General features: G+C 70.1%; 92 protein-coding genes and 1 pseudogene (2 of these 93 cut by a window edge). 34 read left to right on the forward strand and 59 right to left on the reverse strand.

The window, feature by feature from the left end:
* A protein-coding gene (locus tag EAT51_RS02350; protein WP_130561228.1) for a S41 family peptidase crosses the window boundary here: on the forward strand, positions 1–1133 show its 3' portion. It extends 349 nt beyond the left edge of the window; the window shows 1133 of its 1482 coding nt (coding positions 350–1482); the start codon falls outside the window, past its left edge; its stop codon occupies positions 1131–1133.
* 102 nt (positions 1134–1235) lie between these two features.
* Here the strand turns inward: EAT51_RS02350 and EAT51_RS02355 are convergent, their stop codons facing one another.
* Positions 1236–2144, reverse strand: coding sequence for a LysR family transcriptional regulator (locus tag EAT51_RS02355; RefSeq protein WP_130515430.1), 909 nt, complete (start codon positions 2142–2144; stop codon positions 1236–1238).
* 93 nt (positions 2145–2237) lie between these two features.
* Here EAT51_RS02355 and EAT51_RS02360 point away from each other — a divergent pair, with 93 nt between their 5' ends.
* Positions 2238–3254, forward strand: coding sequence for a zinc-dependent alcohol dehydrogenase family protein (locus EAT51_RS02360; RefSeq protein ID WP_130561229.1), 1017 nt, complete (start codon positions 2238–2240; stop codon positions 3252–3254).
* Positions 3255–3259: 5 nt separating this feature from the next.
* Here EAT51_RS02360 and ribD read toward each other — a convergent pair whose 3' ends face one another.
* The 5 genes from ribD to EAT51_RS02385 all read right to left on the reverse strand — a co-directional run bounded on the left by ribD (position 3260) and on the right by EAT51_RS02385 (position 7519).
* Positions 3260–4354: a bifunctional diaminohydroxyphosphoribosylaminopyrimidine deaminase/5-amino-6-(5-phosphoribosylamino)uracil reductase RibD gene (ribD, locus tag EAT51_RS02365; RefSeq protein ID WP_130515428.1), complete on the reverse strand. Its 1095-nt coding sequence runs from the start codon at positions 4352–4354 to the stop codon at positions 3260–3262.
* Complete coding sequence (locus EAT51_RS02370; protein ID WP_130515426.1) at positions 4347–4823, reverse strand: GNAT family N-acetyltransferase; 477 nt, start codon at positions 4821–4823, stop codon at positions 4347–4349. The genes ribD and EAT51_RS02370 overlap by 8 nt, the downstream gene beginning before the upstream one ends.
* An 11-nt stretch (positions 4824–4834) precedes the next feature.
* Complete coding sequence (gene nrdR, locus EAT51_RS02375; RefSeq protein ID WP_130515424.1) at positions 4835–5368, reverse strand: transcriptional regulator NrdR; 534 nt, start codon at positions 5366–5368, stop codon at positions 4835–4837.
* Between the two features lie 105 nt (positions 5369–5473).
* The gene (glyA, locus tag EAT51_RS02380; RefSeq protein ID WP_130515421.1) at positions 5474–6742 is read right to left on the reverse strand and encodes a serine hydroxymethyltransferase; all 1269 of its coding nucleotides are present in this window, start codon (positions 6740–6742) and stop codon (positions 5474–5476) included.
* A gap of 237 nt (positions 6743–6979) precedes the next feature.
* A complete protein-coding gene (locus EAT51_RS02385; protein WP_228257787.1) occupies positions 6980–7519 on the reverse strand; it encodes an RcnB family protein in 540 nt (179 codons plus the stop codon).
* Positions 7520–7756: 237 nt separating this feature from the next.
* On the opposite strand from EAT51_RS02385, the gene ettA reads away from it, so the two are divergent.
* Positions 7757–9418: an energy-dependent translational throttle protein EttA gene (gene ettA / locus EAT51_RS02390; protein WP_130515420.1), complete on the forward strand. Its 1662-nt coding sequence runs from the start codon at positions 7757–7759 to the stop codon at positions 9416–9418.
* A 422-nt stretch (positions 9419–9840) separates the two neighbouring features.
* Positions 9841–12258 carry a membrane-bound PQQ-dependent dehydrogenase, glucose/quinate/shikimate family gene (locus EAT51_RS02395; protein ID WP_130561230.1) on the forward strand — a complete coding sequence of 806 codons (2418 nt, stop codon included), beginning with the start codon at positions 9841–9843 and terminating at the stop codon, positions 12256–12258.
* Between the two features lie 289 nt (positions 12259–12547).
* Here EAT51_RS02395 and EAT51_RS02400 read toward each other — a convergent pair whose 3' ends face one another.
* The 10 genes from EAT51_RS02400 to EAT51_RS02445 form a co-directional block, all read right to left on the reverse strand.
* Positions 12548–13009, reverse strand: coding sequence for a DUF2501 domain-containing protein (locus tag EAT51_RS02400; RefSeq protein WP_130515416.1), 462 nt, complete (start codon positions 13007–13009; stop codon positions 12548–12550).
* Between the two features lie 88 nt (positions 13010–13097).
* Positions 13098–13625: a peptide deformylase gene (gene def / locus EAT51_RS02405; protein ID WP_130515414.1), complete on the reverse strand. Its 528-nt coding sequence runs from the start codon at positions 13623–13625 to the stop codon at positions 13098–13100.
* Between the two features lie 165 nt (positions 13626–13790).
* Positions 13791–14783: a glycoside hydrolase family 113 gene (locus tag EAT51_RS02410; protein ID WP_165422677.1), complete on the reverse strand. Its 993-nt coding sequence runs from the start codon at positions 14781–14783 to the stop codon at positions 13791–13793.
* Between the two features lie 73 nt (positions 14784–14856).
* Positions 14857–15966, reverse strand: a complete 1110-nt coding sequence (locus tag EAT51_RS02415; protein ID WP_130515412.1) for a hypothetical protein — start codon at positions 15964–15966, stop codon at positions 14857–14859.
* Positions 15914–17818 carry a glycosyltransferase family 2 protein gene (locus EAT51_RS02420; RefSeq protein ID WP_130516190.1) on the reverse strand — a complete coding sequence of 635 codons (1905 nt, stop codon included), beginning with the start codon at positions 17816–17818 and terminating at the stop codon, positions 15914–15916. The genes EAT51_RS02415 and EAT51_RS02420 overlap by 53 nt, the downstream gene beginning before the upstream one ends.
* A gap of 43 nt (positions 17819–17861) precedes the next feature.
* Positions 17862–18776, reverse strand: a complete 915-nt coding sequence (locus tag EAT51_RS02425) for a hypothetical protein (RefSeq protein WP_228257788.1) — start codon at positions 18774–18776, stop codon at positions 17862–17864.
* Positions 18777–18953: 177 nt separating this feature from the next.
* On the reverse strand, positions 18954–20417 hold the full coding sequence (locus EAT51_RS02430; RefSeq protein ID WP_130515409.1) for a DUF1501 domain-containing protein: 1464 nt from the start codon (positions 20415–20417) through the stop codon (positions 18954–18956).
* 13 nt (positions 20418–20430) lie between these two features.
* Entirely contained in the window at positions 20431–22155 is a 1725-nt protein-coding gene (locus EAT51_RS02435) for a DUF1800 domain-containing protein (RefSeq protein ID WP_130515407.1), read from the reverse strand.
* A 141-nt stretch (positions 22156–22296) separates the two neighbouring features.
* A complete protein-coding gene (pncB, locus tag EAT51_RS02440; RefSeq protein WP_130515405.1) occupies positions 22297–23481 on the reverse strand; it encodes a nicotinate phosphoribosyltransferase in 1185 nt (394 codons plus the stop codon).
* A gap of 51 nt (positions 23482–23532) precedes the next feature.
* Entirely contained in the window at positions 23533–24192 is a 660-nt protein-coding gene (locus EAT51_RS02445) for a recombinase family protein (RefSeq protein ID WP_323052879.1), read from the reverse strand.
* Positions 24193–25047: 855 nt separating this feature from the next.
* Between EAT51_RS02445 and EAT51_RS02450 the strand changes: the two genes are divergently transcribed.
* From EAT51_RS02450 to EAT51_RS02465, 4 genes are all read left to right on the forward strand, one after another.
* Complete coding sequence (locus EAT51_RS02450) at positions 25048–26232, forward strand: EAL domain-containing protein (RefSeq protein ID WP_130561231.1); 1185 nt, start codon at positions 25048–25050, stop codon at positions 26230–26232.
* Positions 26233–26435: 203 nt separating this feature from the next.
* Positions 26436–27410, forward strand: a complete 975-nt coding sequence (locus EAT51_RS02455; protein WP_130515401.1) for a GlxA family transcriptional regulator — start codon at positions 26436–26438, stop codon at positions 27408–27410.
* Positions 27407–28495 carry an exopolysaccharide biosynthesis polyprenyl glycosylphosphotransferase gene (locus tag EAT51_RS02460; protein ID WP_130515398.1) on the forward strand — a complete coding sequence of 363 codons (1089 nt, stop codon included), beginning with the start codon at positions 27407–27409 and terminating at the stop codon, positions 28493–28495. Before EAT51_RS02455 ends, EAT51_RS02460 begins: the two co-directional genes overlap by 4 nt.
* Before the next feature lie 34 nt (positions 28496–28529).
* Positions 28530–29039 carry a hypothetical protein gene (locus EAT51_RS02465; protein WP_130515396.1) on the forward strand — a complete coding sequence of 170 codons (510 nt, stop codon included), beginning with the start codon at positions 28530–28532 and terminating at the stop codon, positions 29037–29039.
* Between the two features lie 180 nt (positions 29040–29219).
* Here EAT51_RS02465 and EAT51_RS02470 read toward each other — a convergent pair whose 3' ends face one another.
* Genes EAT51_RS02470 through EAT51_RS02480 form a run of 3 tightly spaced genes read right to left on the reverse strand, consistent with a single transcriptional unit; the run spans position 29220 to position 33167 of the window.
* Positions 29220–31469 carry a polysaccharide biosynthesis tyrosine autokinase gene (locus EAT51_RS02470; protein ID WP_130561232.1) on the reverse strand — a complete coding sequence of 750 codons (2250 nt, stop codon included), beginning with the start codon at positions 31467–31469 and terminating at the stop codon, positions 29220–29222.
* Positions 31466–31951: an arsenate reductase/protein-tyrosine-phosphatase family protein gene (locus EAT51_RS02475; protein ID WP_130561233.1), complete on the reverse strand. Its 486-nt coding sequence runs from the start codon at positions 31949–31951 to the stop codon at positions 31466–31468. Before EAT51_RS02475 ends, EAT51_RS02470 begins: the two co-directional genes overlap by 4 nt.
* Before the next feature lie 7 nt (positions 31952–31958).
* Positions 31959–33167: an SLBB domain-containing protein gene (locus EAT51_RS02480; RefSeq protein WP_130561234.1), complete on the reverse strand. Its 1209-nt coding sequence runs from the start codon at positions 33165–33167 to the stop codon at positions 31959–31961.
* Between the two features lie 53 nt (positions 33168–33220).
* On the opposite strand from EAT51_RS02480, the gene EAT51_RS02485 reads away from it, so the two are divergent.
* From EAT51_RS02485 to EAT51_RS02520, 8 genes are all read left to right on the forward strand, one after another.
* Entirely contained in the window at positions 33221–34804 is a 1584-nt protein-coding gene (locus tag EAT51_RS02485) for a DUF1972 domain-containing protein (protein WP_205965151.1), read from the forward strand.
* Between the two features lie 59 nt (positions 34805–34863).
* Positions 34864–37002, forward strand: a complete 2139-nt coding sequence (locus tag EAT51_RS02490) for a glycoside hydrolase family 5 protein (RefSeq protein WP_130561235.1) — start codon at positions 34864–34866, stop codon at positions 37000–37002.
* A 26-nt stretch (positions 37003–37028) separates the two neighbouring features.
* On the forward strand, positions 37029–38360 hold the full coding sequence (locus EAT51_RS02495; protein WP_130561236.1) for an O-antigen ligase family protein: 1332 nt from the start codon (positions 37029–37031) through the stop codon (positions 38358–38360).
* 235 nt (positions 38361–38595) lie between these two features.
* Positions 38596–38778 (forward strand): hypothetical protein, encoded by a 183-nt coding sequence (locus EAT51_RS02500; RefSeq protein WP_130561237.1) that lies wholly within the window; start codon positions 38596–38598, stop codon positions 38776–38778.
* Positions 38775–39554, forward strand: coding sequence for an acyltransferase (locus tag EAT51_RS02505; RefSeq protein WP_130561238.1), 780 nt, complete (start codon positions 38775–38777; stop codon positions 39552–39554). Before EAT51_RS02500 ends, EAT51_RS02505 begins: the two co-directional genes overlap by 4 nt.
* Positions 39541–40365: a glycosyltransferase family 2 protein gene (locus tag EAT51_RS02510; RefSeq protein WP_130561239.1), complete on the forward strand. Its 825-nt coding sequence runs from the start codon at positions 39541–39543 to the stop codon at positions 40363–40365. Before EAT51_RS02505 ends, EAT51_RS02510 begins: the two co-directional genes overlap by 14 nt.
* Positions 40362–41477 (forward strand): glycosyltransferase, encoded by a 1116-nt coding sequence (locus EAT51_RS02515; RefSeq protein ID WP_130561240.1) that lies wholly within the window; start codon positions 40362–40364, stop codon positions 41475–41477. The genes EAT51_RS02510 and EAT51_RS02515 overlap by 4 nt, the downstream gene beginning before the upstream one ends.
* On the forward strand, positions 41474–43024 hold the full coding sequence (locus tag EAT51_RS02520; RefSeq protein ID WP_130561241.1) for a flippase: 1551 nt from the start codon (positions 41474–41476) through the stop codon (positions 43022–43024). Before EAT51_RS02515 ends, EAT51_RS02520 begins: the two co-directional genes overlap by 4 nt.
* Before the next feature lie 24 nt (positions 43025–43048).
* On the opposite strand, the gene EAT51_RS02525 is transcribed toward EAT51_RS02520, so the two are convergent.
* The 20 genes from EAT51_RS02525 to EAT51_RS02620 form a co-directional block, all read right to left on the reverse strand.
* Entirely contained in the window at positions 43049–43576 is a 528-nt protein-coding gene (locus tag EAT51_RS02525) for an outer membrane beta-barrel protein (RefSeq protein WP_165422678.1), read from the reverse strand.
* Positions 43577–43790: 214 nt separating this feature from the next.
* Entirely contained in the window at positions 43791–44645 is an 855-nt protein-coding gene (locus tag EAT51_RS02530; protein WP_130523145.1) for a glycosyltransferase family 2 protein, read from the reverse strand.
* The gene (locus EAT51_RS02535) at positions 44629–45474 is read right to left on the reverse strand and encodes a glycosyltransferase family 2 protein (protein ID WP_130530673.1); all 846 of its coding nucleotides are present in this window, start codon (positions 45472–45474) and stop codon (positions 44629–44631) included. The genes EAT51_RS02530 and EAT51_RS02535 overlap by 17 nt, the downstream gene beginning before the upstream one ends.
* Positions 45471–47693, reverse strand: a complete 2223-nt coding sequence (gene gspD, locus EAT51_RS02540; RefSeq protein WP_130561243.1) for a type II secretion system secretin GspD — start codon at positions 47691–47693, stop codon at positions 45471–45473. The genes EAT51_RS02535 and gspD overlap by 4 nt, the downstream gene beginning before the upstream one ends.
* 46 nt (positions 47694–47739) lie before the next feature.
* Positions 47740–48558, reverse strand: coding sequence for a general secretion pathway protein GspN (locus tag EAT51_RS02545; RefSeq protein WP_130561244.1), 819 nt, complete (start codon positions 48556–48558; stop codon positions 47740–47742).
* Positions 48548–49183, reverse strand: coding sequence for a type II secretion system protein GspM (gene gspM, locus EAT51_RS02550; RefSeq protein ID WP_130515366.1), 636 nt, complete (start codon positions 49181–49183; stop codon positions 48548–48550). Before gspM ends, EAT51_RS02545 begins: the two co-directional genes overlap by 11 nt.
* Positions 49167–50306 carry a PilN domain-containing protein gene (locus EAT51_RS02555; RefSeq protein ID WP_130561245.1) on the reverse strand — a complete coding sequence of 380 codons (1140 nt, stop codon included), beginning with the start codon at positions 50304–50306 and terminating at the stop codon, positions 49167–49169. The genes gspM and EAT51_RS02555 overlap by 17 nt, the downstream gene beginning before the upstream one ends.
* Complete coding sequence (locus EAT51_RS02560) at positions 50303–51175, reverse strand: type II secretion system minor pseudopilin (protein WP_130515362.1); 873 nt, start codon at positions 51173–51175, stop codon at positions 50303–50305. The genes EAT51_RS02555 and EAT51_RS02560 overlap by 4 nt, the downstream gene beginning before the upstream one ends.
* Complete coding sequence (locus tag EAT51_RS02565) at positions 51172–51837, reverse strand: general secretion pathway protein GspJ (protein ID WP_130515360.1); 666 nt, start codon at positions 51835–51837, stop codon at positions 51172–51174. Before EAT51_RS02565 ends, EAT51_RS02560 begins: the two co-directional genes overlap by 4 nt.
* Positions 51834–52247: a type II secretion system protein XpsI gene (gene xpsI, locus EAT51_RS02570; RefSeq protein WP_130515358.1), complete on the reverse strand. Its 414-nt coding sequence runs from the start codon at positions 52245–52247 to the stop codon at positions 51834–51836. Before xpsI ends, EAT51_RS02565 begins: the two co-directional genes overlap by 4 nt.
* A complete protein-coding gene (gene xpsH, locus EAT51_RS02575) occupies positions 52244–52735 on the reverse strand; it encodes a type II secretion system protein XpsH (RefSeq protein ID WP_165421886.1) in 492 nt (163 codons plus the stop codon). The genes xpsI and xpsH overlap by 4 nt, the downstream gene beginning before the upstream one ends.
* Before the next feature lie 7 nt (positions 52736–52742).
* Positions 52743–53180, reverse strand: coding sequence for a type II secretion system major pseudopilin GspG (gspG, locus tag EAT51_RS02580; protein WP_130515354.1), 438 nt, complete (start codon positions 53178–53180; stop codon positions 52743–52745).
* A gap of 49 nt (positions 53181–53229) precedes the next feature.
* Positions 53230–54447, reverse strand: a complete 1218-nt coding sequence (gene xpsF / locus EAT51_RS02585; protein WP_130515352.1) for a type II secretion system protein XpsF — start codon at positions 54445–54447, stop codon at positions 53230–53232.
* A 34-nt stretch (positions 54448–54481) separates the two neighbouring features.
* Positions 54482–54820, reverse strand: coding sequence for a GIY-YIG nuclease family protein (locus EAT51_RS02590; protein ID WP_130515350.1), 339 nt, complete (start codon positions 54818–54820; stop codon positions 54482–54484).
* A 230-nt stretch (positions 54821–55050) separates the two neighbouring features.
* Positions 55051–56787, reverse strand: a complete 1737-nt coding sequence (gene gspE, locus EAT51_RS02595; protein ID WP_130515348.1) for a type II secretion system ATPase GspE — start codon at positions 56785–56787, stop codon at positions 55051–55053.
* 128 nt (positions 56788–56915) lie between these two features.
* The gene (locus tag EAT51_RS02600; protein WP_130515346.1) at positions 56916–58847 is read right to left on the reverse strand and encodes a S8 family peptidase; all 1932 of its coding nucleotides are present in this window, start codon (positions 58845–58847) and stop codon (positions 56916–56918) included.
* A gap of 148 nt (positions 58848–58995) precedes the next feature.
* Entirely contained in the window at positions 58996–64557 is a 5562-nt protein-coding gene (locus tag EAT51_RS02605; RefSeq protein WP_130515344.1) for an ESPR-type extended signal peptide-containing protein, read from the reverse strand.
* Positions 64558–64965: 408 nt separating this feature from the next.
* Positions 64966–69009, reverse strand: coding sequence for a phosphoribosylformylglycinamidine synthase (purL, locus tag EAT51_RS02610; protein WP_130515342.1), 4044 nt, complete (start codon positions 69007–69009; stop codon positions 64966–64968).
* 296 nt (positions 69010–69305) lie between these two features.
* Entirely contained in the window at positions 69306–70133 is an 828-nt protein-coding gene (locus EAT51_RS02615) for a DsbC family protein (RefSeq protein WP_130515340.1), read from the reverse strand.
* A 710-nt stretch (positions 70134–70843) separates the two neighbouring features.
* Positions 70844–71935: a site-specific tyrosine recombinase XerD gene (locus EAT51_RS02620; RefSeq protein WP_425478165.1), complete on the reverse strand. Its 1092-nt coding sequence runs from the start codon at positions 71933–71935 to the stop codon at positions 70844–70846.
* Between the two features lie 72 nt (positions 71936–72007).
* On the opposite strand from EAT51_RS02620, the gene EAT51_RS02625 reads away from it, so the two are divergent.
* Entirely contained in the window at positions 72008–72514 is a 507-nt protein-coding gene (locus tag EAT51_RS02625) for an RDD family protein (RefSeq protein WP_130515336.1), read from the forward strand.
* A 48-nt stretch (positions 72515–72562) separates the two neighbouring features.
* Here EAT51_RS02625 and lptG read toward each other — a convergent pair whose 3' ends face one another.
* Positions 72563–73666 (reverse strand): LPS export ABC transporter permease LptG, encoded by a 1104-nt coding sequence (gene lptG, locus EAT51_RS02630; protein ID WP_130515334.1) that lies wholly within the window; start codon positions 73664–73666, stop codon positions 72563–72565.
* A complete protein-coding gene (gene lptF, locus EAT51_RS02635) occupies positions 73663–74745 on the reverse strand; it encodes an LPS export ABC transporter permease LptF (RefSeq protein ID WP_130515332.1) in 1083 nt (360 codons plus the stop codon). The genes lptG and lptF overlap by 4 nt, the downstream gene beginning before the upstream one ends.
* Before the next feature lie 141 nt (positions 74746–74886).
* Here lptF and EAT51_RS02640 point away from each other — a divergent pair, with 141 nt between their 5' ends.
* The 4 genes from EAT51_RS02640 to EAT51_RS02655 all read left to right on the forward strand — a co-directional run bounded on the left by EAT51_RS02640 (position 74887) and on the right by EAT51_RS02655 (position 80997).
* On the forward strand, positions 74887–76398 hold the full coding sequence (locus tag EAT51_RS02640) for a leucyl aminopeptidase (RefSeq protein WP_130515330.1): 1512 nt from the start codon (positions 74887–74889) through the stop codon (positions 76396–76398).
* A gap of 140 nt (positions 76399–76538) precedes the next feature.
* Positions 76539–76964: a DNA polymerase III subunit chi gene (locus tag EAT51_RS02645; RefSeq protein WP_130516179.1), complete on the forward strand. Its 426-nt coding sequence runs from the start codon at positions 76539–76541 to the stop codon at positions 76962–76964.
* Between the two features lie 114 nt (positions 76965–77078).
* Positions 77079–79907, forward strand: a complete 2829-nt coding sequence (locus tag EAT51_RS02650) for a valine--tRNA ligase (RefSeq protein ID WP_130515328.1) — start codon at positions 77079–77081, stop codon at positions 79905–79907.
* Between the two features lie 262 nt (positions 79908–80169).
* Complete coding sequence (locus EAT51_RS02655) at positions 80170–80997, forward strand: EamA family transporter (protein WP_130515326.1); 828 nt, start codon at positions 80170–80172, stop codon at positions 80995–80997.
* Positions 80998–81269: 272 nt separating this feature from the next.
* Here the strand turns inward: EAT51_RS02655 and rimI are convergent, their stop codons facing one another.
* The 3 genes from rimI to pssA are packed head-to-tail and all read right to left on the reverse strand — an operon-like array spanning position 81270 to position 82992.
* Positions 81270–81725 carry a ribosomal protein S18-alanine N-acetyltransferase gene (gene rimI, locus EAT51_RS02660; RefSeq protein ID WP_425479877.1) on the reverse strand — a complete coding sequence of 152 codons (456 nt, stop codon included), beginning with the start codon at positions 81723–81725 and terminating at the stop codon, positions 81270–81272.
* 44 nt (positions 81726–81769) lie between these two features.
* Positions 81770–82219, reverse strand: a complete 450-nt coding sequence (locus EAT51_RS02665) for an alanine acetyltransferase (protein ID WP_130515322.1) — start codon at positions 82217–82219, stop codon at positions 81770–81772.
* Positions 82216–82992 carry a CDP-diacylglycerol--serine O-phosphatidyltransferase gene (pssA, locus tag EAT51_RS02670; protein WP_130515320.1) on the reverse strand — a complete coding sequence of 259 codons (777 nt, stop codon included), beginning with the start codon at positions 82990–82992 and terminating at the stop codon, positions 82216–82218. The genes EAT51_RS02665 and pssA overlap by 4 nt, the downstream gene beginning before the upstream one ends.
* Positions 82993–83108: 116 nt before the next feature.
* On the opposite strand from pssA, the gene EAT51_RS02675 reads away from it, so the two are divergent.
* From EAT51_RS02675 to EAT51_RS02690, 4 genes and pseudogenes are all read left to right on the forward strand, one after another.
* Complete coding sequence (locus EAT51_RS02675) at positions 83109–83531, forward strand: DUF4124 domain-containing protein (RefSeq protein ID WP_130515318.1); 423 nt, start codon at positions 83109–83111, stop codon at positions 83529–83531.
* Positions 83532–83537: 6 nt separating this feature from the next.
* Complete coding sequence (locus tag EAT51_RS02680; protein ID WP_130515316.1) at positions 83538–83768, forward strand: DUF4124 domain-containing protein; 231 nt, start codon at positions 83538–83540, stop codon at positions 83766–83768.
* Between the two features lie 98 nt (positions 83769–83866).
* On the forward strand, positions 83867–85564 hold the full coding sequence (locus EAT51_RS02685; RefSeq protein ID WP_130561246.1) for a proline--tRNA ligase: 1698 nt from the start codon (positions 83867–83869) through the stop codon (positions 85562–85564).
* Between the two features lie 169 nt (positions 85565–85733).
* A pseudogene (locus EAT51_RS02690) lies at positions 85734–86093 on the forward strand (H-NS histone family protein); the annotation flags it as partial.
* A gap of 93 nt (positions 86094–86186) precedes the next feature.
* Here the strand turns inward: EAT51_RS02690 and EAT51_RS02695 are convergent.
* Positions 86187–87425 carry a threonine/serine exporter family protein gene (locus EAT51_RS02695; RefSeq protein WP_130515310.1) on the reverse strand — a complete coding sequence of 413 codons (1239 nt, stop codon included), beginning with the start codon at positions 87423–87425 and terminating at the stop codon, positions 86187–86189.
* Between the two features lie 109 nt (positions 87426–87534).
* On the opposite strand from EAT51_RS02695, the gene EAT51_RS02700 reads away from it, so the two are divergent.
* The 5 genes from EAT51_RS02700 to EAT51_RS02720 are packed head-to-tail and all read left to right on the forward strand — an operon-like array spanning position 87535 to position 91985.
* Positions 87535–88428, forward strand: coding sequence for a DMT family transporter (locus tag EAT51_RS02700; protein ID WP_130561247.1), 894 nt, complete (start codon positions 87535–87537; stop codon positions 88426–88428).
* Positions 88425–89543 carry an ABC transporter permease gene (locus tag EAT51_RS02705; protein ID WP_130561248.1) on the forward strand — a complete coding sequence of 373 codons (1119 nt, stop codon included), beginning with the start codon at positions 88425–88427 and terminating at the stop codon, positions 89541–89543. Before EAT51_RS02700 ends, EAT51_RS02705 begins: the two co-directional genes overlap by 4 nt.
* A gap of 59 nt (positions 89544–89602) precedes the next feature.
* Positions 89603–90397: an ABC transporter ATP-binding protein gene (locus EAT51_RS02710; RefSeq protein WP_130561249.1), complete on the forward strand. Its 795-nt coding sequence runs from the start codon at positions 89603–89605 to the stop codon at positions 90395–90397.
* 20 nt (positions 90398–90417) lie between these two features.
* On the forward strand, positions 90418–91344 hold the full coding sequence (locus EAT51_RS02715) for an MlaD family protein (RefSeq protein WP_130515304.1): 927 nt from the start codon (positions 90418–90420) through the stop codon (positions 91342–91344).
* Positions 91341–91985, forward strand: coding sequence for an ABC-type transport auxiliary lipoprotein family protein (locus tag EAT51_RS02720; protein ID WP_130561250.1), 645 nt, complete (start codon positions 91341–91343; stop codon positions 91983–91985). Before EAT51_RS02715 ends, EAT51_RS02720 begins: the two co-directional genes overlap by 4 nt.
* Positions 91986–92021: 36 nt before the next feature.
* Here EAT51_RS02720 and EAT51_RS02725 read toward each other — a convergent pair whose 3' ends face one another.
* A complete protein-coding gene (locus tag EAT51_RS02725) occupies positions 92022–92603 on the reverse strand; it encodes an alpha-ketoglutarate-dependent dioxygenase AlkB family protein (protein ID WP_130561251.1) in 582 nt (193 codons plus the stop codon).
* A gap of 42 nt (positions 92604–92645) precedes the next feature.
* On the opposite strand from EAT51_RS02725, the gene EAT51_RS02730 reads away from it, so the two are divergent.
* The gene (locus EAT51_RS02730) at positions 92646–94715 is read left to right on the forward strand and encodes a glycoside hydrolase family 99-like domain-containing protein (RefSeq protein ID WP_130561252.1); all 2070 of its coding nucleotides are present in this window, start codon (positions 92646–92648) and stop codon (positions 94713–94715) included.
* Here the strand turns inward: EAT51_RS02730 and EAT51_RS02735 are convergent.
* From EAT51_RS02735 to EAT51_RS02755, 5 genes are all read right to left on the reverse strand, one after another.
* Positions 94712–95344: a CoA transferase subunit B gene (locus EAT51_RS02735; protein ID WP_130561253.1), complete on the reverse strand. Its 633-nt coding sequence runs from the start codon at positions 95342–95344 to the stop codon at positions 94712–94714. The genes EAT51_RS02730 and EAT51_RS02735 overlap by 4 nt on opposite strands.
* Complete coding sequence (locus EAT51_RS02740; RefSeq protein WP_130561254.1) at positions 95344–96054, reverse strand: CoA transferase subunit A; 711 nt, start codon at positions 96052–96054, stop codon at positions 95344–95346. Before EAT51_RS02740 ends, EAT51_RS02735 begins: the two co-directional genes overlap by 1 nt.
* Before the next feature lie 171 nt (positions 96055–96225).
* Positions 96226–97665, reverse strand: coding sequence for an alginate export family protein (locus EAT51_RS02745; RefSeq protein WP_165422679.1), 1440 nt, complete (start codon positions 97663–97665; stop codon positions 96226–96228).
* A 23-nt stretch (positions 97666–97688) separates the two neighbouring features.
* On the reverse strand, positions 97689–99104 hold the full coding sequence (locus EAT51_RS02750; RefSeq protein ID WP_130561256.1) for a UbiD family decarboxylase: 1416 nt from the start codon (positions 99102–99104) through the stop codon (positions 97689–97691).
* Positions 99105–99232: 128 nt separating this feature from the next.
* Positions 99233–100582, reverse strand: coding sequence for an MFS transporter (locus EAT51_RS02755; RefSeq protein WP_130561257.1), 1350 nt, complete (start codon positions 100580–100582; stop codon positions 99233–99235).
* Positions 100583–100792: 210 nt separating this feature from the next.
* On the opposite strand from EAT51_RS02755, the gene EAT51_RS02760 reads away from it, so the two are divergent.
* The 3 genes from EAT51_RS02760 to EAT51_RS02770 all read left to right on the forward strand — a co-directional run bounded on the left by EAT51_RS02760 (position 100793) and on the right by EAT51_RS02770 (position 104039).
* The gene (locus tag EAT51_RS02760; RefSeq protein ID WP_130523109.1) at positions 100793–101731 is read left to right on the forward strand and encodes a LysR family transcriptional regulator; all 939 of its coding nucleotides are present in this window, start codon (positions 100793–100795) and stop codon (positions 101729–101731) included.
* Positions 101732–101955: 224 nt separating this feature from the next.
* Positions 101956–103413: an aldehyde dehydrogenase family protein gene (locus tag EAT51_RS02765; protein ID WP_205965152.1), complete on the forward strand. Its 1458-nt coding sequence runs from the start codon at positions 101956–101958 to the stop codon at positions 103411–103413.
* A gap of 23 nt (positions 103414–103436) precedes the next feature.
* A complete protein-coding gene (locus EAT51_RS02770; RefSeq protein WP_130523108.1) occupies positions 103437–104039 on the forward strand; it encodes a UbiX family flavin prenyltransferase in 603 nt (200 codons plus the stop codon).
* A 141-nt stretch (positions 104040–104180) separates the two neighbouring features.
* Here EAT51_RS02770 and EAT51_RS02775 read toward each other — a convergent pair whose 3' ends face one another.
* The 8 genes from EAT51_RS02775 to EAT51_RS02810 all read right to left on the reverse strand — a co-directional run.
* Positions 104181–105875 carry a GMC family oxidoreductase gene (locus EAT51_RS02775; RefSeq protein ID WP_130561258.1) on the reverse strand — a complete coding sequence of 565 codons (1695 nt, stop codon included), beginning with the start codon at positions 105873–105875 and terminating at the stop codon, positions 104181–104183.
* A 111-nt stretch (positions 105876–105986) separates the two neighbouring features.
* Positions 105987–106772: an enoyl-CoA hydratase/isomerase family protein gene (locus tag EAT51_RS02780; RefSeq protein WP_130523106.1), complete on the reverse strand. Its 786-nt coding sequence runs from the start codon at positions 106770–106772 to the stop codon at positions 105987–105989.
* Between the two features lie 36 nt (positions 106773–106808).
* On the reverse strand, positions 106809–108332 hold the full coding sequence (locus EAT51_RS02785) for an AMP-binding protein (protein WP_130561259.1): 1524 nt from the start codon (positions 108330–108332) through the stop codon (positions 106809–106811).
* On the reverse strand, positions 108325–108837 hold the full coding sequence (locus tag EAT51_RS02790) for a (2Fe-2S)-binding protein (RefSeq protein ID WP_130561260.1): 513 nt from the start codon (positions 108835–108837) through the stop codon (positions 108325–108327). Before EAT51_RS02790 ends, EAT51_RS02785 begins: the two co-directional genes overlap by 8 nt.
* Complete coding sequence (locus tag EAT51_RS02795; protein ID WP_130561261.1) at positions 108825–109652, reverse strand: FAD binding domain-containing protein; 828 nt, start codon at positions 109650–109652, stop codon at positions 108825–108827. Before EAT51_RS02795 ends, EAT51_RS02790 begins: the two co-directional genes overlap by 13 nt.
* Positions 109649–112645, reverse strand: coding sequence for a xanthine dehydrogenase family protein molybdopterin-binding subunit (locus EAT51_RS02800; RefSeq protein ID WP_130561262.1), 2997 nt, complete (start codon positions 112643–112645; stop codon positions 109649–109651). The genes EAT51_RS02795 and EAT51_RS02800 overlap by 4 nt, the downstream gene beginning before the upstream one ends.
* Complete coding sequence (locus EAT51_RS02805; RefSeq protein ID WP_205965153.1) at positions 112642–114045, reverse strand: sodium:solute symporter family protein; 1404 nt, start codon at positions 114043–114045, stop codon at positions 112642–112644. The genes EAT51_RS02800 and EAT51_RS02805 overlap by 4 nt, the downstream gene beginning before the upstream one ends.
* Positions 114046–114174: 129 nt before the next feature.
* Positions 114175–115343, reverse strand: partial view of an alpha-hydroxy acid oxidase gene (locus EAT51_RS02810; RefSeq protein WP_205965154.1) — the 3' portion only. The gene runs 88 nt beyond the window's last position; the window shows 1169 of its 1257 coding nt (coding positions 89–1257); the start codon falls outside the window, past its right edge; it ends in the stop codon at positions 114175–114177.

Consider the following 115343-nt stretch of genomic DNA (forward strand, 5'->3'; position numbering starts at 1 on the left):
TCACCGCCGCCGACGCGGCATCGGGCTGCGCGGCCCTGGGCGTGGGCGCCGGTGGGCACCCGGGGTTCTCGCTGCCGTTCGAATCCCTGCCCGGGTTCAAGCTGCTGTCCGACGGCATGGATCAGCCGCTACGCACGGGCCTGTTGACGACGCCGCAAGGCCCGCGCGTCGGCCTGCTGCGCCTGCCGGAATTCGCCCCCACGGCTTACCTCGGCCTGTGCCGGCAGGTCTGGCAGCAGTTGCGCTCCGAGGACTCCGCCGACGACATGCGCGACGCGCTGATGGACGCCCTGGCCGATGCGGTCGCCACCGCCTTGCAGGGTTTCGCCGCCGCCAAGACGGACCTGGTGCTGGTCGATGTCGGCAACGACCCGGGCGGCAACGACAGCGGCGATGTCCTGACGCGCCTGTTCACGACCAGGCCGGTCCACTCGGCGCCGTTGCTGGTCAGCCAATCGCCGGCGGGCACGGCGTATCTGGACGAACAGTTGCATCGACTGACCGGTGCCTTGCAGGAGCATCATCCCGATCCCGCCTCGCGCCGCCTGCTGCGCCAATCCATCGCCGCCTTCCAGCAGTCCAGGCGCAGCGCCGGTGACGCGCCATGCGACCTGTCGTGGACGTGGAGCGAACGACGGGACTGGAACGCGATGCCGTGCCGGCGTCTGGTCGAGGCCGGGAGCTCCGGCGGCCCGCTGGACTACCTGCCGGCCGATGCGATCGCCGACATGACCATCGCGCATCGGCTGAACTGGGCGCAGGACGTGCGCGCCCACTGGGGCGCATGGACCGGCCCGGTGTACGTGCTGACCGATGCCAAGACCTATTCGTCGGCGGAGATGTTCGCCGCGCGCATGCACGACAACGGCATCGCCCGCACCGTCGGCGTGGGCACCGGCGGCGATGGCTGCGGCTTCATGGTCGCCTCGCCGCCCACCACGCTTCCGCATTCAAGACTGCGCCTGCGCATGCCCAACTGCGTGCGCCTGCGTGCCGATGGCAGCGACGAGGTCGCCGGCATCGCGCCCGACCTGCCGGTGCTGCCGCAGTCCGGGGAAAGCGACCGCGCCCGCGCCTGGCGCCTGCTGCAGACCGTCGGTGCGGACTGGCGCACGCGCCATGGCGGCGGATGACACCGAAGCGACGCCTTCGCGGCATCGTCGAGGGCGCCGCATGCCGTTGGCGGTGAACTTGCCGCCGCCGCATCGTGGCCTGCGCAACCCCAGGTCGCGCGCTCAGTCGGCCATGGCGGCCACCAGCGCATCGATCAGCAGGCGCAGCGCCGGCTGGCGGTCCGCGCCCGGCAGCCACAGCAGGTGCACCGGCGAGTCGCTCACCGGCCAGTCGGTCAGCACCGGCACCAGCCGTCCCTGGGCGACCAGCGCATCGGACATGTAGTCCGCCTGCAGGGCGATGCCCACGCCGGCCAGGGCCGCATCGCGCGCGGCCTGCGCGTCGTTGCAGGTCATCACCGGCGCGATGCGGACCGAGCGACGTTGGCGCTGGCGGTGGAACTGCCACAGCGTGCCGGTGCGCAGGCCGTCGAACGCGATGCAGCGATGGGCCCGAAGATCGGACGGCTCGAGCAACGCGGGCGCGTTGGCCAGGTAATCCGGCGAGGCGCACAGGTAACGGTGCATCGTGCTCACGCGCCGGGCCACCAGCCGCGCATCGTCCAGGCGACCGACGCGCACGGCCAGATCGACCTTGCCGGCGACCAGATCGACAAAGGCGTCGTCGTAGGCGACGTCGAGCGCGATCCCGGGATGGGCGCGCATGAACTCGGCCAGCAGCGGCGCCAGGCGGTAGCGGCCATAGCTGGCAGGCACCTGCAGGCGCAGATGCCCGCTGGCGCCCCGCGACCGCGGCTGCAGGGCGAGCGCCATGTCGGCCAGAGCGGCCTCCAGGCGTTGGCATTGCGCCAGCAGGCGCACGCCGTGCTCGGTCAACGCCATGCGCCGGGTCGTGCGCAGAAACAGCGGGATGCCGGCACTTTCCTCCAGCGCGGCGATGCGCCGACTGAGCACCGATGGCGTGCAGCCGACCTCGCGCGCGGCGCGGGAGAAGTTCAGGGTGCGCGCGGCGGCGGCGAAGCTGCGCAGCGCGCGCAGCTGGGCTGGCGCCAGGGTGGTCGATTCGTTCATTGAGTGAACATGATAAATGCCTTGGGCAGGGATTCACGCCTTGGGAGCACAGGCATACGGTGCCGTCTCCCTTGCCACCATCGAGTCCCTCGCATGCGCCAGTACCTGCTCACCGCCTTCGGCCTGGATCAGCTGCAGATCGCCCACGCCCACGCCCCCGACCCGCGCCCCGGACCGCATGAGGTGCTGGTCCGGCTCGAAGCCGCTTCGCTCAACTACCGCGACCTGCTGTTGGTCACCGGCCAGCTCTATCGCAACGTGCAGTTGCCGATCGTGCCGATCTCCGACGGCGCCGGGACGGTGCTGGAGGTAGGCCAGGCGGTCACCCGCTTCAAGCCCGGCCACCGGGTGACGACCTTCTACAAGTCGCGCTGGCTGGCCGGACAGATGCGCCCGGAATGGGAGGGCGCCGATCTTGGCGGCCCATGCCCTGGCGTCCTGCGCGAGCTGGCCTGCTTCGATGCCTATTCGCTGGCGCCCGCCCCCGCGGGGCTGTCCAGCGTCCAGGCGGCCACGCTGCCGATCGCCGCGCTCACCGCCTGGCAGACCCTCGAACAGGCGCGCATCACCGCCGGGCAGACCGTGCTGGTGCTGGGCACCGGCGGCGTGTCGCTGTTCGCCCTGCAGATGGCCAAGGCCAGGGGCGCGCGCGTGATCGTGCTCTCCTCCAGCGACGAAAAGCTCGCCCGCGCCGCGCGCCTGGGCGCCGACGCAGGCATCAATTACACCGCGCTTCCGCAATGGGCCGCGCGCGTGCGCGAGCTGACCGGCGGACACGGCGTCGATGCGGTGGTCGAGACGGTCGGCGCCAGCACGCTGGCGCAGTCGATCCAGGCCACGGGTATGCATGGGTTTGTCGGTGTGATCGGCTTCATGGGGGGCAGCCAGGCCAGTCTGGCGCTGACCGACGTGATCCTGAAACGGCTACGCGTGCAGGGCATTTCGGTCGCATCGCTGGAAGCGCACGAGCGCATGGTCGCCGCCATCGAAGCCATCGGACTGGAGCCGGTGATCGATGCGGTGTACGGCTTCGACCAGGCGGGCCAGGCCTTGCAGGCCCTGGCCTCGGGCAGTCACTTCGGCAAGCTGGCGATCGACTTCGCCCGCTGACGCGCTCAGGGCGCGTCCGGCCGCAGCAGCAGGCGCAGGTCCGCGCCGACCTGGCGCTGGTCGATCACGCGCAGGCGATGCTGCTGCGCCAAGCTGGCCAGGCCCAGGTGCAGCAGCGGCCGGGCGGCGTCGCCGAGCAGCGTCGGCGCCTGGTAGAGCAGCAGCTCGTCGACCAGGCCGGCGGCCAGCAGCGCGCCGGACAGGGTGGCGCCGGCCTCGACCTGGACCTCGTTGATCCGGTGCTGGGCCAGCACCGTCAGCACCGCGCGCAGATCCAGCTGGCCCTCGTGCAGCGGGACTTCCTGGTAGTGCACCTGGCCATGGTCGGCCACGCGCGGGGCCTGCGGGCCGTGCAAGTAGAGCGTGGGCGCATCGCCTTCCTGCACGCGGGTGTGGGCCAGGCTGGACAGCGTGGCGTCGAGTACCACACGCAGCGGCGCTACGAAGGGCTGGTCTTCCTCCGGTCTCGCGGTCAGCGCGGGGTCGTCGGCGATGACGGTGCGTGCGCCGGTCAGCAGCGCGCCGGAACGCGCGCGCCAACGCTGCACGTCCGCGCGCGCGGCCGCGCCGGTGATCCACTTGGACTCGCCGCTGGCCATCGCCGTGCGGCCGTCGATGCTGGCGCCCAGCTTGACCCGCAGCCACGGCCGGCCGCGCACCACCTGCGACAGGAAGCCGCGGTTGAGCTCGCGCGCCTGCGCCTCGAGCAGGCCGACCTGCACGGCGACGCCGGCGGCCTGCAGCCTGCCGAAGCCCGCGCCGTCGACCTGGGCGAAGGGATCGCGCATGGCGGCGACCACGCGCGCCACGCCGGCGGCGATCAGCGCATCGGCGCAGGGCGGCGTGCGGCCGTGGTGGGCGCAGGGCTCCAGGGTGACGTAGGCGGTGGCCCCGCGCGCGCGCTGCCCGGCCGCGCGCAGCGCGAACACCTCGGCATGCGGCTCGCCGGCGCGCTGATGGAAGCCCTCGCCCACCACCTCGCCGCCGTGCGCGATCACGCAGCCGACCATGGGATTGGGCTTGGTGGTCCACGCGCCGCGCTGGGCCAGGCGCAGGGCGCGGGCCATGTGGGCGTGGTCGGTAGCGGAAAACTCAGACATGGGGCGATCCCGGTTCGATGGTCATCACCACCACCTGCAACGCTCCCAGCGGCAGGTGGTCGAGGCGTGTCCAGCCCAGCCGCGCGTAGTACGGCACGCGCGCCGGCTCACAGTACAGATGCAGGCGGGCGACGCCCAGCGCCGCGGCGGCGGCCACGCAGTGCCGCACCAGCGCCGCGCCCACGCCCCGCGCACGCGCGGCCGGGCGCACGTACAGCGAGGCCAGCCAGGGCGTGTACGCGGCCAGACGCGGATCGTCCTCGGCCAGCAGGCTCACCGAACCGAGCCAGTCGGCGCCGTCCAGCGCCAGCCAGGTGTTAGGGATGGCGTCGGGCGCGACATGCGTGGCGAGTTCGTCGCGCGCCTGTTCGAAGGTCCACTCCGGCAGCAGTGCGCCGAAGGCCTGCACATGCGTGCGCGCCAGCTCGTCCAGGTGCTGCCGGTGATGGCACAGCGGCGCGATCTGCACGGCCGCGCCGGTCAGCGCTTCTTGTTCTTGTCGCCGGCCTTGCCGAAGGGCAGCACCTCGCCGCCGAGCAGCGGCAGCTGGCCTTCGCCGGGCAGGTCGCGCTCGAGCCGATCCAGCTCCTCGCGGAAGTCGGCCACGTCCTCGAAGCTGCGATACACCGAGGCGTAGCGCACGAAGGCCACGTGGTCGAGCTTGCGCAGCTCGGCCATCACGAACTCGCCGACCCGGCGCGAGGGCAGCTCGCGCTCGGTGGTGCGGCGCAGCTGCTGGATCACCGCGCGCACCGCCGCCTCGACCTGCTCCTCGGACACCGCGCGCTTGTGCAGCGCGCGGTCGAAGCTCTGGCGCAGCTTGCGCGCGTCGAACGGATCGCGCCGGCCATCGGACTTGATGATCGCCGGCAGGCGCAGCTCGATGGTTTCCAGCGTGGAGAACCGCTCGCCGCAGGCCTCGCACTCGCGCCGCCGCCGGATGGTCGCCCCATCCTCGGACACGCGCGAATCGATCACGCGGGTGTCGCTGTTCTGGCAGAAGGGGCAGTGCATCAGGTGCCGGGATTGGGGATTCGGGATTCGGGATTGGGAAAAGCAACGGCTTCAGGAAACGAGCTCACGCCCGATCCCGAATCCCCAATCCCGAATCCCCGCTTCTCAGCCATACACCGGAAACTTCCCGCACTGCGCCGTCACCGCCTCGCGCACGCGGGCGATCACGGCCTCGTCGTTCGGCGCGTCCAGCACGTCGGCGATCCAGTTGGCCAGTTCGACCGTGTCGGCTTCCTGGTAGCCGCGCGTGGTGATGGCCGGCGTGCCCAGGCGCAGGCCCGAGGTCACGAACGGCGAGCGCGGGTCGCCCGGCACCGAGTTCTTGTTGACCGTGATGTGGGCCTTGCCCAGCGCGGCCTCCGCATCCTTGCCGGACACGTCCTTGCCGATCATGTCCACCAGCATCAGGTGGTTCTCGGTGCCGCCGGAGACGATCTTGTAGCCGCGCGCGATCAGCGTCTTGGCCATCGCCTGGGCGTTCTTCACCACCTGCTGCTGGTAGGTCTTGAACGCCGGCTCCAGCGCCTCCTTGAAGGCCACCGCCTTGGCCGCGATCACATGCATCAGCGGGCCGCCCTGGATGCCCGGGAACACGATCGACTGCAGCTTCTTGGACAGGTCCTCGAGCTTGTCGCCCGCGCCGGCCGCGCTGGCCAGGATGATGCCGCCGCGCGGGCCGCGCAGGGTCTTGTGCGTGGTCGAGGTGACCACGTGCGCGTGCGGCAGCGGGGTCGGATACACGCCGGCGGCGACCAGCCCGGCCACGTGCGCCATGTCCACGAAGAACCAGGCGCCGACCTTGTCGGCGATGGCGCGGAAGCGCGCCCAGTCCACCACCTGCGAATAGGCCGAGAAGCCGGCCACGACCATCTTCGGCTTGTGCTCCAGCGCCAGGCGCTCGACCTCGTCGTAATCGATCAGGCCGGCCTCGTTCACGCCGTACTGCACGGCGTTGAACAGCTTGCCGGAGGCATTGACCTTGGCCCCGTGGGTGAGGTGGCCGCCGTGGGCCAGCGACATGCCCAGGATGGTGTCGCCCGGCTGCAGCAGGGCGAAGTACACCGCCTGGTTGGCCTGCGAGCCGCTGTGCGGCTGCACGTTGGCGTAATCGGCGCCGAAGAGCTGCTTGAGCCGGTCGATGGCCAGCTGCTCGGCGATGTCCACGTATTCGCAGCCACCGTAGTAGCGCTTGCCCGGATAGCCTTCGGCGTACTTGTTGGTCAGCTGGCTGCCCTGGGCCTCCATCACCGCCGGGCTGGTGTAGTTCTCGCTGGCGATCAGCTCGACGTGATCCTCCTGGCGGCGGACCTCGTGGGCGATGGCCTGGGCCAGCTCGGGATCGTAGCTTTCGATGCGGACGTCACGCGGGAACATCGGGTCTCCAGGGGCAGGCAGGCGGGCGAAGCGGGGCCCGGATTGTAAGCCCCCGGGGCCACCGAGGCCATGTCGCCCGGGGCTTGCGGCGCGGACGGCCGCGCGGCGGATGCCACGCGGGCATGGCCTTGGCGAGCGCTGGTCGAGCCTCATCGCCGGCATGCCGGCTCCCACAGAAACAGAAAAAGGGCGCGCCGGTGGGGCGCGCCCTCTTGTTGCTTGCCTGCGGCCGACGGCTCAGCGGTTGAGCAGCAGGTCGGTGATGATCCCGGTGGCGATGGCGACCATGATCAGGTTGCCGCGATCGTCGCGGATCCAGTGGTAGCCCGGCGGCGGGCGACGCACGCCGTAGTAATCGTAATCGTTCACCACGATCGGCCGGCCGCTGTAGTAGTTCACATAGCGGTAGCCGCGCTCATAGCCGTACGGGCGGTAGTAGGCGACCGGAGGCGGCGGCGGGCGGTAGTACACCGGGGGCGGCGGCGGGCCAGGACGGTAGTAGCCACCGCTGTAGTAGTTGCGCTCAACCACCACCGGGCGGCTGTAGCGGCCGTCGCGATAACCATCGCGGTAGGCATCGCGACGGTCGTGGCGATCGCGGCGCTCGTCGTGGCGGTCGGCCCAACCGCGCGGACCACCGGGGCCAGGGCCGGGGCCGCCGGGGCCAGCGCCCGGGCCCGGCGGGCCGTGGCGCCAGTCGTCCGCCATCGCCGGCGCGGCCGCCAGCGACATGGCAAGGACGGGAATGCTCAGCAGGGTCAGGATCGTGCGCTTCATGAGGGGTCTCCAGTGCTTCGAGGCACGATGCGATGATGCGCCGGGCCAGTGAACGGAAACTGGCTGGAAACGGCTACAAAAATCGCCGTTCACGACGCCTACTACCGCCTGTTCAGTTTCAGCCCCGAGGCGCCTGCGCGGCCCGGCCCGCTATACTGTGCGCATCCCTTTCCCGCCAGCGTCGCGCGCCTGAAGTCCCAAGCGTGACGGCGCGGCTGCGTCCTCGTCGGAGACCCCATGTCGCAGTACATCTACACCATGAACCGCGTGTCCAAAGTGGTCCCGCCCAAGCGGCAGATCATCAAGGACATCTCGCTGAGCTTCTTCCCCGGCGCCAAGATCGGCCTGCTCGGCCTGAACGGCGCGGGCAAGTCGACGGTGCTGAAGATCATGGCCGGCGTGGACACCGACTTCGAGGGCGAGGCCCGCCCGCAGCCGGGCATCAAGGTCGGCTATCTGGCCCAGGAGCCCGAGCTCAACCCCGACCACACCGTGCGCCAGGCCGTCGAGGAAGGCGTGGGCGAGGTGCTGCAGGCCCAGGCCGCGCTGGATGCGGTGTACGCCGCCTATGCCGAGGAAGGCGCCGACTTCGACGCGCTGGCCAAGGAACAGGAGCGCCTGGAGGCGATCCTGGCCGCGGGCGACGCCGCCACGCTGGAGCAGCAGCTGGACATCGCCGCCGACGCGCTGCGCCTGCCGCCGTGGGAGGCCATCGTCGGCAAGCTCTCCGGTGGCGAGAAGCGCCGCGTGGCGCTGTGCCGCCTGCTGCTGCAGAAGCCGGACATGCTGCTGCTCGACGAACCGACCAACCACCTGGACGCCGAGTCGGTGGAGTGGCTGGAGCAGTTCCTGGCGCGCTACTCCGGCACCGTGGTGGCCGTCACCCACGATCGCTACTTCCTGGACAACGCCGCCGAGTGGATCCTCGAACTGGACCGCGGCCGCGGCATCCCGTGGAAGGGCAACTACACCGACTGGCTGACCCAGAAGGAAGAGCGCCTGAAGCAGGAAGACAACCAGGAAAAGGCCCGCCAGAAGGCGATCCAGAAGGAGCTGGAATGGTCGCGGCAGAACGCCAAGGGCGGCCGCACCAAGGGCAAGGCGCGCCTGGCGCGACTGGAAGAGCTGCAGTCGGTCGACTACCAGAAGCGCAACGAGACCAACGAGATCTTCATCCCGCCGGGCGAGCGCCTGGGCAATGCGGTGATGGAGTTCAAGCACGTCTCCAAGAAGTTCGGCGACCGCCTGCTGATCGACGATCTCAGCTTCCTGGTGCCGCCGGGCGCCATCGTCGGCATCATCGGCCCCAACGGCGCCGGCAAGTCGACGCTGTTCAAGATGATCACCGGGCAGGTGAAGCCGGACTCGGGCGAGATCGTGGTCGGCCCGACGGTGCAGCTGTCCTACGTGGACCAGAGCCGCGATGCGCTGGAAGGCAACCACAACGTCTTCCAGGAGATCTCCGGCGGCCTGGACATCCTCAACATCAACGGCGTGGAGATCCAGTCGCGCGCCTACATCGGCCGCTTCAATTTCAAGGGCCAGGATCAGCAGAAGCTGGTCGGCTCGCTGTCCGGCGGTGAGCGCGGCCGCCTGCACATGGCCAAGACCCTGCTGCAGGGCGGCAACGTGCTGCTGCTCGACGAACCGTCCAACGACCTGGACATCGAGACCCTGCGCGCGCTGGAAGACGCGCTGCTGGAGTTCCCGGGCAACACCTTCGTGATCAGCCACGATCGCTGGTTCCTGGACCGCATCGCCACCCACATCCTCGCCTTCGAGGGCGACTCGCACGTGGAGTTCTTCCAGGGCAACTACCGCGAGTACGAGGAAGACAAGAAGCGCCGCCTCGGCGACGACGCCGGTCCAAAGCGCCTGCGCTACAAGGCGCTGAAGTAAGCCATCGCCCCATGGCCGCTGGATGCGGCCATGGGCGCATCGGGGCGCTGGATCTGCGCACGCAACGGGGCAGAGAGCAGCGCGCGGCCCACGCCGCCCTGCTGCCGCACGCCACGCATCGGATCTCACCTCAACCGCATCCGCGCCCAGGCCGGGCGCGGCTCTTGGCGTGCGCGCGTGACGCATGCAAGTGGAACTCCGCGTCGCAACTGTCGAAAAATTCACGGCCCGCTCGCATGCGCCCTTCCTAGAATCGCGCCGCACGCCAAGGCGTGTGGTCCTGCGTTCCGTGCGTCGCTGCGTGCGACGGAAGACCGCAGATGCAGCTCGCCGGCGACGCAGCCTGACTCCCCTTCGATCCGCTTGGGGACAGGCGTCAGCGAGTGAAACACCATGGCCCTGGCCATGATCTGGAGTTGTGCATGAACACTGCCGCGCCCCGTCCCGGGCTCCCTCTCTGGCAGAAGATCGTCGCTGTCATCGTCGCCGTCTCCGGCCTGATCCTGGCCGTGGCCGGGGCCTATCTGCTGTCGCTGGGCGGCACCTGGTACTACCTGGTCAACGGCGTGCTGATGCTAATCAGCGGCGTGCTGCTGTTCGCCGGTCGGCTATGGGGCGCCAAGCTCTACGGCGTGGTGTTCCTGCTCGCGCTGGTGATGACCCTGGTCGAATCCGCCACCCGCCTGTGGGGCTGGGTGCCGCGCATGGGCTACATCACCCTGCTGGGCTTCTTCGTCGCGCTGATGGTGCCGCGCCTGTCGGCCGGCCGGCTGCGCAAGCACGGTTATCTGGCGGCGGCGGGCTGCATCGTGTTCGCGACGATCGCCTTCGCGCTGGTCTTCCGCACCCAGTACGTCGAACACGGCGACGACGCGCCGCAGGCCCCGCTGGCCGCCGGCGACAACGCCAAGGCCCGCGCCGCGCAGGCCGACAGCGAATGGGCCGCCTACGGCCGCGACACCGATGCCACCCGCTATTCGCCGGCCGCGCAGATCACCCCGGAGAACGTGGGCAAGCTCAAGGTCGCCTGGACCTACCACACCGGCGATCTGCCGCCCCCGGGCAAGACCAACAAGTGGGGCGCGCAGAACACGCCGCTGATGATCGGCGACGGGCTGTACGTGTGCTCGGCGACCAACAACGTGTCCAAGCTCGACCCGGCCACCGGCAAGGAGATCTGGAAGTTCGTCTCCGGGGTCAAATACGAGAACGTGCCCTACACCGCCGCCTGCCGCGGCGTGACCTACTTCGTCTCCAACGCGGTGCCGGAGGGCCAGAGCTGCCATGCGCGCATCATCGTGGCCACGCTGGACATGCGCCTGATCGAACTGGACGCCGCAAGCGGCCAGCCCTGCGCGCAGTTCGGCAGCGAGGGCACGGTCAACCTGCTGACCGGCATGGGCAAGTCGGTGCCGGGCCAGCTGGCGGTGACCTCGCCGCCGGTGGTGGTCAATGGCACCATCTCGCTCAACCACCAGGTGCTGGACAACCAGCGCCGCTGGGCGCCCTCGGGCGTGATCCGCGGCTATGACGCCGAGACCGGCGCGTTCAAGTGGGCCTGGGACGTCAACCATCCCGGCACGGTGTGGCATCAGGAGCCCGGCCCGGGCCAGGAATACAGCCGCGGCACGCCCAACTCCTGGGGCCCGATGGCCGGCGACAACGCGCTCAACCTGATCTACGTCCCCACTGGCAACTCTGCCGCCGACTACTACGATCAGCTGCGCACGCCGGCCGAGAACGCGGTGGCGTCCTCGATCGTGGCGCTGGATGCGACCACCGGCGAGCAGAAGTGGGTGTTCCAGACCGTGCACAAGGACACCTGGGACTACGACATCGGCTCGCAGCCCACGCTGCTGGACTTCCCCGACCACAGCGGCACGCCGGTGCCGGCGATGATCATCCCGACCAAGCGTGGCCAGCTGTTCGTGGTCGATCGCCGCAACGGCAAGCCGCTGCTGCCGGTCGAGGAACGCCCGGCCGACACCAAGGTGACCGTGCCCGGCGAAAGCCGCGCCAGCACCCAGCCGTGGTCGACCGGGATGCCGCGTCTGGGCATGCCGGACCTGAAGGAATCGACCATGTGGGGCATGACGCCGTTCGACCAGCTGTATTGCCGGGTCAAGTTCCGCCAGGCGCATTACACCGGCGAGTTCACCGCGCCGCAGCTCAAGCAGCCGTGGATCGTCTTCCCCGGCTACAACGGCGGCAGCGACTGGGGCAGCGTGGCCTACGACCCGGCCCGCGGCATCCTGGTGGCCAACTGGAACGTCACCCCGATGTACGAGCACTACATCCCGCGCAAACAGGCCGACGCGCAGGACCTGTACTCGATCGACGATCCGCGCTACACGCCCGGCAAGGGCGGCGCCGAAGGCCCCGGCGCGATGGAGGACACGCCGTATGCGATTTCGGTGTCGGCCTTCATGGTCCCGGGTCTGAAGACCCTGTGCAACGAGCCGCCCTACGGCGTGATCACCGCGATCAACCTGCACGATCAGAAGGTGATCTGGCAGCAGCCGCTGGGCACGGCCCGCGCCAACGGCCCGCTCGGCCTGCCGACTGGCCTGCCGATCCAGATCGGCACGCCCAACAACGGCGGCCCGGCGATCACCGCCGGTGGACTGGTGTTCGTCGCGGCGGCCACCGACAACCTGCTGCGCGCCATCGACCTGAAGACCGGCAAGGTGCTGTGGACCTCGGTGCTGCCCGGCGGCGGCCAGGCCACCCCGATGACGTACACGGTCAACGGCAAGCAGTATGTGGTGCAGATGGCCGGCGGCCACCACTTCATGGAGACCCCGATCAGCGACGCGCTGGTGGCTTACTCCCTGCCGTGACGGAGATTCCCGGCGCCCTCACTCGGGGCGCCGGCGTTCTAAACCGAGCGTTGCAACCATCCAAAGCAAAGGCCGCCTGCAGAGCCTCCGCGGGCGGCCTTTGTTTTGGATGGGAGCGACCATCTCTCCCTGTAGAGCGGAGCTTGCTCCGCTGGGGCTTCCCTGTGATCCGGCCGAAACGCAGCGGAGCAAGCTCCGCTCTACGGGAGTCGCCGGCGGCGATAGGCTCTTCCCGGTAATGTCCCATCGCCGCCATTGGCCGAAAAGGCCACAAGGGCGGCTCCCACCTTCAGATCAGCTTGGTGGCGTTGTTCAGCACGTAGTCGCAGGCCTTGTCCTTGAGCTTGCCCGAGACTGCGTCCAGATTGAACGACTGCCCGCCCTCGCCCTTGAGCACGCCCATCAGGCCGCGCTGATAGTCCGGCGACTGCTCGGGCTTCTGCGCCCCGCCCAGGCCGTACTTGGACAGCAGCTTGTCCTTGACGCCAGTGACCGCATCGGCGCTGAGGTACTTGCGCTGCACGCAGTACTGCAGCACGCCGGCCGCATTGCCGGCGGTGTTGCCACCGATCGCCGGCAGCGACAGCCCGCCAAGCGCCCCCAGGCCACCGGCCGCCTCGCCGCCGGCCGGCGCCGCCTGGCCGGTGTGCTGCTTGAGCAACTGCTTGAAATCCTGCGCCTGCGCGGCGCCAGCCAAGGCCAGCGCGCCCAGCATCAGCGCGGCCTTCAGGGAACGGGATGTCGTCTTCATGGCCTACCTTCGCAAGATCCGTGGACAGGCCTGCAGGCTAGCAGCGTGGCGTTAATGCCGCGCCTTGCCGCATGCGGCGTGCGCCGGCTCACTTGCCCTCGCCGATCTCCGGGAACAGCACGTCGGTGAAACCGAACGTGGAAAAATCCTTGATCCGCGACGGATACAGAATGCCGTCCAGGTGATCGACCTCGTGCTGGATCACGCGCGCATGGAAGCCTTCGGCCACCTGCTCCACGCGCTGGCCACCGGCGCTCCAGCCGCTGACCCGGATCCGCCGATAGCGCGGAATCACCGCGCGCAGTCCGGGAATGGACAGGCAACCTTCCCAGCCGTCCTCCAACTCGTCGGTGAGCGGCTCGATGAGCGGATTGAACAGCGCCGTGCGCGGCACCGAGGGCGCGTCGGGATAGCGAGCGTTGTGCTCGAAGCCGTACACGATCACGCGCTTGCTCACCGCCACCTGCGGCGCGGCCAGGCCCACGCCGCCGGCCTCGTCCATGGTCTGGAACATGTCATCGACCAGGTCGCGCAGCTCGCCGGTGGCGAAGTGCTCGACCGGCTCGGCCCGGGCCAGCAGCACGGGGGCTCCCATGCGGACGATGTTGCGGATCATGTTGTCGTCTCCTGTTGGGCGCAGCGCTCCATGGACCTGCACGGTTAGCGTTCGTTTCCTGGATCCTCGCACACGCGCTTAGACGTGGTTCGAACGATCGCGCCAGGCGCCGGTTCCCCAACGCGACCTGTCCGGCCCGAGCGCGAGGGCCTCAGGCAAAAGAGATCATGGAGACCGCTGCGGCGCAAAACCCGCGCGGAAGACGGCCTGCGCGGGCTTGTTCTGCACGGTGAAGTCGCTGTCGCTTGCGCCGCCGGCCGCTGGATCGGTGTACCAGCACCAGATGCCGATGCCGACCACGCCGTGCCGCGCCAGCACCTGCTTCCATTCGCCCAGGACGCGTGCCTGAAGGGCCAGGTCGACGTTCGCGGTGCGCTGCTCGGGACTTTCCCACGGCGCCCCCAGGCTTCCGCTAGCGGAGCGCAATCCCAGCTCGGCCACCCAGGCTGGCCGCTGTTGACGTTCCGACAGCGCCTGCAGACGGGCGGCCACATCGTTCATGGCGTTGCCACGCTCGCGCAGGTCACTTGGCAAGGCCGGGTAGAGGCTGGTGCCCACCACGTCGAACGCCGACCAGTAAGGGAAGGCTTCGGCCTGGTCGATGCTGTCGGCCACGTAGACCAGCCTGCCCGGGTACACCTTGCGCACCGAGGTCGCCAGCGTCGTCCACTGCGGCGCATTCTGCAGACGCCGCAACTCGGTGCCGAGCACCAGCGCCTCCACGCGCTCCTCGCGCGCCATGGCCGCAAGGGGCAGGATCGCCTTCTCATAGGCGGCGAACCAGGCGGCCTTGTCGGCAGGATCGATCTCGCCGGCCCAGTGGCCCGGCACCCAGACATGCAGTTTGAGGATGGGCCGCAGTCCGGCCGCGCGAGTCTGCCGCACGGCATCACGCAGGCGTTCCACGCTGCTGTCGCTGCCCAGCGCGGGGGTCTGCGAGGCCGGGGTCTCCTGCCAGAGGAAGGCCACCAGTAAGCCAGTCTGCGCGCCCGCGTCCGCCAGGTTGCGTAGCGACTGCCCGGCAGCCTTGCTGCCCCAGGGCGCATCCTCGGAAACCTTGACGTTCGCGCCCAGCCACGGCCCACGGCTCGTCGCGGAACAGCCGCTCGCCAGCGCGAACACCAGTAAAGCCATCGCCCATTTCTTTGCCGCGCTCATCGCCTTCCTGCAGGTGGCCGCCAACTCCGGAAGGATTCTTCCACGATCGTGCCTACAGCGCGCGGGCGACGGCCTAACCGGTAACCAGCGCGAACACCTCCGGCGCGCCCGACAACGCACCCAGCGACAGCACGCCGATCAACCAGCCTCGCTGTGCGGGCAGGCACTGGCCGGCCGCAAGCGCCGCTGGGGCGAGCAACAGCACCGCATAGTCGCCCGGCCAGGCGCCGCGTGCGAATGCGACAACGATAACAGCGCAGAGCACGGCCGCAGCCAGTGCGTACGTCGCACGCCACGCCTGCGGAGCTCCCTTTCCCGACAGGGCAAGCAACGCGACCACAACGATGCCGCCCGCGCCCCACACGAGGGGCCGCCCCTGGGCCCGGAACACCTCGGTGGGCACGAGCAAACCTCTACCGCCTGCCCAGGTGTCCCGCAGCCAGGCCAGGGTGTCACCATTCCACCACCAGCAGGTATAGAGCAGGGCAAGCACGGTGAACACCACCGGCAGGAAGACCGCCAGGTGGTAGGTCAGCGGCGCGCGCGCCAGCAGCCCTCGCGGCACGCAGGGGAACAGGCACACGGCCAACGCGACGACGACGACCCAGGCGCGGACGTCCGCCATGAACAGCATCAGCATCCAGCTGGCCAGAACCAAGTAGCCGACCACGTCGGCCGCCCGCCGCACCCGCGACGCGCCACGCCCGACCGCATAGAGGGCCAGCAGCATCACCGCTTCGCCATTGCCGGACAGCGCCGCGCCGACGAACAGCGGTTGCAGCAGGAACAGCATGGCCAGCCCCCACGCCCAACGCCGCCCGAGCTGCGCAGCCAGGTCGTGCCACAGCACCGCAATGGTCGCCGCCGCCGCGAGCAGATCGGGAACGATCGGCCACCACGCCGGAATGCTGCCAATCCGGCCCAGCCAGACCGCCAACGCCGCGATGCCGTTCGGATACAGCATGCCCAGCGTCACCCTGCCGGCCGCCTGCGCCGTCGCGCCGGCGATCTGCGGCCCGGGGACATAGCGCGCATCGATCAGACCTTGCGCCACCGACCAGGCCAGCAGCGCCGACAGCAACACCAGCGCGGCGGCCAGGGCCGGCAGGGCATCGCGCAGGGCCCAGGGCTCAGTCTTCCAGGGCGACCTTGCGCTGCTCGGCAACGTACTTGCTGATGCCATGCGTGGTCTTCTCCCAATAGAACGGATTGCGGATGAGCTGCCAGGCGCCTTTGTAGGCGGCGATCGACTGCAGCAACCAGTAGAACGGCGCAGTCAGCGCGTAAGGCGCCAGGTGCTGGTAGCCGCGCTTGAGGCTGGCCACCAGCGTCATGTAGATGAAGAAGAAGTTGGCCACCAGCAGGTTGAATAGGTTGAGGTAATCAAGCGCGCGCGGCATCAGGTCGCGAAATGTGGAGAAGCCCAGCACCAGCCATACCAGATAGATGAGCCACAGCACGGGCGCGGCCAGCGCGGTGAAGAAACCACCACCGATGAAGAACTGGAACCCCCAGAAGCCGCGGAACCCGGTGGATCGGTACAAGTGCACCGGATCGCGCATATGCACCAGCCAGGTCTGCATGTAGCCCTTCAGCCAGCGCGAGCGCTGACGGATCCAGTTGGGGATGCTGACGTTGGCTTCCTCGAAGGTGGTCGAATTGACCACACTGACGCGATAGCCCTGACTGATCAGACGCACGCCCAGATCCGCGTCCTCGGTCACGTTATAAGGATCCCAGGCGTGGATACCGCGCAGCACCTCTAGACGAAAATGGTTGGACGTGCCGCCCAGCGGAATCGGGATGCGCAGGTATTCAAGCGCAGGCAGGAAGAAATCGAACCACAGCGTGTAGTCCAACGTGAACATCCGCGTGAGCCAGTTCTCATCGGCGTTGTAGTAGTTCAGGCGCGCCTGCACACAAGCCACCTCCGGCGCGGATTTCCGGAAGGTCGCCACCACACGCTTGAGCTGGTCGGGCTCAGGCATGTCCTCGGCGTCATAGATGGTCACCAACTCGCCGCGTGCGAATTGCAGCGCGTAGTTGCAGGCCTTCGGCTTGGTCTTGGGCTGCGACTCGGGCACGCGGATGATCTCGAAGAACGCTTCCAGACCCAGCGACTTGGCCGCTTCGATGGTTTCGATGTCGCCGGCTTCGAGCACCAGCTTCACGTCCAGCTTCGAGGTGGGGTAATCGAGTTTGCGCAACGCGCTGGCCAGGATCGGCAGGACATCCGGCTCCTTATACATAGGCACCAGCACGGTATAGACCGGCAGGTCGGCGTCATCCAGCTGCGCGATGTCCTGCTCGTCGACGCGGATGTCGACCTTGCGTCGCGCGCCCAGGCACATCAGCGTGAACTTGAACAGGAACGTGGCGAGGAAACACAGCGCCAGCAGTGCGTCGAGCACGATCAGCGTGGCGATCGGCCGCAGGCACAGCGCAACCACCAGCGCCACGCCGATACCCAAGGCGACCATGCGCTGACCGCGTGTGAACACGGTACGCGCCGAATGTTCAGGGTCGCGTACCGCCAGAAGATTGAGCGCATCGTCGGTGAGGCGCGCGGCCGCAAGCCGTTGCACCACCCAGATGATGTCGAACTTGGAGGTTCCCACGAAGCGCACGTCATCGCCGTACAGGCTGCGCGCCCAGGCGAAGGTGGCCTCACCCGGGTCGGCCACCGCGACCACCATCGCCTCGCCTTCCCGGCGCCACGGTACCGCCAGTCGCTTCAGGTACTCGGCTGCACAATCGACATCGAACGATGCCGCATCCGGCGACTGTTCAAGGAGGTTGACGAAGGGGAGGCCGAATTGCTCGGCCAGCACCGGATAGAACTTCAGCGCCGAGGTCCAGCGCTGGGCGAGGATGACGTCGCCAAGGCGCGAGTGCCAGCGACGCTGCAGCGCCAGTGCACTCTCCAACTGTTCACCATCGATCACACCTGCTTCCACCAGGCGCTGGCCGATCTGCCTGGAGCTGCCAAGGGACAGGGGGACGCCACCAAGGACGCGCGCCGGGTCTGCCTGCACATTCACGGGAACACGTCTCCGGACAGCGAACGCGACCCTTCCATCAAAAACGCCACCACGCAGCGGCGAACACGGCGCTGCCGCCTCCGGTGTTGCGACCTGCCACTACCTGCTGCACGCCGAGCTGCAGCTGCGTCCCTCCCGGCAAGGTATGCAGCATCGACACGCGCAGCTTGGTCAGGTCGTAGTTATTGCTGGCAATCAGGTTGCTAGGGTTCCAACCGCGTCCGTTGCCCAGGCCCTGGATCACATTCAATTCTGACAGCAGCACCCACCTGGGCGTCAGCGCCACGCCGGTAGCGATGTCCAGCCTCATCTCGTCGGCAGCGTCGGCGCCGCGCAGGCGCGCGGCCAGACCCATGTCCAGATACGCATCGTGCTGGCCAAGCCGGTAGCCGCGACCAACGCTGTAGCGCAACTCGGCGCCGTAATCGCCCAGGCCGATCGCCGGCTCGTCGTCGCGATCGTAGGCAGGAATGCTGAGGAGGAACTGAGCCGCACCGACCCACTGCCCCTGCCCTCCGCCCGGATCGAGCCGATAGCGCAGCCCGACTTCCTGGTCGCCCAGGCCGCTCGTGGTCCGGCTGCCGTAGCCGGCGTCATTCCGATAGCCGACCCGGTCGGCATAGAAGTTGCCGATGAAGCTCAGGTCCGGCGTGATGCCGTGTTCGACGTAGAGGTTCAGCTGGTTGAGCTGGCTCTTGCCGTCGTCGGGAAACCGGGTACGCCGATGCGCATCGTCGAAGGCCACGCCGCTGTCCGAGTGGCTGGCGCTAAGGATCAGCAGCGTCTTGCCATCGTCCTGGACCCAGGCATCGGCCAACGCCTGGCCGGGACAGGTCGCGGCGACAATGCCCAGGCACAACAGCGCCGGCGTGCATGCGGTGAACCTGGGTCGAACCCACCGCGCATGAAGGCTTCGCAACAGGCCGGGTCTTAAGTTTGAAACGTCAAACATCAATTTCTTTCGCGCTGCGCCGCGCTTGGTCAGCGCAGTCTTTCATGTGACGAGCATCAATCTATCCTGCCTGCATTCGAGCTTACCAACTTGATCTGAGCGAAGGGACCCGCACGCGACGACGTACACGGATCCATCAGCGCGGGTTCACGAATCGCGCTACGTGACGCTCCCGCCTCACGCTGCCAAGAATCCCAGCGTCGGACTGGCGAAGTTGCCCAGGCCCGGGAAGATCGCCGCCAGGTCCGAGGCGCCCACACCCATCCACTGGGCGAAGGTGGCGCCGAACTGGTTGGTCGAGGTGGTCGGGATCATGCGACCGCGATCGACCGCCTGGTCGCCGTTCAACTCCAGGATCGGATAGCTGCCGAATACGCGGCCGCCGGCCAGCGGACCGCCGGAGGACTGCGGGCCGCCCATCATCAGCTGCACGCCGCCCCAGGCGTGGTCGGTGCCATTGCCGTTGCTGTTGAGCGTGCGGGCGAAGTCGCTGTTGGTGAAGCTGACCACGTCGTTGAGCGCGCCGATTTCCACCAGCGCGTTGCGGAAGGCGAACAGCGCATCGGAGACCTGCCCCAGCAGGCGCGGCTGGCCATTGGCGACCATCTGCCCGTCGTGGGTATCGAAGCCGCCCATGCTGGCGAAGTAGATCTGCCGGTTCTGCCCCAGCGCGCTGGTCCGGCTGGCCTTGATCGAGCGGGCGATCATGCGCAGCTGCGAGGCCAGCCCATTGCCGGACGGGAACACGGTGGCGATGTCGCCGCCGTTGTTCGCATCCAGCGCGGTGCGCATCGTGCTGCCGATCAGCATCGCGCTCTCGCCCTGCAGCGCGTACTGGTCCTGCATCAGCGGCGTGTAGCGATGCTTGACCAGCGCGGCCAGCGCCTCGCGGCGGATGCGGTCGGGCGTGGAGTTGACGTTCTCGAAGTTGCGCAGCGCCGCCGGACCGCCGGTGGACATCACATAGGGCGAGATCGAGGTGCCGGTCTGGAACAGGTTGTTGCCGGCCAGCGAGATGGTCGGCGGCAGCGCGGTGAAGCCGCCGCTGTTGGCGCCCTTGATGCGCTCGCCCAGGGTGCCGCCCCAGCCGACGTTGGAACTGCGCAGCTCCGACTCGCCGCGCATCCACAGCGCCTGCTGGTCGTTGTGCGAGAACAGGTTGTAGGGCAGGCGCTTGGCCTTGGCGGTGTACTCGGCCTTGGTGGTCGGCTGCACCAGCGTGCCGACGTTGGCCATGAACGCCAGCTCGCGGTTGTCGAACAGGGTCTTCATGCCGGCGCAGGCCGGGTGCAGGCCCCAGGCCTTGCCCGCCGTGTCGGTGACCTTGAGCAGCGCGTCGCGGGCGATGCCCAGGCCCTGGCTGTTGGCGGCCGCGTCGTACACGCCGCCGCGGCTCTTGAGATAGACGTCGTACTCGGTCTGCACATGCGGGATAAGCATGTTGAACGAGTCGTTGCCGCCGAACAGGAAGATGCACACCAGCGCGCGGTAGTTGCCGGTGCCGACCGCGGTGGAACTCTGCGCCAGCGCGCGGCCGACCAGTTCGAACTGCGGCAGGGTCGCGGCGACGGCGCCGCCGGCCAGCATCAGCTGCAGCGAGCGCAGGAAGGTCCGGCGGTCCTGATTGACCTGTCGAGACATGTTCGTGCGGCTCCTATCGCTGGATCACGAAATCGGGGGAGGCCAGCGCCAGCTGGACCAGGGACTGCACCCGTTCTGCGCTGCTGCGCTTCTCGGTCTGCAGCTTGTTGAGCATGTCGATCATCGTGGCGCGGGTGTCGGCGGACAGGTTGCCGGCGAACAGCAGCGCGGAGATCTCATCGACCATGCCGGCGTGGTTGCCGGCATCGGCCAGCGCCTGCAGGCTGGTGGCGTCGAGCACCGGCGCGTTGGTCCGCGCGGTCGGCGCGGCCGTCTTCAGATTGCCGCAGGCGGCGTTGCACACCTCGTTGAAGGTGCTCACGAAGCTGGAGTCGTTGAGCAGGTCGAACTCCGGCGCATAGAGGCCATCGACGCCATCGGCGGCCTGCAGGCGCGCGTCGGGCGAGAAGAAGTTGAACACCGACGGCGAGCGCAGCGAGTCCTGGCCCAGCGACACGCTGAAGTCGTAGGACGCGCCGAAGGAGAACGCGTACTGGCCGTCGTCGCGCGGCACGTACTTGGCGTCGAAGGCGCGCCACAGCGTGGTCAGCTGGATCAGCGGCTCGCGCAGCTTGCCGTAGCTGGTGTCGGTGGCGGCCGGCGCGGTGCGCGCCTCGGTGTCCATCAGGATCGCCTTGATCACCTTGCCCAGATCCCCGTTGGAGCTGGCCCACACCTTGGTCACGCGGCCCACGTAGGCCGGGCTGGGATTGCTGGTGACGAAGCGCTGGATCAGCTGGCGGCTGATGAAGGGCGCCGTGTTGGCATGGCTGGCCAGCGCGTCGAGCGCCTTGGCCAGCGTCTTGGTGCAGTCGTTGCCTTCGGCGATGACGATGCCGTTGAAGATGGTCTTGGGCTGGTCGTCGTGGTAGTCCGGCACGCAGGTCATCGGCTTGGCGTCGTTGTCCGGCAGGCCCTTGTAGAAGGTGTCCTTGGTCGCGCCATTGATCGACCAGCCGGTGAACACCCGCGCCATCGCACTCACCACCGCCTGGTCGTAGGTGGGGATGGTGTTGCCCGAGGCATCGGTCTTGATGGTGAAGTCGGCGTTGCGCTGGACCAGGCCGATGGAGAACAGCTGCATCACCTCGCGCGCATAGTTCTCGTCGGGGACGATGGTGACCGTCAGTCCCTGGCCGTTCTTGTAGCTGACCGCCTTGCGGTTGCGGATGTGGCTGAGGTAGGTGCCCATCGCCGGGTGCAGGGTGACCTTCTCCAGCAGGTCGCGGTAGGTGCCGAACGCATTGCTGTCCAGCATGTCCTGGTAGTTGGCGATGCGGCCGAAGTTGGCCGTGTTGTAGTCGCGGTCGGAGACCACGAAGATCTCGCTGAGCGCGAAGCCCATGCGCAGGCGCAGCTGGTCCTTGGCGGTCACCGCCTGCCACAGCCAGTAGTTGCGCCGCTCGGCGTAGCTCAGGCTGGCCACCGGGATGGACAGGATGTGCGGCTCCATCAGCGTCGGCGCGGTCTTGGACGCGTCGATCTGCTCGTCGATCCAGGCGCCGTACCCGATCTGGCGCACGCGGGCGATGTCGGCCTTGGTCGGGCCGAAGCTGGCCTGGGTCAGAAAGCGCGCCGCCTCCGCATCGGTGGTCGGCTTGTCGCTGAGCGTGGTCGGGGTGGTGACCGGCGTGGAGGGCGAGGACGAGGCCGAAGACGACCCGCCGCCACCCCCGCCGCCGCAGCCAGCCAGAAGGAGCAGCAGCCACAGCGTGGCAGCCGCGCGTACAAGCGTCATGTCGAGCACCCCGGCGCCACCCCTGATCCGCCCGAAGCGGCGGATGATCGCCGTCGGCTGCGGCGTCAAGACAGAGTGAAAATTACGCCAAAATAGGTGTCAAGTCCGCCAAGTTGCTGGTGATCGAAAGCTTGCCGCAGGTCACAGATCCTGCTCGGGCGGCAGCCCGAAGACTTGCCGCAGATAGCGCACATAGCCCGGGTCGTCGCACATGCTCTTGCCCGGCGAGTCGGACAGCTTGGCCACCGGCTGGCCGTTGCAGCGCGTCATCTTGATGACGATGTTCAGCGCCTTGGGGCCCAGATCGTTGGTCAGGTTGGTGCCGATGCCGAAGGCCAGGCGGCAGCGCCCCTTGAAGTGCGCGTACAGCTCGGCCACCCGCTCCACGTCCAGGCCGTCGCTGAACACCAGGGTCTTGGCGCGCGGATCGGCGCGGTTGGCGGCCAGGTGCGCCAGCATCCGCTCGCCCCAGCGCAGCGGATCGCCCGAGTCGTGGCGCATGCCGTCGAAGAGCTTGCAGAAGTACATGTCGTAGTCGCGCAGGAACGCATCGGTGCCGACCACGTCGCTCAGCGCGATGCCGAGGTCGCCGCGATACTCACGCGCCCAGGCCTCCAGCGCGGCGGCCTGCGAATCGCGCAGGCGCGGGCCCAGCGCCTGGAAGGCCTGCAGCCACTCGTGCGCCATCGTGCCCAGCGGCGTCATGCCGTACCGGTAGGCGAAGTGGACGTTGCTGGTACCGACGAACTGCTCGCCCAGCCCGTCGCGCAGCTGCGGCAGCAGGCGTGCGTGCCAGGCGCGCGAATAGCGCCGGCGCGTGCCGTAGTCGGCGATAGCGCAGCCGGCCGCGTCGGGGATGGCGCGCAGGCGCGCCAGCTTGGCCTGCAGCCGGCGCTCGCCTTCGACCAGATCGCCCTGCCCCAGCGCATCGAAGTACACCTCGTTGATGATCGCCAGCAGCGGCACCTCGAACAGGATGGTGTGCAGCCACGGCCCCTCGATCTCAAGCGCGATCTCGCCGGGCACCTGGTCCGAGGCGCGCAGGGTGATGTACTTGCGATCGAAGTGGAACAGGCCGAGGAAGTCGACGAAATCCGGCTTGACGAAGCGCAGCCCGCGCAGGTAGTCCAGCTCGTCCGCGGTGAAGCGCAGCGCGCACAGCGCGTCGATCTCCTCGGAGATGCGGTCCAGGTGCGCGGCCAGGTCGATGCCCGGCGTGCGGCACTTGAAGCGGTATTGCACCTGCGCGGCAGGGTGCTGATGCAGCACCGCCTGCATCATCGTGAACTTGTACAGGTCGGTGTCGAGCAGCGATTGGATGATCATGCGGCCATTGTGCACCGCGCGGGCACGGCGATGGCGTCGACGCCCGCGCCGCTAGTCCACCACGCGCCCACCCTTCATCAACGCCGGCTCCACCTGGTCCTGCTGTTGCGCCATCAGTCTGGCCAGCGTGCGCGGGTGGACGCCGTAGTGCTTGGCCAGCTGCTTCGAATCCCAGCCACGCAGCTGCGCCAGTTCGCTGGCTTCCACGCACTGTTCGACCGTCAGCGATGGCCTTCGGCCCAGCTTCCTGCCCTGCACGCGCGCCGCGGCCAGGCCGGCCCGCGTGCGCTCGCTGATCAGCGAGCGCTCGAACTCGGCCAGCGCGGCCATGATGTGGAACACCAGGCGGCCTCCCGATGAGGCCGTGTCGATGCTCTCGGTCAGGGACTGGAAGCAGATGCCACGTTCGCCCAGCACATCCAGCAGCTGGACCAGATTGATCAACGAGCGGCCAAGCCGGTCCAACCTCCAGACGACGAGCTTCCCACCCGGCTTGAGTCGCCGCAGCGCCTTGTGCAGGCCAGGGCGGCTGCCGTGCCTGCCCGAGACACCTTGGTCCGTATAGATCTTGGTGCAACCGGCGGCCTTGAGTGCCAGGATCTGCAGATCGAGATTCTGGTCGCCCGTCGAGACGCGCGCGTGGCCGATGATCATGGTGACGCCCCCCCGTGTTGCGAACCGCGCCGGGTGGCACCACATCTGCGGATCCATCGGAAAATCCACAGAAGACAGCGTTGGAACGTGGTACTGGTCAAGCGTGCGTGGTCGCCTTTGCGAACCTGCGACCGGCGCGTACCCAACTCTTGTTTCGTCAATGTCGCAAGTCGTGTCTTATCGCTCTGTGTTGCTCTTAACATGGTCTTCCAACACTGCCCACCAGGTGGCATCGAGCTCCGCCGGTCGAACGCAGTGCACGTTTGAACCACGCCGTCTGGACTAGGCCTGACGGCGTAATGGGGCACGTGCCTACCCCCCCCTGATTGACTGTTCCGCAGCCTGGACTTGGCTTGGACAACGCGTCGGAACTTGTGAACCCCCGGATTATGCGGTGTATGAACACGATGCGGGACTCAGCGGGCCGATCTGTAACCTCGACCCCGTAACCGTGATGATCGTCACTTTGCTTGAGTGACGTAGATTCGCTGGCAAGGTACGCACCCTCTCTTGCGCGCTCCAGCCACCGCGCCCCGATAGGCCGTGCCAGAAAGCGCTCCGCCTTCCATGACGATCCTGTCAGCACATCGCGGAACCAGGTGCCGCGCATCCTTCCCCCTGACTGACCGTGCGCAATGCCCCCCGGGCATCTTGGCCCAGGGTTGGGCTCTAACTTGGGGAGATGGCGGTGGCGGATCGACATTTGACAGAAATGGTCCTTTCTGTCCCAGCACTTTTCATGTCGAATTGATCGCCAAGAGTTCAAGCTATCCGCGGTATTCCTTCACGCGCCCCGATCCTTCCAGAAAGGACCGTTTTCGTACGCGCGTCAGCCGGCGTATCGCGGTGGTCTGCCCGCGATCCAGGAGGTGAGCGGGCCGAGGACGCACGCGGCTGCCTGGGGAGCGGCGCATGAGCCGCATCGAGCTTCCGCCGCCGGCATCGGGCTGCCATCTGCTGGTCGAACTGCATAACCGCGACCACCTGGCGGCGACCTACGGCGAGACCTTCGCGCGTGCGGCCCTGGCCGCGCTGCAGTGGCGCATGCATCTGGCCGGCCATTCGATCAAGCAGGCGGGCGATCGTCGTTTCGTCGCGTGGATCGCCGAGGCCGGGTCCTTCGCCGAGCACTGGCAACTCCAGCTCGCGGGCCTGCCGCTGGAGCACCTGGGGCAGCGCGCGCTGCCGGTGGTCACGGTCGGCGAAGTCAGATTGAGCTCGACCTCCGGGCCCTATCCGCCGCAGGAGCTGGAGCGCCTGGGCGGCCGCGCGCCGATCCTGGAACCGGTCCAGTGCGGCTGGATCTGGCGCGAGCGCTACGAGAAGGACATGGCCCTGGCCCTGGCCTTTCATGAGGCCTTGCGCAGCGGCGAGGTCGGCCTGACCTTCCAGCCGATCATGCGACGCAACGCCGGCGATCGACGCGACGCCTCGCTGTATCAGGAGGCCCTGCTGCGACTGGACCAGCCCGGCATCGGCGCCTCCGGCCTGGTCGCGGCCATGGAGCGTCTGGGCCTGGTCAGGCTGCTGGATCGTGTGGTGCTCGACGCGGTGATCGAACGCCTGGAGCGCGAGCCCACCCTGCACGCCGGTTGCAACCTGTCCTCGCACAGTCTCGTCGACGACGCCTGGTGGCATGGGCCTATCAAGAGGCTGCAGGAACAGCCGGCCGTCGCCGCCAGACTGACGCTGGAGATCACCGAGACGGCACCGCTGGGCGACTTCGAGTCGGCCAAGGCCTTCGTCGGACGCCTGCGCGCGCTGGGCTGCCAGATCGCCATCGATGACTTCGGCGAGGGCCACACACGGCTGGACTTCGTCCGCCAGATCCTGCCCCAGGTGGTCAAGATCAGCGGCACGCTCCTGGCCGAAGCGATGCGCAGCATCACCGGGGCACGCGAGTTCTCGCACCTGGTCGCGCTGGGCGGAAGCATCGCGCCGTACGTGGTCGCCGAAGGCGTCGAGCGCGCAGGCGACACCGCCGTGGCCCTGGCCGGCGGCGTCAACTGCCTGCAAGGCCTGGCCATCGCGCGACCCGCGGGAGCCTGGCCGCCGTCGCGCGTCTGCCTGCCGCCGGTCTGTAGAAGCGCGGCCTGATCGGGGGACGAGCGGCCGCAGCACAAGCGCTTGGGCGAGCCAGGTCCTTCTGCTCGGTCGCAATGGGCAACGGGGACCGCGCGCTTGCAAAGACCCGCTGGGAGGGCGGGACATCAGCCACGGCCACGCCGCGAGCCGGCGGGCCGGGCGCGAACTGCGAGCCGCGCGGGAGGGCGGCTCGTCCAGAGCTTCAAGGGGAAAACATGAGCGTGATCACCGGAATCAAGTCGTCCGTCAGCCGCCTGCCCGCCTTCCCGGCCGAGCGACTGAACCTCTCGCATCGTCTGGGCCTGGTCGTCTTCGACGGCTTCGGGCTGGCCGACGTGGTGGCCCTGATCGACCTGCTGTGTACCGCCAATGCCATCGAGCAGCGCGCCTCGGGCTTCAAACGCCTCTACATGCCCGTGCTGCTGTCCGAATCCGGTGGCACCGTGGCCAGCGCCTCGGGCATGCATGTGGCTACCGAACGCTTGCCGCCCCCGCGCGGGCAGCGCCTGCGCATCGTGTTCGTGGCCGGTGGCGTGGGTGCGGCGACGCTGGAGGCCAGCCCGCGGCTATGCCAGTGGCTGCGGGACCAGCACGAGTTGGGCGTCATGATCGTGCCGATCGCCGAGGGCCGGCGCTTGATCGAAGCGGCGGGTCTGTTCGTGAAGAGCACCGGCGAACAGCGCACCGCGTTCGCCGCCGCCATGGCGATGATCGCCGCGGACCTGGGCGAGCTGGTCGCCGCGCGCTGCCTGGAGCTGCACGGGCCGGCGCAGACCGAGGCACCGGCCGAGCCGGAAGTCCTGCGTCCGGTGGCGCGCACGCGCGTGACCGAGCAGATCCTGGCGTCGGCCCGCTGGCTGGAAACCCACCACGAGCAGCCGGTGAGCATCGCCGATGCCGCGCACGCGGTGGCCATGAGCGAGCGCAACTTCCTGCGTCGCTTCAAGCTGGAACTGGGCATGACGCCTTCGGACTATCTGCTGGGCGTGCGCCTGCGCCGCAGCTGCAAGCTGCTGACCGAGACCGACCTGCCCATCGACAAGATCGCGCGGCGTTGCGGCATCGGCGATGGCGGCAGACTCGCCAAGATCTTCCGCAAGCACCTCGCGCGCAGCCCGGGCGAGTATCGCGCCGGCACCAGGGCCCGGGCCGTCGCACCGCAACGCTTCAATCGGAGTCCGGTCCAATGAATTCGCACGCGCTGCTGTTGACGACGATGGAGGCCGCCGGTGCGCTGTCCCTGGCGCGCCTGGGCCTGAGCGCCGCGCAGTCCTGGCAACGCCAGCTCGGATCCCGCGCGCGCCGGGTGGCGCTGATGGTCAGCGCCGATTCGACGCTGCTGCTGCCGCAGCTGCTACGCAGGCCGGGGCCCGGCTATCGACCGGCGCTGGTCTACGAGGAAGGCGCGGCCACCGGCGCGCAACGCGAGGGGCTGCCGGTGATCGGCGACTTCGACACCTTCCGCTCGCTGCTGCGCGGCGGCGCCATCCGCGAGCTCTGGCTGCTGGCGCCGCTGGATCAGGCCGCGTCGCTGGAGCGGCTGGTGCAGGAGTTCCGCCAGGATTTCGTCGATATCCGCTTCATTCCGGATCTGCGCGCCTACCCGCTCGCCCGGCTGGACCAGACGCGCACCGGCACGGGCGCCGGCGGGATCCATCTGGTCGGCATGCCCTGGCATGCGCGCCATCCGCTCGGCAAGCGGGCCTTCGATCTGGCCTTCTCCGCCACGGTGCTGCTGATGCTGGCGCCGCTGCTGGCCCTGATCGCGCTCGCGATCCGGATCGACTCGCCCGGCCCGGCGCTGTTCCTGCAACAGCGCATGGGCGCCGACGGGCGCCGCTTCACGATCTACAAGTTCCGCACCATGCGCGTTCATAGCGAAGGCCCCGGCACGTTGAGCCAGGCGCGCCGCAACGATGCGCGCGTCACGCGTCTGGGCCGGCTCCTGCGCCGCACCAGCCTGGATGAGTTGCCGCAGTTCCTGAATGTCCTCAAGGGACAGATGTCGGTGGTGGGGCCGCGTCCGCACGCGCTTCCGCACGACAATCAGTACAAGGAACTGGTGCGCGACTACATGTATCGCTACCGGATCAAGCCGGGCATCACCGGCTGGGCCCAGGTCAACGGGCTGCGTGGCGAGATCGACTGCCTGGAGAAGATGAGCGAGCGCGTCGCCCACGACCTGCACTACATCCAGCATCGCACGCTGGCGCTGGACCTGAAGATCGTGGCGATGACCGTGCACAAGGGCCTGGTGCATCGCAATGCCTATTAGGCCCTGCTCTGCCGGCGCGGCGACGGCGGCCGCCTTGGCGTTGACGCTCTGTGCGGCCGGCATCGCGCCCGGCCACGCGCAGGAAGCCGCCGCTGCCCTCACCCCGCTGCAGACGCCCGGCCTCGGTCTGGCGCGCGATCCCGCCCTGCTGCGACGGACCGGGCGGCGCACGTCTCCAGACCCGTACATGGCGCTGATCCGCGCCAGTCAGCAGGCCATCGGGCTGACCTCGCCGGAGCAGCAGAAGCAGGCCATTCCGGGCATCGACACCTCGCTGCAGTCCGGGATGGCCCGACGCGCGCCTGGCCGGCGCTCGGGACAGGATCCATCCGCGATCCAGGATCCGGCTGCGATCTCGCTCGGTTGCCACGGCACCGGCCTGGCCAAGCGTGCCACGCAGGGAAGGAATGCGCTGCGCACGGCCGACCTCGGCGCGGAGTTGGCCAACGGGCTGCTGCCCGGTGCGATGAACCTCCAGCGTCTTCCGGGATTGGCCGCACCGACGCTGGAGACGCTGGGCAACGTCGGCGAAGGCTGTCGCTGACGCGCGGTCGGCTTGTCCGCCGGGCGCGCCAGCGGCCGGCGAGTGGCGCTGCGCGAGAAGCCAGCGCGCTGCCCTGCTCGTTCGCCTCACTGATCCGAGATCTTCCTGCGGGCGCCGCGCCGCAGCGATGCCTGTCCGGGCACGCGCGCAGGGCCGATGCCGCTGCGCGCATGAACGGGCTCAGCGCTTGGGGTCCGCGCCGTAGGTTCCGTATCCATAGCCGTAGCCGTATCCATCGCCATAGCGGCTGGCGCGCAGGCCGTTGAAGACATGGCCGCAGATCTTCGCCTCGACCTGGGTCAGGCGCTTGAGGGTCTGGACCAGCTGCCGCCCGTTGGTGAGCTCGTAGCGGCTGACGATGAAGACCGCGCCGCAGGCGCGCGCCAGGGTCATGGCATCGCCGACCGGCAGCACCGGCGGCGAATCGACGATCACGTAGTCGTAGCGCTGCTCGGCCTCGCGCAGCACGACGTCCAGGGTCGGACGCGCCAGCAGTTCGCCGGGGTTGGAGACCCGATGGCGTCCGGAAGGCAGCAGGTCCAGCCCCTCCTGGTCGGTGTGCTGGATGGCGGCCTCCAGCGTGTCCTGCCCGGCCAGGACATCGGACAGGCCCGGCGCGGCGACCGAATCGGGGAAGTAGCGCCCGAGTCCGGCGCGCCGCAGGTCGCCGTCGACCAACAGCACGCGCACGCCGGTCAGCGCCAACAGATAGGCGAAGTTGGCGGTGACGAAGGTCTTGCCGACGCCCTCGGTGGGCCCGGTGAACACCACCGCGGTACGCCCCGCCTCACGCAGCGCAAGGCGGAAGGTGCTACGCAGGGTGCGCAAGGCCTCCACCCCGGGATCGGTCGGCGACTGTCGCGACAGCAGCGCATGGTAGAGCGGGTCTTCGCTGCCGCCGCGCACGCGGGTCATGCGCGATTGCACCTTGCTCTCCGGCACCACGGCGTAGACCGGGGCGCCGCTCAGGCGCTCGACCTCCAGCGGGTCGTGCAGCGCGCGGCGCATGCCGGCCAGCACCTGCACGGCCAGGAAGCCCAGGAGCAGGCCGCCCATCAGGCCGCCGGCAAGCACCGGCAACGTCGTGGGCCAGTGGCGTCGCTCCGGAGAAAGCGCGGGGTCGATGATGGCCGCCGTGCCGGTGGTGCCGGCCTCGGCGACCTCCAGCTGCAGCTTGTTGGCCGCCAGCGCGGTGTAGAGCTGCGTATCGACCGCCACATCCCGCGCCAGGCGCAGGTACTCCTGCTGCGCGGCAGGCAGCGCGCGGATCTGCGCATCGGCCTGGGTCAGCGCCTCGGCCACGGCCGCGTGCTGCGCCTCGAGCATGCGCATGGCCGGATGGGTGGGACGGAACTGCTGCGCGCTGGCCTCGCGGTTGAGTTCCAGCAGGGTCTGCTGGCGGGTCAGCTCGACCACGCGCGCCAGCAGGGCCTCGCTCTGCTGCTCCACGTCGATGGTGCCGCTGCGCATGCGGTAGGCGTTGAGCGCGTCCTCGGCGCGGGTCAGCTCCGCGCGCAGCGCCGGCAGCCTGTGCTCCAGGAACTGCAGGCTCAGATGCGCCTGCTGGGCGCGATGGCGGATGTTGAGCGCGACATAGGCGCGCGCCAGGGCGTTGGCGAAGTCGGCGGTGCGCTCGGCGTCGCTGCCGCTCACCGTCAGCTCGATCATCGAAGAATCCTTGGAAGTCTCCGTCGCCTTGACCCGGCGCCCCATCTCCTCGAACGCAGTCTGCAGCGACGAGGCGGTGACGCCGAAGCTCACGCCGCTGCGCGCGCGCAGTTCCTCGACCTGGATCGACCCACGGCCTGGCCCGAAGCGAGTGGCGACGTTGAAGTCCACCCGCTGACCCAGCCTGCCGCGCGCGATCTCCTCGCCGTCGGGCGCGCTCAGGGTCCAGGCATCGTCCTCGCCGGCCGTCAGGACGAAGGGCTTGCCGTACAGCGCGCGCGGCACTTCGAAATGCGCCAGGCGCAGGCGCTCGCCGCCCCAGGGCAGCTCCGACAGGCCCAGTAGAGGATCGGCCAATCCGTTGGGCGGCGTGGCCAGGCGCGCATAGAGGCGCCCCACGACCGGAATGCGGTGCCTGGGCTCGATGTCCAGCTGCGCCTGGGTGCGGTCGATGGCCTCGCCCATCACGGTGCGCGAGGTGAGGATGTCCAGCTCGCCGTCGATGGACTTGTTGAGATTCAGCGCGCCGGCCACGTCGGACAACGCACCGAGCATGGACCCCTGGTCCTCATCGATCTGCAGCAGCGCCTGGGCCCGGTAGGTCGGCTGCGCGGACAGCAGGTACACCAGCGCCAGGGCGAACACGCCGCCAGCCACCAGCAGGAACAACCGGCGATGCGTCGAGACATTGCGCAACAGCAGGAGCAGATTGACCTCGTCCTCTTCGGGACTGTCGGCGGCTGGTGGGGTGGTGGGTCTCATGGGCGGATCGGGTCGCTCTGGTGAAGAGGGGATTGCAGGTGCGGCAGCCAGCTGCCGACGCAGGTCTCGATCGTTCTCAGGGTGGCGGCCAGTGCTTGCGGCGCCAGCCCGTCAGGGTCGGCCACCTCGGTGGCCTGCCAGTGGCCGAGGCGCCAGACCTTGGCCGCCGCCGCCGGGGCCAGGCGCAGCAGCGTCTGGCGCTGGCTGGCTTCCATCACCAGCACCAGATCGGCCCACTGCAGCAGCTGCGCGTCCAGGCGGCGGCTGAAGGCGCTCGGCGGAGGCGGATAGCCGGCCGCCTCCAGCACATCCAGCACGCCGCGCGGACGCTCCAGGCCGGTGATCGCCTCGAACCCGGCCGAGCGCACCTGCACCTCGCCCGTCGCCCCCAGCCGCGCGAGCAGCACCGCCTCGGCCATCGGGCTGCGAACGAGGTTGATGCGGCAGCACACCGCCAGTCTCAGCACGGATCCGTCGGCCATGCGCGGATCAGCGATTGGCCGCCGCGCTGGTCATGTAGAGCGAGCTGGCCAGCGGCAGGATCTGGGAGACCACACGCGAGAAGCGGGTCAGGTTGGCGGGATCGACGAACACGATGTCGCGCGGACGCAGCACGAAACGATCGCCCAGGACCAGCAGCCCGGGATTCATCGCATCGAGCTGGTAGACCTTGACCTGCTGGGGCTGGTCGCCCGCGCGAAACACATAGATCTGCGCGGCATTGGCCGAGACCGGACTCAGTCCGCCCGCATCGGCCAGCGCTTCGGACAGGCTCATCGGCCCCAGCGGCATCACCTGCGAGCCCGGCTTGGCGACCTCGCCCAGGACGAAGACCTTCTTGTCCCGGCGCGGCGGCAGATTGAGGACATCGCCGCTGCGCAGGAGCGGATTCTGGGTCAGGTCGCCCTGGAAGAAGAAGGCGTACAGATCCAGCGTGCGGGTTCTGCCGCCGCGATTGAGGCTGACCGACTGCAGGTCGGCGCCTTCCACATAGCCGCCGGCGGCCGCCAGCGCATCGGCGACCGTGATCGGCACGTCGGTCAGCGGCTGCGCGCCGGGCGTGCGCACCGCGCCGGCCACATACACGCGCTGGCTGCGGAAGCCCACCACCGCCACGTCCAGCTGCGGGGCGGGGATGACCACGCTCAGGCGACCCGTCAGCAGCGTGCGGATGTGCGGCACGTCGAGCCCTGCGACCGTGACCGTGCCCACGTACGGGAAATACAGCGTGCCGTCGGGCTGGACCAGGCGTGCCTGCGCGTCCAGCGAACTGGCCCCGCCCATGCGCAAGGTCTCCGCACCGGGTACGCCGGCGTTGCCCGTCGCCGAGGTCAGCGCGCCCAGGCCGGGATTGTTCAGTTCGGGATGGTCCCAGACGGTGACCCGCAGGGTGTCGCCGGCCTGCACCACGTAGTCCTGCGGCGCGCCGTCGGCGTCGGGCGCCTCGGATACCGGCGCGTGCGCGGGCGGCTCGGGCTGTGCCGGCATGCCCGGCTCGATCCGCTGCAGGCTGAAGTGGATGCCGTTCTGGACCAGCTCCGAGGCTTCATCCGCGCGCTCCAGCGGCGCCGGAAAGCGCGACGCCGGCAGCATGGCGCAACCGGACAGCGACACGCCCGCGACGACCAGCAGCAGCAAGAGCAGGCGGAGATTGAACTTACGACGCCGCAGCCGACGACACAGCAGAGCAAAACGCATGCGCGATTCCTGACCAGATCCAACCCCCTGCGCGGCAAGCACAGCCGGCAGCCATGATCGCCATGACCAGTCCCGCGAAGATCCCCGTGGCGCGCGAGCGGCACGCCGCACGAGAACCGACGCGTCGCCACCTGCGCGAGAAAAAAGCGCTGCGATGCCCCGGTCAGGTCATCGCAGCGCAAGGGGTCTTCTCCACGGCTTGGCACTGGACATCAGGAACGGCGATCGGAGCCGGTCAGGATGCGCGGACCCTGCATCGGCCCGCTCATGGACGAGCCGACATGCTGGAAGGGTGGCGATGCCGCTTTCGGACATTCCCTGGGCAAGGGCCGCCATCGCGTACGCGGGGCTTGACGGAAATAGCGCTCAATTCGGCCGAATCGGCCTGCCGTGCGCTGCGCATGATGAATGCCGTCGCTGCGATGTGCCTACAGAAGGAACAAGCCATGCCCCATCGTCAGATCTCGATCCTGGGGACGCGTGGCATTCCCGCCATGCATGGCGGTTTCGAGACCTTCGCCGAACGGCTGGCCCTGCACCTGGTGCAGCGCGGCTGGCGCGTCACGGTGTACTGCCAGGCGGGCCCGGAACAGGAACAGTCGGCGATCGAGGACCAGTGGCAGGGCGTGCACCGGGTCACCATCGGCGTCAAGACCAGTGGCGCGCGCGGCACCATGGCCTTCGACTGGCGCTCCATCCGCCATGCCGCGCGGGCCCGCGCGTCGCTGGTGCTCACGCTGGGTTACAACACGGCCCTGTTCTCGACCTGGCTGCGCTGGTGCGGCGTGACCAACGTGATCAACATGGACGGCCTGGAATGGAAGCGGCGCAAGTGGCGCACGCACGAGCGTCTGTGGCTCTGGGCCAATGAGCGCATCGGCTGCTGGGCCGGGCATCATCTGATCGCCGACCACCCGGAGATCGCGCAGCATCTGGCGACCCGCGTGCGGGCGGACAAGATCGCCATGATTCCCTACGGCGCCGACCTGATCGAAGACATCGGCGACGAGGCCCTGGAGCCGTTGGGACTCAAGGGAGCCCGATACGGCGTGGTCATCGCGCGGCCCGAGCCGGAGAACTCGCTGCTGGAGATCGTCAGCGCCTTCTCGCGCCGCCGCCGCGACGCACGCCTGGTGGTCTTGGGCCGCTACGAGCCGCAGGGCAATGCCTATCACCGGCAGGTGCTGGACGCCGCCAGTCCGGAGGTGGACTTCCCCGGTGCGATCTACGACCCCGCCACGCTGCGCGCGCTGCGGCGACACGCGCTGTTCTACGTGCACGGCCACACGGTGGGCGGCACGAATCCCTCCCTGGTGGAAGCGCTGGGCGCGGGCAACGCGGTCATCGCCCACGACAATCCGTTCAACCGCTGGGTCGCCCAGGACGGCGCGCGCTACTTCCATTCGGTGATCGACTGCGACATGCATCTGTCGGCGCTGCTGGACGATCCTGAGGCGGTGACGGCCATGCGTCGGGCGAGCCGGCAACGCTTCGATCGGGAGTTCCGCTGGTCCTTCGTTCTGGCGCAGTACCAGGCGCTGCTGGAGGGGATGCTGCCGCGCGCCTCCACGTGGCCCGCTGCGCTGCCGACGCCGACGGCGGCCGATGTCGGGCCAGGCCGCGGCCCCGCACGCTGAGCGTGTCCGCACGCCCATCCACGTCCACGCGCCTTGCCGCCTGCCTTGGGGTAATCGCGATGACGGGCCTGCTGCTGGCCGCAGGCGCCAGCGGAGGTCTTGAAGACACGCAGACGAGCGCCGAGGACTTCTACCGTTTCGAGGCCGCGTCGGCGACACCTGGCAGCCTGGTCGATTTTTCCTACCTCAATCGTCCCCTGACCGCGGGCGACCGGCTGCGCGCCTGCGGCGAGGCGCTCTGCACCCAGGAAGGCGCGACACCGGTGCGCCTGTTCGGCGTCAATGTCGGTTTCGAAGCCGCCCTGCCCGACGCCGACGAGGCCGAGCGCCTGGTGACCGACCTGCGCGCCCTGGGCGTGAATCTGATCCGCCTGCATGCCTTGGATGCGATCGCCGACGGCGAGCGGGTCGACGGCCTGCTCACCGGCGACCCCTTTCCCACGCTGGACCCGGTCGCGATCCAGCGTCTGCGCGGACTGCTCGAACGCTGCAGGCAGTCCGGGATCTACGTCGACCTCAACCTGCACGTGCGCTATGCCTTCCGTCCGTCGATCGACGGAACCCTGGCCGTGGACGATGAACCGGAGTGGCCCAACCAGTCCAAGCCACTGCTGCGCATCGACCCCGCCGCGGCGCGTCTTCAGGCACGTTACGCACAGGCGCTGCTGACGGCGCTGCAGGGGGCGGGCGAGCCGGCGCTGGCGATCGTGGAGATCGACAACGAAAGCTCGCTGGTCTACGCATGGATGGACGGCAGTCTCGCCCGCCTGGTGCAAGGCGCGCCGCTGAAGGTGTTCCTCGACACCTGGCGGCAATGGCTGCAGACCCACGGGGCAGGGCACGACATCGATGCCAGCCAGCTGCCACAGTTGGACGACACCGATGAGACGACCGCCGCCCTGTTCCTGGAATTCCTGGCCGACCAGGACGCCGGCTACAACACCCGCATCGCCCAAGCCATCGCCGGGGCCGCACCTGCGGCGCTGACCATCGGGACACAGATGAACTTCAGCGGTCTTGGCGGCATGCGGGCGTTGACCGGCATGGACCTGCGCGACGGCCATTTCTACGTGGATCACTACCGTTTTCCCGGCACGCAGTGGCAGTGGGACGACTGGCGCATCGGCGACACGTCGGCCCTGGGACAAGGCCTCGCCCCGCTGCTGGGCGCGGCGTTCTATCGGGTCTACGGGGCGCCCTTCCTGATCACCGAATTCAACCAGCCCTGGCCCAATCGCAATGCCGCCGAGATCCTGCCCGAGACCGCCGTGCTGGCCAGCCTGCAGGGCTGGGCCGGACTGGCCTACTACGACTACGCCCATCGTCGCGGCAGCCAGACACCGACGGTCCCCTACGAGTTCAGCCTGTCCGGCGATGGCGGGCGACGCGCGCAGTTCGGGCAGATGGCCTGGCTGTTCCGGACCGGCGCGATCGGACCGCTGTCCACGGCCTTCGGCTACACGCCCGACGCGGGCCTGCAGCTGCGCGCCACCCGTGGGCGGATCACTACGCTGCTGGGCGACTTTCTCCATGCGCAGGGCGTCGCTTCCGCGGACTGGGCGCTGGACCGTCGGGTCGGCATCGGCACCTCCACAGCCCAGAACACCGCTTCCGTCCGGGACAGCGAAGTGGCCGTCGATCCGCGGCACGCGACCCTGCTGGTCGCCGCGCCGCGGGTCGCGGGCATCGTGGGCCGGCTGCAGCCGGGCAAGCGCTATGCCAGCGGTCCGCTGTCGGTGGAGATGGCCCACGCCGGCATGACCGCACTGATGCTCTCGGCCCAGGACGGCAAGGCGATCGCATCGTCGAGCCGCCTCCTGTTGACCCTGCCCGGCTACACCCTGGGCTCGGACGCGAACGGCTCGCCGGTGGACCTAGTGCCGGCCACCTGGCTCGGACAGGCAAGCGCGACCGTCGGCGCGACCACCGGCGACTACACCCTGCGCGACCCGCAGCATGGAGCTGGCCAGAACCTGCGCGAGATCCGCGCACCGATCTGGATGCGGCGGCAGCCCTGCGTGGTCGGGTTGACCCTGCCGGCGCGACAGCTGACGGTCTACCCGCTTGACGCGCGCGGCAACCGCCTGCCGCCGCTAGCCGGCGACGCGGTGCGCAAGACGTCCACCGGCTTCGAACTGCACCTGCAATCACCCGACCAGGCCGCCGCGCCCTGGTACGAGCTCCAAGCGAGCCCCTGAGTTCGCGCGCAAGGATCGAGCGTCAGATGAACTTTCTTATCGTCCTCTACGGCGGCTGGCTGGCGCTGTCCCGCCTGCGCAGCCTGGTACTGCTGTTCCCGGTGCTGTGCCTGTTCACACCCAAGGGGCTGGGCCTGATCGACGTACCCGCCCTGCCCTATCTTTCCGTCAACCGCGCCCTGGTGCTGGTGATGCTGGGCGCTTATGCCCTTCGGGTGATAGCCAACGGCTGGAGGCTGAAGCGTTCGACGTTCCCCTTCAGCGGGCCGTTCGGGCTGATGGCCGTGGCCTATCTGGCCGCCTGGGCGATCAACCCTGCGCGCTGGGCCTCCGATACGGTCACCGGCGCGATGGAGTTCATCGAGATCTCCCTGCCCTGCTACCTCGTGTTCCGGTTCTGCGAGAGCCCCGCGGCGGCCAAGCGGGCGTTGCGGTACTTCTATCTGGTGGCCGTTGCCGTCTCCCTCTATGGCACGCTCGCCTACTTCACGCATGTGAATCCCTATTTCGACTATCTCCAGCACACCACGCCGACCGGGCGCGTGCTGGCCAAGGACTACAGCGATTCGGTCCGCGGCATGCGCGCGGTGGGGACGCTGTCGCATCCCATCACCTACGGCGCGTTCCAGGTCTATGCCTTCATCGTCGGGATCTTCCTGAACCGCGACCGCCGCAACACCGGGCGGGTCGCGCTGTTCCTGGCGATGCAGCTGGTGCTGTTCGTCGGGATCGTGGTGACCAATTCGCGTACTCCGCTGATCTTCCTGCTGTTGTCCATCTGCGTCTTCTTCATGCTTGCCAGCAGCAGGGACCGGCTGTTCTTCGCCCAGGTCGGCGCGGTGGCGCTGGCCGTGGTGTGCCTGGCCGGACTGGAATACGTCGAGCGATTCGCCGACTTCATCGCATCGATCTTCAGCAACGACGCGGCGGCCAGCCGCAATGGCAGTTCGCTGGCCATGCGCCTGGGCCAGATGGCGGTCGCCTGGAGCTTCTTCATCCAGTCGCCCCTGTTCGGCAACGGCATCACGATGTCCCGCGACATCGTGGCTTCCGGGAAATATCCGGACTTCTACAACGCCGAGAGTGCGCTCTTCCAATGGATGATCGACCTGGGGCTGGTCGGGCTGGCCAGCTTCGTGTGGCTGTTCGGCCGCATCTACACCTGCGCGCGTCAGCGCATCGGCGACCGCACCAGCTACGCGGCGATCAACGCGATGGTCACCGGCTACATCCTGTTCGTGCTGGCCACCGGCGTGCTGGAAACCATGCAGCTCTTTCTGGTCCTCATCGCGCTTCTGCTGATCGCCAGCAAGCCCGCGGGCGGAGGCATCGATCCGGAGCGAACGCAGACGCGCTAGCGCTGGCAATCCGCAGGTCTGCTGACGCCATCGCGCACCGAATGTGCAGCGAGCCGCTCTCCAATATCTGAAGTCGCGCGCAGCGACAGGCCTTGGATCGCAAGCACTCACCGCAGTGCGATCTCGTCAACGAGCAGCAACGTGCCATGGTGCCGCCGGTACATCAGGTTACGCCCGGCAATCATCCGGTCCCCTGCCGCCATCGGCGGACTCGGTGCGCGGGTCGGCGGCCACAATGTTCCTCTCGCCGCTGCGCGCCATACCGACGCCTGCACCGGCGCAGCGCCCCACCCATCCGTCGCAGTTGGCCTCCTTCATGAACATCACGGTCATAGGCGCGGGCTCCCCCGGCCTGGTCACCGCCGCGTGCCTCGCCGAGCTCGGACACGACGCGCGCCGTTTCGACGTCGCCGCATGAGTGCGCGGACACAACCGCCATCGCGCGGGCCGCTGGCCGCGACCGGCAACGTGCTCTCCGCGCTGATGCGCCGCCTGCTGGAGCAGGCATTGGCGCGCGTACGACCGGGCAAGCGGATCGCCCCCGGCATCGACGGACGCGACCTGTTCCGGCATGGTCTTGAGCAAGGGATGCATGCCTGCCGTGGCCTGCTGCTGGCGGCGACGCACCGGCGGATCTCTCCGTGCTTCGTCGGGCGCTCGGTGCGCCTGCGCTTCGTGCGCAGGATCGTCATCGGCCGCCATGCGGCCATCGGCGATGGCGTCATCCTCAGCGGACTGGGCAGCGACGGGCTTGTCCTCGGCGAACGATCGAGCATCGGCGCCTACTCCAGGCTGGTCACGGGCACCGATATCGCGCGCCCTGGCACCCACATCCGGATCGGCCGTCGATGCGGGATCGGCGAGTACTCGAGCATCGGCGGGTCCGGTGGGGTCTCCATCGGCGAGGACACCATCATCGGGCAGTACTTCAGTGCGCATTCGGAGAACCACAACCACGCCGACCTGTCCGTTCCGATCCGTGTGCAAGGCACGACCCGCGCGCCCATCCAGATCGGCGAAGGCTGCTGGATCGGGGCCAAGGTGACCGTGCTGGCCGGCGTCACGATCGGACCGGGCTGCGTCATCGCCGCCGGCAGTGTGGTGACCCGAGACATCCCCGCCTTCGCCATCGCCGCCGGCGTCCCGGCGCGTGTGCTGCGCCTGCGCCAGGGAGGCCCTCATGATCAGCATTGACGTGTTCGTGGTGCTCTACCGGCGCAAGATCGCCGAATCGGAGACGGTGCAGAGCCTGTTGCGCTCGACGACCGCCTGCACGCAGCTCCAGCTGCGTGTGCAGCTCTGGGACAACTCGCCCGAAGCCGATGCCCAGGCCGTCATCCTGGCGCCCGACTGGCGCTATTCCTGGAACGGTCACAACGCGCCGCTCTCGGTGGCCTACAACGCGATGCTCCTGCACGCCGCTTCGCCGTATGTGCTGGTGTTCGACCAGGACTCGCGCTTCGAACCGGACTTCCTGGACGCGCTGTGCGCCGCCATGCGCGCCGTCCCGGCCGACATGTACGTGCCGCGGATCGCCCATCAGGGTCGCGTGATCAGCCCGTGCCGGCTGCGCTGGATCAAGGGCGCGGCCCTGCCCGGGGTCACACCGGGCACGGTGCTGCCGCGCTGTTTCACCGCGATGATGAGCGGGCTGTGCATCTCGCAACGGTTCCTGTGGTCGCTGGGGCCGGCCCCGTTCGACGAGCGCTTGCGCTTCTACGGCATCGATACCCGCCTGTGCCGCGAGCTGAACCTGCGCGGCGGCCGCGCCTACGTGCACCGTGGGACGCTCGACCACGACTCCGCGCTGCGCGACAGGCGCGACCCCGAGCAATACGTGCAGCGCAAGATCTGGCTCATGCGCTCGTGGCGGCACGTGTTCGACCGCAACCGGCTGGAACGGCTGGGCGTGCACCTCTATATCGCCTGGACGGTCCTGCGCCTGGTCAGCGGACCGGGGCGGCGCCGCGGTGCGCGTTCCATCCTTGCCGAGGTCTATCGATGAGCCCTGCGCCTCGCATCCTGGCGATCCATCAGGGCAGCGAACTGTATGGCTCGGACCGCAGCTTCGCCGCCGCGGTCCAGGCGCTGCGCGAGCGTCATCCGCAGGCGCGCATCGAGGTCGTGCTCCCCGAGCCGGGCCCGCTGCAGTCGCTGCTTGAGCCCTGGGCCGATGCATGCCGCTTCGAACCGCGCGGCATCCTGCGCAAGATCGAGCTCAAGCGGCATCCGTTGAAGAGCCTGTCGGGCATCGTGGCGGCATGGCGGCGCTACCGGGCGTTAGCGGCCGAACACGATCTCTGCTACGTCAACACCACCGTCTGCGTGTCCGCGATCCTGGCGCTGCGCGTCTGCGCCGGCGGCTATGTCCATGTGCGCGAGATCCCTGGCGCGGCCGCGCTGGTGCTGTTCCGCACGCTGCTGCGCCTCTCCCGCGCGCAGGTGATCTACAACTCCTATGCCACCGCGCTGGCGTTCGGACTGCCCGGGCGGGTCATCCACAACGGCGTGGCGCCGATCTCCGACGCGCCCCCTACCGTGCCGGGTGCGCATCGGCGCTGGCGGATCGCCATCATCGGCCGCATCAACACCTGGAAGGGCCAGCAGTTCGCCCTGGAGGCGCTGGCGCGACTGGCGTCGGCGCCGCAGATCGAGCTGCGCATCGTCGGCGACGTCTTCCCCGGCTACGAGCCCTTGCTCACCGCGCTGGATCAGACGGCCGCCGACTGCCGCTTCCCGGTCGAACGGATCGGCTTCGTGCGCCAGCCTGGCCCGCATTTCGAATGGGCCGACTTCGTCCTGATTCCCTCGCTGCTGCCCGAGCCCTTCGGACGCGTCGCCATCGAGGCGTTCTCGATCGGCAGGCCGGTCATCGCCTCGGCCGGTGGTGGCCTGCAGGAAATCGTCGCCGACGGCGTCAACGGTTTTCTGTTCGCGCCCGGCAACGCGCAGGCGCTGGCGACGGCGGTCGAACGCGCGCTCGCGCTGGATGCCCAGGCCTACCAGGACATGGCGCTCGCCGCGCGCCGCGGCTACCAGCAGCGTTTCACGGTGGAAGGCTACCGCCGGGCGATCGGCGATGCGGTGCTGCCGTGCGCGCCCGCGGCGGCGTCATGACCGCCTCGACGACGCCGGACCAGGCGCCGGGGCATCGCTTCGCGCGCCACCTGTCCTACAACATCGGCGGCCAGGTGATCCCGCTGGTGCTGGCCGCCGTCGCCGTGCCGATGCTGGTGCACCACATCGGCGTGGACCGCTTCGGCCTGCTCACCATCGCCTGGATGGTGGTGGGATATTTCAGCCTGTTCGATCTGGGCCTGGGCCGGGCGATGACGCGGCTGGTGGCCGAGCGACTCGGCCGTGGCCGCGCCGACCAGGTCGCGCAGGTGGTCACCTCCGGACTGTCGCTGATGAGCCTGCTCGGCGTGCTCGGCGGCGTGCTGCTGGCGGTCGCCTCGCCCTGGATGACCGATCTGCTGCGGGTGCCGGAGGCCTTGCGCGGCGAGACGCGCAACGCCTTTCTGCTGCTGGCCGCATCGGTGCCCGCGGTCGTGCTGTCCACCGGCCTGCGCGGCGTGCTGGAAGCGCATCATCGCTTCGGGGTGACCAATGCGATCCGCACCCCGGTCGGGCTGTGGACCTTCGGCGGTCCGCTGTGCGTGCTGCCCTTCACCGATCGTCTGGACTGGGTCGTGGCCACCCTGGTGCTGGGGCGCTACATCGCCCTGCTGGCCTATGCGATCGCCACCGCGCGCGAAGTGGGCCGCCTGGCGCGCGCGCACGATGGCGATGCTTCCTGGCGGGAGCTGCTGCGCTTCGGCGGCTGGATGACCGTGTCCAACGTGATCTCGCCGCTGATGGTTTACATGGACCGCTTCTTCATCGGCGCCCTGCTCGGGACCTCGGCCGTGGCCTACTACACCTCGCCCTACGAGGTGGTGTTCAAGCTCAACGTGGTCTCGGAGGGCCTGTTCGGCGTGCTGTTTCCGCTGATGGCCAACCGGTTCGCCGCCAGCCAGGCCGAGCCGGACCGCCTGTTCTCGCTCGGTGCGCGGATGATCGCCGCCGGGCTCTTCGTGCCGGTCGTGCTGATTGTGGCGCTGGCCGAACCCTTCCTCGGCCTGTGGCTGGGGCCCGACTTCGCACTGCGCAGCAGCGTGGTGATGCAGGTGCTGGCACTCGGCCTGCTGGTGAACGGCTTCTCCAAGGTCGCCTTCAACGCCATCCAGGCCCACGGCCGCGCCGATGTCACGGCCCGGCTGCACATGATCGAACTGCCGCTCTACGTCGTGGCGCTGATCGCGCTGACGCGGCAATGGGGCATCGTCGGCGCGGCCCTGGCGTGGAGCCTGCGCATGGTGCTCGATGCGGCGTTGCTCGGTTGGATGAGCCGGCGCATGGCCGGCATCACCGGCCCCTGTCTGCGGCGCTGCGCCGTCCTGGCCCTGGCCACCTTGGCCCTGGCGATGACTCCTTTGCTGCTACCTGCGGGCAAGCCGCTGCTTCGCGCCGTCGCGGTACTGGCGCTGATCGCGATCGCCGCGGCTGCCTTCTGGCGCTGGCAGCTCGATGCGCAGGAACGCGGCCGCCTCCTCGGCCAGCTGCACCAGGCCTGCGCGCGGCCGCGCAGGCTGCTGCGTGGCCCGCGCGCCCAGGGCCGCTAGCGCCCTGGGCCACGCACGCCGGGATCAGCGAAACGGCATCACCACGCCGACCGACAGCATCGGGTCGGTCAGACTCGCACGCGAGCCGGAGCTTTCATGGCGCTGGTAGCGCGCTTCGATGCGCAACCGGAACCGCTGGCCGAGCGCCGTCTCGATGCCCAACCCCGCGCGCATCATCACCCCGCCTCGGCTGGCCTCGCGCGGCAGCCCACCCTCATAGGCATAGCCCAAGCCCGCCGTCACATAAGGCGCGATCTTCGCGTCGCGATCGAAGAAGTACAGCGCGTCGGCGGCCACCACCGCCATGTCGTCCTTCGCGTCCAGGTCGGCCAGCTGCACGCTGGCCTCCAGGTTCCAGTGCGCACCCGCGGTGGTGCCGACCAGCGCCTCGCCCGCCACACCGGCGCGATCGGTGCGAATGGCGTCGTTGTGCACGTAGGCCAGCTTGGCGCCGGCATACCAGTCCCGATCGGAGGTTTGCGCCTTGAGCGCCGTCGCCGGCAGCCCGCATCCACACGCCGCCACGACGGCGCAGAGCAGTTTGGTCTTCATCATGTCCCCAGTGAGATCGTCGGCGAGCTCCGCCGGCGCCAGGCGCGCCGAGTCGACGCCAGCCTGGCCGTGGGGAGCCAAGCGCCGACATTAGTCAGGCGCGCGGCCGAGCTCTCGCCGTTTGCAGGGCGCATCCCGCCATTTCGATGACCCGCGCAAGCGGGCTCGCGAAGCCGGCACGCACGCGCCGGCGGGGCCCATCAGGCGGCGCGCGCTAGGAGCGCGGGCGAGCCGCCAGCGCCAGGCGGAGCAGCGCGTGCCCGGCGATCATGGCCCACACCGCCACCCGCACCGGCCACGAGCGCCGCGGGGCCTCGAAGCGGCGGAAATAGCGCCACAGCCCGCGATGCTTGTGCCACTCGACGAACAGCGGCCGCGAGCGGCTGGACACGCCGCGCACGTGCAGCACCTGCACATCGTTGGCCACCGCCACCGTGGCGCCGGCCTCGCGCGCGCGCCGGCACAGGTCCAGGTCCTCGGCATGCAGGCGATAGCCTTCGTCCAGGCCGCCCAGCGCATCGAACAGCGTGCGCGGCATCAGCATCAGCGCGCCGGAAATGGCCTGCACCGGCTGCACCGCCTGCGCGGCGTCCATCGGCACGCCCAGCTGCGCGCCGCGTGCGGGACTGCGCAGCATCTGCGCGAAATCCGGATCGCGCCGCCGCGCGGCGGCGTCGCGCACGCCGTCTTCGCCGACCAGGTCGGCGCCGAGCAGCGCGTTGCCCAGCGCCTGCGCATGGGCGCGCAGGCGCACCAGCGTGTCGGCCTCGACCATCAGATCGGGATTGACGAAGGCCAGCCAGGGCGCGTCCGAATCGCGCGCGCCCTGATTGCAGCCGACCGAGAAGCCGGGGTTGTCGGGGTTGCCGATGAAGTGCACGCGCGGATCGCGCGCGGCGTGGCGCTGGACGATCTCAAGCGTACCGTCGTCGGAGGCGTTGTCGGCCACGCGGATCTGCACGACATCGCGCGCCGCGCGCAGCCGCGTCAGGCAGGCCTCGATGGTCGAGGCGCTGCGGTGGGTCACCACGATGGCGGCGATGCCGCCGGCGTCAGCCGAAGAGTTCACGTTGTTCCGTGGATCCCGCCTGCGCGTAGCAGGCCTCCAGGCGCTCGCGCAGGGCGCGCAGCGGATCGTCCATCAGGAAGCGGGCCACGCGCGGATTCCAGTCGGGCCAGCGCCCGGCCAGCGCGTCCATGTCGCCCTCGTCCGGGCCGCCCTCGCCGCCGCGCGCGACGAAGGCCGTCTCGCACAGCACGTTGCGCCAGCCCAGCCCGGACAGGCGCAGCGACAGGTCGATCAGGGCGGCATACCAGCTGCGATAGCTGTCCAGGTCCAGCCCGCCGGCGCGCGCACGCGCGCGGCCGCGCAGGGCCACCGCATGGCTGACCGCCGCCGGCAGTTCGGGATAGGTCGCCGGTAGCGCGGCGCAGGCGCGCGCGGTGCGCTGCGGGTCGACCGGCGGCGGGGCGATCTCGCCCACGCGCGGCCAGGCGGCGGCCTCGCCGGCGTTGCACCACGGCGTGGCGGTGGCGATGGAGGCGTCGCCGGCCAGGCAGGCGGCGAGCTGGTTCAGCCAGCCCGGCAGCGGCTGGGCGTCGGGCGAGAGCACCACCACGTCCAGCCCGGCGCAGGCGCGCAGCATTTCGTCCAGATGCGCGACCTCGCCGAGCGGGTACGGGCGGCGGGTGTAGTCGGCCTTCAGGCGCGTGCGCGCCAGCCAGCGCTCGATCAGCGCCAGCCCGCGCGGGCCGGCCTGGGCGTTGTCGGCCAGCCAGACCTGCGTGCCCGCCGGCGTGCCGTCCTCCAGCGCGCCCAGGCAGGCGTCCAGCGCCTGGTCGTCCACGCCGACCGGCAGCAGCACGATCGGCAGGGGTGCGGCGTCGTGCGGGCTCACTTGCCCTTCGGCGGGTGCAGCGGTTCCATGGCGCGGAACTTCTGGCTGTATTCGTCGGTGAGGTTCCGCGCTTCGGCCGGGTTGCGCACGATGGTCGGGGTGATCAGGACGATGACTTCGCTGCGGTTGGTGTCCTGGGTCTTCTGCCCAAACAGCGAACCCAACACCGGGATACGACTCAGATACGGCACACCGGAAGAGCCGGCCTTGACAGAATCGGTAATCAGGCCGGCCAACATGATGGTCTGACCGCTCTGCACGGCCGCCTCGGTCTTCACGAAGCGGGTGTTGATCGGCACGTTGCAGGCGCTGACGCTGGCATCGCAGTTGGCAGGCGAGGCGCCGGGCGAGCTGACCTCCTGCGCGATCTCCATGAACACCGTGCCGTCCTTGGTCACGCGCGGGCGGACCTTGAGGATCACGCCGGTATCCAGATACTGCACCTGGCTATAGGTCTGCGAGTTCAGACCGGTGTTGACCGAATAGGAATTGACCGGAATCTGCTCGCCGACCTTCAGCTCGGCCTGGGCGTTGTTGCGCACGAACACGGAAGGAGTCTGCAGCAGGCGCAGGTCGGTGACGGTGTCCAGGGCGCTCAGCACAGCGGCGGCATTGTTGCCGAGGAAAGTCCAGGTCAATCCGGCGCCGGATGTGATGCTGCGGCCCCAGACGTTGCCGGTCAGGCTAGTGGGATCCGGCTGCAGTCCCTGCTGCTCGAAATACCAGTTCACGCCGTACTTCAGCTGGCCTGTCAGCGCCACCTCGGCCACCTGCGCCTCGATATGCACCTGCATGGGCATCACGTCCAGCTTCTCGATCACGTCCTTGATCGAACGCCAGGCGTTGCCGTTGGCGCGCACCAGCAGCGAGTTGGTCTCCTCCACCGCGGCCACGCCGACCTTGCTGCCCTCCACTTCCAGGATGACGTTGCCGTTGCCTTCCTGGCGCGCATTGAGCGACACATCGCCCGAGCCCGAGCCGCTGCGTCCGCTGCTACCGCCCAGCCCCGAGCCGCTGCCGAAACCGCTCGATCCATCGTCGCTGCGGCTGCCGTCCTGGTTGCCGCCGAACTGCAGCGTGCTGCCGCTGCCGTCCATGCCGCTGGAGGTTAGCGAGGTGCCGATCGCGCCCGGCGCCAGCGAGCTGGTGGAACCGCCGCCGCGCCCGCTGCCGCCGCCGAAGACCTCGGACAGGCGCTGGGCCAGGTCGCGCGCCTTGATGTACTTGAGCTCGTAGGAGAACAGGCGCGGGGTGTCGCCGGCGTTGTCGATGCGTTCGAGCCAGTCGCGGATCTGATCCAGGTAGGCCGCCTGCGGGGTGATCACCATCACCGCATTGGCGCCCTCCAGCGGCATGAAGCGGAACATGCCGGCGCTGGGCGTCTTGCTGTTCTCGCCGAACACCTTCTCCAGATCGGCCACGACCTTGCTCGCCTGGCCGGTCTCCAGCGGGAACACGCCCACCGACATGCCCGAGAGCCAGTCCACGTCGAAGATCTGCACCGTGCGCAGGTAGTTCTCCAGCTCGGTGCGCGAGCCGCTCAGGGTGATCAGGTTGCGGGTGGGGTCGGTGGCGATGACCGCGTTGGGCCGCGCATACGGCTCCAGGATCTTCTTCATCTCGTTGGCCGCGATGAAGCGCAGCGGCACCACGCGCACCTCGTAGCCGCGCGCGTTGCCCGCATCGCCCGAGCGCGGCGCCACGGTGCCGGCCAGCGCCTGGTCGGCCGGGACGATGTTGTAGCGGCCGTCGCTGTAGACCATGCGCGCGTTGTTCCAGCCCAGCACCTGTTCCAGCAGCGACAGCGCCTGCGCCGGCGACACCGCGCGCGGCGTGGCCAGGGTCACCGTGCCCTGCACGCCGGGCGCGATGACGTAGTTCTGGCCCAGCATGTCGCCCAGGATCGCCTTGACCACCGCCTGCAGCGACTCGCCCTCGAAGTTGAACATCGCCCCGCCGCCGGTGGCCCCGCGCAAGGCCGGCGGCGGCGCGGCGGCGGCGCTGCGGTTGATCACCTGGCCGGTGCCGCGCCGGATCTGCGCCTGCGGTCCGGTCTGCGGCTCCTCGGGCGAGGTCATGGGCGAGGTCTGCGCCGCGCCGGCGGTCGCGCCCGGGTTGGCCAGGTTGCCCTGGCGCTGCACGTTCGGCACCGGCGCGGTGGCGCAGCCGGCCAGCAGGCCGAGCAGGAGACTGAGCGGGAGGACGAAGCGTGACGTCATGTCTGCACTCTATGGATCGTTCGATGCGATGGACAGGGGCAAGGCGCTAGTTGCCGGTCGGCGCGCCGGCGCCCTGCTCGCGCAGCTGGCGGCGGCGGGCTTCGATGCGTTCGCGGATGGCCTGCATCTGCTGTTCGGGGGTGACCGGCGCCTCGGCCGGCGCCTGCTGGGCCGGGCTGCCGGCCGCGGCATTGGCGCTGGCGCCGGCCTGTGCAGCGTTGCGGGCCTGGTTCTGCGCCTGCGTGGGCGCTGTCGGCGGCGGTGGCACCGGCGAGCTGCGCGGCGCCTGCCCAGCCTGCATGCCGGCCGGCGGCGGCCGGCCGCCGGAGGACAGCGCCGTCGGCGGCTGCCCGCCCTGGCCGTCGAACACGCGCAGGGCCAGCGTGCGCTGGCCTTCGGGGCCGTCGAACACTGCCTGCCGCGGCGCCAGCTCGGTCAGGTGCCAGGCCGGCGCCTCGGCCGGCGCCTCGCCCACCCGGACCCGCACCGCCGAGGCCGGGCCGCCGTCGCCGGGCTTCTGCAGGATCGCCAGCCGCACCGTCGGGGTGATCAGCACGCTGGTCAGCACGTAGTCGAAGCTGGTCTTGGCGGCGGCCTCGCCCTGCCCCTCGAGGAAGAAGGGATGCGGCTGCCGGTCCGGCGCGAACACCGGGCGCTGGCCGATGGCCGCGTACTGGTCGGCCGGCCCCAGGCGCTCGGGCGCCTGCGGCGGCAGCGCGGGCAGGCGCTGCACCAGTGCCGGATCGTCGGCCAGGGGCGCGATCGCCCGGCCCATGCCGGCCAGCGCCAGCACCCAGGCCAGCAGCGCCCAGCCGGCGATCACCAGCAGCAGCCAGGTGCGCGCACCCAAGGTGTCACTGCGCACGCACACCTCCCGCCACGGGCGCCGCGGCTTGCGCGGCCGGCTTGAGGTAGCCGTACAGGTCGAAGCTGACATTGAGCCCGGCGTTCTGATCCTCCGCGCCGGGCGCGCGCAGGTTGAAGGTCTGCGCCAGGATGTTGAGGTTGTCCACGAACAGGCGCGGGCTGCCCGATTCCAGCGCGTGCAGCACCGCGGCGGTCTGGTCCACGCCGCAGCGCAGGGTGACCTGCACGGTGACCCGGGTGAAGCGCTCGGTGCCCTGCTGCGGGACCGGCGAGCGGTTGGTGATCGCGCAGCTGCGGTTGCCCGGGCTGGCCTGGGCCACGACCGTCTCCAGGCGCTGGGTCAGCGCGGCGGTGGCCAGCTCGGCGGTGGGTTCGGCCAGGAAGCCGGGGCGGTTGCCCAGCGCGGCCTGCGCGGCGGCGAGCTGACGGGCGACCAGCGGGCGCTGGGCCAGTTGGGTGCGCACGCGCAGCTCGCGCTCGCGCGCCGCGTCGATGCGCGCATCGAGCGCGCGCATCGGCACGGTCCACCACGGATGCACCAGCACCAGATAGGCCAGCGCCAGCGCGGCCAGCAGCAGTCCCAGGGCCAGCCAGCGGTCCTGGCGTTCACTCCTGGCGCGCATTGGGCCTCCTGGCGGCCGAGGCGGGCGGCGTGGCGCCGGCCAGCTGGGCGGTCATGCTGAAGCGGTCCAGCCGCGTGCGGCGGTCCTGCTGCAGGGCGCCGGTCAGCGCCGGCGAGGTCCACAGCGCCGAGCCTTCCAGCTGCTTGACCAGGCCCGGGGCCTCCGAACTCAGGCCGATCAGCAGCAGCCGGTCGCCCTCGATGGAGACCTTCTCCAGGTAGGTGTTGTCGGGCAGGCGGCGGGTGAGCTCGTCGAGGATCTCGATGGTGGTCGGCCGCGCGGCGCGCTGGCGCTGCAGGAAGCCGGCGCCTTCGACCAGATCCACGAGCTGCTGGCGCTGGGCGGCCACGCGGCGCGCCTGCGCGGCGCTGCGCTCGACCTGGGCGGTGAAGTCGTCGGCGGCGGCCTGGCGGTTGGCCAGCACCTGCCAGCCGGCCAGGACGACGAACACCACCGCGGCCAGCGCGGCGATCAGGTTCCAGCGCCGCGCCGGGCTGGCCCGGCGCACGCGCAGCGCCGGCGGCAGCAGGTTCACGCCCAGCGGCTGGCCGGCCTCGTCGGCCACGTCCAGGCCGGCCAGGCCGGTGGCGACCGAGCCCAGTTCCTCCAGCGCGCGGTCCACGGCCTGGCGGCGCACGACCACCAGCTCGGCCTCGATCTGGCCGTCGCCGCGGCGGGCGACGATGCGCGCGTCGTAGTACACCGATTCGGCGGTGAACGGGGTCTGCCGGTCGATCTCGAAACCCACCACCTCGCGCAGCCGCTCGGCCGCCGCGGCCGGCAGCAGCAGCGGCCGGCGCAGCACGCGCACGGCCGGCAGCAGGCCCCAGCGCGGCAGCCCGGCCACGCGCGGATGGAGCACGGCATCCAGTTCGGCCGAGGACAGCGGCAGGGGCAGCTCGGCCAGCGCCTCCGACCCGTCCAGGCCGGCGCGCAGCAGCTGCGCCTGGCCATCGCGCGGGACCAGCAGCAGGCGCTCGGCGGCCAGGCCGAACAGGCGACGCCAGCGCGGCGGCAGCCAGCTGGCCAGCGCATCGCGCCACCAGGTGAGGAAGCCGCTGGCGGCGCCGACGGAGCGACCCAGGGCCGGCAGCACCGGGGCGGCTGCGCGTGGTGTCGTCATCGGGGTTCCCAACCTTCCTCCCAGCGCAGCGTGGTGTACACGGCCCCGGGCGTGGGGCCACCGCCCGTGCGCAGCACCGCCCGCAGGACCGCCTGGCGGCCATCGGGGAGCTGTGCACGGCTCTCGATACTATACGTGCCGGTGCCGCGCCCGACCTGCGGCGCACCCACCTGCTGCGCCGCCTCGCGCTGCTGCTGGATCAGGCCCGGGTCCAGCCCCAGTGCGGTCAACACCGGGCCCTGGGCATAGGTCGGGTCGGGCTGGGCGCGGCCGTAGAGGGTCAGGTAGGGCTTGATCCGCGCATAGACCTCGGGCGTCCAGCCCAGCACCTGCTCGACCTCGGCCACGGTCTCGAACGGCGCGTCCTTGGCGCCGTAGGGCAGGCCGGCCTCGGCGTAGTCGCCGTCCTCGGCGCCGCCGACCGGCTGGCGCAGCGAATCGGCGTCGCGCCAGTCCACCACCGCGCCGGCCAACTGCTGTGCACGGGCCTGCTCGACGCCGGTGGCGACGAGCACGCTGGCCAGGGTCTGGGCGTCGACCTGGTTGAGATCGACCTTGCCGCTCTCGTCGGTGATGCGCACCAGCACCTGGCTGCCGGCGTAGCGCCAGCGGTAGGGTCGCCCGTCCGGAATCCAGCGGCTGCGCGGGTCCTGGTCGTCCACGCGCTGCATGGCGTACTCCAGTCCGGCGCGGGCGACTTCGCGGGCCACGCTGCCTTCCGCCGTGACGCGCCCCTGCAGCGCCTCCACCCGCGCGGCGAGGGCGAAGGCGCCGATCAGCGCGGTCAGCAGTGCGATCAGCCACACCACCAGCAGCAGGGCCACGCCGCGTTGGGCGGCGGGCGAACGCGGCGGACGGACGCGGCTCACGGCGTGACCTCGTGGGTGCTGCCGCTGCCCTGGGCCAGGGTGATGACCATGTCCGGCCAGCGCGGTCCGTCGGCCGGCACGATCTCGATGGACACCTGCACCGGCAGCGCCTCGACCTGGGTCCAGCCGTCTTGCCACGGGCCCAGCCCGCCGTTGTCCGGCAGCAGGCCGCGATAGCGGAAGCGCACCGACTTGAGCCGGTCGGCCAGCAGCTCCGGCGGGCGCGGCGTGCCCGGCTCGTCGATGGTCTGGCCGGCCTGGACCATCTTCAGGTCGACCTGCAGGCGGCTGCCGTCCTCGGTGGCGGACACGTCGTGCAGGTAAGGTCCGCCGCGCCCCAGATAGTCGGGCAGGTCGGCGACGAAACGCATGCGCGTGCCGGTGCCGGCGAAGCGGTAGGCCAGGCCGCGCTCGGGATCGCGCGCGAAGGCGATGGCCTGGGCCGAGGCCAGGTGGCTGCGCAGGAAGCCCTGCACCGCGCGGATGCGCTCGTTGCGCGCCGCGGTAGCCTCGCCGCGATGGACCAGCCCGGTGGCCGCGCGCAGCGTGGCGAAGCCCACCGCCAGGCCGGCGGCCAGCAGCAGCGTGGCCAGCAGGATCTCCAGCAGCGTGAAGCCGGCGGCGCGGCGCGGCGCGACCGGGGCGCGGAGCCTGCGCCTCATGTGCCCGGCGTGCCTTGCGCCGCGGCCAGGCGCAGGCTACGCCATTGCAGCGCCTCGCCCTCGCCCTCGCCCCAGCGCACGGTCAGGCGCACTTCGAGCAGGCGCGTGGCGGCCGGGTCGATCAGGCCGTCGGCGGGCCGGCCCGGATCGGTCCAGGGCGCGACCTCCAGGCGCCAGTGATAGCGGCCATCGTCCAGCGCGCCGTCCTGTTCGCCCGGCTGCAGCGGCGCGCCCGCGCCGACCTGGGCCAGCAGGCTCTGCGCATGCAGCGCCGCGCGCCCGGCCAGGTTGGCGCGCTGGATCTGCCGCGAGGCGCCGGTCAGTGCGCCCAGCAGCAGGGTCAAGGCCAGCGCCAGCAGCCCGAAGGCGACCACCACCTCGATCAGCGTGAAGCCGCGCTGGCGCCTCATGGCGCGCCTCCTACCTGTCCATCCACGCGCACCTCGCCGGTCAGCCAGGCCACGCTGAGCCGGCGGGTGGCCTGGCCTGCGACCAGTTCGAGCTGGCCGCCGGTGGAGGCGCCGTCGGGATAGAACACGATCGCGCCCTGCCCCGGCTGCGCGGCGGCCTGGCGCGCGCCGTAGAAGCGCACGCCCAACTGTTCGGGCAGGCGGCCTTCGCGCTTGCCCGGCGCGCTGTAGCGATGCGCGGCCGGATCGACGGTGAAGCGCTGCGGCTGGCCAGTGGCGATGGCCTGAGCGCGGGTGAAGCGCAGCTGCGCGGCCACCTCGCGCGTCGCCCCGCGCAGGCGCAGGCCCTGCAGGCCGCCGCTCATGGCCACGGCGGTCAGCGTGCCGATCAGGGCGATCAGCGCGATCACCACCAGCACTTCGATCAGCGTGAAGCCCGCCGGCCGGCGCCGGACGCGGCCCTTGCCGGGGCGGGCGCGGCCGCGCATGGACCGCTCAGGGCGAGTAGGCGATATCGGCGTTGACGCTGTCGCCGCCGGGCTGGCCATCCTTGCCCAGGCTGACCAGGTCGAACGGACCCTGCTGGCCCGGCACCGAATACTGGTAGGGGTGGTTCCAGGGATCCTTCAGCTCGCTCTCCTTGGCGTACGGCCCCAGCCAGCCGGCGGTGCCGGCCGGCGCGCTCACCAGATCCGACAGCGAGCCCGGCAGGTGGCCGGTGTCCATCTCGAACTGCTGCACCTTCTCGGCCACGGTCTGCACCTGCGCCCTGGCCAGGTTGACCTTGGCCCGGTCGGCGTTGCCCAGGATGCGGCTGGCGGCGAAGGCGACGATGCCGCCGATCAGGATCACCACCACGATGATTTCCATCAGGGTGAAGCCGGCCTGGGCGCTGCGGGCGGGCGGAGGCGTCAGGGAGCGTGCGTTGCGCATGAGAGGTCTTCCATTCCGTATTGCGAAGTCGAGGAAAGCAGTGTGCGGGTCAGTTGATCGCACCGGCCAGATCGTACAGCGGCACCAGCACGGCGATGATGACCGCGCCCACCACCGCGGCCAGCACCAGGGTCACCGCCGGCACCAGCGCGGCCAGCATGCGGTCCAGCGCCTGCGCCGTCTGTGCCTCGAAGGTATCGGCGGTCTTGAGCAGCATCGCGTCCAGCGCGCCGGATTCCTCGCCCACCTGCATCATCTGCAGCGCCAGGCGCGGGAAGCGCTTGCCCGCGCCCAGCGCGGTGGACAGCGCGCGGCCGTTCTTGACCGCATCGGCGGCGCCTTCCACGTCGGCGGCCAGCGCGCGGTTGCCCAGCACGTTGCGCGCGATGCCCAGCGCGCCCAGCAGCGGCACGCCGTTGCGCAGCAGCGTGCCCAGCGTGCGCGCCAGGCGCGCGGTTTCCAGCCGCGCGATCAGCGGGCCGATCAGCTTGCGCTGCAGGATCCAGCCATCGAAGCGATCGCGGAAGGCGGTGTCGCGCCGCTTGCGGTCGATCCACAGCAGCGCCAGCGCCGGCAGCACGATGAAGGCCAGCCACCAGCCTGCGACGAACTGCCCCACCGCCAGCACGATGCACGTGAACCACGGCAGGGTGACGTCCAGGCTCTCGTACATCTGCGAGAACTGCGGCACCACATAGCCCAGCAGGAACAGCATCGCCAGCCCGACCACCACCATCAGGATGGCCGGATAGATCAGCGCGTTGATCACCCGGCCCTTGAGCGCGCGACTGCGCTCCAGGTAATCGGCCAGGCGCTGCAACGTGTCGTGCAGCGTGCCGCCGGCCTCGCCGGCGCGCACCATGTTGATGTACAGACGCGAGAACGTGCCGTGCTGGCGCTCCAGCGCGGTGGACAGCGGCGCGCCGCCGCGCACCGCCTCGCGGATGTCGGCCACGATGTGGCGCGCCTTGTCCTCGTCCGGCAGCTCCAGCAGGATCGTCAGCGCCCGGTCCAGCGGCTGCCCGGCGCTCAACAACGTCGCCAGCTGCTGGGTGAACAGCACCAGCCGCTGCCCACCGAAGGCATTGGGCTGCAGCAGCAGCTTGAACGAGCCCAGCCCGCCGCCCTCGGACGCCAGCCGCGCCTCCATCGGCAGATGGCCCTGCTCCTGCAGCCGCGCCACCACCTCGGCCTCGCTGGCCGCCTCCATCTGCGCCTCCAGCACCTCGCCGCGCGCGTTGAGCGCTTTGTAGCGGTACAGGGGCATCAGGCAAAGCTCGGAAAGACGCAATCGTCAGCCGTCATTCCCGCGAACGCGGGAATCCATGGACGTCCGCCTTTGGCACCGCGCCGACGATGTCCGGCCACAAATCCCTCCAGGACGGATTGAAGGCATCGACCAATTGGACCTTCCATGCGCGCCGCCACTTCTTGATGCGTTTCTCGCGCAGGATCGCAGACTCCATCGTGTCGTGCTGTTCGTACCAGACCAGGCGCGTAATGGCGTAGCGGTCGGTGAAGCCCGGTGCGGCGTGCGTGCGGTGTTGCCAGGTCCGGCCTACGAGGTTGCTGGTCACGCCCACGTAGAGCGTGCCATTGCGGTCGCTGGCCAGGAGATAGACGCAGGGGTCGCGGGTCATCGTTCTTCCTTGAACGTCCAGGGATTCCCGCGAGTGCGGGAATGAGGGCTTGGGGCTGATGCGCTGCACGTCCATGGATTCCCGCTTTCGCGGGAATGACGATTTCTAGTGTGGACTGGCGCGTTGCGTGTCCATGGATTCCCGCGTTCGCGGGAATGACGAGTCTGAAGATGGCGCGCGGCGGCGTTGCTCCGTCGATGCCGCCACGATCTGTAAGCACCCGCGCGGCCTCACGCATCCTCGGTCACCCGCAGGACTTCCTCGATGGTGGTCATGCCGGCCAGGGCCTTGGCGATGCCGTCCTCGTACATGCTGCGCATGCCGGCGTTGCGGGCCAGGGTCTCCAGTTCGCCCATGCCGGCGTGGCGCATCACCGCCGCGCGCAGGCCGTCGTCCATCACCAGGAACTCGGTGATGGTGGTGCGGCCCAGGTAGCCGGTCGGGGCGATGGCCGAAGCGCGCGGGCGGTACAGCAAGATCTCGCCATCGGGTTGGTAGCGGCGCAGGTTGAAGCGGGCGATCTCCTCGGGCGTGGCCGGATACGCTTCGGCATGCTGCGGCTCCAGCCGACGCACCAGCCGCTGGGCCAGGATGCCGTTGACCGTGGAGGTCAGCAGGTAGTCCTCCACGCCCATGTCGAGCATGCGGGTGATGCCGCCGGCGGCGTTGTTGGTATGCAGCGTGGACAGCACCAGGTGACCGGTGAGCGCGGACTGGATGGCGATGCGCGCGGTTTCCAGGTCGCGCATTTCGCCGATCATGATGATGTCCGGGTCCTGGCGCACGATGCTGCGCAGCGCGCTGGCGAAGTCCAGGCCGATCTGCGGCTTGGCCTGGATCTGGTTGATGCCTTCGATCTGGTACTCGACCGGGTCCTCGACCGTGATGATCTTGACGTCTTCGGTGTTGAGCTGGCTCAGCGCGGTGTACAGCGTGGTGGTCTTGCCCGAACCGGTCGGGCCGGTCACCAGCAGGATGCCGTGCGGCTGCTGCAGCACGCGCAGGAACTGCGGCAGGAAGTCCTCGGTGAAGCCCAGCCGCTGGAAATCGAACACCACCGTCTCGCGGTCCAGCAGGCGCATCACCACGCTCTCGCCGTGCGCGGTCGGCACGGTGGACACGCGCAGGTCCAGCTCCTTGCCCTGCACGCGCAGCTGGATGCGACCGTCCTGCGGCAAGCGCCGCTCGGCGATGTTGAGCCGGGCCATGATCTTGATGCGACTGATCACCGCGGCGGTGAGGTTGGCCGGCGGGCTCTCGCCCTCCTCCAGCACGCCATCGACGCGGTAGCGCACCTTCAGGCGGTTCTCGAACGGCTCGATGTGGATGTCCGAGGCGCGCAGTTCGACCGCGCGCTGGATCACCAGATTGACCAGGCGGATCACCGGCGCCTCGGAGGCCAGATCGCGCAGGTGTTCGACATCGTCCAGCTCGCCGCTGGCCTCGCCGTCGGCGGTCTCGACGATGGCGCCCATCGCGCTGCGGCCCTGGCCGTGCCAGCGCTCGATGGTGTCGTCGATCTCCGAACGCAGCCCGACCACCGCACGCACCGGCCCGCCGATGGCCATCTGCACCGCATCCACGGCATAGGGGTCGCACGGGTCGGCGACCCACAGCGACAGCGCGCCGTCGGCCTCGCCCAGCGGGCAGACGTGGAACTGCTTGAGGAAGCGCAGCGACAGCGCCACGTCCTCGGGCAGTTCGGGCGGGACGTCCGGCAGCTGCTTGGCCGACAGCAGCGTCAGGCCCAGCACCTCGGCGCTGGTCTCGGCGTGGTCGCGCTCGGACACCAGGCCCAGGCGCAGCAGCAGGGCGAGCACGTGGCCGCCGGTCTCCTCCTGCAGGCGCCGCGCGCGGCCCAGGTCGGCCTCCTTCAGCTTGCCCTTGGACAGCAGGGCCGCGACCACGCGTTCGTCGGCCGAGGGGGACAGGCGGGGTTCCAGAGCGGAGACGGGGACAGCGTTCACGTACGACCCTTGCGCAGCATAGGGGCGCAACTCTAACAGCGGCCCGCGACGCGGCGGCAGGGGCACGGCGCACCGCGCCTGCGCAGGCGACGCCGCGCCGGGGCCGGGCCCCGGCGCGGTGCCGGGCCTTACTGCCGCGCCGACAGCGTGGCGCCCGCATAGGCGCCGGTGCCCACCACCTTGAGGTAGTACGTGCCGGACTTGGGCGCGGTGAAGCGCACGGTCTCGTTGTTGCCGGCGCGGGTGGACTTGGCGTCGAAGTCGCTGCTGGTCGGCGCCTTGTCGAAGCTGGCGTACAGCGACAGGTTGCCGGTTCCCCCCAAGGTGATGAACGACAGCGTCTTGCCGGCCACGGCCTCGAAGCTGTACAGCGTCTCGCTGCCGGTGGTGCCCGAGACGGTGACGCCGACCTTGTTGGTCAGCGGCGTGGCCTGCGGACCACAGGTCTCGGTCTGCGGATCGCACGGCGTGGCGATGGCTTCCTTCACCGCGGCGGCGGCATCGACGATGCCCGCGCCGATGGGCCGGTTGGCGACCGGGGCCACCGCCGGCGCATGGGCGGTGCGCTGCAGCAGGTCGACCACTTCGGTGGGCGTGAGCAGCGGCAGGCCGGCGTCCAAACGCGCGCCCTGCACCAGCGCCACCACGCCGCTGACGTGCGGGGCGGCCTGCGAGGTGCCGGCGTAGCCGCCGTAGTCGCTGTCGTTGTCCACCGGCGTGGTGGTGCCCGAGTTCAGCGCCTGCCAGACGAAGCCGTCGTTGGTCGGCGTGCCGGAGGTGCCGTCGTTGGGATACACGCCGCCGCCGGGCGCGGCGATCTCCACGCTGGTGCCGTAGTTGGAGTAGTAGGCGCGGCGGCTGGTGATGCCAGTGGAGGCCACGGTGATCACGCCCGGGCAGCTGGCCGGCGAATAGCCCGCCGCGTCGGCGTTGCTGTTGCCGGCCGAGACCACCACGGTGGCGCCCAGCGCGTTGGCCTGGGCCACGGCCTGACCGGTGACGTCGCTGGCCGTGCACACGCCACTGCCGCCCAGGCTGAGGTTGATGACCTGGGCCGGATGGGTGTTGGCCGGCACGCCGTCCACGCTGCCGCCAGCGGCCCAGATGATCGCGTCGGCGATGTCGCTGTCGTAGCCGCCGCAGTGGCCCAGCACGCGCACCGGCAGGATCTTCGCGTTGTAGGCCACGCCGGCCATGCCGGCGGCGTTGTTGGTCAGCTCGGCGCCGGCGGTGCCGGCCACGTGGGTGCCGTGCCAGGTGCTGTCCTCGGGCGGGTTGTCGGCGTTGGTGCACGCGCTCAGCCACGGCTCCTCGGTGGTCCAGTCGCCGGTGTCCCAGCCGCCGGGCGCGCGACCGTCGGCGTCGCGGCCGGAGATCAGCTTGTCGGTGATGAAGTCGTAGCCGTCGCCGGCCAGCTCGGTGTTCAGGTCGACGTGGCGGGTGATGCCGGTATCGAGCACGGCGATGACGATGCCGTTGCCGTCGGCCAGGTCCCAGGCGTTGTTGACGTTGGCGCCGCCGTTGTTGGCGTTGCCGCCCTGGGTGGCGGTGCCGTCGGGCGCCTTCAGATGCCACTGGTACTTGGCGTAGTAGGTGTCGCTGGGGGTGAAGGTGGCCGGCGCGGCCGCGGCCGGGGCGCGGATGTCGCGCACCGGGCGGCGCAGCAGGTCGGGCTGCACGCGCAGCACGGCCGGGTCGGCGGCGAGCTGGCGCATGAAGGCCTCGGCCTCGACGCGATCGAGCTTGCGCGAGGTCTTGACCAGTTCGGCACCGGTGGCGAGCCGACGCAGATGGCTGGCGGTGGCGATGCGGCCGGGCGCGCTCAGGCCGGCGCGCGACAGCGCCGTGGTGGCGCGCGCGGCAATGCCGGTCGCGCTGGACGCGGTGGCGGTGCTGCCGTCGCGGTAGGTGATGATGAAGCGGCCGATCTTCTGCTCGCTCTCCGCGCCCGCCGTGGGCAGGCGCGTGGTCTGCGTCGGCGTGGCCGCGTGGCTGGCCGTGCTGGCGGCGAGCGCGAGCACGAGGGCCGGAAGGAGGATGCCGCGAGGTGTGCTGGTCATTGCTGGTCGTCCCTTTGCGCAAGTGAAAGTGTCAGCCCGGCGCCTGGCGGGCCGGGTTCGATGACGCATGTGCGCCGCGTCGGGCTGGGCCGGGCGGCGTTCCATCCCTGCACGGGCCGCCGCGAGGGCGACGGCCCGTGGTGTTGCCTCACCAGCCGAAGCCGGCGCCCACGCCCACCGAGCGTTCGTCGCCGCTGAAGGCGCCGCCGACGGTGATCGTGGCCCGCTCGCTGAGCGCGCGCTGGTAGCCCACCGACAGCGCGTTCTCGCCGCCCTGGAAGCCCACGCCGACGCCGACACGGTTCTCGGTGTGGATGCCGGCGGCGCTGGTGGCCATGTTGAGCATCGCCGCGTTCATCGCGCCCTGGCGGTCGATGCGGCGGTCCTGCTCGGCGAAGCGGCGGTCCACGCCCTGCTTGTAGCCGTCCAGGTCCTGGTTCCAGGCGTTGAACTTGGCGTCGGTGTAGCTGTTGGCGCTGCTCAGCGTCTGCGTGGCGGTGTTGTCGGTATAGGCCTTGGCGGTGGCCACCGACTGCGCGTCGCCGGCCTGCACCTGGCCGACGTTGGCCGCATCGTTGGCTTGCGTGCCGGCGGCCACGTTGGTGACCTGGCGCTGGTTGCCGGCACTGCCCACCGAGACGGTGTTGGCGCGGTCGTTGGTCGACCCCTGGCCCAGGGCGACGGCGTTCTGCGCACTCACGCTGCTGCCCTGCCCCACGGCCGTGCCGCTGGCCGCGGTGACCGAGGTGCCTTCGCCCACCGCGACCGCGTTGGTCGCCTCGGCGGCGATGGTGGCATTGGCGCCGACCGCGGTGCTGCCGTCGGCGTTGACCCGCGCATTACTGCCGATGGCCGTGTCGCCGGGGCCGGCGGCATAGGCGGCGCCGCCGATCGCGGTGCCGCTGTCGGCATTGGCCTGGGCCGCGTCGCCGAGCGTGGTGGAGGCCGGCGTGGCCGCTGCGGCGGTCGTGGCGGCGGCAGTGGCGGTGGAGGTAACAGGCGTGGAGCGCTCGCTCGCGGCGGTGCGCAGCGTCTCGGTGGACGCTTCTTCCGCTGCCGGCTCGACGCTGGCCGGGGCGGCGGCGCTGAGCGTCCTGCGTGCGGAGGTGGCGACCTTGCTGGCGCTGGCCGTGCCGCTGCGCGCGTCGAGCTCGGTCACCTTCGAATCCAGCGCGGCCAGCGCATCGCCCACGCTGTTGTAGCCATCGCCCTGCACGATGAAGGTCGGCGTGGTCAGCCCGCCGAGCGGGCCGACCGAGGCGCCGCCACCGAGGTAGCGCGCATAGGCCTGCAGCGACTGGTAGAGCTGACCGCCGGTGACCGCCTCGGTGCTGCCCTCGGCCAGCAGGCCCTGGCTGAGGTTGACGATGCGGCGCGTGGCCGGGCCGCCGCGGCCGTTGCCGCTGCCCAGCGAGACGGTGTCGGCCTCGTAGGTGCGCGAGCCCGCGCCCAGCGCCACCGAGTTGGCGCCGGTCGCACCCGCATTGGCACCCAGCGCCACGCCGTTGCTCGCGCTCTGCCGCACGAAGGCGTTGTAGCCCACGGTCACGCCGTTGGCGCCCAGCGTGCTGGACTGCAGGCCGACCGAGGTGGCGTTGACCGCACTGGCCTTGCTCGCAGCGCCCACCGCGATGGCACCGGCACCGCTGGCCGCACTGCCCGCGCCCAGCGCTACGCTGCGATTGCCAGCGGCGTTCGCCCCCGAACCAGCCGCGGTAGCATCGCTGCCGCCGGCGCTGGCCAAACCCTTGCCGGAGAACTGGAAGCCCGCGCTGGTGCCTTCGGCCGAGGCCGCCACCGCATCGAGCTGCGACTTGTTCACCGCATCGGTGTCCTGCGTGCCGGCGGCGACGTTGGTGATCTGGCGCTCGGCACCCGCATCGCCGACCGAGACCGTGTTGTTGCGCGTGGCCTTGGAATTGGCGCCCAGCGCCACGCTGTTGTCGCCGAACGCGGTGGCGTAGTAACCGATCGCCGTACTCGCCTCGCCGCTGGCCCAGGTCTCGGCGCCCAGCGCGGTGGACAGGGCGGAAGGCGCATAGGCGAAGTAACCCACCGCCGTGCTCTCCAGCCCGTCGGCCCCGCTGAGCACGCCGCTGGCCAGGCTGTAATCGCCCGCGGCGATCGCGCCGGCGCCGAAGGCGCTGGCCGATTCACCGCTGGCCTGCGTCGAAACGAACGCGCCCTGCCCCGGAACCAGATCGACCACGCCGCCGACCGCGGTCGAACTGGTGCCCACCGCCGCACTCGAGGTGCCTACCGCGGTGGTGTAGTCGCCGATCGCATTGGCCACCGCGCCCACCGCCGTGGCCTGCGCGCCGGCCGCGTAGGCGCCCACGCCCGTGGCGGTGGCGGCGAAGCCGGAGGCATCGGCGCTGGCGCCCAGCGCGGTGCCGCCCACGCTGGCGCTGGTCGCGCCGGTGCTGACCGGCGCGCCCTCGACGGTGATCAGCGGATCGCCGTTCTCGTCCACCGCCACGCCGCCCACGGCCACGCTCGCAGGTCCGGTGGCCTGCGCGTTGTTGCCGAAGGCCGCCGCGTTCTGGCCCGCGGCCACGGCGTTGAAGCCCACTGCGGTGGCGTTCTGCGCGCTGGCGTTGGCACCCGAGCCGAACGCCGAGGCACCGCTGCCGATCGCATTGCTCGCCTCGCCCGCGGCCACGGCGTTGTCGCCTTCCACATACGCACCGGCATCGCTGTCGGCACTGCCGCTGGCCTGGAAGTACTTGCTGGTGGTCTGCGCGGTGGCGGCGACCCGGTCCAGCTGCGCCTTGTTCACCGCGTCGGTGTCCTGCGTGCCGGCGGCGACGTTGGTGATCTGGCGCTCGGCACCGGCATCGCCGACCGAGACGCTGTTGTCGCGCGCGGCCACCGCACCGGCGCCCAGCGCCACGGCGTTGTTGCCGGTGGCCTCGCTGCCGGCGCCGAGCGCGATGGCGCTCTCGTTGTCGGCCAGCGCATTGGTGCCGATGGCGATGCTGTTGATCGTGTTGCCCAGCGCCTGGTAGCCCAGGCCGATGCTGTAGTCGCCATAGCCGAACGCGCCGCGACCGATCGCGGTGGCGCTGGCGCCCGGGGCCCAGCTGTTGAAACCGATCGAGGTCGCGCCGCTGCCGCTGGCCCAGGCACCGGTGCCGAAGGCCGAGGTGTTGAGCCCGGTCGCCCACGCGCCCTGGCCGAAGGCCGAGGCGCCCTCGGCAGTGGCCCAGGCATAGGCGCCGACCGCGGTGGCGTAATCCTGGCTGGCCCAGGCGCTGTCGCCGAAGGCCACCGCATAGCCGCCGACCGCGCGCGCCTTGTAGCCGCCGGCCGTGCTGTGTTCGCCCAGCGCCTGCGCGCCGTAGCCGAACGCCGAGGACACCGCGCCGGTGGCCTGCGCGCCGGCGCCGACGGCGGTGGCGTCCTGGGTGGCGTTGGCGCCGACCAGCACCGGCTTGCCGTCCGCATCCTCGATGGGGCTGTTGTACTGATCGAAGGCCTGGCCCATGCCGCCGACCGCGACACTGCCCTCGCCCACCGCCGCGCTGTTGTGGCCGATGGCCGTGGCCTGGTTGCCCGCCGCGCCGGCGCCCGCGCCGTAAGCCGATGCGCCGGTGCCCAGCGCGTTGGCGGCCTCGCCCGCGGCGATCGCGTCATCGCCTTCCACATAGGCGCCGGCATCGCTGTCGGCGCTGCCGCTGGCCTGGAAGTACTTGCGCGTGGTGTTGGCGGTCGTGGCCACCTCGTCCAGCTGCGCCTTGTTGACCGCGTCGGTGCCCTCGGTCCCGGCGGCGACGTTGGTGAGCTGACGCTCGGCGCCGGCATCGCCCACCGACACCGTATTGGCGCGCGAGGCCACCGAATCGGCGCCCAGCGCGACGCTGTTCTCCGCTTCGGCGAAGGCGTTGACACCGATCGCCGCGCTGCTGGTGCCGTCGGCATAGCTGTTATGCCCCAGCGCGGTGCTGTATTCGCCTGTGGCCCAGGCACCGTTGCCGAACGCGGCGCTGCCAGTGCCGCTGGCGCGCGTGCCGATCAGGCCGAAGAAGGTGCTGCCGCCGACCGCGGTCGCCTCCTCGCCCAGCGCCTGGCTGCTCTCGCCCACGGCGGTGGAACTGCCGCCCTGCGCGGCGGCGCCCGCACCCAGCGCGGTCGCGTTGACGCCCGCCGCCTCGCTGCCATAGCCGAAGGCCGAGCCGAAGTCCCCTGCCGCGCTGGCGAAGCCGCCGTTGGCCGTGGCGGCCAGCCCGGCCGCGCTGCTGCTGAAGCCGCTCGCCGTGGCCTGCAGGCCCGTCGCCGTGGCGGCGGCACCGGTGGCGGTGCTGAACGCGCCGCTGGCCTGCGCACCGGCGCCCAGCGCGCTGGCACCAACCGCGCTGGCGCTGGTGGTCTGATCGAGCAGCACCTCGCCGGTGTCCGGATCGGCATAGGTCAGCGTGCCGCCCACCGCGGTCGCCGAGTCGGCGCTGGCGGTGGCATTGAAGCCGCTGGCGGTCGCGTTGACGCCGGCCGCCGTGGCGCCGCCGCCGAGCGCCGAGGCGCCGTTGCCGATGGCGTTGGCGGCCTCGCCCGCGGCCACGGCGTTGTCGCCTTCGACGTAGGCACCGGCATCGCTGTCGGCGCTGCCGCTGGCCTGGAAATACGTGCTGGTGGTGTTGGCGGTCGCGGCGACTTCATCCAGCTGCGCCTTGTTGACCGCATCGGTGGCTTCGGTGCCGGCGGCCACGTTGACGATCTGGCGCTCGGCGCCGGCATCGCCGACCGACACGCTGTTCTCGCGCTGCGCCACCGAGCGCGCGCCCAGCGCCACGCTGTTGGCCGCGGCGCCGTGCGCGCCGAAGCCCAGCGCGGTGCTGTCGCTGGCCTGCGCCCACGCGCCCGCGCCCAGCGCACTGGCGCCTTGCGCATCGGCCGAGCTCAGATAGCCCAGCGCGGTGCCATAGTCGCCATTGGCCCAGGCGCCGTTGCCGAAGGCCGCGCCGCCTATGCCCAGCGCCTGGGTCTGGTAGGTGCCGCCCAGCGCCGAGCCGCCGACCGCGGTGCTTTCCTCGCCGCCGGCGATGGAGAACTCACCCAGCGCCGTGGCGCTGGTGCCGGTGGCTTGCGCGGCCAGGCCCAGGCTGGTGGCGTAGTCGCCGCTGGCCACGGATTCGGCGCCGTGCGCGGTCGCCCCGGCGCCGCTGGCGGTGGACAAAAAACCGCCAGCGGTCGATTCGATGCCGCTGGCCACACTCTCCGCGCCATGCGCGGTGGCGCCGTCGGCGGTGGCGGCGCTGTAGTAGCCGCTGGCCGTGGATTCCACGCCGGACGCCTCGCTCAGCGCACCGTGCGCCACGCCGCCATCGCCGCTGGCCAGCGCTGCCGCGCCGCTGGCGGTGGACTGCGCGCCGCTGGCCTCGCTCTGGAAGCCCACCGCCGTGGACGCATCGCCCGAGGCATCGGCGCCGCAGCCGATCGCGATGCCGTTCCCGCCGCCGGCGCGCGCCGTGCGCGTGGCCGCATCGGCGCAGTCGGCCGTCTGCGGCGAGATCGCGGTGCTGGCCTTGCCGGAGGAAACGCCACCGCCCACCGATTGCGCCAGCGCGCTGTGCGCGGCGAACACCACCACCGCGGCGAGCGCGGCCCGCACCATGCGCGCCCCCTTGCCCTTGCCGTGGCGCGAGGCCAGTTCCGAGGCCACCACGACCTGCCCGCGTCGGGCATCCCACAGCTTGCAGAAGATGCGATTCATGCGTTCCTTTCCTTGGCGTTGTGTTGTTGCGGGCAAGAGACCCCCGTCGGCGCGCGAATCGCTTCGCGCACACGGTCACAGCAGTCGGATGTCTCTCTCTCGTTGAACGGCGACGGTCCACCTTGCGGGGGATTTAATGGCGGACCGAACGCATGGACTCGCGTCATGCGTCTGGATCGATAGTCCGCGAGTCAATTTCTTGACGTCAAGTGCCGTTCATGCATTGCAACGCCATGCGAAGACGCGGCAAAACAAGCCATTTCAACGACTTCATGCCGAGATGGCCTGCGCAAATTGCGAGAACGAATATCGCGTAAAGGAACAGAGGTCACATAACGCACAACGCCCATCGCAAGCGATGGGCGTCGATGTGTGCGGCGCAATGTCGCGAGCGTCGAAGACCCGGCGCTAGCCGCACCACACCCGTGCATTGCGGAACATGCGCAGCCACGGCGAGTCGTCCGCCCAGCCGGCCGGCGACCAGCTCAGGTTGACCGTGCGCGGCGTGCGTTCCGGATGCGGCATCAGGATGGTGGCGCGGCCGTCGCTGGTGGTCAGGCCCGTGATGCCCTCGGGCGAACCGTTGGGATTGGTCGGGTAGCGCGTGGCCACCTGGCCATCGCCATCGACGTAGCGCAGCGACACGCGCGCGGCGGCCAGGTCCACCGCCGAATCGAACTCGGCGCGGCCCTCGCCATGGGCCACGGCCACCGGAATGCGCGAGCCGGCCATGCCGCGGAAGAACACCGACGGCGATTCCACCACCTCCAGCAGCGCGGTGCGCGCCTCGAACTGCTCGCTGCGGTTGCGCAGGAAGCGCGGCCAGTGCTCGGCGCCGGGAATGATGTCCTTGAGCTGGCTCAGCATCTGGCAGCCGTTGCACACGCCCAGCGAGAAGGTCGCCTCGCGCGCGAAGAACGCGGCGAACTGCGCGCGCAATGCCGGACGTTCCAGGATCGAGGTCGCCCAGCCGCGGCCCGCGCCGAGCACGTCGCCATAGCTGAAGCCGCCGCACGCGGCCAGGCCGGTGAAGCGCTCCAACGTCACGCGGCCCTCGATCAGATCGCTCATGTGCACGTCGAAGGCGTCGAAGCCGGCACGTTCGAAGGCGTTGGCCATCTCGATCTGGCCGTTGACGCCCTGCTCGCGCAGGATCGCGACCTTCGGCCGCGCCCCGGTGGCGATGAACGGCGCGGCCACGTCCTCGGCCGGATCGAACACCAGCTTGGGCTTCAGGCCCGGCTCGGCGAAGGTGCGCGCGGTGTGGCGCTCCTCGTCGGCACTCTCGGGGTTGTCACGCAGGCGCTGCATGGCGTGGCTCACCGACCACCACGCGTCGAACAGCTCCTCCCAGCGCCACTCGGCCAGCGGCTGGCCGGCCTGGGTGACGCGCACGCTCGGCGCGGTGGTGGGCCTGGCGATGCGCTGCGCGCATTCGGTCAGCGCATGGCGCTCGACCAGGTCGGCGAAGGCGGCGCGGTCTTCGGCGGCGATCTGCACGATGGCGCCGAGTTCCTCGTTGAACAGCGCGCGAAAGGCGTCCTCGCCCCAGGCATCCAGCGCGATGTCCACGCCCAGACGCGCGGCGAAGGCCATCTCGCACAGCGCGGCGAAAGCACCGCCGTCGCTGCGGTCGTGATAGGCCAGCAGCAGGCCGGCCGCGCGCGCCTCGCGCACCATCTCGAAGAAATTGCGCAGCAGCTCGGGGTTGTCCAGGTCCGGCACGTCGCCGCCGAAGGCCGGCAGCGCCTCGTCGCCGGCGAACACCTGCGCCAGCACCGAACCGCCCAGGCGCTGCTTGCCGCCGCCCAGCCCGATCAGCCACAGCTCGGTGTCCGGCTCGCGCGACAGCAGCGGGGTGAGCTGCGTGCGCGCGTCGTCGACCGGCGCGAACGCGGAGATGACCAGGGAGACGGGCGAAACGCTTTTCAGCGTTTCGCCGGGAATGGGGAATGGGGAATGGGGAGTGGGCGAAGCAGAAGCGTCGGCAACCGCGGCGACCGCCGCTTCCCGATTCCCGACTCCCGATTCCCCATTCCCAGCCGTCCACACCGCCTGCATCGACAGCGAGTCCTTGCCCACCGGGATGCTCAGGCCCAGCTGCGGACACAGCTCCATGCCGACCGCGCGCACGGCGTCGAACAGCAGCGCGTCCTCGCCGGCGTGGTTGGCCGCGGCCATCCAGTTGGCCGACAGCTTGACGTGTTCCAGCGCCGGCACCGGCGCGGCGCACAGGTTGGTGATCGCCTCGCCCACGGCCATGCGCGCCGAGGCGGCGGCATCCAGCAGCGCCAAGGGCGCGCGCTCGCCGATGGACATCGCCTCGCCGGCGAAGGTGTCGAACCCGGCCAGCGTGATCGCGCAGTCGGCCAGCGGCAGCTGCCAGGGGCCGATCATCTGATCGCGCGCGGTCAGCCCGCCGACGCTGCGGTCGCCGATGGTGACCAGGAAGCTCTTGGACGCCACCGACGGATGCGCCAGCACGCGCAGCCCCGCCTCGCGCAGCTCCAGCCCCTCGGTCTTCAGCTCGGGCCAGCGCGCCGGCGCCGGATGCGCCGTCTCGCGATGCATCTTCGGTGCTTTGCCGAACAGCACGTCCATCGGCAAGTCGATCGGGTGCGGGGATTGGGGATTGGGGATTGGGGATTGGGCGGAAGCGACGGGCTGGCCGATCCCGAATCCCGAATCCCGAATCCCGGCGCCGAGGACGCCATATCCCACAACGAGCCGCTCCTCGGCGGTCGCCACGCCGACCGCGGCGAAGGGACAGCGCTCGCGCTCGCAGATCGCGGCGAACTCGGCCAGGCGGGCCTGCGGCACGCCCAGGACGTAGCGCTCCTGCGATTCGTTGCACCACAGCTCCAGCGGCGAGAGCGAGGGATCGTCGCTGGGCACCTTGTCCAGGTCGATGATCCCGCCCACGCCCGAGTCGTGCAGCAGTTCGGGGATGGCGTTGGACAGGCCGCCGGCGCCGACGTCGTGGAACCAGCGGATCGGATTGTCCGCGCCCAGCGCCACGCAGCGGTCGATCACTTCCTGGCAGCGGCGCTCCATCTCCGGGTTGTCGCGCTGCACGCTGGCGAAGTCGAGGTCCTCGGCGCTGTCGCCGGAGGCGACCGAACTGGCCGCGCCGCCGCCCAGCCCGATCAGCATCGCCGGGCCGCCCAGCACGATCACCGCATCGCCCGGCTGCAGGGTCTTCTTCTCGACCTGGCAGCGGTCGATCGCACCCAGGCCGCCGGCCAGCATGATCGGCTTGTCGTAGGCGCGGGTCAGGCCCGCGCCTTCGGGCAGCTCGAAGCTGCGGAAGTAGCCCAGCAGGTTGGGCCGGCCGAATTCGTTGTTGAACGCCGCCCCGCCCAGCGGGCCGTCGAGCATGATCTCCAGCGCCGGCGCCATGCGCGGGTTGAGCGCGCGCGGAGCCTCCCACGGCTGCGGCAGCGTGGGGATGCGCAGGTGCGAAACGCTGAAGCCGGTCAGGCCGGCCTTGGGCTTGCCGCCGCGCCCGGTGGCGCCCTCGTCGCGGATCTCGCCGCCGGCGCCGGTCGAGGCGCCGGGGAACGGCGCGATCGCGGTCGGGTGGTTGTGGGTCTCGACCTTGATCTGGAAGGCGCTGGGCAGCACCGCCTCGCTGCGGTACTGGCCGCTGGCCGGATCGGGCCGGTAGCGCGCGACCGGCAGGCCCTCGACCACCGCGGCGTTGTCGCTGTAGGCCGACAGCGTGTACTGCGGGGTCTGCTGGTGGGTGTGCTTGATCATCTTGAACAGCGAGCGCTCCTGGGCGCGGCCGTCGATGGTCCAGCTGGCGTTGAAGATCTTGTGCCGGCAGTGCTCGGAATTGGCCTGCGCGAACATCATCAGTTCGACGTCGGACGGGTCGCGCCCCAGCGCCGCGTAGCGCGCGCGCAGGTAGTCGATCTCGTCCTGGGCCAGGGCCAGGCCGAGGCGCGCGTTGGCCGCTTCCAGCGCATCCAGCGGCACACGCGCCAGTTCGCCTCGCGGCGGCGCCTCGAACAGCGCACCGGCCTGCTCGACGCCGGCCAGCAGCGACTGGGTCATCGGATCGTGCAGCAGCTTGTCCAGCGCCGTGCGGGCGGCCGCATCGTCCGGCCAGCCGGCCAGGTCCACGCGCGTGCCGCGCTCGACCCGGTGCACGGCGATGCCGGCGCCGCGCAGCAGTTCGGTGGCCTTGCTCGACCAGGGCGAGCGCGTGCCCAGGCGCGGCACGACCAGACGGCTGGTGGCCCCGTCCTCGCGCGCGGCCGGCGTGTCGCCGGCCTGCAGGATGCGGCGCAGCGCCTCCAGGTCCGGCGCGGTGCCCGGCTGCGGATCGATGAAGTAGACCTGCCAGGTGCCCAGGAGGCGGACCTGGGGGGCGACGGACTGCAGGCGGGATTCGAGCCGCGCGCGGCGGAACTGCGACAAGGCCGGCTGGCCTTCGAGGACGATCATGTCCGGGAACCGTGGGAGCCGTGGAGCGGGGCCGCCCATTGTACCGGCGGCGGGCCCCGCCATGGCGGGGCGGGGCTTTCCCGGCAATGCCACAGCGCCAAACCTAATGTGGGAGCCGCCATGGCGGCGGTAGGGCTTTACCGGTAGAGCCTCATCGCCGCCGTGGCGGCTCCCACGTGTAGAGCGGAGCTTGCTCCGCTGTTTTTCGGCCGGATCATGGGAAAGCCCCAGCGGAGCAAGCTCCGCTCTACAGGCAGGTCGCTGCTGGATTCGAGCAGGCCGTTGCTCCCACGCCTTTACGGCATGCCGGCGCTCTTGGCCTTGGCGGCGTCGGCGGCCGCCAGCTTGTCCAGCGCCGCACGCATCTCGGCCGGCGGCAGGTAGCCGCCGATCTGGTTGCCGTCCGGGGCGAACACGGCCGGGGTGCCATTGACCCCCAGGCGCTGGCCGACGTTGTATTCCATGTTCACCGGGTTGTTGCAGTCGCGCGCGGTGACCTGGCCGCTGGCCTTGGCCTCGGTCAGGGCCTTGCGGCGATCGGCCGCGCACCAGACCGAGATCATGTCCTTGTGGTCCTGGCTGCCCAGGCCCATGCGCGGCCAGGCCAGGTATTCCACCGCGATGCCCTGCTTGTTGTAGTCGGCGATCTGGCTGTGCAGCTTGCGGCAGTAGCCGCACTCGATGTCGGTGAACACGCTGACGGTGTACTTGGGATTGGCCGGCGCGAACACGATGCGGTCGGCCTGCTTGACCGACTTGAGCAGGTTCTGGCGGTACTGGGCCAGCGCGTCGCTGCCCTGCATCAGGTCCTTGCGCTGGGCCACGTCGATCACGTTGCCCTGGACCAGGTACTTGCCGTCGTCGCTGATGTAGACCAGCTGGCCGGCGGCGATCACCTCGCGGAAGCCCGGCAGCGGCGCCTTGCCGATGTAGTCCACGTCGACCTGGGGATTGAGCTGCTTGAGCGCGGCGCGAACCCGGGCTTCGACCTGGTCGTTGCCGGCCGGCGCGGCCGCAGCGGTGGCGGTGGCGGGCTTGGCGGTATCGGCGGCGGACTGCGGCGACTTGGCGCAGGCGGTCAGGCTCAGGCCGGTCAGCAGGACGAGGGGGACAAGACGGCGCATCGTGGGACTTCCTGGTTCGGGGCCGGCGGCCGCGTGCGGCGCTCGGCGCGGGGCCCCGCCAGGCGGGGCATCGGACCGGATTCTCGCACAGGCCGGCTGAAGGGCTTGGCCAGCGGCGCCCCGCCCCAGGAGCGGCATGCCCCGCTGTGGTCTGTGGGGAGCCGGCATGCCGGCGAGGGGCTTTCCCGGCAAGGCCGCATCGCCGCCATTGGCCGAAGAGACCAAAAGGGCGGCCCCCACCTGTAGAGCGGAGCTTGCTCCGCTAGGGCCTTCCCCACGAACCGAACGAAGAGCAGCGGAGCGAGCTCCGCTCTACAGACGAGCAGCCGCTAGCGTTGAGGAGACTGTTGCTCCCACCTGTAGAGCGGAGCTTGCTCCGCTGGGGCCTTCCCCAAGAACCGAACGAAGAGCAGCGGAGCGAGCTCCGCTCTACAGACGGGCGGCCGCTAGCGTTGAGGAGACTGTTGCTCCCACCTGTAGAGCGGAGCTTGCTCCGCTGGGGCCTTCCCCACGAACCGAACGAAGAGCAGCGGAGTCCCCAAGAGGGGATTGCCACAAGCTCCGCTCTACAAACGAGCGGCCGCTAGCGTTGAGGAGACAGTTGCTCCCACAGAAGCGCGCCCATGGCGCCGGCTGCGCCGTGCGACCCTGAATGGCGCAGTTGGGTCGCGAGATGACGCCCCCCGGCCGAGCGAGCCCTAGCCGGGCGCTCACCCCCTCGGATGATGCTTCGCGTGCAGCTGCTGCAGATGCTGGCGGGCGACCAGGGTGTAGATCTGGGTGGTGGACAGCGAACTGTGGCCCAGCATCAGCTGCAGCGAGCGCAGGTCCGCGCCGCGGTTGAGCAGGTGGGTGGCGAAGCTGTGGCGCAGGCCGTGCGGGCTGACCCTGGTGGCGTCGATCCCGGCCAGGACCGCGTAGCGCTTCACCAGCCCCCAGAACGCCTGCCGGCTCAGCGGCTGGCCGGCCGCGTCGATGAACAGCGGCGTGCGGCCGTCGCCCCGCGCCGCGCCGCGCTTGCCCGCCAGCTGCGCGCGCGCGCCGTCGAGATAGCGCTGCAGCCAGTGCTGGGATTCCTCGCCCAGCGGCACCATCCGCTCCTTGCTGCCCTTGCCCAGCACGCGCAGCGCGCCCTGGCGCAGGTTGACGCCGGCGTCGGCCAGGCCGACCAGCTCGCTCACGCGCAGGCCGCAGGCGTACATCAGCTCCAGCATCGCGCGATCGCGCAGGCCCAGCGGGGTGTCCACGTCGGGCGCGGCCAGCAGCGCGTCGATCTGGCTCTCCGACAGCGCCTTGGGCAGCGCGCGCGGCAGCTTGGGCGGATCGAGCAGCGCGGTCGGATCGTCCGCGCGTTCGCCGCGACGCACCAGCTGGCCGTAGAAGGCCCGCAAGCAAGAGAGCAGGCGCGCGTTGCTGCGTGGCGAATAGCCCTGGCGCGTGCGCCAGGCCAGGTAGTCGAAGATCAGGGCACGATCGGCGGTCGCCAGCACGTTGTCGGTGGCGGCCCTCGCAGGCGCGACGGCGCCGGCTTGCGGAGCGTCCGGTCCGGCCATCCCCGGCGGGGCGCTCGCTGGCGCGCGAGACGGTGGCTCGCCGCCGCGCCAGCTCGCCCAGCGGGCGAAGCCCTGCAGATCGCGCCGGTAGCTGTCCAGGGTGGCGCGGGCCAGGCCGCCTTCGGCCCAGATGGCGTCGAGGAAACGATCGATCTGGCGCTGATCGGCATCGCCGCAGGGCAGCAGCTCGGCCACGCGCTGGCGGCGTTCGGCGGGGGTACTCATGCCGGCAAGGGTAGCGCCTGCCATCGAGGCGGCGGACTGCGCCGCCAAGGGACACGGCGGTGCGCGCCGGCCCGGGCGCGCTCTATGCTGACGGCCATGTCCGCCGAACCCGACGCCGCCCCGCTCGCCCTGCCCGCGCCCCGCCGCGCCTACGTCGGCCGGCGGCTGCTGGCGCTGTTCTACGACGCCTGGCCGGCGCTGGCGCTGTGGTTCGCGGTATCCGCGGCCTTCACCGCCGGCTACACCTATCTGGGCCACCACGCCGCACGGCAGAACATCGCCCCGTTCAGCGCCCTGCAGTGGCTGCTGTGGCTGTGCTGCTGGCTGGTGACCGGCCTGTACGCCACGCTGAGCTGGCGCCGCGGCGGCCAGACCCTGGGCATGCGGCCGTGGAAGATCGCGGTGGCCGGCGCCTTCACCGCGCGTCCGTCCTGGGGCGCGCTGTGGCTGCGCTACGGCGTGGGCACCCTGTCGCTGCTGTGCGGCGGCCTGGGCTTCTGGTGGGCCTGGATCGACCGCGAGCGCCTGACCTGGCATGACCGCGCCAGCGGCACGCGCGTGGCGAGACTGGGCCTGAGCGGTGAAGCGAGGAGTGAGGAGTAAGCAAGCGCGAGGAAGGCGCGGCGCGCCGCCTTCGCTCACTCCTGCCGTCTAGCTGCTTCTGCGCTTGAACAGCCAGTACGAGATCACCAGCATCAGCACCGGCGTGGCGGTGTACGCCAGGCGGTAATCCAGGCGCAGCGCCGTGCCCATGCGGCCAAACAGCAGCTGCAGCAGCCAGAACGCCAGCGCGAACATGATGCCCAAGAACAGGCGCTTGCCCATGCCGCCGCTGCGCAGGCTGCCGAAGGCGAACGGGATCGCCGCCAGGCACAGCGCCAGCACGTTGATCGGATAGAACCAGCGCCCCCAGTAGACCTCTTCGTAGTCGCGCGCATCCAGGCTATTGCGGGTGCGGTAGTCGATGCTGCGCGACAGGTCGGCGGCGGACATGTAGCGCGGCTGCCCCAGCGTGGCCGCCAGCGCGGCCGGATCGAGCTTGGAGGGCCAGTTCTCCTGCGGCAGCTTGTCCTGCTGGACCGAGCGCGGCGCGAACGTGGTGCGCGTGACGTTCCTCAGCAGCCAGCTGTCGGTGACGTGCACCGCGTTGGCCGCGTGGGTGATCGAGGCCAGGCGGCCGTCGGCGTCGAGCTGATACAGGCGCACGTCCTGCAGCTGCAGCTGCGAATTGCCGTCGGCGCCGGCCACCAGATCGCCGGACTGGGCGTTGAGGAAGGTATCGCCCTCGCGCGCCCACAGCCCGGCGTACATGCCGCGCGCCACGTTGCCGAACTTGGCCGCCGCCTTGAGGTTGTCGGCCTGGGTCTGGCCCCAGGCGCCGGCGGTCTCCATGCACAGCACCATGCCGGCGGTGAGGATCGCCAGGGTCACCGCCACCGACAGGCTCAGCCGGCGCCGCGACAGGCCCAGCGCGCGCAGCGCGGTCAGCTCGGAGCTGGCGGCCAGCTGGCCCAGGCCCATCAGCGCGCCGATCACCGCGGCGGTCGGGAACAGCGTGTAGGCCCGGCGCGGCACCGTGTACAGGGTGAACACGATCGCGTGGGTGAAGGTGAAGTTGCCGCGCCCGACGTCGCGCAGCTGGCCGGAGATGCCGTTGGTCACGTCCAGCCCGAGCAGCACCGCCCAGACCAGCAGCACGGTGCCCAGCACCACCTTGCCCACGTACAGGTCGTGGATGCGCGGGGTGAACCTCATGCGCGCGCTCCCTTCGGGCGGGAGAGCCGGCCGTCACGCAGATAGGCCCAGACGCCCAGCGCCAGCAGCGGCAGGCTCAGCCACCACAGGCCCAGTGCGCCGGGCAGCTTGCCGTTGGCCAGCCACTGGCTGCCGTTGATCATCATCAGGAAGGCCACCAGGTAGCCGAGGAAGCCCAGCATCACCCGCCCGTAGCGCGACTGGCGCGGCGCGCTGCGCGCCAGCGGCAGGGTCAGCAGGGCGAAGGCCAGGCACAGCAGCGGCGGGGTGATGCGGGTCTGCAGCTGGGCGTTGGCCTCCGGCCGGGCATCGCCGAGCAGCTGGCTGGTCGGCAGCAGCTCGGGATCGTCCTGGGTCTTCTTGTCGCTGCCGTCGGGCAGGGCGACCTCGTTGCTGGCATAGCGCATCATGCGGTAGTCCTTGCCGTCGCCGGCCGGGCCTTCCACGCGGTAGCCATCCTCCAGCTTCAAAAAGCGCGAGGTCTCGCCCTCGAAGTACATGTGCCCGGTCTTGGCGGTGACCACGTCCAGCCGGTCGCCCTGCTGGCGCTGCATGAACACCTTGGACAGGCGCGTGCCGTCGCTGGACATGCCGTTGACGTAGACCACCCCGCCGTTGCTGAGCACGGTGAACTGGCCCGGCTCCAGCCCGGCCAGGATCAGCGAGCGGTTGGCGTTGTCGATCATCGCCTGGCTGGTGCGCAGCGACAGCGGGCCGGCCCACAGCGAGACCGTGGCCACGATCGCCACGATCGGCACCACCAGCAGCAGCAGCGGGCGCAGCAGGCGCCGCGGGCCCACGCCGATCGAGGTCAGCACCGCCATTTCCGAGTCGCGGTACAGGCGGGCGATGGCCAGCATCAGGCCCAGCATCAGCGCCAGGGACAGGATCAGGGGCAGGAACTGCACCGTGGCCAGCCCCAGCTGGGACAGCAGCAGCCCGGCCGGCAGCTTGCCGTTGGCCACATCGCCCAGCACGTCGACCAGCAGGCCGCCCATGCTCACGATCAGCAGCACCATCAGCGCGGCCAGGAAGCTCTGGGTGAACTCGGAGAACAGGTAGCGGTCCAGCTTCGGCATCGGATGGGGTTGCCTTACAATTGCAGGTTCGAATGCCGGTGCGCGCACGCGCGGACCGAGTCGGCGCCGGGGCATCCAGCATCGCGGCGGCCGGCGATTGTACGTAACTGCTGGTGAAACCGACTCGACGGAAATTGCGCAATGGCCCTGGAATTCACCCTGAACCACGACACGCCCACCACCGCCGCAGTGGATTGCGTGGTCGTGGGCGTCTATGCGGACAAGACCCTGAGCCCGTCGGCGGCCGCCATCGACGCGGCCAGCCAGGGCCGTCTGGCCGCGCTGGCCCAGCGCGGCGACGCCCCGGGCCGCAGCGGTAAGGTCACCGCTCTCTACGACCTGCCCGGCGTGAAGGCCCCGCGCGTGCTGCTGGTCGGCCTGGGCGAGCCGGCCAAGTTCAACGTGCCGACCTACCTGAAGGCGCTGACCGAGGCCGCCCGCGCGCTCAAGGACGGACCGTCCGCCTCGGCGCTGGTGACCCTGACCGAGCTGGAGGTCCCCGGCCGCGACGCCGCCTGGGCGATCCGCCAGGCCGTGGCCGCCACCGAGCACGCGACCTACCGCTACACCGCCACGCTGGGCAAGAAGAAGCCCGACCCGCAGGCGCTGGCCCAGGTCGCCTTCCTCGGCAGCGACGACGCCGCGCTGGCCCAGGGCATCGCCATCGCCAACGGCGTGAAGTTCACCCGCGAGCTGGGCAACCTGCCGCCGAACGTCTGCACCCCGGCCTACCTGGCCCAGCAGGCGCAGGACTTCGCCGCCCAGCATGACGGCGCCCAGGCCGAGATCCTGGACGACGCGGCGATGGAGGCCCTGGGCATGGGTTCGCTGCTGGCCGTGGCCCGCGGCTCGGCCAACCGCCCGCGCCTGATCGTGCTCAAGTGGAACGGCGCGGACGATGCGTCGGCCAAGCCCTACGTGCTGGTCGGCAAGGGCATCACCTTCGACACCGGCGGCGTCAACCTGAAGACCCAGGGCGGCATCGAGGAGATGAAGTACGACATGTGCGGCGGCGCCACGGTGCTGGGCACGTTCGTGGCGGCGGTCGGCCTGAAGCTGCCGCTGAACCTGGTGGTGGTGGTGCCGGCGGTGGAGAACGCCATCGACGGCAACGCCTATCGTCCCTCGGACGTCATCACCTCCATGTCCGGGCGCACCATCGAGGTCGGCAACACCGACGCCGAAGGCCGCCTGATCCTGTGCGACGCGCTGACCTACGCCGAGCGCTTCAAGCCCGAGGCCCTGGTCGACGTGGCCACGCTCACCGGCGCCTGCATGGTCGCGCTGGGCCGCCATGCCGCTGGCCTGATGAGCAAGCACGACGACCTGAGCGAGGAACTGCTCAGCGCCGGCGAGCACGTCTACGACCGCGCCTGGCGCCTGCCGCTGTGGGACGAGTACCAGTCCCAGCTCGAGTCCACCTTCGCCGACGTCTACAACATCGGCGGCCGCTGGGGCGGCGCGATCACCGCCGGCTGCTTCCTGGCGCGCTTCACCGAGGGCCAGCGCTGGGCGCACCTGGACATCGCCGGCGTGGCCAACGACGAGGGCAAGCGCGGCATGGCCACCGGCCGCCCGGTGAACCTGCTGGCGCAGTGGCTGCTGGACCGCGCCGACACCGGGACCGGGGACCGGGGACCGGGGACCCGGTAACAGCGGGTCATGCGCACTTCCAAGCCCACTGCCGGCGCCGAGGCCGTGCCGCGTCTTCGCAACGTGGTGCACGCCGCGGGAGTCTGCTGCTTCCGCTTTTCCCCCGGTCCCCGGTCCCCGGTCCCCGGTCCCGGCCGCCACTGATGCGCGCCGACTTCTACCTGATCGCCAAGCCGCGCTTCCTCGAGGCGCCGCTGAACCTGGTCTGCGAACTGGCCAAGCGGGCCTACGCCTCCAACCAGCCCACGCTGATCCTGGCGCGCGACGCCGCCCAGGCCGAGGAGCTGGACGAGCTGCTGTGGGCCTTCGAGGACGATGCCTACGTGCCGCACCAAATCGCCGGCACCGACGAGGACGACGACATCACCCCGGTGCTGATCGCCGCGCCGGAGCTGGACGCCGCGCCGCGCCCGCTGGTGATCAACCTGCGCGACGCCGCCTATGCCGGCGCCTGCGAGCGCGTGCTGGAGGTCGTCCCGGCCGACCCGGCCGCGCGCGAGCCGCTGCGCGAACGCTGGCGCCAGTACCAGGCGCGCGGGTTCGCGCTCAACAAGCACGATATGTGATGAAGCGGGCAGTCGGGATGGAGCACCGGGGATCTTGATCCCGCTTCACCGATCGCGGCCGACGCCGCCCCGCGCCTTGTCGATTCCCCATTTTTGATTGCCGATGTCCCGCCTATGACCACCCTCGCCTCCAGCTACGACCCGAAAGCCTTCGAAGCGCGCCTGTACGCGCAGTGGGAAGCCGACGGCGCGTTCAAGCCCTCCGGCACCGGCACGCCGTACACCATCCTGCTGCCGCCGCCCAACGTCACCGGCACGCTGCACATGGGCCATGCGTTCCAGCAGACGCTGATGGATGCGCTGATGCGCTACCACCGCATGCGCGGCTTCGACGCGCTGTGGCAGGTGGGCACCGACCATGCCGGCATCGCCACCGAGATGGTGGTCAGCCGCAACCTGGCGCTGGAGGGCAAGGGCGAAACGCGCGATTCGCTGGGCCGCGAGGGCTTCATCGCCAAGGTCTGGGAATGGAAGCAGCAGTCCGGCGACACCATCGAGCGCCAGATGCGCCGGCTCGGCACCTCGGCCGACTGGTCACGCAGCACCTTCACCATGGACCCGCAGCCCTCGGCGGCGGTGACCGAGGCCTTCGTGCGCTGGTACGAGCAGGGCCTGATCTACCGCGGCCAGCGCCTGGTCAACTGGGACCCGGTGCTGAAGACGGCGATCTCCGACCTGGAGGTGGAGAACGTCGAGGAAGACGGCTTTTTGTGGTCGATCCGCTATCCGCTGGCCGATGGCGCCACCTATGAACACGTCGAAGTGGACGCCGACGGCCAGGAGACCCTGCGCGAGTTCCGCGACTACCTGGTGGTGGCCACCACGCGCCCGGAGACCATGCTCGGCGACACGGCGGTGATGATCCATCCGGAGGATCCGCGCTACGCCGGGCTGATCGGCAAGGCGGTGGCGCTGCCGCTGAGTCAGCGCACGATCCCGGTGATCGGCGACGACTACGTCGATCGCGACTTCGGCACCGGCGTGGTCAAGGTGACCCCGGCGCACGACTTCAACGACTACCAGGTCGGCGTGCGTCACGAGCTGCCGATGATCAACCTGTTCACGCCCACCGCCGCGCTCAACGAGAACGCGCCGCACAAGTACCAGGGGCTGGACCGCTATGCCGCGCGCAAGGCGGTGCTGGCCGACCTGGAGGCGCTCGGCCTGCTGGTGGAGACCAAGCCGCACAAGCTGCAGGTGCCGCGCGGCGACCGCACCGGCCAGGTGATCGAGCCCTACCTGACCGACCAGTGGTTCGTGAAGATGGACGGGCTGGCCAAGCGCGGCCTGGAACTGGTCGAATCGGGCCAGATCCGCTTCGTCCCGCCGAACTGGATCAACACCTACCGCCACTGGATGGAGAACATCCAGGACTGGTGCATCAGCCGCCAGCTGTGGTGGGGCCATCGCATCCCGGCGTGGTTCGACGCGGCCGGCAAGTACTACGTGGGCCGCGACGAGGCGCAGGTGCGCGCCGAGCACGGCCTGGGCGACGACGTGGCGCTGACCCAGGACAGCGACGTGCTGGAGACCTGGTTCTCCTCGCAGCTGTGGCCGTTCTCCACGCTGGGCTGGCCGCAAGAGCAGGCGATGGAGCAGCGCGGCTTCGATCGCTACCTGCCCTCGGATGTGCTGGTCACGGGCTTCGACATCATCTTCTTCTGGGTGGCGCGCATGGTCATGGCCACCGACAGCTTCACCGGCAAGATCCCGTTCCGCGATGTCTACATGACCGGCCTGATCCGCGACGCGCAGGGCCAGAAGATGTCCAAGTCCAAGGGCAACGTGCTCGACCCGCTGGACATCATCGACGGCATCGCGCTGGAGGATCTGGTCGCCAAGCGCACCAGCGGGCTGATGCAGCCGCGCCTGGCCGAGAAGATCGAGAAGGCCACGCGCAAGGAGTTCCCCGACGGCATCGCCGCCCACGGCGCCGACGCGCTGCGCTTCACCATCGCCGCGCTGGCCACGCACGGGCGCGACATCAAGTTCGACCTGGGCCGCGCCGAGGGCTACAAGAACTTCTGCAACAAGCTGTGGAACGCCACGCGCTTCGTGCTGATGAACACCGAGGGCGCGCGGTTCGCCGGCGCCCCGCAGCCGGTCACCGACGCGGAAAAGTGGATCCTGGCCGGCCTGGCGCGCGTGTCCGGCGAGGCCGCCGAGCACTTCGCCAGCTACCGCTTCGACCTGCTGGCGCAGTGCCTGTACGAGTTCGCCTGGAATCAGTTCTGCGACTGGTTCGTCGAGCTGGCCAAGCCCGCGCTGAGCGGCGCGGCCGACGCGGCCGCCGCCGACAGCACCCGCCACACTCTGCTCTATGTGCTCGAGCAGCTGCTGCGCCTGCTGCATCCGCTGGCGCCGTTCGTCACCGAGGAGCTGTGGCAGCAGGTCGCCCCGCGCGTGGGCGTGACCGGCCGCAGCATCTCGCTGCAGGCCTACCCCACCGCGCAGGCACTGGACGCGACCGGCTACGCCGGCGCCGAGGCCGACGTGGAATGGCTCAAGGCCATCATCAGCGCCCTGCGCCGCGTGCGCAGCGAGCTGCAGGTCTCCCCGGGCAAGAGCGTGCGCCTGCTGCTGCAGGCCGGCGACGCGCAGGACCGTGCGCGCGTGGCGCGCTTCGACTCGCAGCTGCGCTTCCTGCTCAGGCTCGAAGCGATCGACTGGCTGGACGGCGCCGATGCGCCGGCCTCGGCCGCCGCGGTGGTGGGCGAGCTGCGCCTGCTGGTGCCGCTGGAGGGCCTGGTCGACCTGGACGCCGAGCGCGCGCGCCTGGACAAGGAGATCGCCCGGGTCGCCGGCGAGCGCGAGAAGAGCGAGGCCAAGCTGGCCAAGTTCAGCGACAAGGTGCCGGCGGCGGTGGTCGAACAGGAGCGCGTGCGCCTGGCCGACTGGACCGCGCAGCTGACCGCCCTGCAGGAGCAGCGCGCCAAGCTGTGATCCTGCGGTGGTGCCTTGTAGGAGCCTGGTGCGAGCCTGCCGATCGCTTGAAGCGGGCCTGCTGGCTGCTTGAGGTGAGCCTGCTGATTACTTGATGCGAGGCTGCTGATAACTCGAGGTGAGCCTGCTGATAGCTCGAGATGAGGCTGGTGGTAGCTTGGTGGGAGCCGGCATGCCGGCGATAGGGCTTTCCCGGTAAAGCCTCATCGCCGGCATGCCGGCTCCCACCCAGCCTTACCCCATCCCCGCTTCAGGCCTGCCCATGCCACTGAGCGTCTTCTGCCTGGTGCTGTTCGCCGCGCTGATGCACGCGAGCTGGAACGCGCTCGTCAAGGGCGCGCCGGACAAGCTGCTGACCACGGTACTGGTGTCCGGCTTCGCCGCACTGATCGCGGCCTGCGCCCTGCCCTTCCTGCCCGCGCCGGCCGCGGCGAGCTGGCCGTTCCTGGTCGTGTCGCCCCTGCTGCAGGCGCTGTACTTCGCCCTGGTGGCCCGCTGCTACCACGTGGCCGACATGAGCCAGGCCTATCCACTGATGCGCGGCGCCGCGCCGCTGCTGGTGGCCGTCGTCGGCGTGCTGTGGCTGGGCGAACACCTCGCACCGCTCGCCTGGCTGGGCATCGCCGTGGTCTGCGCCGGCGTGCTGGCGATGGCGCTGGGCAGCGGTCGCCTGCACCACGCGGCCCTGCCCCTGCTCAATGCCGCGGTGATCGCCGGCTACACGCTGCTGGATGCCGCCGGCGCGCGCCGTTCCGCCCATCCCCTGAGCTATACGCTGTGGCTGTTCGCGCTGACCGCCCTGCCGCTGCTGGCCTGGGCGCTGCTGGCGCGGCGCGCGGTCTTTCTCGCCTACCTGCGCGGCAACGCCGCGCGCGGCCTGGCGGGCGGCGTGGGCACGCTGCTGTCCTACAGCCTGGCGCTGTGGGCGATGACCCGCGCGCCGGTCGCGCTGGTGGCGGCCCTGCGCGAAAGCGCGATCGTGTTCGGCCTGGGTATCTCGGTGCTGCTGCTCAAGGAGCGGCCGCCACGGGCGCGCTTGCTCGCCGCGGGGGTGATCGCCCTGGGTGTGGCGGTGCTGCGGCTGGCTTGAGCAAGCCGACATGGCATCAAGGATTTGTGGGAGCAACGGTCTCTCAGATCGAGTCGCAGGCGCCTTGTAGAGCGGAGCTTGCTCCGCCGAGGCTTCCCGACGATCCGGCCGAAACGCAGCGGAGCAAGCTCCGCTCTACAGGCGGGGCCGCCCTTGTGGCCTTTTTGGCCAATGGCGGCGACGGGGCTTTACCGGTAGAGCCTCATCGCCGCCATGGCGGCTCCCACGAAGTATTTCTGCTTTCGATCAGCCGCACGACACGAGGCAGCGCCCTACAGCGGCGGCATACGGTCGATCTCGCCGTCGATCAGTTCGATCGCCATGACGATGGCGTCCTCGCGCCCGTCCTTGGCCGGGTAGTAGCGCGGGCGGCGGCCGATCTCGTTGAAGCCTTCGCTGTGGTACAGCGCGATGGCATGCGGATTGGACGGGCGCACCTCGAGGAACACCCGTTCGGCGCGGCGCTCGCGCGCGCCCTGCACCAGCGCGCGCAGCAGCTGGCGGCCCAGGCCGCGGCCCTGGCGCTCGGGCGCCACGCAGACATTGAGGATGTGCGCCTCGTCGGCGGCCAGGCTGATCACGCCGTAGCCGATCGTCAGCCCGTGTTCGACCAGCAGCCAGGCCGGATAGCCGGCCAGCAGACAGTCGCGGAAGATGCCGCGCGTCCACGGGAAGGGATAGGCGCGCTGCTCGATCGCCATGACCGCGTCCAGGTCCGCCTCGCGCATCGGCCGCAGGCTGGCGGCACCGCCGGCGTCGGACTGGACCGCGCTCACGGCAGGCGCTTGCGGCGCAGCGCGCGCAGCTGCGGCCACAGCGCGCGCTTGGCCGCCGCGTTGCCGCGCAGGCTCGCGCTGTCGGGCCAGGCGGCCATGATCGCCGCGGCCTCGGGGGTATTGGGGTTCAGGCCGGAGGCGCGCAGCAGCTCGATCCGCAGGCGGTCCGGCAGCAGCGAGCCGCGCGGCGGCGCACGGCGTGGCGCGACCGGCGCGCTGTCGGTGGCTGCGGCAGGCGGCGGACGGCGCGGCGGCGCGGAGGGCGCAGGCGGCGGAGCCGCCTCGCGCGCGGGCTGCGCCGGCGCCCGGCGCACGGGCGCGGCAGGCGCGTCCAAGGCCGGCGCTTCCGCCGCGGCCAGCTGGCCCGGCACCCACACGGTATGACCGAGCGCGCGCAGCCAGGCGTGCTGCTCGCCGGTCCACAGCGGGCTGCCGGCTTCGCTCACGCCGCCGGCTCCCGGCGCCCCCGGCGCTGCAGGGCCCACATCACCGGGCCGGACAGCGCGTACAGCACGCCGATCGCGCACAGCGTGCGCGGCAGGTCGATCACCAGCACCGCGATCACCACCGGCACCAGCACCACCAGCAGGAACGGGATCCGGTCGGCCTTGGCGCCGCCCTTGCCGCTGCCCTTGAAGCTCCAGAAGCGGATGCGGCTGACCATCAGCAGCGCCGCCACGATGGTCACGCCCAGCGCGACATAGCGCAGCTGCTCGCCGGTCCATTCCAGCTTGCCGTCGGCGAAGGCCCAGACGAAGGACATCATCAGCCCGGCCGCCGCCGGGCTGGCCAGGCCGACGAACCAGCGCTTGTCCACCGTGCCGACCTGGGTATTGAACCGCGCCAGGCGCAGCGCCGCGCAGGCCGCGTAGAGGAAGGCCACCGCCCAGCCGACCCGGCCGATGATCTCCCCGTCCAGCTTCAGCGCCGACAGCGACCAGTGGTACATCACCAGGGCCGGGGCCATGCCGAAGCTGACCAGATCGGCCAGCGAGTCGTACTGCACGCCGAACTCGCTGCTGGTGCCGGTCAGGCGGGCCACGCGGCCGTCCACGCCGTCCATCAGCGCGGCAACGAACACCGCGATCGCCGCGGACACGAATTCGCCATTGGACGCAGCGATGATCGCGTAGAAGCCGGAAAACAGCCCGGCGGTGGTGAACAGGTTCGGCAGCAGATACATGCCGCGCGCACGGGTGGGCTGGGGAAGCGGGTCCATTCCCACAGTTTAGCGTTGCCGGCGGCCCTCACGCCGTCATGCCGGCGCTTGCCAGTGCGGGCCCGGGGTGCTGCAATCGCCGCCATTCCGCCCGCTGTGCCATCCCGGAGCCTGCCATGCGCCTGTCCACCTGCCTGATCCTGTCGGCCCTGCTGGCGGCGCCGCTGGCCAACGCCCAGAGCATGTACCAGTGGAAGGACGCCCAGGGCGTGACCCACTACTCCGACGTGCCGCCACCGAAGAGCACTCTGCAGGGCCGGCAGATCAACCCGGCCGACGCGATGGCGCGCGGCGAAGCCACGGCCGGCGCCAAGGAGGCCCCGGCCGAGAACGCGCAGTGCACGACCGCGCGCCTGAACCAGCGCATCCTGTCCAACAACGCCCCGGTGCGCCAGGCCGGCGCCGACGGCAAGCCGGGCGCGCTGCTGACCGACAGCGAGCGCGCCAGCCAGCGCGAGCTGGCCGAAGCGGCGGTCAAGGCCTACTGCACGCCGAGCGCCGCCAAGGCCGAGGGCAGCACCCGCCCGCCGGGCGCCTGAGCGACGATGCGGGTCGTCTGGGCGGTCCTGGCGCTGCTGCTGCTCGGCGGCGGCCTGGCCTGGTGGTTCGGCCACCCGGCGCGTCACGTCACCAAGGCCGCGCAGGCGCAGGGCGAGCCGCGGCCTTCGCTGTACCGCTGGCACGACGCCGACGGCGTGCTGCACATCACCGATCGCCCGCCCCCGGCCGGCACCGCTTACGAGCGCATCCCGCTGGACCGCGATAGCGCCCGCTAGGGCCTGTCCTCCATCCCCGGGCCGGTCGCGCCCAGCCGACCGGCGCGCGTGGCGCGCAGCTGGCAAAATGGCGGCTTTCCGCCAGCGATACCTCCACGATGCGCCTGTCGCAGTTCCACCTCCGCACCACTAAGGAAACCCCCAACGACGCCGAGCTGGTCAGCCACCAGCTGATGCTGCGCGCCGGCATGATCCGCAAGCTGGCCTCGGGCCTGTACACCTGGTCGCCGCTGGGCCTGCGCGTGCTGCGCAAGGTCGAGGCGATCGTGCGCGAGGAAATGAACCGCGCCGGCGCGATCGAGCTGCTGATGCCGACCATCCAGCCGCGTGAGCTGTGGGAGGAGTCCGGGCGCTGGGCCAAGTTCGGTCCGCAGCTGCTGAAGATCAAGGACCGCAAGGAGCAGGAGTTCTGCTACGCGCCCACCGCCGAGGAAGTGATCACCGACTTCGCGCGCAACGAGCTGTCCAGCTACAAGCAGCTGCCGGTGAACTTCTACCAGATCCAGACCAAGTTCCGCGACGAGATCCGGCCGCGCTTCGGCGTGATGCGCTCGCGCGAGTTCCTGATGAAGGATGCGTACTCCTTCCATCTGCACGCCGATGATCTGGTGCGCGAGTACCGCAACATGCATGCGGCCTATACGCGCATCTTCACCCGGCTGGGGCTGGAGTTCCGCGCGGTGCTGGCCGACTCCGGCGCCATCGGCGGCGATGCCTCGCAGGAATTCCACGTGCTGGCCGGCTCCGGCGAGGACGCGCTGGCCTTCTCCACCGCCTCGGATTACGCGGCCAACGTCGAGGCCGCCGTCGCGGCCGAGCCCGCGCCGCGCCCGGCGCCCGGCGAAGCCCTGCGCCGCGTCGAGACGCCCACGCAGAAGACCTGCGAGGACGTGGCTGCGCTGCTGGGCATCGCGCTGCAGCGCACGGTCAAGTCGATCGCCACCATGAGCGAGGACGGCTTCGTGCTGGCGCTGGTGCGCGGCGACCACGAGGTCAACGAGATCAAGCTGGGCAAGGTCGCCGGCATGGCCGGCTACCGCATGGCGACCGAGGCCGAGATCCTGGAGCACCTCGGCAGCCAGCCCGGCTTCCTCGGACCCGTAAAGCCGGCCAAGGCCATCCGCGTGATCGCCGACCGCGAGGTCGCCGCGCTGGCCGACTTCGTCGTCGGCGCCAACGAGGCCGGCTTCCACATCGCCGGGGTCAACTGGGGCCGCGACCTGCCCGAGCCCGATGCGGTGGCCGACATCCGCAACGTGGTCGAAGGCGACCTGGCCGCCGACGGCGGCCAGATCAAGCTCGCGCGCGGCATCGAGGTCGGCCACATCTTCCAGCTCGGCAAGCAGTACGCCCAGGCCCTGGGGGCCACTGTGCTGGACGAGACCGGCAAGGCCGCGGTGATGTCGATGGGCTGCTACGGCATCGGCGTCTCGCGCATCGTGGCCGCGGCGATCGAGCAGAACCACGACGCCAACGGCATCATCTGGCCGAGCGCGATGGCGCCGTGGCAGGTGGCCGTGTGCATGATCAACCCGAAGGGCGATGCCGCGGTGACCGAGGCGGCGCAGTCGCTGCTGGGCGAGCTGCAGGCGGCTGGCCTGGATGCGGTGCTCGACGACCGCGGCCTGCGCCCGGGCGCGATGTTCGCCGACATCGAGCTGATCGGCATCCCGCATCGGGTGGTGGTGTCCGAACGCGGCGTGGCCGCCGGCACCTTCGAATACCGCGCGCGCCGCGCCGAGGCGGCCGAGAATCTGGACAAGGCCGCCCTGTTCGAGCGCCTGCGCGCGGGCTGATCGGCACGGGAATCTCCCGCCCTGGAATCGACAAAGCCGGCGCATGCCGGCTTTGTCATATTGGCGAATAATAAAAAAACATTTGTCATCGATAACCCGATTGGATTAGGATCGGTCCGCTTTCGCCAAGGATGGGCATGGTTATCCCTTCCCTTTCCGGAGTTATTCGATGTCGATTGATCTGTCCGGCCTGTCGGCCAAAGAACTGGCCTCGCTGATTACCCAGGCCCAGAAACGCCAGACCGTGATCTCCAAGCGCACGCCCATCACCAAGGTCCGTGCCCGCATCCTGAAGTTCGCCAAGGCGGAAGGGTACTCGATCGAGGAACTGTTCGGTGGCGGCAGCGCCGCGCCGACCCGCGGCAAGGCCGCCAAGAAATCCCCGACCGCCGGCCGCAAGCTGGGCAAGGTCGCGCCGAAATACCGGAACCCGGCCAACAGCAAGGAAACCTGGACCGGCCGCGGCAAGCAGCCGCGCTGGCTGGCCGCGCTGGTGGCCAGCGGCAAGAAGGTCGAGGATTTCCTGATCAAGTCCGGCAAGAAATAATCCGACCGTCCTCGCACAAACAAAAACGCCGGCATTGCCGGCGTTTTTGTTTTCACGCGCAATCAAATCGACGCGCTAGAGCGCCTTGCGCGCAGAGATCAGCAGGTTGCCGAACAGCAGGCCGGCCACCAGCGCCATCAGGATCTGCAGCACCACCAGCAGGGTCGAATCCGGGCTGTTGGCCCCGCTGGCCAGATTCATCAGCACGCGCAGGCTGGCGCTGCCCGGCACCAGCATGATGATGCCGGGCAGCCGGATCAGCGCACCGGGCCGGTTGTAATAACGCGCGAACGCATTGCCCAGCGCCGTCATCACCAGCGCCGACAGGAACAGGCCGACCTCGCTGCCCCAGGCCTTGCCGGCGTAACGCGAAATCAGATATCCGCAGATCGCCGCGCCCATCGCCCAGGGGTAATCACGCCGATGCGCCTTGAACAGCACCGCGAAGGCGAAGGCGCTGATCACCAGCGCGCCCCATTCCACCCAGTCCGGCTGCGGCCGTAGCGCGCGCACCTCCGGGTAGAGGCCCAGCAGCTGGGCCAGGGTGACGGCGATGATGCTGCCCACGGCCAGCTTGATCACCGTGGTGACCGCGCCGGCGAAGCGCGCCGTGCCCGACACCCAGTGCTGGCTGGTGAGCTCGTTGAAGGCGTTGGTCAGGCTCATGCCGGGCAGCAGCACGACCAGCGCGGTGATGATCACCGAGTTGAGGTTGAGCGGGCCGACCAGGTTGGAAATCAGGATGGCGACCAGGCCGGCCACCAGCGAGGCGATGGCATCGCTGGCCTCGCGCAGCTGCGGGCGACGGTCGGTCAGCTGCGAGAGCACGCCGATCAGCAGGCCGATCAGCGTGGCGGTGGCGATGTCCAGCCACGGCAGCCGCCACAGCCCGGCCACGCCGCCGGCGGCCAGCCCGTAGGCCAGGATCTGCATCAGGCGGAAACCGCGCGTGGGCAGCTGGTCCAGCGCGCGCAACGCGGCATGGCCCTCGGCCAGACTCATCTGCCCGCCGGCCACCGCGTCGGCGATGCGGTCGGCTTCGCTGAGCTTGTAGAGATCGTTCTCGCCCGGGGCCAGGCGGATCACGCGGGTCGTGTCGCTGGCCCCCAGCGCGCGCTTGGGGTCGCTGAAGCTCAGGATCATGCCGGTCGGGTTGGACCAGGGCTCGCAGTCCAGCCCCAGCTGCGCCGACAGGGCCAGGATGCTGCCCTCCAGGCGCTGGGCGGTGGTGCCGTAGCGATGCAGGCGCGCGGCGATCTCGCAGACAAAGGCGATGCGCTGGGCGTAGGTGGCGGGCGCGGGGGGACGGGACATCGACACGGCTTCGGGAGTTGACGCCTAGTGTAGGCGGGGGCATGCGTTCTCCTACACTGATGGGCTGCTCCTTTCGCGACCGCGTGCCCATGCCGCTTACCTGCTCCCTATGAACATCGGCCTGGGCGAAGCCATGGCCCTGGGCAGCGCGGCGACCTGGGCGTTCGGCGTGATCCTGGCCCGCCAGCTGGGCCGCACCCTGCCGCCGCCGACGCTGAACCTGTTCAAGAACGGCCTGGTGCTGCTGGCGCTGACCCCGCTGGCGCTGGCCTCCACCCATGGCCAGCTGCCCAGCCTGAGCGTCGGCGCGCTGCTACTGGCGCTGGTCAGCGGGATCATGGGCATCGCCGTGGCCGATACGCTGTACTTCCGCGCGCTCAACGAGCTCGGCGCCGGGCGCATGGGCGTGGTCGGCAATCTCTACAGCCCGCTGGTGCTGCTGATGGGCTATGCCTTCCTGGGCGAGCGGCTGGGCCCGTGGCAGTGGCTGGGCTTCGCGCTGGTGGCGGGCGGTGTGCTGCTGATCGCGCGGCCCACGGGCACCTGGCAGACCCGGCCGGCGCATGCGCTGCGCGGGGTGCTGATCGGCGCGGCCTCGATCGCGCTGATGGCGGTGTCGATCGTGATGCTCAAGCGCGTGCTGGAGGCGCATGCGCTGCTGTGGATCACCCTGCTGCGCCTGCTCGGCGCGGTGGCCGGCCTGCTGGCGCTGGCGGCGTGGCCGCGCACGCGCGCGCATTTCCGCTTCGACCCAGGCCCGGTGCCGTGGGGCCGGCTGGTGCTGGCCGCGCTGTGCGGACAGGGCCTGTCGATGGTGCTGTGGCTGGGCGGCTACAAGTACGCGCCGGCGGCGGTGGCGGCGATCCTCAACGAGTCGGCCTCTGTCTTTCTGGTCATCCTGGGCGCGCTGTGGCTGCGCGAACCGCTGGGCCGCCGGGCCCTGGTGGGCGTGACCTTGACCTTCACCGGCATAGCCTGTATGCTCGCGGCCAGACCGCCATGACCACGCCCGCCCCGACACAGCCCGAGGTCCGCATCGACCCGGCCGAGCCCACGCGGGCCCGGTTGCTGGGCAACTGGACGCTGGCCTGCGCCCTGGATGTGGGCCGCCAGCTCACCGCCATCCCCGCCGACGCGCAGACGCTGGACGCCACCGGGGTGTCGCGGCTGGATTCGGCGGGCGTGCTGGCGCTGCTGCGCTACGCCAGCCGTAACAAGCTGCCGCTGGAGAACCTGCTGTTCCGCCAGGATCACCAGGCGCTGGTGTCCAGCATCGAGGACGTGGTCGACGACCGGCCCCGCAAGAAACGCGACTACGGCTTCCTGGCCGCACTGGCGCGCCTGGGCTACCAGGTCCAGCAGAACGGCCGGGCGATCATGGCCTTGGTCAGCTTCACCGGCGAGAACCTGGTCAAGCTGATGCGCATCGTGCACGAGCCGCATCGCCTGCGCCTGACCTCCACCGTGCACCACATGGAACAGGTCGGGCTGGACGCGGTACCGCTGGTAGCGCTGCTGTCCTATCTGGTCGGCGCGGTGATCGCCTTCCTCGGCTCGACGATCCTGCGCGACTTCGGCGCGCAGATCTATGTGGTCGAACTGGTCTCGATCGCCACCCTGCGCGAGCTGGCGCCGCTGATGACCGCGATCGTGGTGGCCGGCCGCACCGCCAGCTCGTTCACCGCGCAGATCGGCGCGATGAAGAGCCGCGAGGAGGTCGATGCGATCCGCACGCTGGGCCTGGACCCGATCGACCTGCTGGTGATCCCGCGCCTGCTCGCGCTGCTGTTCACCCTGCCGCTGCTGACCTTCGTGGCGATGATGGCCGGCCTGGCCGGCGGCGTGACGGTCGGCGCCTTCGACCTGGGCATCCCGCCGCAGATGTATCTGGCGCGCCTGCACGACACGATCGAACTGCGGCACATGCTGGTCGGCCTGGTGAAGGTGCCGGTGTTCGCCATGGTGATCGGCCTGATCGGCTGCCTGGAAGGCCTGCAGGTGCAGGGCACGGCGCAGTCGGTGGGCGAGCGCACCACCTCCAGCGTGGTGCAGACGATCTCGCTGGTGATCGTGATCGACGCCTTCGCCGCACTGTGGTTCATGCAGGTGGGCTGGTGAACGTCGCGCAGGGACCAGGGGCCGGGGACCAGGGGCCAAAGAGCGGGCAACTGCAGCCGATGCCGACCGAGGCCCCGGGACAGGACGAGACCGACGCGGTGATCCGCGTACGCGGGCTGGTCAACCGCTTCGGCGCGCAGACCGTGCACGACGGGCTGGACCTGACCGTGCGGCGCGGCGAGATCATCGGCATCGTCGGCGGCTCGGGCACCGGCAAGTCGGTGCTGATGCGCAGCATCCTGGGGCTGCAGATCCCCGAGGCCGGCCAGATCGAGGTGCTGGGCGAAGACGCACGCCACGGCGGCCGCGCCGCGCGCCAGCGCATCGAGCGCAATACCGGGGTGCTGTTCCAGGACGGCGCGCTGTTCTCCTCGCTGACCGTGGGCGAGAACGTGCAGGTGCCGCTGAAGGAACACCACCCCGAGCTGCCCGAGACCTTCCGCTACGAACTGGCCCTGCTGAAGGTGAAGCTGGCCGGCCTGCCGGCCGACACGGTCAACAAGCTGCCCTCGCAGCTGTCCGGCGGCATGCGCAAGCGCGCCGGCATCGCCCGCGCGCTGGCGCTGGACCCGCCGCTGCTGTTCCTGGACGAGCCCACCGCCGGGCTGGACCCGATCGGCGCGGCCGCTTTCGACACGCTGATCAAGACCCTGCAGGAAGCGCTGGGCCTGACCGTGTTCATCATCACCCACGACCTGGACACCCTGTACGCTATCTGCGACCGCGTGGCGGTGCTGGCGGACAAGCAGGTGGTGGTCAACGCGCCGCTGTCCGAGGTCGAGCAGTTCGATCACCCGTGGGTGCAGGAATACTTCCACGGGCCACGGGCCCGGGCCGCGCGCGATGCGCGTTAACGACTAGCGGAGCACCGGATTTGGAGACCAAGGCCAATTACGTCCTGATCGGCGCCTTCACCATCATCGTGGGCATCGGCCTGCTGCTGTTCGGGCTGTGGGCGGCCAAGTATTCGTCCGAGCGCAGCTTCCAGGCCTACCAGGTGGTGTTCCGCGAGGCCGTCACCGGCCTGAGCGTGGGCAGCCCGGTGCAGTACAACGGCATCGCGGTCGGTTCGATCACCAAGCTGTCGCTGGCGCCCAACGACCCCAGCCAGGTCATCGCCCAGCTGCGCCTGGATTCGAGCACGCCGGTCAAGACCGACACCACCGCCAAGCTCGCCATCACCAGCCTGACCGGGCCATCGATCATCCAGCTCAGCGGCGGCTCGCCGCAGTCGCGCGCGCTGACCGAGGTGGACAAGCGCGACGTGCCGGTGATCCGCACCAGCCCCTCGGCGCTGCAGAACATCACCGACACGGCCAACCGCATCGTCGAGAAACTCGATCAGGTGCTCAGCGACAAGAACGTGGCGGCCATCTCCTCCACGCTGCAGAACCTGCAGTCGATCAGCGGCGACATCGCCAACCGCGAGGCCGGCGTGCAGGCGCTGCTGGTGTCCGCGCGCGACGCGGCGCAGAACCTGGACCGCACCCTGACCACCGCCAACGGCACGCTCAGCGACCTGGACCGCCACGTCGTGCAGCAGCTGCCGGCCACGCTGGCCAAGCTGGATGCCGCCCTGGCCAAGCTCGATTCGGCCGCGGGCAACGCCGACGCGATCCTGGGCGAGAACCGCCAGGCCATCAACAGCTTCGCCAACGACGGCCTGGGCCAGCTCGGGCCCACGCTGGGCGAGCTGCGCGGCCTGATCCGCGACCTGCGCCAGGTCAGCGACCGGCTGGAAGGCAACCCCGCGCGCTACCTGCTTGGCCGCGACGCACCCAAGGAGTTCGAACCCAAATGAAGGCGCCGCTGCTGTTTTTGACGCTGGCCTCGACCCTGGCCCTGGCGGGCTGCTCGTCCCTGCTGGGCGGCGGCGCGCGCACGCCGACCACCATCTACGCACCGCCCGTGCAGGTGACGCCCGACCCGGCCTGGCCGCAGGTGGCGGCCTCGATCGTGGCGACCAAGCCGACCGCGCCGCGCCTGCTCGACAGCGCGCGCATCGCCGTGCGCCCGAGCCCCGACGAGCTGCAGGTCTACAAGGGCGCATCCTGGGCGCAGAGTGCGACCAGCATGCTGGAGGATGCGGTGCTGCGCACGTTCGAGGACAGCGGCAAGACCGGCGGCGTGGGCAGCGCCGAATCCGGCATCCACGGCACCTACAAGCTGCTGCTGGACGTGCGCCGCTTCGAATCGGACTACGCCGGCGGCGCCACGCCGGCGGCCACGCTGGTGGTCAACGCCAAGCTGGTGCGTAACCTCGACCAGAGCGTGCTCGCCTCGCGCACCTTCAGCGTCGCCCAGCCGGCCGCCGGCACGGACATCGCCCAGGTGGTGCCGGCCTTCGACCAGGCGCTGGTGCAGCTGACCGGTCAGATCGTCGGCTGGACGCTGACCACCGCCGCCGCCCAGCCGGCCACACCGCCGCGCGCCTCCCCGTAGATCCGCTGAACGCGGCTGCCGCGTCCGGCCTAGCTTTCAGCGCCGTAGCGGCCGGATGTGGCGGAAGGTGAGGTTGAGGCGCGGCCCCACCGGCTTGGCGGTGCGCGGCAGCGCATGCTGCCAGTCGCGCTGGCAGGCTCCACGCATCACCAGCAGACTGCCCGGCGCGAGCACCAGCGTCTGCTTGACCGCGTGGTCGTCGCGCCGACGCAGCACGAAGCGCCGCGCCGCGCCGAGACTGAGCGAGGCGATCACCGGCTCGGCCCCCAGCTCCGGCTCGTCATCGCTGTGCCAGCCCATCGCGTCGCGCCCGTCGCGGTACAGATTGGCCAGCACACTGTTGAACGGCACGCCCAGCTCCTCGCGCAGGCGATCGCGCAGCGCCGCCAGCGCCTGCGTCCACGGATGCGGCGCGAAGGTCTGCCCCGAATACCGATACACCGCCTGCGGATCGCCGATCCAGCAGCTCAGCCGCGGCGAATCCACCCAGCGCCCGAACAGGCGGATGCGGTGGATGGACCAGGGCAGAGTTTCGGTCAGCTGCTGCTGCAAGGCCTGCGCATCCTCGGGAGCGAGCCAGTGCGTGTGCAGTGCCAGCAGCGCGTCGTTGCGTGTCATCCCAAGCCTGCGGGTGCCTGCCAGCGTCGATTCTGGGATCATTTGAGCATGCCGAATCCGCATTCTCCACGCCTGCGCAGGTTGCTGTTCACGACCGCGCGTGCGGTGTTCCGCCTGGTGCCGATGTCGCAGGCGCAGCGCGATCGCGTTCGCAATCGGCTGCTGCAGCGCTTCCACGGCTGGCTGCCGCCCGCGCCGCGTGGGCGACAGGATGCGGGGCTTTCATCGCGTCGGCCGAAGGTGCGCGCGGTGCGGGCGGCGATCGGCTATCAGCCGCCTCAGGCGCCCGTGCCGCTGCCATCGCCGCTGCCGGCACGCGTGATCGCCTTCTATCTGCCGCAATTCCATCCGATCCCGGAGAATGACGCGTGGTGGGGCGAGGGTTTCACCGAATGGCGCAACGTGACCCAGGCGCTGCCGCAATTCGAGGGACATCAGCAGCCGCGGCTTCCCTCGGATCTGGGCTTCTACGATCTGCGCGATGTCGACACGCTGCGCCGGCAGGCCGCGCTGGCGCGCGAGCACGGCGTCGAGGGTTTCTGCGCTTATTTCTATTGGTTCGGCGGCAAGCGTTTGCTCGAGACGCCGCTGCAACGCTGGCTGGAAACGCCGGACCTGGCGCTGACCCTGTGCCTGTGCTGGGCCAACGAGCGCTGGGCGCGCAACTGGGACGGCCGCAGCGGCGTGACGCTGATCGACCAGCAGCACAGCGAAACCGACGACCTGGCCTTCATCGCCCATGTCGCCCAGTACCTGCGCGATCCGCGCTATCTGCGCGTGGACGGCAAGCCGCTGCTGCTGGTCTATCGCCCTGGCCTGTTGCCCGATGCCGCGGCCACCGCCGCGCGCTGGCGCCAGTGGTGTCGGGAGCACGGCGTCGGCGAGCTGCATCTGGCCTATGTCCAGGGATTCGAGCGGCCGGTGCCCAACAGCATCGGCTTCGATGCGGCGATCGAGTTTCCGCCCAATCTGGCCACCCCGCCCGACCTGACGGCGCGGCAGCGTCTGATCAATCCCGAGTACGGCGGCAGCGCGCTGGACTGGCGCGCGTTGGCGCAGGAGGTCGTCGCGCGCCCCGATCCGGGCTATCCCCGTTACCCCGCGGTCAACCCCGGTTGGGACAACGAGCCGCGGCGCGCCGGCCATGGGCGTAGCTATCTGCATGCTTCGCCGCGTGGCTATCGCGACTGGCTGCGCGCCACGATCGCGCAGCGCCTGCCCTCCGATCGCCGCGACGAACGCCTGGTGTTCGTCAACGCGTGGAACGAATGGGCCGAGGGCGCCGTGCTGGAGCCGGATATCCGCCTGGGCCATGCCTGGCTCAATGCCACGCGCAACGCGCTGCTGCCAGTGCCCGCGCCGGATCGACGCCCGCACGTGGTGGTGCACGCGTGGTACCTGGAGGCCGTGCCGGACCTCGTGGCCTCGCTGCGCGCCTCCGGCCTGGCGTGGCGCGCCATCTTCACCACCTCGCCGGAGAAGGCCGATGCGCTGCGCGACCTGCTCGCGGACTGCGGCCTGGACTGGGAGGTCGCCGCTTATGAGAACCGGGGCCGCGACGTGCTGCCCTTCCTGCATGTCGCCGATCGCCTGCTCGAGGCCGGCGTGGCATGGGTGCTGAAACTGCACACCAAACAATCCGTGCACCGCGACAACGGCACGCAGTGGCGGCGGGAACTGGTGGAGCGCCTGGCCGGCCAGCGCGCCGTCGCGCTGCTGGAACACGCACACCAGACGCCCGACCTGGGCCTGATCGCACCCGAAGGCCACGTGTTGCCGCTGGAGCGGTTCATGGGCGCAAATGCGGATGCGCTGGACTTTCTGGAAGTGCGCTGCGGGCTGCCTGCCATCGCGCCGACTGCAACGGTCTTCCCTTCCGGCAGCATGTACTGGGTACGACTGGAGGCATTGCGTCCGCTGCTGGACGCGCATCTGTCGCCCGAGGACTTCGAGCCCGAGCAAGGCCAGATCGACGGCACCCTCGCGCACGCCATCGAGCGCGCACTCATGCATGTCGTCCATGCGTCGGGACACGTGCATCGCACCGCGGCCGCGGTGCTGGGCCTGCCCGAGAACCGCGACGGCGACTACGCGTTCGCCAGATCCGCTTAGGCGGCAGCCAGACGCGCGCCGGTCTTCTCCGCGACCTCCTCGCGGCTCACCCCATCAGCCAGCTCCACCAGCTTCAGGCCCTCGGCGGTGACGTCGAACACGCCCAGGTCGGTGATGATGCGGTCGACCACGGCCACGCCGGTCAGGGGCAGGTCGCAGTCGGGCAGCAGCTTGTGGCTGCCGTCCTTGGCCACGTGCTCCATGAGCACCACCACGCGCTTGACGCCGGCGACCAAGTCCATCGCCCCGCCCATGCCCTTGACCATCTTGCCGGGCACCATCCAGTTGGCCAGGTCGCCCCGCTCGCTAACCTGCATCGCGCCCAGGATCGCCAGATCGATATGGCCGCCGCGGATCATCGCGAACGAGTCGTGGCTGCCGAAGAAGCTGGCGCCCGGCCGTGCGGTCACGGTCTGCTTGCCGGCGTTGATCAGGTCGGCGTCCACCTCGTCCTCGCTCGGGAACGGGCCGATGCCCAGCAGGCCGTTCTCCGACTGCAGCCACACGTCCACGCCCTCGGGAATGTAATTGGCCACCAGCGTCGGCAGGCCGATGCCGAGGTTGACGTACATGCCGTCGGCCAGCTCCTGCGCGGCGCGCGCGGCCATCTGTTCGCGGGTCCAGGCCATCACTCGTCTCCTGCGGCACGCACGGTGCGTTGTTCGATGCGCTTCTCCGGATGCGCGTTGAGGACCAGGCGATCGACATAGATGCCCGGCAGATGCACCTGGTCGGGATCGAAGCTGCCGACCTCGACGATCTCCTCGACCTCAGCCACGCACACCTGCCCGGCCATGGCGCAGGCCGGGTTGAAGTTGCGCGCGGTCTTGCGGAACAGCAGGTTGCCGGCGGTGTCGGCCTTCCACGCCTTGATCAGGGCCACATCGGCGCGCAGCGCGGTCTCCAGCACGTAGCGCTTGCCGTCGAACTCGCGCGTCTCCTTGCCCTGCGCGATCACCGTGCCGTAGCCGGTGGCGGTGAAGAAGGCCGGGATGCCCGCGCCGCCGGCGCGCAGGCGCTCGGCCAGCGTGCCCTGCGGGTTGAACTCCAGCTCCAGCTCGCCGGACAGGAACTGCCGTTCGAACTCTTTGTTCTCGCCCACGTAGGACGAAATCATCTTGCGGATCTGGCGCGTTGCCAGCAGCTGGCCCAGGCCGAAGCCGTCGACGCCGGCGTTGTTGGAGATCACGGTGAGGTTGCGCACGCCGGTGTCGCGCAGTGCGGCGATCAGCGCCTCGGGGATACCGCACAGGCCGAAGCCGCCGACCGCCAGGGTCTGGCCGTCCGCCACCACGCCATCGAGCGCCGCCTGCGCGCGCTCATACACCTTGCCGCGCATCGGGCGCGCTGAAGACGTCGGGACCATCGCGATATCCGCCGGGAAAGAGGACTGAAATTCTAGCGGACCGCCCCCTCGCGCTGCCTATTGCACTTTCGTCCGTGCGCTGCGGTACAGCAACCGGAGGAGGCCTCCTCGACCGGGCGGGTCTCCGCAGGCCCAAGGCATCCCTCAGAAGCGGAACGTCATGAACCCGCCGAAGAACGTGGCGTCGCCGTAGCCGGCATCCTCCATCGCCGCCGCGGCCAGGAAGCGCTCGGCGCGCGCAGTGAACGCCACATACCGACTGACCTTCCATGTGGCGTTGAGCCGCAGCAGGTCGCCGATGCGCCTGCCATCGGTCCGCTGCGTGCCGGCATAGGCGGTGCCGGCGCCGCTGTAGATGGCGTCATCGGTGCTCTGGCGCCACATCCGCTGATACTGCAGCTGCACGCTGGTGGTCCTGCTCGGCGCGAACTGGAACATCGGCGCGAAGGCGATGTAGTTGGTGCTGCCGAACCAGGTCGCCCAGCTGTGATACGGCCCGCTGCCGAACAGGATCGAGCTGTTGCGCAGCGTGCTGCTGCCATAGGCGCCGCCGCCGGAGCTCAGGTCGGCGTGGAAGCCGACCTGTGGCGCCCAGCCGATGCCGGAGAGCTTCCAGTTGAAGGTCGAGTACGCCGAGTAGGCGCGCAGGTCGCGCCCGCCGAAGTCGCCGGTCTGGTACATCGCGGCGGTGTCGAACGTCAGCGCGCCGTGCGTGCCGTAGAAGTGCATGCCGAAGTAGTCGCGCGTTTCCCTGGCGACCTTGCCGCCCCAGGCCTTGTTGTCGTCGAGGGCGTGGAACCAGAACGGCTCCAGGTACAGGCCGGTGCCCGCCAGCCGGAAGCCGGCCAGCGCACCGCTGAAGCGCTTGCTCGACAACGTGCCATCGTCGAAATAGCCGCCCTGCTGATCGACATAGCGATAGTCGAACACGTCCAGCCGACGGTCCGCAGCGATCGCCCACGCACGCACGCCGTCGAAGGTGACGCGGGTGTTGGAGTTCTCGCGCGTGGTCACCAGCCACTGCGGGCCGTCCTGGAAATCCTGTCGCCCCACGCGTACGCCGACCTCGGCATCACCCCACTTGCCGGTCAGATCGACGAAGGCCTGCTGCAGGAACGCGTCGTCGCGCTGCGAAGCCGGGAAGCTGGTGACGTTGCGGCCGTCGTAACCGCCATGCGCCAGCTCGGTGAACGCGCGGACGTGCTCGCCCACATGTAGGTCCGCACCGAGGAAGGCACGATACAGCCACGGCGACTGCGAGGCCGCGCCCTCGCGCAGGCCGATGGCGCTGTAGTAGTCGCCGCGGAAGCGCTGCTCCATGCTCACGCTCAGATAGGTGTCGCCGCTGTCGTTGAACGGGATGTACTTGAGTCCGTCGAACACGCCGGTGCGCTTGGCCGGATCGCGCAGCGCGGTCCAGTCCTCCACATAGCGCGACATCCAGGTGTCGGGGCCGGTCTTGCCGCCCCAGCCCTGCGCGGCCAGCGGATAGCCGGCGTCCTGGCTGGCCATCTGCGCCTGTGCGGCGGGGATGCCCGCGGCCAGCGCCGTGGTCATCAGGACGGCGATCTTGCACTTGCGCATGGCACTCCCCCTCCCGAAGGTGTTCATGCGGCGCGGTCGGCTGCGCCGCGCCAGTCCCGGCGGCCGGTGATCACGGCCTGCAGGTCCAGCGTGTCTTCGCCGGGAATGCGGATGCGCTTGTACTTCATCTCCGGCGCATCGACCGGGATGGTGGCGTCCAGTCCCATCTTGGCGCCCACGCCATCGTCGGTGGACGGATCGAGCTTGGAGCCCTGGCTGTTGCCGATCACCACCAGATCGCGATCGGCCTGGAAGCGCGTGGCCACCGCCCACTCGACTTCCTGCGGGTCATGGATGTCCACGTCGGTGTCGACCACCACCACATGCTTGATGTCGTAGTGCGCGGCGAACGCGCCGAGGATGACGTTCTTGCCCTCGCCGTTCTGGCGCTTGTCCAGCTTCACGTAAAGGTGATAGCGGCCGACCCCACCCAGTGCCAGGTGCACATCGCGCACGCCGGGGAAGCTGCGCTGCAGCTCATTGAGGATGGTGGCCTCACGCGGGATCGCGCCCAGCAGCAGGTGCTCCAGGCCGCCGCCGACGATGGTGTGGAACACTGCATCGCGGCGATGGGTGATCGCGTCGACCTCGATCACATGGCGACGCGCGCGCTCGCCGTAGTACTGCGGGAATTCGCCGAACGGCCCTTCCTCCTCGCGTTCGTCGGCCAGCAGCCTGCCCTCGATGACGATCTCGGCCTGCGCCGGCACGCGCACCTCGTTGGTGGTGCACTTGACCACTTCCAGCGGCCGGCCGTGCAAGGCGCCGGCGATCTCCAGTTCGTCGTGGTCCACCGGCACGATCGCCTGCGAGGACAGCAGCGTGGCCGGGTCCACGCCGATGGCGATGGCCATCTGCAGCGGCTTGCCGTCCTTCTCGGCCATGCGGTAGTAGTGGTCGGTGTGGCGCGGCAGCAGCAGCACGCCGATGCGGTTCTTGCCGCTGATCTGGCAGCGGTGGATGGCGACGTTCTGGATGCCGGTTTCCGGGCTGCGCGAGATCAGCAGGCCGGCGGTGATGTAGGCGCCGCTGTCGTGTTCGTTGTGGGTGGGGATCGGCAGCTGCCTGAGCAGATCGATCTGCGTGTGCACCACCTCCTGCGCGGGGGCGTCGCCGACCTCCTTCCACGGAATCGGGTTGGACGCGGCGTGCTGGAACCGCGCCAGCAGCTCGTCCTGCGCCACGCCCAGCGCCTCGGCCATCCAGCCACGGTCGGACACGATGCCGGAGATCACCGGGATCGCATGCGCGCCATCGGGACGGGGAAAGAACGTGGCCTGGCGCCCGTCCAGCTTGTGCGCGACCGCCGCGATCTCGTGCCGCAGCCTGAGCCCGTCGCGGGCCACGGCCAGTTCGCCACGCGCGGACAGGCGGTCCAGCCACTGACGCAACGACAGCGCGCCGTGCGTGTTGCCGGATCTGGGATTGGAATCAGCCATGGTTGCCTTCATCGGTCGGCCGCACGCCAGGGGCTGCGCGCGCCGTGTGGGAACACCGGCACGCTCGGGTGCCGGCAAGAAGTCGCGAACGGACCACCCGGCGCGGGGCCTGGGCGATCGCGCGCGGTCTAAAGCGTCCTGCCGCGCGTCTCGGGGATGACCACCGCGCCGATCAGGTAGATCAGGCCGATCACGCCGGTGAACACCGCCAGCACCGTCGGGATCTGCGCGGGCGTGGCGCTGGCCAGAGACACGAAGGTCGGCATGGTCCCGCCCAAGGCGAAGCCGATGTTCCAGCTCAGGCCGGTGCCGCTGGCGCGCAGATCGGTGGAGAAGCGCTCGTTGAGAAAGATCATGATCGGCGCGATCGCCGCGCCGCCGATCAGCGAGATCGCCACCGCGTACAGCAGCACCGTGTCGACCGAGCCGGCCGCACCGCTCACGCCATGGAACAGCAGCGGCAGACCGACCAGCGCGGCCAGGCCGGCGACGATGAAGCTCGGCTTGCGCCCGACCTTGTCGCTGAGCCAGCCGAAGAACAGCGCGCTGACGATCACCGCCACCGAGCCCCACATCAGGATGTGCGAGCTCTCCCCGTGCGGCACCTCGGCCACCAGATTGAGCAGAGTCGGCAGGTAGCCGGAGGTCAGGTAATAGGTCGCACCGCCGCCGAAGGTGATCAGCAGATTGACCAGCATGACCTTGCGGTACTCGCGGCCGAACACGCGCCGCAGCGGCGAGACCTTCGGCGCGGCGGCGACCTTGCCGCTGGCCTTGGCCTCCTGCAACTGCTTCCAGACCGGCGATTCCTCGAGGAACTTGAACATGATCAGGCCGAAGGCCGTGCTGATCAGCCCGGTGAAGAACATGAAGCGCCAGCCCCAATGGTCGAACTGCGCATCGGGGAAGATGCCCGACAGCACGAAGTAGGCGAAGGAGGCCATCAGCGCGCCGATGCCGGCGCCGGCGCCGCCGACCAGGCCGGACACCAGACCGCGATACCGCGGCGGGATCGACTCGGTGCCGATGGTATGGGTGGAGGCGACGATGCCGCCGACGAACAGGCCCTGCACTACGCGCAGTACCAGGAACAGCACCGGCGCCAGGAGGCCGACCTGCTCGATGGTCGGCAGCACGCCGAAGGCCGCAGTGGCCAGGCCGACGCCGACCATCGCCACCATCAGCGCCAGCTTGCGGCCCTTGCGATCTGCATAGGCGCCGAACACGGCCGAGCCCAGCGGGCGTACCAGCAGCGCCACCGCGAACGAGGCATAGACCGCCGCCAGCGACAGCGTAGGCGTGTGCGAGGGGAAGAACAGCCGGCCCACGATCGGGGCGACGTAGAGCAGCAGGAACAGGTCGAACAGATCCAGCGCCCACCCGAAGGTGGAGGCGAAGGCCGCAAGCAGCACCTTGCGCGGTGGAATGGGCGCAGCCGCCCCCGTCGCCCCGCCTGGCGAGGTCGTGGTTCCGCTCATGTTTCCCCTCCTCGGAAATGGATGAACGTTGCTCGAGTTGTGGCCGTGCGCGGCGAAGCCGCATCGGCGTCGCGCCTGGCGGCGATGGCCAGCCCGACGGGCGCACCCCGGAAGGGGCAACGGCCGCAGCCTCGCCCAGGCGGCCGATAATTCCAAATAATGAATTTAGATATGATCCATCAGATTTTCTGACCTCATCCCGGAGGGGCGATGGACCTGCGACAGATCAATTACTTCCTGGCGCTGTACGAAGAAGGCAGCGTCACGCGCGCGGCGCAGCGCATGAACGTGGTCCAGCCCGCGCTGTCGATGCAGATCGCCAAGCTGGAGCGCGAGCTGGAGCAGAAGCTGTTCGAGCGCACCCCCAAGCGCATGGTGCCGACCGCCGCCGGCCGCACGCTGCACCGGCTGGTGACGCCGATCCAGCGCGATTTGGCCGCGGCGATGACGCATATGGCCAACCTGTCGGGCACCGTCTCCGGCGAGGTCTCCATCGGCGTGCTGTCCTCGGTCACGCGCAGCGTGATTCCCGGCGTGCTGATGGCCTACTCGGCCGACTATCCGGACGTGCGGATCTCCATCGCCGATGGCTATTCGCAGACCTTCATCGAATGGGTCAACGCCGGCCGCCTGGACGTGGCGGTGATCAACCGGCCGGCGCGCCGCCTGGGGCTGGAGATGATCCCGCTGCTGGAGGAAGAGATGGTCCTGGTCGGCGCGCGCGGCAACGCCCCGCCGAAGATCCGCTCGCTCGGCGACGTGGCCGCGCTGAAGCTGGTGCTGCCGTCCAAGCGCCACGGCCTGCGCGCCGAGCTGGAGCGCCACATGGCCGGGCTCACCGTCGAGCTGGAACCGCAGCTGGAGATCGACTCGACCGACTCCATCGCCGACCTGGTCGCGCGCAGCGACTGGTTCACCGTGCTGCCCAGCATCGCCGTGCACCGGCAGCTGCTGGATGGCTCGCTGGTGGGGTATTCGATCGGCCGCTCGCGGATCACCCGCCATCTGGTCGTCATCCACCAGGCGCGGCATCCGCTGGGGCCGGCGGCGATGCTGCTGGTCGAGCGCCTGCGCGAGGCGCTGCACGAGACGCGCGAGGCGCTGGAGCCGATCCTTATCAGATCATCTGATAAAAAAAATAAAGACTGATTATTAGACTTGATGCCCAGCCCGCGCTAGCGTCGCCCTCGGGAGTGGCGCGCCGTCCGCGGGCGCGCCGCCGCCGAGCCTCGATTTCCTCCGGGCGCGGCGGTCGGGAGGCGCGGTGGGATGCAGCGCGCATCGGCGCGGCCGCGGGCCGGCGCCTTCCCGCGCGGGATGTCCCGCCACAGACGCGTCCGGATCGTCGTGCGCCATGCACCCAGGACGCTTCCGTGACCCGTTCCCCCGCCATGCACTGGATCGACGGCAAGGCCGTCGGCACCGCCTTCCTTCCCAGCCAGGACCCGGCCAACGGCCAGGTCCTCGGCCAGTACGCCGACGGCGGCGCGGCAGAGGCGCAGGCCGCCATCGACGCGGCCCGCCGCGCCTTCGACCACGGCGCCTGGGCCGCCTCGCCGCGCCTGCGCCAGCGCGTGCTGCTGGACTGGGCCGCCGCCCTGCAGGCACGCGCCGATGCACTGGCCGAGCTGCTGACCCTCGAGAACGGCAAGGTCATCGCGCAGTCGCGCGGCGAGGTGGCCGGCGCGATCTCCGAGATCGAGTACTACGCCGGCCTGGCCCGTCACATTCCCGGCCACGTGCTGGAACCCGAGCCCGGCGTGCTGTCCACCGTGCTGCGCGAGCCGGCCGGCGTGGCCGGCATCATCGTGCCGTGGAATGCGCCGGCGGTGCTGCTGGTGCGCGCGCTCGGCCCGGCGCTGGCCGCCGGCTGCACGGTGGTGGTCAAGCCGGCCGCGCAGACCACGCTGTTCAACGCCGCGATCCTGGCCCCGCTGCTGCAGCATCCGCAGCTGCCGGCCGGCGTGGTCAACGTCTTCAGCGAGGCCGGCAGCGCCGGCGCTTCGCTGCTGGCCACCTCGCACGCGGTGGACGTGATCTGCTTCACCGGCTCGACCGCGGTGGGCAAGACCATCATGCGCAACGCCGCCGACAGCATGAAGAAGCTCTCGCTGGAACTCGGCGGCAACTCGGCCTGCCTGGTGTTCCCCGACGCCGACGTGGAGGCGGTCGCGCCCAGGCTGGCCGCCGCCGCGACCATCCTCTCCGGCCAGCAGTGCACCGCGGCGCGGCGCGTGCTGGTGCACAAGAGCAGGCTCTCGGAGATGAAGCAGGCGCTGACCGGCGCGCTGGAGTCGCTGCGCCTGGGCCCCGGCATCGATCCGGTCTCGCAGATCGGCCCGCTGATCGACCGGCGCGCGCGCGATGGCGTCGCCGCCCAGATCGCCCAGGCCTGCGAGCTCGCCGACCAGGTGCTGCTGCGCGGCGGCGTGCCCGACGGCGCGCTGGCCGAAGGCGCGTTCTTCAAGCCCGCGCTGGTGTATCACCGCGACAGCGGTGCCGACTTCGTCCAGGACGAGATCTTCGGCCCGTTCCTGGTGCTGGAGTCGTTCGAGGACGAGGCCGAGGCCATCGCGCGGGCCAACCACACCGTCTTCGGCCTGTCGGCCAGCGTGTGGACGCACGACGGCGCGCGCGCCCTGCGCGTGGCCCGCGCCCTGCGCAACGGCACGGTGTGGATCAACGAGCACAACCGGCTGCTGGCCGAAGTGGAGACCGGCGGCTATCGCCAGAGCGGCCTGGGCCGTCTGCACGGCTACGACGCGCTGGCCGACTTCACCGAACTCAAGCACATCTACCAGGCGCCGGGCGTGGCCGGCGTTACGCCGTGATGGCCGACTCAGGAGACCAGCCGATGCGTGCAGACCCGCAGCAGAACCCGCCGCTCATCGTCGGCATCTCCGGCGCCAGCGGCGTGATCTATGGCGTGCGCCTGCTGGAAATGCTCAAGGCGCTGCGGATCCCCGCGCACCTGGTGATGTCCAAGTCCGCCGAGATCACCATCGCCCACGAGACCGACCTGAAGATCGCCGAGGTCAAGGCGCTGGCCACGCAGGTCCATGCGCACCAGGACATCGCCGCCTCGATCTCCTCCGGCTCGTTCCGTACGCGCGGCATGATCGTCGCGCCGTGCTCGATGCGCTCGATGTCCGAGATCGCCACCGGCGTGACCTCCAGCCTGCTCACGCGCGCCGCCGACGTGGTGCTGAAGGAGCGCCGCCGCCTGGTGCTGATGGTGCGTGAGACGCCGCTGCATACTGGCCACCTGCGCAGCATGACCCAGCTCTCGGAGATGGGCGCGATCATCGCCCCGCCGGTGCCGGCGTTCTATGCGCGCCCCGAGTCGATCGATGCGATGGTCGACCATACGGTAGGGCGGGTGCTGGATCTGTTCGAGATCGAGACGGGGACGGTGAAGCGGTGGCGGCAGGGCGTGGATGCGGAGGCGGGGCAGTAGGTTTGCGGCGAGCGCTGGCTGGGTAAGGCGGCGGGCATCCGTTGACGCGCCGGCAAAGGCGAACAGCGAAGTCCCTGGATTCCCGCGCTCGCGGGAATGACGCGCTGGGGGTTCTGCTTCGGCGTTGGATGTTGGTGCGGCTCACACCGCCTTGCGCATGCCGTCCGCGATCTTCTCCGCGATCATGATGGTCGGGATATTGGTGTTGGCCGACGGCAGGCGCGGCATCACCGAGGCGTCGGCGACGTAGAGGTTGTCCACGCCGATCACCTTGCCGGCCGGATCCACGACAGCGCTCAGATCGTCCGCGCGGCCCATGCGGCAGGTGCCGCTGGCGTGCCACACGCCGAACACGTTGGCGCGCACGAAGGCTTCCAGCTGCGCATCGTCGCCCAGCACCGACGCCAGCGAACGCCCGCCGTTCATCACCCGGCGCAGCACCCGCTGGCGCAGCGACGCCGGCACGTCCAGCAGCGCGCCCAGCAACCTGGTCAGCAGCGCGTTGCGGCGCGTGACCGCGCTGAGCTGCTTGATCGCCGGCGTGAAGCCGGCCGGGAACAGATCGTCGATGTCCGGATTGAGCGCCTCGCACACCGCCAGCCGCACCAGCTGGCGCACGCCGTGCATCATCCGCTGCAGATCGGCCGGCGCGGAGAGCAGGTTGAGATCGACCTTCGGATAGTCGTCGGGCGAGGCCGAAACCAGATGCACGCGCCCCTGCGAGTGCGGCTGGTTGCACCACAGGAAGAACAGGCTCAGGCGCTGGCCCAGCGCATGCCAGCCGGCGCGCGCCGAGGCGGTGAGGTACATGTCCGACGCGCTGCCGCCTTCGATGCCCGAGCTGTAGCGCATGGCCACAAAGCTGGCGCGGCGATAGCTCGGCGGCAGGCGCAGCGCGCGCGGCAGGTACTGGCACAGCGTCAGCGCCGGATGATCGTGCAGGTTACGGCCCACGCCGGGGCGATTGGCGATGACCTGGATCCCGAGCGCCGCCAGCGCCTGGCCATCGCCGACGCCCGCACGCATCAGCAGCGCCGGCGACTGCAGCGCGCCGGCGGTGAGGCTGACGCGCCCGGCGTAGACCAGCTCGCGCACGCCGTCTCGCTCCAGCTCGACACCGACCACGCGGCGGCCTTCGAACTTCAGCCCGACCACGCGTGTGTTGGCGCGAACCACCAGGTTGCGGCGCGCACGCACGCTCGCATCGAGATAGCCCGTCGCGCTGGACACGCGCCGGTCGTGCTCGTTGGAGAACGCCGGTGGGAACAGCCCGTCCTCGAAATCGCCGTTCTGGTCCAGCCGCATGGAAAGACCGCTGGCGGACAGCGCCTGCGTCACCGCGGTCGCATAGGGCGGGAATGCCTGCAGCTTGACGCGGCGGATCGGAATCGGCCCGTCGCGGCCGTGCAGCGGGCCGTCGCAGTCGAGGTCGCGCTCGAGCTTGCGGAAGTACGGCAGCACGCCGTCCCAGTCCCAGCCCTCGGCCCCCAGCGCGGCCCAGGCGTCGTAATCGCGCGGCAATCCGCGATTGGCCGCCTGCACGTTGATCGACGAGCCTCCGCCCATCACCCGGCCCTGCTCGTAGGCGCGCGACAGCACGCGGCCATCCGCAGCGCGCGTGGTCGAGGCCGACAGCCCCGGCCAGATGTAGCGCTCGCCATGGAACAGCGCCATCGGATAGCTGTCCAGCAGCGCCTCGGGCACCTGGCCCGGTGGCGTGTCGATGCCGGCCTCGACCAGCAGCACGCGCCGGGCGGGATGGGTCGAGAGCCGGTTGGCCAGCACGCAGCCGGCCGATCCACCGCCTACGATCACCTCGTCGAACACTTGCGTCATCGCACTACCCTACGCGGCCCGCCGCAACCGGTGCTGGCCAGGAAGAAGATCCACGCGCGCCGCACCCGCGCGGTGGCGCGGGGCACAGCGCGCCTGCGCCGTTGCCCGCGATCAGCGGCCCTGGAAGTTCGGCTTGCGCTTGGCGTGGAAGGCCTCGACGCCTTCGCGGAAGTCGTCAGAGCTGCGCAGGCGGCTGTAGCAATGGCCTTCCAGCTCGATCGCGATGGACAGCGAGGCGTCCTCGGTATCGTTGAGCAGCTTCTTGGCAGTGCGCTGGGCCAGCGGCGAGAAGCCGATCAGCTCCTTGACCAGCGCGTCGGTGGCCGCTTCCAGCTCGCCGTCGGCGACCAGCTCGGTGGCGATGCCCCAGTCGTAGGCCTGCTGCGCCTTGATGCGCTTGGAGCGCATGACGATGTCCTTGGTGCGGGTGATGCCGACGATCTTCTGCAGGCGCGCCGAGCCGCCCGAGCCCGGGATCTGGCCGAGCTTCTGCTCCGGCAGCGCGTATTCGACGGTCTCGGAGACGATGCGGAAATCGCAGGCCAGCGAGATCTCGAAGCCCACCCCGAAGGTGTAGCCGCGGTTGGCGGCGATGACCGGCTTGCTGGCGCGCGCCGGGGCGGCGATGTTCCAGGCCAGATGCGAGACATGCTCCGGCGAGGCCTCCAGGAAGCCCATGATGTAGCCGCCGGAGGAGAAGTGCTCGCCCTCGGCACGCAGCACGATCACGCGCACGCGCGCATCGGCGTCGAGCCGCTCGAACGCCAGGCGCAGCGCGTCGCGCTGGTCCATGCTGATGGTGTTGAACGGCGCGCGGTCCAGCACGATGTCGCCGCGCTGGGCGTCGGCGTCGACTTCGATGCGGAAGCCGTCGAGGGTTTCGATGGTCTTGGACATGGGGTTCTGCCTTGTGGGTAGGGGAAAGAAGAGGCTTCAAGGGGCCAGGGCGTATTCGCCTGCGGTGAGCTTGCGGCGCAGCAGCTTGCCGACCGGCGATTTGGGAATGTCCTGCACGAACACGAAGTCGCGCGGGCGCTTGAAGTTGGCCAGCTTGGAATCGCGGCACCAGGCGTCGAGCTCTTCCCGGGTGACCGGCGCATTGGCCTTGATGAAGGCGGTGACCACGCTGCCCCAGCGCTCGTCCGGCAGGCCGACCACGGCCACCTCATCGACCTTGGGATGCAGCGAGAGATGGCTCTCGATCTCCACCGGCGAGACGTTCTCGCCGCCGGAGATGATCATGTCGTCGACGCGGCCGGTGACGAACAGATCGCCTTCCTCGTCCACATAGCCGGTGTCGCCGGTGAAGTACCAACCGTTGCGCAGCGCCTTGTCGTCTGCGTCCGGGCGGCGCCAGTAGCCTTCGAAGGCCTCGTCGCCAGCCAGCAGCGCGACGATCTGGCCTTCCTCGTTGACCGCGGCGCGCTCCTCGCCCGTGCTCGCCTCCAGCTTGACCACGCGGACCATCTGGTTGATGCCCGAGCGTCCGGCGCTGCCCGGCTTGCCAGCCGCGTCGTCCTCGATGGTGAAGGTATAGACCTCCGAGGACCCATAGTGGTTGACGAACAGGTCCGGCCTGAACGCCTCGTCGAGCTTCCTGAGCAGGCCATCGGTCATCGATGCGCCGGCATAGCCGAGCTTGCGCACCGAGGACACATCCGTCACGGCGAAGTCCGGGTGGTGGACCACGTCGTGGTACAGCGTCGGCACCAGATAGAGGTTGTCGATCTTCTCCTGGGCGATCAGGGCCAGCGCGCGGGCCGCGTCGAACTTGGGCAGGCAGACGAATACGCCGTTGATGATCGAGCTGGCCAGCAGCGAGCGCACGCCCATCGTGTGGTACAGCGGCATCACCCCCAAGGTGCGCTCGCCGTTGCCGTAGAGATTCTGCGCGACATGGGCGATGGCCGCGGCGCGCTCGGCGCGGTGGCGGCGCGGCACGCCCTTGGGCTTGGAGGTGGTGCCCGAGGTGTAGAGCATCAGCGACCAGTCATCGGCCGTGGCGCGCGGCGTGGCCGGCGGCGCGTCCAGGGACAGCCAGCTGGCGAAGCGCTGCGCGCCGGGACGCTCGATGTCCAGGGTCACGTGCAGCACGGACTCGTCCAGGCCGGCGGCGGCGATCGACTTGGAGGGCGCGTGCTCGTACACGATCACGCGCGCCTCAGCGTCGTGCACGCAGAAGCCCACGTCCTCGGCGGTGGCGCGCCAGTTGAGCGGGGTCAGGATCACGCCGGCGAACTGGCAGGCCCAGTGCAGCGTGGCCGCTTCCCAGCGGTTGCGCAGCACGCTGACCACATGGTCGCCGTGGCGCACGCCGGCGGCGTCCAGCGCCGCGACGACCGAGGAGATGGCCCGGTACCAGGCCGCATAGGTCAGGCGCGTGTCGCCATCGACGATGGCCAGGGCCTTGGGGTCGCGTTCGACGCTGGCCAGGAAACTGGTGCCGAGATCAAGCATGTGCGCGTTCCTCTTTCAACCGCTGCTGCGCGTGCAGGGCGGCCTTGATGATGGTGGCGTAGCCGGTGCACCGGCACAGATGGCCGGAGAGCATCTCCCTGAGTTCGTCCTCGCTGGCGTCGGGCGATGCGCGCAGGAAGCCGTCCAGCGACATCAGGATCCCGGGCGTGCAGAAGCCGCACTGCAGGCCGTGGTGCGCGCGGAAGGCCTCCTGCAGCACGCCCAGCGTGTGGCCGCCGTCGGGCGAGAGCCCTTCCACGGTCTGCACCCGCGCGCCGTCGCTCTGCACGGCCAGCGCCAGGCACGAACGCGCCGGGACGCCGTCGATCAGCACGGTGCAGGCGCCGCAGACGCCGTGTTCGCAGCCCACATGGGTGCCGGTGGCGCCCAGCTCGTGGCGCAGGAAGTCGGACAACAGCATGCGCGGCTCGGCCTGCCCCTCGACCCGGCGGCCGTTGAGCGTGAGGCTGACGGTGTGGCGCAGGCTGGCGATCAGTTTCGGCATCGCAGGGCCTCCTCGATGGTCTGGCGGCCCAGGCGGCGCACCAGCTCACGGCGATAGCGCGCCGTGGCGTGCAGATCGTCGCGGGCGTCCAGGTCCCAGGCGTACTGGTTGAGGGCGTCGTCGAAGTCCGACGCGCCCGGCAGCGGCAGTTCGCGCACGGTAGGGACGTCGGCCACCCCGCCGACGCCCAGACGCACGGCGTGCCCGGTGGCGACCGCGGCGCAGGCGACGATGGCGAAGTCGCCGTGCCGGCGGCCCACTTCGCCGAAGGCATAGCCGGTGCCCGGCTGCGCGGCGGGAAAGGTCACCGACTCGATCAGCTCGGTATCGCCGCGTGCGGTGGCCATCATGCCGACGAAGAAATCCGAGGCCGGGATCGAACGCGCCTTCCTGCGCTGGCGCAGCTGCAGCGTGCCGCCCAGGGTGAGCAGGCAAAGCGGCTGCTCGGCGCTGGGGTCGGCATGGGCGATCGAGCCGACCACGGTGCCGCGGTTGCGTGTCTGCGCATGGCCCACCCAGGGCAGCGCCCTGGCCAGCAGCGGCAGGCGCGGATCGCATGCGGTCCATTCCAGCAGCGCCGCCTGGCGCACGCCGGCGCCGATGCGGATGCCGGCCTCGGTGGCCTCGAGCCTGGCCAGCGATTCGACATGCATGACGTCCACCAGCAGTGCCGGCTTGGCCAAGCGCATGCTCAGCATCGGCACCAGCGACTGGCCGCCGGCGATGATGCGCGCCTGGTCGCCGTGCTCGTGCAGCTGCGCCAGCACCTCCTCGCGCGATTCGGCGCGGAGATAGTCGAACGGCGCCGGCTTCACAGACCCACTCCAAACCTGCGCAGCACGCGCTTGAACCATCCGGCGATACCGCCCTTGCCGCCGCCGGCCTTCGCGGCCAAGCCGTCGAACAGCTGGCCGATCACCACCTTGGCCGCGCCGTCCAGCAGGCGCCCGCCGATGGAGGCGACCTTGCCGCCGATGACCACTTCATAGCGATAATGGATCTCGGTGTGGCCCGGCGACGGTTCCTTCAGGGTCACCGCGCCGCTGCCGTTGCCGAAGCCCAGCGCACCGGTGGTGGTGCCCTTGAGCGTGAGCGATTCGGGCTCGTCGAGATCGTGCAGGCCGACCTTGGCCTTGTAGCGGCCCTTGACCGGGCCGATGCCGAGCGTGACATCGGCGGTGAACTCGGTCGGCGAAGGCCGTTCGATGCCGTGCGCGCCGGGGATCACCGAGGCCAGCGTGTCCGGATCCAGCAGCATGTTCCACACCTGCTGACGCGACGCGGCAACCCTGGCCACGCCCTCGCCGGTGAGCTTGCGTTCGCCCGGCTTGGCCGGCGGCGCGGCCTTTTTGGCCAGCGGCCGCGAGGGCGGGATCTCCTCCCCGTGCAGATGCAGCGCAAGGCGCGCGGGCAGCAGCGGCAGTTCGACATCGGCGATCGACAGCGCGTCGGCCACCGCATTGGCCAGGCATACCGGCGTGGACATGCAGTTGCCCTCGCCCACGCCCTTGGCGCCCAGCGGCGTGAATGGCGACGGCGTCTCGTGATGCAGGATCAGCGGCGGGACCACTTCCATCGCGGTCGGCACCAGGTAGTCGGCGAAGGTGCCGGACAGGAAGCTGCCGTCGGCGCCGTAGCTGTGCTCCTCGTACAGCGCCGCGCCCAGCGCATGCGCGTAGCCGCCGTTGACCTGGCCTTCGACCATGCCCGGATGCAGGATGCGGCCGCAGTCGTGCATGGTCACGTACTTGTCGATGCGCACCTGCGCGGTATCGCGGTCGATCTCCACGCCACAGAAGTCGAAGATGAAGCCGTGGCACAGCGAGCTGTTCACGCCGTCCTGCGCATCGGGCGCGGTGAGCTGCGGCGGCGTCCAGAACGCGGTCTCGCGGATCGCATGGTCCACCTCGTCCGGAAGGGTGCCCGGCGCCCAATGGCTGGATGAGGCCACGCGCGCGAAGGGCAGCGGCCTTGCATCGCTGTCCTTGTGCCGCAGCGTGCCCTCGACGAATTCGATCTGCTGCCACTCGCAGCCGAACTGGGCGGCGGCGATCCTGGCCAGCTTCTCGCGCAGGCGCATGGCGGCAATATGCGCGGCGCCAGCGACGGCGGCGGCGAAGCGGCTGGAATAGTTGCCCGAGGCGATCGACCAGGCATCGCGCGCGGTGTCCATCTCGGTCACCACGCGGATGTCGCGCGGGGTCAGGCCGAAGGCATCGGCCACCACCTGCGCGAGCACCGTGCGATGGCCCTGCCCCTGCGGCACCGAGGCCACGTGCACGCTGACCGAGCCGACCGCGTCGATCTGAATGGTCGCCGTGGCCTGCGCGCCGTTCTTCGGCCCGGCCTTGGCGCGCTGCTCGGGTGTGAGCACCGCGGTGATGTAGCCCATGTTGGACACGCTGGGCTCGACCGCGGCGGTGAAGCCGATGCCGTAGTGGCGGCCTTCGGCGCGCGCGGCATCGCGCCGTGCGATCAACTCGGCCAGGCCGCCCTCCTCGACGGCGCGGTCCACCGCGGTGCGGTAGTCGCCCGAATCCAGCAGCGCCCCGGTGGCGGTGCGATACGGGAACGCCTCGGCCGGCACCAGGTTGCGGCGGATGACCTCGAGCGGATCGAGGCCGAGTTCGATGGCGATGCGCTGCATCAGCCGTTCCAGCGCGAAGTACACCTGCGGACCGCCGAAGCCGCGATTCAGGCCGGTCGGCATCTTGTTGGTCAGCACCACGCGGTTGCGGATGGACACGTGCGCGATCGCGTAGGCACCGGTCATGTTGCCGTGCATGCGGTACAGGGTGGCCGGCTCCGGCGCACGCAGATGCGCGCCGCAGTCCTCCAGCTGGTCCCAGGCCAGCGCGCGCACGCGGCCATCGGCGTCGACCGCCGCCGCCAGCGTCGTGTCGCGGTTGGTCGCGCAGACCGAGGCGGACAGATGCTCGAGCCGGTCCTCGACCCACTTCACCGGACACTGGGCCACGCGCGCGGCGGCGGCGATCAGCACGATGTAGGGAAAGATGCCCTGCTTGATGCCATAGCTGCCGCCGGACTCGGGCGGCGTGCGCAGGCGCAGGCGGTTGCCCGGCACCTTCAGCGCCCGCGAGATCACCGCGTGGATGCTGAAAGGGCCCTGGAAGTTGGCCAGCACGTCGTAGCCGTCGATGCCCGGGTCGTACTCGGCCAGCACGCCATAGCATTCGATCGGCGTGCAGCTGTTGCGCGGATAGCGCACCTCCACCGACACGCGATGGGCGGCCTGCGCGAAGGCGGTCTCAGGATCGCCGTAGCGGAAAGACCGCTCGCTGGCGATATTGCCGCCCAGGCCCTCATGCAGCACCGGCGCATCGGGTGCGATGGCCAGCTGCGGATCGACCACCGCGTCCAGCGCCCCGTACTCGACCTCGATCAGCTCCATCGCGTCTTCGGCCAGGTAGCGGTCGCGCGCCACCACGATCGCGACCGGCTCGCCGACGTAGCGCACGCGGTCGGTGGCGATGGGCCAGCATTCGATCGGCGCCTTGACGCCGACCACCAGGCTGGTGGTCAGCCGCTGGATGTCAGCCCCGGTCAGCACCGCACAGACGCCCGGCAGGGCACGCGCCTTGTCGACGTCCACGCGCAGCACGCGCGCATGGCCATGCGGCGAGCGCAGGATCGCCGCATGCTGGGTGCGCGGCGGCGTGCCGAGATCGTCGAAGTAGCGGCCGCGCCCGCTCAGCAGGGCGGCGTCTTCCACGCGCGGCAGGGAACGGCCGGTCCACTGGCCGGGCGCCAGCGTTTCGTCGTGCGAGAGGGTGTCGGCTTGCGTCATCGTGTTCCGTGTTCCAGCTTCACGCCCGCCGCCACCCGGCCCTTGCCGCGGAAGGGATGGCTAAGGGCCATGACCACCAGGGGAATCGCCAGGGCGACATAGGCGTTGTCGATGCCGAACGGATTGCCGGCCAGGTACCAGCCGATGGTCACGAACAGCGACAGCAGGATGCTGGCCAGCGCACCGCGCGGCGAACCGAAGCGCGGCGCATAGAAGGCGATCAGCAGCAGCACGGCCAGCGTGGCGCGCAGCGACTTGGCCAGGAAGGTGACGTTGAGCACCTCGGTGGAGGCCACCGCCAGCGGGATCGGGATCAGCCCGACCACGATCGTGGCGATGCGCACGAAGCGCAGCGCGCTGACCTCATCGGCCTTGTCGCGCTGGAAGAACCGCGCGTAGAAATCCTTGTAGATCAGCGTGGCCGTGCCCATGCTCAGCGCCGAGATCGTGCCGAACAGCGACCCGGCCAGGCCCGCCACCACCAGGCCGGCCATGAAGTCGTTCATCGACGCGACCAGGGTCGGGAAGGCCTGCAGCGCATTGATGTTGGGGAACAGCAGCACGCAGCACATGCCGACGATCGCCGCGGCGATGCCGAAGGGGACGATCAGCAGGGCCGAGTAGAAGCTGGCCGCGCGCGCGCGCCGGCCGTCGGGCACGGTCGCAATCGCCTGCACCACGTACTGGGTGGCCAGCACCGCGCCGACGCCGGCCACCATCCACGCGCCGATCTGGCCCCAGCCCACGCCGGTCAGGCTGAACATGCTGGCCGGCAGCCGCGCGTGCAGCTGCTCGTAGCCGCCGACCTTGGACAGGGCATAGCCCAGCGCGATGGCGATGCCCAGATACTTGACCATCGCGTGCAGCACGTTGGTGTAGATCACCGAGCGCATGCCGCCCAGGCTGACGTACAGCACCCCGATCACGCCGACGATCACGATCGCCAGGGTGCGGTCGATCTTGAGCAGCCCGGCCAGCACCGCCCCGCCGCTGGTGTAGACCGAGATCGCGACGATCTGCAGGGCGAAGATCATGATCACCGAGGTCGCAAAGCGCACCGGCTCCCCGTACGTGCGCGCCATCGCGCCGGAGATGGTGTTTTCCTGCATGTCCTTGAAGCGCCGGGCCATCAGGAAGGCGAACAGGACGAAGCCCACGCCGAGCGCGGCCAGGTTCCAGGCCGAGGAAATGCCCTGCTTGTAAGCCACCTGCGCGGTGCCTACGCTGGCGGTGGTGCCGATGAATTCGCTCATCAGCAGGAAGCCGATGAGGATCGCCGGAAAGTTGTTGCCGCCGCTGGTGAAACTGTGCGCGGTCTTGGCATAGCGTCGGGCCCAGAAACTGATCGCGGCCAGCGCCAGCATGTAGCCGCCGACGATGGCGATGAGGGTGAGGTTCATGCGCGCACGTCCTGCCGGGTGGCCGGGCGCGGCGCGAGTTGCCGGTGCTGCTTGTTCATCGACCTGCCCCTCCCAGGGCGCGTGGTGACGCTGCGGATCGTGTGGATGGTGGTAAGCGAAGACATCGGATCAGGAGCTGGCCGCGCGGCCTCCTGCGCGGGCTTCTTCGGGCGTGCGCACGCCGGCCTGGGCCAGCGCGATCCTGAATTCCTCCTGGAACAGCGCGGCCACATGCGCCGCGCCGGCCGGACCGGCCGCGCCGTGACCCCACAGGAAGGCGCGGCCGGCGAGCGCGGCGTGGGCACCACAGCGCAGCGCGCGCAGCACGTCGACGCCATGGCGCAGGCCACCATCGACCAGCACCGTGGCGTGCTGGCCGACGCGTTCGACGATCGCCGGCAAGGCCTCCAGCGCCGCCGGTGCCGCATCGAACTGGCGCCCGCCATGGTTGGACACCAGTACGCCGTCCGCGCCGATCGACAGCGCGGTCTGCGCGTCGTCCGGATGCAACACGCCCTTGACCACCAGCGCATGCGGCCATGCATCGCGGATGCGCACCAGCGCATCCCAGGTCATCGGCCCGGCCATCTGCTGGAACACATAGCTCGCCAGCTGCCGGGTGCTGGGCGCTTCGCCCGCATAAGGAATGAAGTTGCCGAAGCGCGGCTGGCCATGGCGCAGCAGGTCCAGCGCCCAGCGCGGTGCGCGCAGCACGTCCAGCACGGTGCGCGGGCGCGGCTTGAACGGCACCACCAGGCCGTTGCGCACATCGCCCGAACGCTTGGCGCGGACCGGCACGTCCAGCGTCACCACCAGCACCCTGGCGCCCGCACGCGCCGCGCGCCTGGCCAGGTCGAGCGAGACGCGGTGGTCGTCCGCGGGTACCGCGTAGAGCTGGAACCAGAACACGTCCGGCGCGAGTTGGCCGATGCGCTCGATGGTTGCGTTGCCCACCGAGGAATACACATACGGCACCCGCGCCGCCTGCGCCGCCGCAGCCAGCGCCTCGTCGGCACCGGCGCGCAGCAGGCCGGCCAGTCCCATCGGCGCCACGCCCAGCGGCATGGCGTAGCGCTGCCCGAACAAACTCACGCCGGTGTCGACCTGGCGCACGTCCAGCCCGTAGCGCGGCACGATCTGGCACGCGTCTAGCGCGGCGCGGTTGCGGCGCAGGCACACATCGTCGCCCAGGCCATTGGCGACGAAGTCGCGCGCGAAGCGCGGCGCACGCCGGCCCGCGGCGCGCTCCAGGTCGTCGATGGTGGGATAGCGACGACGCAGCGCGGCGGCCGCGCCGC

The sequence above is a fragment of the Pseudoxanthomonas winnipegensis genome (assembly GCF_004283755.1).
Classification (GTDB): domain Bacteria; phylum Pseudomonadota; class Gammaproteobacteria; order Xanthomonadales; family Xanthomonadaceae; genus Pseudoxanthomonas_A; species Pseudoxanthomonas_A winnipegensis.

Coding starts and splice junctions, on each gene's coding strand:
- EAT51_RS02445 (WP_323052879.1), bottom strand. CDS start 24,192: ATGGATCCGCAGATGTGGTGCCACCCGGCGCGGTTCGCAACACGGGGG.
- EAT51_RS02435 (WP_130515407.1), bottom strand. CDS start 22,155: ATGACGCTTGTACGCGCGGCTGCCACGCTGTGGCTGCTGCTCCTTCTG.
- EAT51_RS02790 (WP_130561260.1), bottom strand. CDS start 108,837: ATGCCGAAACTGATCGCCAGCCTGCGCCACACCGTCAGCCTCACGCTC.
- EAT51_RS02780 (WP_130523106.1), bottom strand. CDS start 106,772: ATGTCCAAGACCATCGAAACCCTCGACGGCTTCCGCATCGAAGTCGAC.
- EAT51_RS02625 (WP_130515336.1), top strand. CDS start 72,008: ATGTCCGCCGAACCCGACGCCGCCCCGCTCGCCCTGCCCGCGCCCCGC.
- EAT51_RS02490 (WP_130561235.1), top strand. CDS start 34,864: ATGACGGGCCTGCTGCTGGCCGCAGGCGCCAGCGGAGGTCTTGAAGAC.
- gspD (WP_130561243.1), bottom strand. CDS start 47,693: ATGACGTCACGCTTCGTCCTCCCGCTCAGTCTCCTGCTCGGCCTGCTG.
- EAT51_RS02455 (WP_130515401.1), top strand. CDS start 26,436: ATGAGCGTGATCACCGGAATCAAGTCGTCCGTCAGCCGCCTGCCCGCC.
- EAT51_RS02800 (WP_130561262.1), bottom strand. CDS start 112,645: ATGACGCAAGCCGACACCCTCTCGCACGACGAAACGCTGGCGCCCGGC.
- EAT51_RS02640 (WP_130515330.1), top strand. CDS start 74,887: ATGGCCCTGGAATTCACCCTGAACCACGACACGCCCACCACCGCCGCA.
- EAT51_RS02760 (WP_130523109.1), top strand. CDS start 100,793: ATGGACCTGCGACAGATCAATTACTTCCTGGCGCTGTACGAAGAAGGC.
- EAT51_RS02695 (WP_130515310.1), bottom strand. CDS start 87,425: ATGTCCCGTCCCCCCGCGCCCGCCACCTACGCCCAGCGCATCGCCTTT.
- ettA (WP_130515420.1), top strand. CDS start 7,757: ATGTCGCAGTACATCTACACCATGAACCGCGTGTCCAAAGTGGTCCCG.
- EAT51_RS02470 (WP_130561232.1), bottom strand. CDS start 31,469: ATGAGACCCACCACCCCACCAGCCGCCGACAGTCCCGAAGAGGACGAG.
- nrdR (WP_130515424.1), bottom strand. CDS start 5,368: ATGCACTGCCCCTTCTGCCAGAACAGCGACACCCGCGTGATCGATTCG.
- EAT51_RS02505 (WP_130561238.1), top strand. CDS start 38,775: ATGAGTGCGCGGACACAACCGCCATCGCGCGGGCCGCTGGCCGCGACC.
- EAT51_RS02400 (WP_130515416.1), bottom strand. CDS start 13,009: ATGAAGACGACATCCCGTTCCCTGAAGGCCGCGCTGATGCTGGGCGCG.
- EAT51_RS02705 (WP_130561248.1), top strand. CDS start 88,425: ATGACCACGCCCGCCCCGACACAGCCCGAGGTCCGCATCGACCCGGCC.
- EAT51_RS02675 (WP_130515318.1), top strand. CDS start 83,109: ATGCGCCTGTCCACCTGCCTGATCCTGTCGGCCCTGCTGGCGGCGCCG.
- EAT51_RS02755 (WP_130561257.1), bottom strand. CDS start 100,582: ATGAGCGGAACCACGACCTCGCCAGGCGGGGCGACGGGGGCGGCTGCG.
- EAT51_RS02475 (WP_130561233.1), bottom strand. CDS start 31,951: ATGGCCGACGGATCCGTGCTGAGACTGGCGGTGTGCTGCCGCATCAAC.
- EAT51_RS02605 (WP_130515344.1), bottom strand. CDS start 64,557: ATGAATCGCATCTTCTGCAAGCTGTGGGATGCCCGACGCGGGCAGGTC.
- EAT51_RS02680 (WP_130515316.1), top strand. CDS start 83,538: ATGCGGGTCGTCTGGGCGGTCCTGGCGCTGCTGCTGCTCGGCGGCGGC.
- EAT51_RS02495 (WP_130561236.1), top strand. CDS start 37,029: ATGAACTTTCTTATCGTCCTCTACGGCGGCTGGCTGGCGCTGTCCCGC.
- xpsI (WP_130515358.1), bottom strand. CDS start 52,247: ATGAGGCGCCAGCGCGGCTTCACGCTGATCGAGGTGGTGGTCGCCTTC.
- gspG (WP_130515354.1), bottom strand. CDS start 53,180: ATGCGCAACGCACGCTCCCTGACGCCTCCGCCCGCCCGCAGCGCCCAG.
- lptF (WP_130515332.1), bottom strand. CDS start 74,745: ATGCCGAAGCTGGACCGCTACCTGTTCTCCGAGTTCACCCAGAGCTTC.
- EAT51_RS02395 (WP_130561230.1), top strand. CDS start 9,841: ATGAACACTGCCGCGCCCCGTCCCGGGCTCCCTCTCTGGCAGAAGATC.
- EAT51_RS02750 (WP_130561256.1), bottom strand. CDS start 99,104: ATGGCTGATTCCAATCCCAGATCCGGCAACACGCACGGCGCGCTGTCG.
- EAT51_RS02740 (WP_130561254.1), bottom strand. CDS start 96,054: ATGCGCGGCAAGGTGTATGAGCGCGCGCAGGCGGCGCTCGATGGCGTG.
- EAT51_RS02360 (WP_130561229.1), top strand. CDS start 2,238: ATGCGCCAGTACCTGCTCACCGCCTTCGGCCTGGATCAGCTGCAGATC.
- gspM (WP_130515366.1), bottom strand. CDS start 49,183: ATGCGCGCCAGGAGTGAACGCCAGGACCGCTGGCTGGCCCTGGGACTG.
- EAT51_RS02685 (WP_130561246.1), top strand. CDS start 83,867: ATGCGCCTGTCGCAGTTCCACCTCCGCACCACTAAGGAAACCCCCAAC.
- EAT51_RS02720 (WP_130561250.1), top strand. CDS start 91,341: ATGAAGGCGCCGCTGCTGTTTTTGACGCTGGCCTCGACCCTGGCCCTG.
- EAT51_RS02450 (WP_130561231.1), top strand. CDS start 25,048: ATGAGCCGCATCGAGCTTCCGCCGCCGGCATCGGGCTGCCATCTGCTG.
- EAT51_RS02620 (WP_425478165.1), bottom strand. CDS start 71,935: ATGGCAGGCGCTACCCTTGCCGGCATGAGTACCCCCGCCGAACGCCGC.
- EAT51_RS02745 (WP_165422679.1), bottom strand. CDS start 97,665: ATGCGCAAGTGCAAGATCGCCGTCCTGATGACCACGGCGCTGGCCGCG.
- EAT51_RS02525 (WP_165422678.1), bottom strand. CDS start 43,576: ATGAAGACCAAACTGCTCTGCGCCGTCGTGGCGGCGTGTGGATGCGGG.
- EAT51_RS02725 (WP_130561251.1), bottom strand. CDS start 92,603: ATGACACGCAACGACGCGCTGCTGGCACTGCACACGCACTGGCTCGCT.
- EAT51_RS02500 (WP_130561237.1), top strand. CDS start 38,596: ATGTTCCTCTCGCCGCTGCGCGCCATACCGACGCCTGCACCGGCGCAG.
- lptG (WP_130515334.1), bottom strand. CDS start 73,666: ATGAGGTTCACCCCGCGCATCCACGACCTGTACGTGGGCAAGGTGGTG.
- purL (WP_130515342.1), bottom strand. CDS start 69,009: ATGATCGTCCTCGAAGGCCAGCCGGCCTTGTCGCAGTTCCGCCGCGCG.
- EAT51_RS02565 (WP_130515360.1), bottom strand. CDS start 51,837: ATGAGGCGCAGGCTCCGCGCCCCGGTCGCGCCGCGCCGCGCCGCCGGC.
- EAT51_RS02555 (WP_130561245.1), bottom strand. CDS start 50,306: ATGACGACACCACGCGCAGCCGCCCCGGTGCTGCCGGCCCTGGGTCGC.
- xpsF (WP_130515352.1), bottom strand. CDS start 54,447: ATGCCCCTGTACCGCTACAAAGCGCTCAACGCGCGCGGCGAGGTGCTG.
- xpsH (WP_165421886.1), bottom strand. CDS start 52,735: ATGCGCGGCCGCGCCCGCCCCGGCAAGGGCCGCGTCCGGCGCCGGCCG.
- EAT51_RS02510 (WP_130561239.1), top strand. CDS start 39,541: ATGATCAGCATTGACGTGTTCGTGGTGCTCTACCGGCGCAAGATCGCC.
- EAT51_RS02805 (WP_205965153.1), bottom strand. CDS start 114,045: ATGAACCTCACCCTCATCGCCATCGTCGGCGGCTACATGCTGGCGCTG.
- EAT51_RS02770 (WP_130523108.1), top strand. CDS start 103,437: ATGCGTGCAGACCCGCAGCAGAACCCGCCGCTCATCGTCGGCATCTCC.
- EAT51_RS02735 (WP_130561253.1), bottom strand. CDS start 95,344: ATGGCCTGGACCCGCGAACAGATGGCCGCGCGCGCCGCGCAGGAGCTG.
- EAT51_RS02460 (WP_130515398.1), top strand. CDS start 27,407: ATGAATTCGCACGCGCTGCTGTTGACGACGATGGAGGCCGCCGGTGCG.
- EAT51_RS02410 (WP_165422677.1), bottom strand. CDS start 14,783: ATGAGCGCGGCAAAGAAATGGGCGATGGCTTTACTGGTGTTCGCGCTG.
- EAT51_RS02600 (WP_130515346.1), bottom strand. CDS start 58,847: ATGACCAGCACACCTCGCGGCATCCTCCTTCCGGCCCTCGTGCTCGCG.
- EAT51_RS02785 (WP_130561259.1), bottom strand. CDS start 108,332: ATGCTTGATCTCGGCACCAGTTTCCTGGCCAGCGTCGAACGCGACCCC.
- EAT51_RS02425 (WP_228257788.1), bottom strand. CDS start 18,776: ATGTTTGACGTTTCAAACTTAAGACCCGGCCTGTTGCGAAGCCTTCAT.
- pncB (WP_130515405.1), bottom strand. CDS start 23,481: ATGATCATCCAATCGCTGCTCGACACCGACCTGTACAAGTTCACGATG.
- EAT51_RS02520 (WP_130561241.1), top strand. CDS start 41,474: ATGACCGCCTCGACGACGCCGGACCAGGCGCCGGGGCATCGCTTCGCG.
- EAT51_RS02480 (WP_130561234.1), bottom strand. CDS start 33,167: ATGCGTTTTGCTCTGCTGTGTCGTCGGCTGCGGCGTCGTAAGTTCAAT.
- EAT51_RS02650 (WP_130515328.1), top strand. CDS start 77,079: ATGACCACCCTCGCCTCCAGCTACGACCCGAAAGCCTTCGAAGCGCGC.
- pssA (WP_130515320.1), bottom strand. CDS start 82,992: ATGGACCCGCTTCCCCAGCCCACCCGTGCGCGCGGCATGTATCTGCTG.
- ribD (WP_130515428.1), bottom strand. CDS start 4,354: ATGTCTGAGTTTTCCGCTACCGACCACGCCCACATGGCCCGCGCCCTG.
- EAT51_RS02485 (WP_205965151.1), top strand. CDS start 33,221: ATGATCGCCATGACCAGTCCCGCGAAGATCCCCGTGGCGCGCGAGCGG.
- EAT51_RS02415 (WP_130515412.1), bottom strand. CDS start 15,966: ATGGCATCAGCAAGTACGTTGCCGAGCAGCGCAAGGTCGCCCTGGAAG.
- EAT51_RS02430 (WP_130515409.1), bottom strand. CDS start 20,417: ATGTCTCGACAGGTCAATCAGGACCGCCGGACCTTCCTGCGCTCGCTG.
- EAT51_RS02355 (WP_130515430.1), bottom strand. CDS start 2,144: ATGAACGAATCGACCACCCTGGCGCCAGCCCAGCTGCGCGCGCTGCGC.
- glyA (WP_130515421.1), bottom strand. CDS start 6,742: ATGTTCCCGCGTGACGTCCGCATCGAAAGCTACGATCCCGAGCTGGCC.
- EAT51_RS02710 (WP_130561249.1), top strand. CDS start 89,603: ATGCCGACCGAGGCCCCGGGACAGGACGAGACCGACGCGGTGATCCGC.
- EAT51_RS02775 (WP_130561258.1), bottom strand. CDS start 105,875: ATGACGCAAGTGTTCGACGAGGTGATCGTAGGCGGTGGATCGGCCGGC.
- EAT51_RS02615 (WP_130515340.1), bottom strand. CDS start 70,133: ATGCGCCGTCTTGTCCCCCTCGTCCTGCTGACCGGCCTGAGCCTGACC.
- EAT51_RS02655 (WP_130515326.1), top strand. CDS start 80,170: ATGCCACTGAGCGTCTTCTGCCTGGTGCTGTTCGCCGCGCTGATGCAC.
- EAT51_RS02385 (WP_228257787.1), bottom strand. CDS start 7,519: ATGAAGCGCACGATCCTGACCCTGCTGAGCATTCCCGTCCTTGCCATG.
- rimI (WP_425479877.1), bottom strand. CDS start 81,725: ATGCGCGAGGCGGACCTGGACGCGGTCATGGCGATCGAGCAGCGCGCC.
- def (WP_130515414.1), bottom strand. CDS start 13,625: ATGATCCGCAACATCGTCCGCATGGGAGCCCCCGTGCTGCTGGCCCGG.
- EAT51_RS02700 (WP_130561247.1), top strand. CDS start 87,535: ATGAACATCGGCCTGGGCGAAGCCATGGCCCTGGGCAGCGCGGCGACC.
- EAT51_RS02590 (WP_130515350.1), bottom strand. CDS start 54,820: ATGACCCGCGACCCCTGCGTCTATCTCCTGGCCAGCGACCGCAATGGC.
- EAT51_RS02515 (WP_130561240.1), top strand. CDS start 40,362: ATGAGCCCTGCGCCTCGCATCCTGGCGATCCATCAGGGCAGCGAACTG.